102 protein-coding genes, 2 tRNA genes, 1 pseudogene and 3 riboswitches (2 of these 108 cut by a window edge) are annotated in these 115,343 nt (G+C 46.5%); of the genes and pseudogenes, 39 read left to right on the top strand and 66 right to left on the bottom strand.

Annotation, left to right across the window (positions count from 1 at the left end; genetic code table 11):
- The 16 genes from hemB to NLX73_RS17440 form a co-directional block, all read right to left on the bottom strand.
- Positions 1 to 434 carry the 5' end (the start) of a porphobilinogen synthase gene (hemB, locus tag NLX73_RS17515; RefSeq protein WP_028541574.1) on the bottom strand. The gene continues 565 nt to the left of window position 1, outside the view, so 434 of the gene's 999 nt are visible here — the first part of the coding sequence; the start codon lies at positions 432 to 434; its stop codon lies off the left edge, out of view.
- A gap of 47 nt (positions 435 to 481) precedes the next feature.
- Entirely contained in the window at positions 482 to 2,038 is a 1,557-nt protein-coding gene (cobA, locus tag NLX73_RS17510) for a uroporphyrinogen-III C-methyltransferase (RefSeq protein ID WP_061828814.1), read from the bottom strand.
- A gap of 4 nt (positions 2,039 to 2,042) precedes the next feature.
- The gene (hemC, locus tag NLX73_RS17505; protein WP_254326825.1) at positions 2,043 to 2,969 is read right to left on the bottom strand and encodes a hydroxymethylbilane synthase; all 927 of its coding nucleotides are present in this window, start codon (positions 2,967 to 2,969) and stop codon (positions 2,043 to 2,045) included.
- 1 nt (position 2,970) lies between these two features.
- Positions 2,971 to 3,618, bottom strand: coding sequence for a precorrin-2 dehydrogenase/sirohydrochlorin ferrochelatase family protein (locus NLX73_RS17500; protein WP_061828816.1), 648 nt, complete (start codon positions 3,616 to 3,618; stop codon positions 2,971 to 2,973).
- Positions 3,619 to 3,626: 8 nt separating this feature from the next.
- A complete protein-coding gene (gene ccsA, locus NLX73_RS17495) occupies positions 3,627 to 4,454 on the bottom strand; it encodes a cytochrome c biogenesis protein CcsA (RefSeq protein WP_061828817.1) in 828 nt (275 codons plus the stop codon).
- 16 nt (positions 4,455 to 4,470) lie between these two features.
- Positions 4,471 to 5,865 (bottom strand): glutamyl-tRNA reductase, encoded by a 1,395-nt coding sequence (gene hemA, locus NLX73_RS17490; RefSeq protein ID WP_069290219.1) that lies wholly within the window; start codon positions 5,863 to 5,865, stop codon positions 4,471 to 4,473.
- Positions 5,866 to 6,114: 249 nt separating this feature from the next.
- Positions 6,115 to 6,513 (bottom strand): adenosylmethionine decarboxylase, encoded by a 399-nt coding sequence (gene speD, locus NLX73_RS17485; protein WP_025365654.1) that lies wholly within the window; start codon positions 6,511 to 6,513, stop codon positions 6,115 to 6,117.
- A 267-nt stretch (positions 6,514 to 6,780) separates the two neighbouring features.
- Positions 6,781 to 7,368 (bottom strand): non-ribosomal peptide synthetase module, encoded by a 588-nt coding sequence (locus NLX73_RS17480; RefSeq protein WP_254326824.1) that lies wholly within the window; start codon positions 7,366 to 7,368, stop codon positions 6,781 to 6,783.
- A gap of 289 nt (positions 7,369 to 7,657) precedes the next feature.
- Positions 7,658 to 8,269 (bottom strand): ribosome biogenesis GTP-binding protein YihA/YsxC, encoded by a 612-nt coding sequence (gene yihA, locus NLX73_RS17475; RefSeq protein WP_061828820.1) that lies wholly within the window; start codon positions 8,267 to 8,269, stop codon positions 7,658 to 7,660.
- An 18-nt stretch (positions 8,270 to 8,287) separates the two neighbouring features.
- Positions 8,288 to 10,624 carry an endopeptidase La gene (lon, locus tag NLX73_RS17470; RefSeq protein WP_061828821.1) on the bottom strand — a complete coding sequence of 779 codons (2,337 nt, stop codon included), beginning with the start codon at positions 10,622 to 10,624 and terminating at the stop codon, positions 8,288 to 8,290.
- Positions 10,625 to 10,734: 110 nt separating this feature from the next.
- Positions 10,735 to 12,462, bottom strand: a complete 1,728-nt coding sequence (gene lonB, locus NLX73_RS17465) for an ATP-dependent protease LonB (protein WP_061828822.1) — start codon at positions 12,460 to 12,462, stop codon at positions 10,735 to 10,737.
- A 215-nt stretch (positions 12,463 to 12,677) separates the two neighbouring features.
- Positions 12,678 to 13,796, bottom strand: coding sequence for a flavodoxin-dependent (E)-4-hydroxy-3-methylbut-2-enyl-diphosphate synthase (gene ispG, locus NLX73_RS17460; RefSeq protein ID WP_025718670.1), 1,119 nt, complete (start codon positions 13,794 to 13,796; stop codon positions 12,678 to 12,680).
- A 110-nt stretch (positions 13,797 to 13,906) separates the two neighbouring features.
- Complete coding sequence (gene clpX / locus NLX73_RS17455) at positions 13,907 to 15,163, bottom strand: ATP-dependent protease ATP-binding subunit ClpX (protein ID WP_013311623.1); 1,257 nt, start codon at positions 15,161 to 15,163, stop codon at positions 13,907 to 13,909.
- Positions 15,164 to 15,175: 12 nt separating this feature from the next.
- Positions 15,176 to 15,766, bottom strand: coding sequence for an ATP-dependent Clp endopeptidase proteolytic subunit ClpP (clpP, locus tag NLX73_RS17450; RefSeq protein WP_016324659.1), 591 nt, complete (start codon positions 15,764 to 15,766; stop codon positions 15,176 to 15,178).
- A gap of 411 nt (positions 15,767 to 16,177) precedes the next feature.
- A complete protein-coding gene (gene tig, locus NLX73_RS17445; protein WP_028541569.1) occupies positions 16,178 to 17,491 on the bottom strand; it encodes a trigger factor in 1,314 nt (437 codons plus the stop codon).
- Between the two features lie 143 nt (positions 17,492 to 17,634).
- Complete coding sequence (locus NLX73_RS17440) at positions 17,635 to 18,543, bottom strand: hypothetical protein (protein ID WP_254326823.1); 909 nt, start codon at positions 18,541 to 18,543, stop codon at positions 17,635 to 17,637.
- Positions 18,544 to 18,800: 257 nt separating this feature from the next.
- Between NLX73_RS17440 and NLX73_RS17435 the strand changes: the two genes are divergently transcribed.
- Together NLX73_RS17435 and NLX73_RS17430 are read left to right on the top strand one after the other, a co-directional pair.
- Positions 18,801 to 18,874: transfer RNA gene (locus NLX73_RS17435), tRNA-Arg, on the top strand.
- A gap of 405 nt (positions 18,875 to 19,279) precedes the next feature.
- Positions 19,280 to 20,044, top strand: coding sequence for an exodeoxyribonuclease III (locus tag NLX73_RS17430; RefSeq protein ID WP_220025865.1), 765 nt, complete (start codon positions 19,280 to 19,282; stop codon positions 20,042 to 20,044).
- An 82-nt stretch (positions 20,045 to 20,126) separates the two neighbouring features.
- Here the strand turns inward: NLX73_RS17430 and NLX73_RS17425 are convergent, their stop codons facing one another.
- The 5 genes from NLX73_RS17425 to NLX73_RS17405 form a co-directional block, all read right to left on the bottom strand.
- Entirely contained in the window at positions 20,127 to 23,360 is a 3,234-nt protein-coding gene (locus NLX73_RS17425) for a cellobiose phosphorylase (protein WP_254326822.1), read from the bottom strand.
- An 18-nt stretch (positions 23,361 to 23,378) separates the two neighbouring features.
- On the bottom strand, positions 23,379 to 24,725 hold the full coding sequence (locus NLX73_RS17420) for a GH1 family beta-glucosidase (protein ID WP_254326821.1): 1,347 nt from the start codon (positions 24,723 to 24,725) through the stop codon (positions 23,379 to 23,381).
- 23 nt (positions 24,726 to 24,748) lie between these two features.
- Positions 24,749 to 25,567, bottom strand: coding sequence for a carbohydrate ABC transporter permease (locus NLX73_RS17415; RefSeq protein ID WP_025721486.1), 819 nt, complete (start codon positions 25,565 to 25,567; stop codon positions 24,749 to 24,751).
- Positions 25,567 to 26,460, bottom strand: coding sequence for a carbohydrate ABC transporter permease (locus NLX73_RS17410; protein ID WP_254326820.1), 894 nt, complete (start codon positions 26,458 to 26,460; stop codon positions 25,567 to 25,569). Before NLX73_RS17410 ends, NLX73_RS17415 begins: the two co-directional genes overlap by 1 nt.
- A 73-nt stretch (positions 26,461 to 26,533) precedes the next feature.
- Positions 26,534 to 27,862: an ABC transporter substrate-binding protein gene (locus NLX73_RS17405; RefSeq protein ID WP_254326819.1), complete on the bottom strand. Its 1,329-nt coding sequence runs from the start codon at positions 27,860 to 27,862 to the stop codon at positions 26,534 to 26,536.
- A gap of 284 nt (positions 27,863 to 28,146) precedes the next feature.
- Between NLX73_RS17405 and NLX73_RS17400 the strand changes: the two genes are divergently transcribed.
- Entirely contained in the window at positions 28,147 to 29,187 is a 1,041-nt protein-coding gene (locus NLX73_RS17400; RefSeq protein ID WP_254326818.1) for a LacI family DNA-binding transcriptional regulator, read from the top strand.
- 85 nt (positions 29,188 to 29,272) lie between these two features.
- Here the strand turns inward: NLX73_RS17400 and glpK are convergent, their stop codons facing one another.
- Together glpK and NLX73_RS17390 are read right to left on the bottom strand one after the other, a co-directional pair.
- Positions 29,273 to 30,766, bottom strand: coding sequence for a glycerol kinase GlpK (gene glpK / locus NLX73_RS17395; RefSeq protein ID WP_061828827.1), 1,494 nt, complete (start codon positions 30,764 to 30,766; stop codon positions 29,273 to 29,275).
- Between the two features lie 32 nt (positions 30,767 to 30,798).
- A complete protein-coding gene (locus NLX73_RS17390; protein WP_061828828.1) occupies positions 30,799 to 31,623 on the bottom strand; it encodes an MIP/aquaporin family protein in 825 nt (274 codons plus the stop codon).
- 317 nt (positions 31,624 to 31,940) lie between these two features.
- Here NLX73_RS17390 and NLX73_RS17385 point away from each other — a divergent pair, with 317 nt between their 5' ends.
- On the top strand, positions 31,941 to 33,419 hold the full coding sequence (locus NLX73_RS17385) for a PTS transporter subunit EIIC (protein WP_254326817.1): 1,479 nt from the start codon (positions 31,941 to 31,943) through the stop codon (positions 33,417 to 33,419).
- A gap of 119 nt (positions 33,420 to 33,538) precedes the next feature.
- Here the strand turns inward: NLX73_RS17385 and NLX73_RS17380 are convergent, their stop codons facing one another.
- The 7 genes from NLX73_RS17380 to NLX73_RS17350 all read right to left on the bottom strand — a co-directional run bounded on the left by NLX73_RS17380 (position 33,539) and on the right by NLX73_RS17350 (position 40,681).
- Entirely contained in the window at positions 33,539 to 34,678 is a 1,140-nt protein-coding gene (locus NLX73_RS17380; RefSeq protein WP_254326816.1) for an acyltransferase, read from the bottom strand.
- Between the two features lie 87 nt (positions 34,679 to 34,765).
- Positions 34,766 to 35,386, bottom strand: coding sequence for a malonate decarboxylase holo-ACP synthase (locus NLX73_RS17375; protein WP_190297845.1), 621 nt, complete (start codon positions 35,384 to 35,386; stop codon positions 34,766 to 34,768).
- Complete coding sequence (mdcD, locus tag NLX73_RS17370; RefSeq protein WP_254326815.1) at positions 35,380 to 37,053, bottom strand: biotin-independent malonate decarboxylase subunit beta; 1,674 nt, start codon at positions 37,051 to 37,053, stop codon at positions 35,380 to 35,382. Before mdcD ends, NLX73_RS17375 begins: the two co-directional genes overlap by 7 nt.
- Positions 37,043 to 37,342 (bottom strand): malonate decarboxylase subunit delta, encoded by a 300-nt coding sequence (locus NLX73_RS17365; protein ID WP_254326814.1) that lies wholly within the window; start codon positions 37,340 to 37,342, stop codon positions 37,043 to 37,045. Before NLX73_RS17365 ends, mdcD begins: the two co-directional genes overlap by 11 nt.
- 27 nt (positions 37,343 to 37,369) lie before the next feature.
- Positions 37,370 to 38,194 carry a triphosphoribosyl-dephospho-CoA synthase gene (locus NLX73_RS17360; RefSeq protein WP_103050140.1) on the bottom strand — a complete coding sequence of 275 codons (825 nt, stop codon included), beginning with the start codon at positions 38,192 to 38,194 and terminating at the stop codon, positions 37,370 to 37,372.
- Positions 38,195 to 38,198: 4 nt separating this feature from the next.
- The gene (mdcA, locus tag NLX73_RS17355) at positions 38,199 to 39,845 is read right to left on the bottom strand and encodes a malonate decarboxylase subunit alpha (protein WP_254326813.1); all 1,647 of its coding nucleotides are present in this window, start codon (positions 39,843 to 39,845) and stop codon (positions 38,199 to 38,201) included.
- The gene (locus NLX73_RS17350; RefSeq protein WP_254326812.1) at positions 39,842 to 40,681 is read right to left on the bottom strand and encodes an ACP S-malonyltransferase; all 840 of its coding nucleotides are present in this window, start codon (positions 40,679 to 40,681) and stop codon (positions 39,842 to 39,844) included. Before NLX73_RS17350 ends, mdcA begins: the two co-directional genes overlap by 4 nt.
- Positions 40,682 to 40,879: 198 nt before the next feature.
- Between NLX73_RS17350 and NLX73_RS17345 the strand changes: the two genes are divergently transcribed.
- The 5 genes from NLX73_RS17345 to NLX73_RS17325 all read left to right on the top strand — a co-directional run bounded on the left by NLX73_RS17345 (position 40,880) and on the right by NLX73_RS17325 (position 46,344).
- Positions 40,880 to 41,752 carry a LysR family transcriptional regulator gene (locus NLX73_RS17345; RefSeq protein ID WP_103050137.1) on the top strand — a complete coding sequence of 291 codons (873 nt, stop codon included), beginning with the start codon at positions 40,880 to 40,882 and terminating at the stop codon, positions 41,750 to 41,752.
- Positions 41,753 to 41,981: 229 nt separating this feature from the next.
- Entirely contained in the window at positions 41,982 to 43,265 is a 1,284-nt protein-coding gene (locus tag NLX73_RS17340) for an ABC transporter substrate-binding protein (RefSeq protein WP_254326811.1), read from the top strand.
- A 32-nt stretch (positions 43,266 to 43,297) separates the two neighbouring features.
- The gene (locus tag NLX73_RS17335; protein ID WP_165179212.1) at positions 43,298 to 44,173 is read left to right on the top strand and encodes a carbohydrate ABC transporter permease; all 876 of its coding nucleotides are present in this window, start codon (positions 43,298 to 43,300) and stop codon (positions 44,171 to 44,173) included.
- Positions 44,174 to 44,195: 22 nt separating this feature from the next.
- Positions 44,196 to 45,023 (top strand): carbohydrate ABC transporter permease, encoded by an 828-nt coding sequence (locus NLX73_RS17330; protein WP_061828831.1) that lies wholly within the window; start codon positions 44,196 to 44,198, stop codon positions 45,021 to 45,023.
- A gap of 148 nt (positions 45,024 to 45,171) precedes the next feature.
- On the top strand, positions 45,172 to 46,344 hold the full coding sequence (locus NLX73_RS17325) for an iron-containing alcohol dehydrogenase (protein WP_254326810.1): 1,173 nt from the start codon (positions 45,172 to 45,174) through the stop codon (positions 46,342 to 46,344).
- A gap of 57 nt (positions 46,345 to 46,401) precedes the next feature.
- On the opposite strand, the gene NLX73_RS17320 is transcribed toward NLX73_RS17325, so the two are convergent.
- Both NLX73_RS17320 and NLX73_RS17315 read right to left on the bottom strand, forming a co-directional pair.
- The gene (locus tag NLX73_RS17320) at positions 46,402 to 47,820 is read right to left on the bottom strand and encodes an alanine/glycine:cation symporter family protein (RefSeq protein ID WP_302055455.1); all 1,419 of its coding nucleotides are present in this window, start codon (positions 47,818 to 47,820) and stop codon (positions 46,402 to 46,404) included.
- A gap of 159 nt (positions 47,821 to 47,979) precedes the next feature.
- A riboswitch (glycine riboswitch) is annotated at positions 47,980 to 48,074 on the bottom strand.
- Between the two features lie 18 nt (positions 48,075 to 48,092).
- Positions 48,093 to 48,169: riboswitch (glycine riboswitch) on the bottom strand.
- A gap of 168 nt (positions 48,170 to 48,337) precedes the next feature.
- Complete coding sequence (locus tag NLX73_RS17315; protein WP_254326808.1) at positions 48,338 to 49,795, bottom strand: glycoside hydrolase family 1 protein; 1,458 nt, start codon at positions 49,793 to 49,795, stop codon at positions 48,338 to 48,340.
- 217 nt (positions 49,796 to 50,012) lie between these two features.
- On the opposite strand from NLX73_RS17315, the gene NLX73_RS17310 reads away from it, so the two are divergent.
- From NLX73_RS17310 to NLX73_RS17295, 4 genes are all read left to right on the top strand, one after another.
- Positions 50,013 to 50,984 (top strand): LacI family DNA-binding transcriptional regulator, encoded by a 972-nt coding sequence (locus NLX73_RS17310; RefSeq protein ID WP_254326807.1) that lies wholly within the window; start codon positions 50,013 to 50,015, stop codon positions 50,982 to 50,984.
- Positions 50,985 to 51,217: 233 nt separating this feature from the next.
- The gene (gene licT / locus NLX73_RS17305; RefSeq protein ID WP_254326806.1) at positions 51,218 to 52,066 is read left to right on the top strand and encodes a BglG family transcription antiterminator LicT; all 849 of its coding nucleotides are present in this window, start codon (positions 51,218 to 51,220) and stop codon (positions 52,064 to 52,066) included.
- Positions 52,067 to 52,292: 226 nt separating this feature from the next.
- Positions 52,293 to 54,149 (top strand): beta-glucoside-specific PTS transporter subunit IIABC, encoded by a 1,857-nt coding sequence (locus NLX73_RS17300; protein ID WP_254326805.1) that lies wholly within the window; start codon positions 52,293 to 52,295, stop codon positions 54,147 to 54,149.
- 138 nt (positions 54,150 to 54,287) lie between these two features.
- Positions 54,288 to 54,803: a thioredoxin family protein gene (locus NLX73_RS17295; RefSeq protein WP_069290225.1), complete on the top strand. Its 516-nt coding sequence runs from the start codon at positions 54,288 to 54,290 to the stop codon at positions 54,801 to 54,803.
- Between the two features lie 198 nt (positions 54,804 to 55,001).
- On the opposite strand, the gene NLX73_RS17290 is transcribed toward NLX73_RS17295, so the two are convergent.
- Positions 55,002 to 56,360, bottom strand: coding sequence for a sugar phosphate nucleotidyltransferase (locus tag NLX73_RS17290; protein WP_254326844.1), 1,359 nt, complete (start codon positions 56,358 to 56,360; stop codon positions 55,002 to 55,004).
- A gap of 160 nt (positions 56,361 to 56,520) precedes the next feature.
- On the opposite strand from NLX73_RS17290, the gene NLX73_RS17285 reads away from it, so the two are divergent.
- A complete protein-coding gene (locus NLX73_RS17285; protein ID WP_254326804.1) occupies positions 56,521 to 57,216 on the top strand; it encodes a response regulator transcription factor in 696 nt (231 codons plus the stop codon).
- Positions 57,217 to 57,258: 42 nt separating this feature from the next.
- Here NLX73_RS17285 and NLX73_RS17280 read toward each other — a convergent pair whose 3' ends face one another.
- From NLX73_RS17280 to NLX73_RS17270, 3 genes are read right to left on the bottom strand one after another with little or no spacing between them, the layout of a single operon-like run.
- The gene (locus tag NLX73_RS17280; RefSeq protein WP_254326803.1) at positions 57,259 to 61,689 is read right to left on the bottom strand and encodes a nucleoporin NDC1; all 4,431 of its coding nucleotides are present in this window, start codon (positions 61,687 to 61,689) and stop codon (positions 57,259 to 57,261) included.
- Between the two features lie 50 nt (positions 61,690 to 61,739).
- Positions 61,740 to 63,473 carry an ATP-binding protein gene (locus tag NLX73_RS17275; protein WP_254326802.1) on the bottom strand — a complete coding sequence of 578 codons (1,734 nt, stop codon included), beginning with the start codon at positions 63,471 to 63,473 and terminating at the stop codon, positions 61,740 to 61,742.
- Complete coding sequence (locus NLX73_RS17270) at positions 63,470 to 63,919, bottom strand: hypothetical protein (RefSeq protein ID WP_254326801.1); 450 nt, start codon at positions 63,917 to 63,919, stop codon at positions 63,470 to 63,472. Before NLX73_RS17270 ends, NLX73_RS17275 begins: the two co-directional genes overlap by 4 nt.
- Positions 63,920 to 63,964: 45 nt before the next feature.
- Here NLX73_RS17270 and NLX73_RS17265 point away from each other — a divergent pair, with 45 nt between their 5' ends.
- Positions 63,965 to 64,669, top strand: a complete 705-nt coding sequence (locus tag NLX73_RS17265; protein ID WP_061828841.1) for a response regulator — start codon at positions 63,965 to 63,967, stop codon at positions 64,667 to 64,669.
- Here the strand turns inward: NLX73_RS17265 and NLX73_RS17260 are convergent.
- Genes NLX73_RS17260 through NLX73_RS17245 form a run of 4 tightly spaced genes read right to left on the bottom strand, consistent with a single transcriptional unit; the run spans position 64,637 to position 69,109 of the window.
- Positions 64,637 to 65,548 carry a glycosyltransferase family 2 protein gene (locus NLX73_RS17260; RefSeq protein ID WP_254326800.1) on the bottom strand — a complete coding sequence of 304 codons (912 nt, stop codon included), beginning with the start codon at positions 65,546 to 65,548 and terminating at the stop codon, positions 64,637 to 64,639. The two genes, NLX73_RS17265 and NLX73_RS17260, sit on opposite strands and share 33 nt — an antisense overlap.
- On the bottom strand, positions 65,508 to 66,734 hold the full coding sequence (locus NLX73_RS17255) for a glycosyltransferase family 4 protein (RefSeq protein ID WP_254326799.1): 1,227 nt from the start codon (positions 66,732 to 66,734) through the stop codon (positions 65,508 to 65,510). The genes NLX73_RS17260 and NLX73_RS17255 overlap by 41 nt, the downstream gene beginning before the upstream one ends.
- A complete protein-coding gene (locus tag NLX73_RS17250; protein WP_254326798.1) occupies positions 66,718 to 67,983 on the bottom strand; it encodes a polysaccharide biosynthesis protein in 1,266 nt (421 codons plus the stop codon). The genes NLX73_RS17255 and NLX73_RS17250 overlap by 17 nt, the downstream gene beginning before the upstream one ends.
- A 4-nt stretch (positions 67,984 to 67,987) precedes the next feature.
- Positions 67,988 to 69,109, bottom strand: a complete 1,122-nt coding sequence (locus NLX73_RS17245) for a glycosyltransferase (protein ID WP_254326797.1) — start codon at positions 69,107 to 69,109, stop codon at positions 67,988 to 67,990.
- Between the two features lie 397 nt (positions 69,110 to 69,506).
- On the opposite strand from NLX73_RS17245, the gene NLX73_RS17240 reads away from it, so the two are divergent.
- The 5 genes from NLX73_RS17240 (at position 69,507) to thiE (ending at position 74,703) form a co-directional block, all read left to right on the top strand.
- A complete protein-coding gene (locus tag NLX73_RS17240) occupies positions 69,507 to 71,228 on the top strand; it encodes an NAD-dependent malic enzyme (protein ID WP_254326796.1) in 1,722 nt (573 codons plus the stop codon).
- 92 nt (positions 71,229 to 71,320) lie between these two features.
- A riboswitch (TPP riboswitch) is annotated at positions 71,321 to 71,423 on the top strand.
- Between the two features lie 136 nt (positions 71,424 to 71,559).
- Positions 71,560 to 72,249, top strand: a complete 690-nt coding sequence (gene tenA / locus NLX73_RS17235; RefSeq protein ID WP_069290235.1) for a thiaminase II — start codon at positions 71,560 to 71,562, stop codon at positions 72,247 to 72,249.
- A 74-nt stretch (positions 72,250 to 72,323) separates the two neighbouring features.
- Positions 72,324 to 73,166, top strand: a complete 843-nt coding sequence (gene thiM / locus NLX73_RS17230; protein ID WP_172828269.1) for a hydroxyethylthiazole kinase — start codon at positions 72,324 to 72,326, stop codon at positions 73,164 to 73,166.
- Positions 73,163 to 73,993 carry a bifunctional hydroxymethylpyrimidine kinase/phosphomethylpyrimidine kinase gene (gene thiD / locus NLX73_RS17225; RefSeq protein WP_069290237.1) on the top strand — a complete coding sequence of 277 codons (831 nt, stop codon included), beginning with the start codon at positions 73,163 to 73,165 and terminating at the stop codon, positions 73,991 to 73,993. Before thiM ends, thiD begins: the two co-directional genes overlap by 4 nt.
- Complete coding sequence (gene thiE, locus NLX73_RS17220; protein ID WP_069290238.1) at positions 73,990 to 74,703, top strand: thiamine phosphate synthase; 714 nt, start codon at positions 73,990 to 73,992, stop codon at positions 74,701 to 74,703. Before thiD ends, thiE begins: the two co-directional genes overlap by 4 nt.
- On the opposite strand, the gene NLX73_RS17215 is transcribed toward thiE, so the two are convergent.
- The 3 genes from NLX73_RS17215 to NLX73_RS17205 form a co-directional block, all read right to left on the bottom strand.
- Positions 74,648 to 74,815: an aspartyl-phosphate phosphatase Spo0E family protein gene (locus NLX73_RS17215; RefSeq protein WP_080682975.1), complete on the bottom strand. Its 168-nt coding sequence runs from the start codon at positions 74,813 to 74,815 to the stop codon at positions 74,648 to 74,650. The genes thiE and NLX73_RS17215 overlap by 56 nt on opposite strands.
- A gap of 298 nt (positions 74,816 to 75,113) precedes the next feature.
- Positions 75,114 to 76,532 (bottom strand): helix-turn-helix domain-containing protein, encoded by a 1,419-nt coding sequence (locus tag NLX73_RS17210; RefSeq protein WP_254326795.1) that lies wholly within the window; start codon positions 76,530 to 76,532, stop codon positions 75,114 to 75,116.
- 158 nt (positions 76,533 to 76,690) lie between these two features.
- Positions 76,691 to 77,665, bottom strand: coding sequence for a LacI family DNA-binding transcriptional regulator (locus NLX73_RS17205; protein ID WP_061828852.1), 975 nt, complete (start codon positions 77,663 to 77,665; stop codon positions 76,691 to 76,693).
- Positions 77,666 to 77,851: 186 nt separating this feature from the next.
- Here NLX73_RS17205 and NLX73_RS17200 point away from each other — a divergent pair, with 186 nt between their 5' ends.
- Positions 77,852 to 79,195 (top strand): 6-phospho-beta-glucosidase, encoded by a 1,344-nt coding sequence (locus NLX73_RS17200; RefSeq protein ID WP_013311670.1) that lies wholly within the window; start codon positions 77,852 to 77,854, stop codon positions 79,193 to 79,195.
- A 162-nt stretch (positions 79,196 to 79,357) separates the two neighbouring features.
- On the opposite strand, the gene NLX73_RS17195 is transcribed toward NLX73_RS17200, so the two are convergent.
- The 4 genes from NLX73_RS17195 to NLX73_RS17180 form a co-directional block, all read right to left on the bottom strand.
- Entirely contained in the window at positions 79,358 to 80,260 is a 903-nt protein-coding gene (locus tag NLX73_RS17195; protein ID WP_254326794.1) for a PhzF family isomerase, read from the bottom strand.
- 332 nt (positions 80,261 to 80,592) lie between these two features.
- Positions 80,593 to 81,162 carry an IS4 family transposase gene (locus NLX73_RS17190; RefSeq protein WP_254326793.1) on the bottom strand — a complete coding sequence of 190 codons (570 nt, stop codon included), beginning with the start codon at positions 81,160 to 81,162 and terminating at the stop codon, positions 80,593 to 80,595.
- Entirely contained in the window at positions 81,159 to 81,662 is a 504-nt protein-coding gene (locus NLX73_RS17185; protein ID WP_254326792.1) for a hypothetical protein, read from the bottom strand. The genes NLX73_RS17190 and NLX73_RS17185 overlap by 4 nt, the downstream gene beginning before the upstream one ends.
- 413 nt (positions 81,663 to 82,075) lie before the next feature.
- A tRNA-Arg gene (locus NLX73_RS17180) sits at positions 82,076 to 82,149 on the bottom strand.
- Between the two features lie 175 nt (positions 82,150 to 82,324).
- On the opposite strand from NLX73_RS17180, the gene NLX73_RS17175 reads away from it, so the two are divergent.
- On the top strand, positions 82,325 to 82,618 hold the full coding sequence (locus NLX73_RS17175; protein WP_016324668.1) for a magnetosome magnetite crystal formation protein family: 294 nt from the start codon (positions 82,325 to 82,327) through the stop codon (positions 82,616 to 82,618).
- A gap of 319 nt (positions 82,619 to 82,937) precedes the next feature.
- Here NLX73_RS17175 and NLX73_RS17170 read toward each other — a convergent pair whose 3' ends face one another.
- Positions 82,938 to 83,297 carry a hypothetical protein gene (locus NLX73_RS17170; RefSeq protein ID WP_254326791.1) on the bottom strand — a complete coding sequence of 120 codons (360 nt, stop codon included), beginning with the start codon at positions 83,295 to 83,297 and terminating at the stop codon, positions 82,938 to 82,940.
- Between the two features lie 163 nt (positions 83,298 to 83,460).
- Between NLX73_RS17170 and asnB the strand changes: the two genes are divergently transcribed.
- Positions 83,461 to 85,305, top strand: a complete 1,845-nt coding sequence (gene asnB / locus NLX73_RS17165) for an asparagine synthase (glutamine-hydrolyzing) (protein WP_254326790.1) — start codon at positions 83,461 to 83,463, stop codon at positions 85,303 to 85,305.
- Positions 85,306 to 85,474: 169 nt separating this feature from the next.
- On the opposite strand, the gene NLX73_RS17160 is transcribed toward asnB, so the two are convergent.
- The 3 genes from NLX73_RS17160 to NLX73_RS17150 all read right to left on the bottom strand — a co-directional run bounded on the left by NLX73_RS17160 (position 85,475) and on the right by NLX73_RS17150 (position 88,019).
- Entirely contained in the window at positions 85,475 to 86,107 is a 633-nt protein-coding gene (locus tag NLX73_RS17160) for an XTP/dITP diphosphatase (protein WP_250260549.1), read from the bottom strand.
- Positions 86,107 to 86,868, bottom strand: coding sequence for a ribonuclease PH (gene rph, locus NLX73_RS17155; protein WP_013311675.1), 762 nt, complete (start codon positions 86,866 to 86,868; stop codon positions 86,107 to 86,109). The genes NLX73_RS17160 and rph overlap by 1 nt, the downstream gene beginning before the upstream one ends.
- A 92-nt stretch (positions 86,869 to 86,960) precedes the next feature.
- Positions 86,961 to 88,019 carry a GerMN domain-containing protein gene (locus tag NLX73_RS17150; protein ID WP_023990027.1) on the bottom strand — a complete coding sequence of 353 codons (1,059 nt, stop codon included), beginning with the start codon at positions 88,017 to 88,019 and terminating at the stop codon, positions 86,961 to 86,963.
- A 151-nt stretch (positions 88,020 to 88,170) separates the two neighbouring features.
- Between NLX73_RS17150 and NLX73_RS17145 the strand changes: the two genes are divergently transcribed.
- Both NLX73_RS17145 and NLX73_RS17140 read left to right on the top strand, forming a co-directional pair.
- A complete protein-coding gene (locus tag NLX73_RS17145; protein ID WP_039272599.1) occupies positions 88,171 to 88,728 on the top strand; it encodes a phosphatidylglycerophosphatase A family protein in 558 nt (185 codons plus the stop codon).
- Between the two features lie 57 nt (positions 88,729 to 88,785).
- Positions 88,786 to 89,223 carry a GNAT family N-acetyltransferase gene (locus NLX73_RS17140; protein WP_250260547.1) on the top strand — a complete coding sequence of 146 codons (438 nt, stop codon included), beginning with the start codon at positions 88,786 to 88,788 and terminating at the stop codon, positions 89,221 to 89,223.
- A gap of 144 nt (positions 89,224 to 89,367) precedes the next feature.
- Here NLX73_RS17140 and NLX73_RS17135 read toward each other — a convergent pair whose 3' ends face one another.
- The 5 genes from NLX73_RS17135 to NLX73_RS17115 all read right to left on the bottom strand — a co-directional run bounded on the left by NLX73_RS17135 (position 89,368) and on the right by NLX73_RS17115 (position 93,653).
- Complete coding sequence (locus tag NLX73_RS17135; protein ID WP_254326789.1) at positions 89,368 to 90,159, bottom strand: SDR family NAD(P)-dependent oxidoreductase; 792 nt, start codon at positions 90,157 to 90,159, stop codon at positions 89,368 to 89,370.
- Between the two features lie 105 nt (positions 90,160 to 90,264).
- Positions 90,265 to 90,903, bottom strand: coding sequence for a TetR/AcrR family transcriptional regulator (locus NLX73_RS17130; protein WP_061828860.1), 639 nt, complete (start codon positions 90,901 to 90,903; stop codon positions 90,265 to 90,267).
- Between the two features lie 220 nt (positions 90,904 to 91,123).
- Positions 91,124 to 91,759: an NAD(P)-dependent oxidoreductase gene (locus NLX73_RS17125; RefSeq protein WP_254326788.1), complete on the bottom strand. Its 636-nt coding sequence runs from the start codon at positions 91,757 to 91,759 to the stop codon at positions 91,124 to 91,126.
- 75 nt (positions 91,760 to 91,834) lie between these two features.
- Positions 91,835 to 92,845, bottom strand: a complete 1,011-nt coding sequence (locus NLX73_RS17120; RefSeq protein WP_254326787.1) for an MBL fold metallo-hydrolase — start codon at positions 92,843 to 92,845, stop codon at positions 91,835 to 91,837.
- A gap of 22 nt (positions 92,846 to 92,867) precedes the next feature.
- Entirely contained in the window at positions 92,868 to 93,653 is a 786-nt protein-coding gene (locus NLX73_RS17115) for a class I SAM-dependent methyltransferase (RefSeq protein ID WP_254326786.1), read from the bottom strand.
- 343 nt (positions 93,654 to 93,996) lie between these two features.
- On the opposite strand from NLX73_RS17115, the gene NLX73_RS17110 reads away from it, so the two are divergent.
- Complete coding sequence (locus NLX73_RS17110) at positions 93,997 to 94,875, top strand: DUF72 domain-containing protein (RefSeq protein ID WP_254326785.1); 879 nt, start codon at positions 93,997 to 93,999, stop codon at positions 94,873 to 94,875.
- On the opposite strand, the gene NLX73_RS17105 is transcribed toward NLX73_RS17110, so the two are convergent.
- The 5 genes from NLX73_RS17105 to NLX73_RS17085 are packed head-to-tail and all read right to left on the bottom strand — an operon-like array spanning position 94,867 to position 99,906.
- Positions 94,867 to 95,982 (bottom strand): tetratricopeptide repeat-containing glycosyltransferase family 2 protein, encoded by a 1,116-nt coding sequence (locus tag NLX73_RS17105; RefSeq protein WP_254326784.1) that lies wholly within the window; start codon positions 95,980 to 95,982, stop codon positions 94,867 to 94,869. The two genes, NLX73_RS17110 and NLX73_RS17105, sit on opposite strands and share 9 nt — an antisense overlap.
- Positions 95,979 to 96,854, bottom strand: a complete 876-nt coding sequence (locus tag NLX73_RS17100) for a class I SAM-dependent methyltransferase (RefSeq protein WP_254326843.1) — start codon at positions 96,852 to 96,854, stop codon at positions 95,979 to 95,981. The genes NLX73_RS17105 and NLX73_RS17100 overlap by 4 nt, the downstream gene beginning before the upstream one ends.
- Positions 96,847 to 98,196, bottom strand: coding sequence for a nucleotide sugar dehydrogenase (locus tag NLX73_RS17095; RefSeq protein WP_235308530.1), 1,350 nt, complete (start codon positions 98,194 to 98,196; stop codon positions 96,847 to 96,849). The genes NLX73_RS17100 and NLX73_RS17095 overlap by 8 nt, the downstream gene beginning before the upstream one ends.
- Positions 98,197 to 98,198: 2 nt before the next feature.
- Positions 98,199 to 99,179 carry a polysaccharide biosynthesis protein gene (locus tag NLX73_RS17090; RefSeq protein WP_039272612.1) on the bottom strand — a complete coding sequence of 327 codons (981 nt, stop codon included), beginning with the start codon at positions 99,177 to 99,179 and terminating at the stop codon, positions 98,199 to 98,201.
- Positions 99,180 to 99,198: 19 nt separating this feature from the next.
- Positions 99,199 to 99,906, bottom strand: a complete 708-nt coding sequence (locus NLX73_RS17085; RefSeq protein WP_254326783.1) for a glycosyltransferase family A protein — start codon at positions 99,904 to 99,906, stop codon at positions 99,199 to 99,201.
- 216 nt (positions 99,907 to 100,122) lie between these two features.
- Between NLX73_RS17085 and NLX73_RS17080 the strand changes: the two genes are divergently transcribed.
- Complete coding sequence (locus NLX73_RS17080) at positions 100,123 to 100,836, top strand: GT-D fold domain-containing glycosyltransferase (RefSeq protein ID WP_254326782.1); 714 nt, start codon at positions 100,123 to 100,125, stop codon at positions 100,834 to 100,836.
- Between the two features lie 261 nt (positions 100,837 to 101,097).
- Positions 101,098 to 102,225, top strand: coding sequence for an SGNH/GDSL hydrolase family protein (locus NLX73_RS17075; RefSeq protein ID WP_254326781.1), 1,128 nt, complete (start codon positions 101,098 to 101,100; stop codon positions 102,223 to 102,225).
- Between the two features lie 219 nt (positions 102,226 to 102,444).
- On the opposite strand, the gene NLX73_RS17070 is transcribed toward NLX73_RS17075, so the two are convergent.
- Positions 102,445 to 102,861: a hypothetical protein gene (locus NLX73_RS17070; protein WP_023990042.1), complete on the bottom strand. Its 417-nt coding sequence runs from the start codon at positions 102,859 to 102,861 to the stop codon at positions 102,445 to 102,447.
- 164 nt (positions 102,862 to 103,025) lie between these two features.
- Here NLX73_RS17070 and NLX73_RS17065 point away from each other — a divergent pair, with 164 nt between their 5' ends.
- From NLX73_RS17065 to NLX73_RS17050, 5 genes and pseudogenes are all read left to right on the top strand, one after another.
- Entirely contained in the window at positions 103,026 to 105,005 is a 1,980-nt protein-coding gene (locus NLX73_RS17065; RefSeq protein ID WP_254326780.1) for a methyl-accepting chemotaxis protein, read from the top strand.
- A 56-nt stretch (positions 105,006 to 105,061) separates the two neighbouring features.
- The gene (locus NLX73_RS17060; protein ID WP_023990044.1) at positions 105,062 to 105,238 is read left to right on the top strand and encodes a YjfB family protein; all 177 of its coding nucleotides are present in this window, start codon (positions 105,062 to 105,064) and stop codon (positions 105,236 to 105,238) included.
- Between the two features lie 190 nt (positions 105,239 to 105,428).
- Positions 105,429 to 106,784, top strand: a complete 1,356-nt coding sequence (locus NLX73_RS17055; RefSeq protein WP_254326779.1) for a dipeptidase — start codon at positions 105,429 to 105,431, stop codon at positions 106,782 to 106,784.
- A gap of 244 nt (positions 106,785 to 107,028) precedes the next feature.
- Positions 107,029 to 107,160, top strand: a pseudogene (locus NLX73_RS25165) (putative RNA methyltransferase); the annotation flags it as partial.
- A 123-nt stretch (positions 107,161 to 107,283) separates the two neighbouring features.
- Entirely contained in the window at positions 107,284 to 107,898 is a 615-nt protein-coding gene (locus NLX73_RS17050; RefSeq protein ID WP_230585104.1) for a methyltransferase domain-containing protein, read from the top strand.
- Positions 107,899 to 107,968: 70 nt separating this feature from the next.
- Here the strand turns inward: NLX73_RS17050 and NLX73_RS17045 are convergent, their stop codons facing one another.
- The 3 genes from NLX73_RS17045 to NLX73_RS17035 all read right to left on the bottom strand — a co-directional run bounded on the left by NLX73_RS17045 (position 107,969) and on the right by NLX73_RS17035 (position 109,627).
- The gene (locus NLX73_RS17045) at positions 107,969 to 108,355 is read right to left on the bottom strand and encodes a hypothetical protein (RefSeq protein ID WP_367997111.1); all 387 of its coding nucleotides are present in this window, start codon (positions 108,353 to 108,355) and stop codon (positions 107,969 to 107,971) included.
- A 155-nt stretch (positions 108,356 to 108,510) separates the two neighbouring features.
- Positions 108,511 to 109,002, bottom strand: coding sequence for a hypothetical protein (locus NLX73_RS17040; protein WP_013311697.1), 492 nt, complete (start codon positions 109,000 to 109,002; stop codon positions 108,511 to 108,513).
- Between the two features lie 142 nt (positions 109,003 to 109,144).
- The gene (locus NLX73_RS17035; protein WP_254326777.1) at positions 109,145 to 109,627 is read right to left on the bottom strand and encodes a hypothetical protein; all 483 of its coding nucleotides are present in this window, start codon (positions 109,625 to 109,627) and stop codon (positions 109,145 to 109,147) included.
- Between the two features lie 492 nt (positions 109,628 to 110,119).
- On the opposite strand from NLX73_RS17035, the gene NLX73_RS17030 reads away from it, so the two are divergent.
- From NLX73_RS17030 to NLX73_RS17020, 3 genes are all read left to right on the top strand, one after another.
- Positions 110,120 to 110,380, top strand: coding sequence for a hypothetical protein (locus NLX73_RS17030; protein ID WP_023990050.1), 261 nt, complete (start codon positions 110,120 to 110,122; stop codon positions 110,378 to 110,380).
- The gene (locus NLX73_RS17025) at positions 110,377 to 110,595 is read left to right on the top strand and encodes a hypothetical protein (protein WP_254326776.1); all 219 of its coding nucleotides are present in this window, start codon (positions 110,377 to 110,379) and stop codon (positions 110,593 to 110,595) included. The genes NLX73_RS17030 and NLX73_RS17025 overlap by 4 nt, the downstream gene beginning before the upstream one ends.
- Positions 110,596 to 110,728: 133 nt before the next feature.
- Entirely contained in the window at positions 110,729 to 110,977 is a 249-nt protein-coding gene (locus NLX73_RS17020; protein ID WP_254326775.1) for a hypothetical protein, read from the top strand.
- Between the two features lie 216 nt (positions 110,978 to 111,193).
- On the opposite strand, the gene NLX73_RS17015 is transcribed toward NLX73_RS17020, so the two are convergent.
- Complete coding sequence (locus NLX73_RS17015) at positions 111,194 to 111,421, bottom strand: helix-turn-helix domain-containing protein (protein ID WP_007431813.1); 228 nt, start codon at positions 111,419 to 111,421, stop codon at positions 111,194 to 111,196.
- 306 nt (positions 111,422 to 111,727) lie between these two features.
- Here NLX73_RS17015 and efeO point away from each other — a divergent pair, with 306 nt between their 5' ends.
- The 3 genes in view from efeO to NLX73_RS17000 are tightly spaced (at most 24 nt apart) and all read left to right on the top strand, a layout consistent with a single transcriptional unit that may run on beyond the window.
- Positions 111,728 to 112,606: an iron uptake system protein EfeO gene (gene efeO / locus NLX73_RS17010; protein ID WP_235308507.1), complete on the top strand. Its 879-nt coding sequence runs from the start codon at positions 111,728 to 111,730 to the stop codon at positions 112,604 to 112,606.
- Positions 112,607 to 112,610: 4 nt separating this feature from the next.
- The gene (efeB, locus tag NLX73_RS17005; protein WP_250260530.1) at positions 112,611 to 113,975 is read left to right on the top strand and encodes an iron uptake transporter deferrochelatase/peroxidase subunit; all 1,365 of its coding nucleotides are present in this window, start codon (positions 112,611 to 112,613) and stop codon (positions 113,973 to 113,975) included.
- A 24-nt stretch (positions 113,976 to 113,999) separates the two neighbouring features.
- Positions 114,000 to 115,343, top strand: the 5' portion of a protein-coding gene (locus NLX73_RS17000; protein ID WP_254326774.1) for an FTR1 family iron permease. 480 nt of this gene lie beyond the right edge of the window; the window shows 1,344 of its 1,824 coding nt (coding positions 1–1,344); its start codon is at positions 114,000 to 114,002; its stop codon lies beyond the right edge, outside the window.

Genomic DNA, 115,343 nt, shown 5'->3' with positions numbered 1-115,343 from the left:
TCACCGCATACCTCACCATCATGCTCATGCATGTGTACCATACCGCAGTGTCCATGGTCCGTAAACTCACACAAACAAGTATCAGCCACAACCAGCAGTTCGGGATAACGAGACTTGATCAAACGAGTAGCTTCCTGAACAATACCATCGTCCACAAAAGCCGAAGTCCCTACACTGTCTTTTGTTTCCGGTATGCCAAACAGGAGCACGGCGGGAATGCCAAGCTCACTAATCTCTTTTAGTTCTTCCTCCAGCCGATCCAGAGAAAAACGGTATACACCTGGCATAGAGCTAATTTCCTGTTTCACCCCAGTGCCAAATGTTACGTAGATCGGTTGGATAAAATCAGCGGGATTTAATACCGTCTCACGCACCATACTGCGAATTGCAGCCGACTGACGCAAACGACGATGTCTAGTAAAAGGAACACTCATGAATACAAACCTCCATTTTTTATACATTCATTAGCAAAAATAAAAAATTATAATGTCATAAGAGTACTTGATCGTTTCCAGTCACATAACGATTGGATCAGACTTTCAATGGTTGCCTTCTCTGACATAAAACTCACAGTCAAACCGGCTTGGGTAGCTGTCTCACCGGTCAAAGGACCTATTACAGCAATCGTAACTCCCTCCAGCAGCGACAACGGATCATGGATCCCCATTTGCCTGAGCGCTTCCAGAAAAAAGGTGACGGTTGAGGAACTCGTAAACGTAATCGCATGAATGGCACGTTCCTCAAGCAGCTTGAGGAGCTCGTCATCCTGTGTGTTGGCTGCCAGCACAGTTTGATACAAATCAGCCTCGGTCACATGAAGCCCCATCTCCCTTAGCTTTTCTGGCAGCCACGGCCGTGCTAGATCACCTCTAGGTAGAAATACGTTCTGCCCTGCCTGCAAATCCTGCTCAAACCCTTCGAGCAAGCCTTCTGCCTGAAAAGGGCCTTCGATCTGTTCTGCCACAATTCCGTGTGTCCGAAGCGCAGCTGCTGTAGCTGGTCCGACTGCGGCAATACGAGCTTTGAACAGCATGCGTACGTCCTTGCCCTGTTCCTTTAAGTGCGTGAAAAAGTATTCAACTCCATTAACGCTGGTGAAAAACACCCAATCATATTCAGGTAGTCGCGCAAATGCCTCTTTAATTTCCTGTTTGGTTGGCTCGTCCGAAGGGGCGACCGTCTGAATAACTGGAAATTCATATGGCTCGCCACCAAGCTCCTCAATCCGGCGAACCAGACTGCTGGCCTGCGCACGCGCGCGAGTAACCAAAATCCGTTTGCCAAACAAAGGCATGTCCTCAGCCCATTTTAACTGTTCACGTTGATTGACCACCTCTCCGACAACGATGACGGCGGGAGGTTGAAAATTCGCGGCCTTCACCTTAGCTTCAATATCCGCCAGCGTACCCACCAGCGTATCCTGCTCGGCGCGGGTCCCCCAACGGATCAAGGCAACAGGAGTATTTGACGGCTTGCCGTGTTTTATCAGTTGTTCACTGATATAGCCGATCTTGGCTACACCCATCATAAAGATCAGTGTGCCCGTTGCGTTCGTCACTTTATCCCAATGAATACTTTTGTCGAGTTTATCGGGACTTTCATGACCTGTAATGATAGACAGCGATGAGGCCATATCCCGGTGTGTGACTGGAATGCCCGCATAGGCGGGCACACTGATTGCTGATGTGATGCCGGGTATAATTTCATAGGAAATACCATGTTTACGCAGTAGCCCGGCTTCCTCGCCGACTCGTCCAAATATAGTGGGGTCTCCCCCTTTAAGACGAACAACTGTTTTTCCTTCCAAGGCCAAATCCACCAGCAGCTGATTAATTTCCTCTTGCTTCATGGTGTGACGATCTGGCAACTTGCCGACATAGATTTTTTGGGCACCTGGCTTCATCAATCCCAAGAGGCGCGGGCTTGCCAGTCTGTCGTACACAATGACATCGCCCAATTGAATGCATTCCCAACCCTTGACCGTAATTAATCTTGCGTCTCCAGGTCCTGCACCTACCAAATATACTTTTCCTGCCATGCTATCATCCCCTCACCTGCGCCAGAATCTGTTCCGCTCCTTTGGCTATCAAACTGGCCGCCACCGCTTCTCCCAGCTTTTGCGGATCATTTCCCTGGAGCGTTTCCTTCAAAATAACCTCGCCATCTGGCGAGCCTACCATGCCCGTGAGGCTGATTTCTTGACTAGCCCAGACCGCATGAGCCCCGATCGGCACTTGGCACCCCCCATTTAACACGCCCAGAAAGGTTCGTTCTGCCGCAACAGTAGCCGAGGTATCTCGGTCATTGTAAAGACGCAGCAAGGCCAATAGCTCTTCATCGCTCGCACGACATTCAATACCTAGCGCTCCCTGCCCAACCGCCGGCAAACAGTCTTCTTCCGGTATATAGGACGTAATTCGCTCTTTCCAGCCCATCCGGTGCAAGCCTGCTGCCGCCAAAATGATAGCGTCAAAACCTTCCGTCTCCAGCTTTTTCAGACGGGAATCAATATTACCACGCACAGGCTCCAATTGTAGATCAGGTCGCATGGACTTGATTTGACTGGCTCTGCGCAGGCTGCTCGTGCCCACCTTTGCCCCTTGAGGCAAATCCTCGAGGCTCTTGGCGCCCAATGTGATCAGGCAATCACGTGGGTCCTCACGGCGCGGCACAGCGCCGTTGACAAGCCCTTCCGGCAATTCGGAAGGCATATCCTTCATACTATGTACTGCCATATCAATCTCACCAGCCAGCATGGCCTGTTCAATTTCTTTGACAAAAAGCCCTTTGCCACCCACTTTGGACAAGGTTACATCCAATATTCGATCACCCTTGGTCAGGATTTTCTTCACGACAAATTGCAAATCCATTCCATGCTTCGCGCACAGCGCGTTCAAATCTTCAATGACATGCCCGGTCTGAGTTAACGCCAGCGCACTCTGTCTGCTGCCTACCACAATTGTTCGCATGTTATTCCTCCTGATTTTGCGCAATCCATAGGTCTATTTCTTTTTCGGTCCAAGCCATAAATTCATGACGCCGTATTTGATCCAAAATTCCGCTACTCGCCAAGCGCCTCAGTAGTTTGGTTCTTTGCTGTGGGGAACTTATCTTACGTTTGATGATCTGTCGCATATCGTGCATGAAATCCAGATATGGCTCGTATTCGCTACCAAACAACGTATTCAAAGCTGATGTAATATCAGTGGTCACAGCAGGGCCAGCCCCTTCTGTGGAAATACTAATCGTCAGTCTTCCTCGTCGAATGGTACCCGGCGTTATAAAGTCTCCCTCTTCCGATCGATCCGCCACATTTACCAGTATACCCCTTTGTCTGGCCTCATGCGCAACCTCATAATTCACTTCTCTCTGGTTCGTCGCCGCATATACAAGAAAGGCTCCCTGGAGGTCACCCTCGCGATATACGCGATTTACCCAGTGGAGCTGCTTGTGATCCGCCAGAACCTGTAAATCCGGCGTTATATTCGGGCTAATGACGGTAATGAATGCCCCACTTTCCATCATCCCCTTTACCTTTCGTTCCGCAATCCTACCGCCACCTACAACACAACAGATCTTATTCTTACAATTCAACGAAATCGGGACAAAATGCTGCAAAAGGCTTTTCACTCTCCCGTCCACTGATGAAATACAGACCAGGAATTCAGCAAAAAATTAAGAATCAATAGCGTGTAGCCCACCAATGCCCACTTTGCCATCACCAGCCCTGAACGCTGATTCAATCTTTTGCTCACTAAAAATATAATATACACGCACAAGGCAATCGCTGTCATCAGCACCTTGGTATCGAGCAAGAGACGCCAGCGTTCCTCGGCAATAATAGAAATAACGGCAACTACAATAGAGACTCCCAACAAAGGAGTACCAATCAACAGCGCCATATGCGTATACCGGTCCATCATTTCCAGACTCGGCAGGCGTCTGATCGTGTCATTCCATTTCTTTACTTTCAATTTACGATGCAAAAACAGATATAACCCCGAAAATACAGCTGCTACCGTCATTGCTACAAAACCAAGATTAGCCAGCGCAATATGAATCAGGAGCAGACCATGCACTGTATGCCAATTTCCAAGCGGGTTGTCGAGAGGCTCCATCCATATATTGTTGAGCACTAGCACTGCAAAACTAATAATATTAAGCAACAATACCGCAAATTCGGATCGCTGATAACGTGTCAGAATCAAAGAAATCAGTACCAAAATAACTGAGAACAGAAATAGAAAATCGTAGGTCACGAAAATAGGAAGATGCCCTTCATTCCAGGTTCTTATCCCCATATAAGCAAGCTGGAGCACCAGAACGACAACAAGAAGCCCTGTACCTGTCCGTTTAGCATTCGCATTGCGACGAATCCCATCCGAGAATACAAACAGAAGGCTCAGGGCAAAAACATAAATCATTGAATCATATATAAGCATGCCTGAAGCCACTTCTGTTCACCCACCTTTACAGGCTGGCCGGCGCAAACGACGCTGGCAAAGCCTGAGCCTGAACGGTTTTTTCATGAACACCGGCTTCCGGTTTCATTAACGCAGATGCATCGCTTTTATCTACTTTCTGAGCGGCGTCATCCAAACGATCCTCCAGAGCAAAAATATGGCTAAACATGTCTAGGGCCTCATTTCCCTGCTTTTGAACAGCCAGTTCTTTTACCCGATTGATCGGATCATGCATCATCTGATTCAGCATACTTTTCGTCAAGCGACTAATCACTTTGCGTTGCCGTTCATCCAGCTCAGGAAGCTTATTGAACAAGCTTTCCAACGTATCCTGATGTACAGACTCCGCTTTTTCCTGTAATGCACGAATCACCGGACGCACTCCCATCGTTTTCAACCATTGATAAAACTCGCTAAGCTCATCTTCGATCATATGCTCGATTTTTGTAGCTTCGGTACGGCGCATTTCCAAATTGCTCTCCACGATCCCTTCCAGATCATCAATATCGTACAGGAAAACATTCTGTAATTCACCAATAGCCGGGTCGAGATCACGCGGAACCGCAATATCAATCATAAACAAAGGACGGGACTGTCGACGTTTCATACTTGCTTCAACCCGAGTCCGATCCAGAATATAACCCTGGGCACCTGTCGAGCTAATGACAATATCCACATCCGCCAACCGATTCATGCCTTCCTCCATCGTAACCGGCGTTCCATGGAACTTGGAGGCAAGGTCTTCCGCACGGGACAGGGTTCGGTTTGCTACAATAACCTCAGCTGCTCCACCGCTGTACAAATGCTTAACAGTAAGCTCGCTCATTTTACCAGCACCGAGAATCAGTACCTTTTTATCGGTAAACATCCCGAAAATCCGTTTGCCCAGCTCAACTGCTGCATAGCTGACAGATACGGCACTTTCTCCAATAGACGTCTCCGAATGGGCACGCTTGCCCAATGTGACGGCCTGCTTAAACAACATATTAAACCACGTTGCCGTAATTTTCTGGGATTGAGCCTGAAGAAAAGCGTTCTTTACCTGTCCCAAAATTTGTGTTTCTCCGATTACCATAGAATCAAGGCCACAAGTCACACGGAACAAATGCCGAATCGCCTGCTCGTCCTCATATATATATAAATGTTGTGTAAATTGATCACGCGGAATGCCAAACCATTGCTCCATAAAACTGCGTATAAAATAACCGCACATGTGAAGGCGGTCCACCACAACATATATTTCAGTCCGATTGCAGGTTGCGACAACTACGCCCTCCAACACACTTTTGGTAAGTTTGAGTTGTTCCAGCGCTTTTGGCAAATCTTCTTCTGCAAATGTAAAACGCTCTCTGACTTCCACAGGCGCCGTACGATAATTCAACCCAACAACGACGATGTGCATTGCAAATTCACCTGCCTAAACTGTAATAAGAATAACCACTGTTATCATAAACTATGTTAATTATATCACAGAAGTCCGAATGTCCTCCGGCTGTTTTATGAATTGTTTATGAAAATTGGATGGCGTTCATGAATATCTAGCACGTTCTGTAGGATTTGATTTAGTGTAAACCACTTTTAAAACAAATAACCATGGAAATGTTCCATGGTTATAATATAGGACGCACAAATGGCTCCATAAAAGAACGATTTACACCAACTCGGCCAGCTTGCACTCCGGTGATTCCACCTGAAGTTCTCCCAAGCCGCGAATCAGCTTCTTCGCATATGTTTTTTTCGGTTTTAGAACGGATACCAGGTAATCAATAGCTAGCTGCGGATCGACAGTCTCACCGCAAGTATAACAATCAATAGCGGCAAATCCTCTCTCAGGATACGTATGAATAGAGAGATGACTCTCCGACAACAGTACAAGCACGGTAGCTCCCTGTGGTTCGAATTGCTTGGATTGAACGGACATCACCGTTGCTCCGCAAGCTTCAGCTGCTTCAACTAATTGAGCCTCCAAAAACTGCGCATCATTCAGTAATTCAAACTCAACACCCCAAGTATCTACGGCAACGTGTCTTCCGAAAGTTGAGTACTCCAATTCCATCTTTCGGTTCCCCCTTCCTAGGAATAAAATGTTTGAAAAAATTTCATCCGCTAGGACCTACGTCATTCACTTCCCGAGGGAATAACCTCTCGCAACATTCAATGTCCTGAGTGAATCCTGGTTCCTATATTCATTTTCAACGAGATTAAAAATAACATCTATGTGAAGCAAATGCAATCATTTTTTTGGAATAAAAAAGCCCCTTTCGGTAAAGAAAGGGACTACACTGCATAACGATTCATTCCTTGTATTCATGCCTTATTAGGCTTCCAGTACAAATAATTTCGAGCAACTCATTCGAAGCTTGTGGTCAATCTGTTCCAACTCCGAGAAAGTACGCGCCAAATTCCGCTGGTCAAGCAACGAATTAATGAGATGATATACGTCTGATATTTCATTTTCGACGTTCTGATGCTGAAAAAGCTGTTGCAGTTCCTGAACCGTATTTTTATATTCAAATACCAGCCTGGAGCCTACGGCATTCTTCTCCATAATTTTACGAACCGTACCTTCATTATAAAAATACACCATAGTGAATCCTTGATACATTCGGTAAACGATGCCTTCGCCCTTAAAACGAACAAAAAGTTTGCGTATAAACAGGGTTAGTTGCGGATGAATTAAGCGGCAAGTCAATTCACACACAAACGCTCCCTCTTGGGCTTCAAAAAACAAATGAACTTCCTCACCCGCACTATGCTCCAGAACGATTTCCTGTCTTCCGTTATCTAGAACTTTAATATAGTAATGCACCTGGGGATCATCCACTGCCCGCAAAAATTCGTCCATTTGAGTTTCCGACAAGGTCAAAGTGGTTTTAACATACTCTGTGGCTAACCGCTGAGCCATACCAATCTCCTCAATTCTTTCCTGACCTATAAGTTTAAGCTTTATGCTTTATTATACATCAGACCTACAACGCTTTTCTTGCACATCAAATCATAAATTTCCGCCATACATCGGAAATAAACGGAAAATGATAGGGTTGAGACTGCATTATACCCCATATCCTCACTCTTCTACTTAAATTCCACGAGTTCCTTTAGTTATTATATATTATTCCCACCATTTTAGTGAGTTTAATATTTTATGAAGCCCGAATCATGAAAAAAGGACGCCCTCAAGGACGTCCCTAACCTTACAATTCCGTCTGCTCTTCGTCGTCATTCTCTATATAGCTGGAGATGACAGACCACAGCTCTTCCTTGCCCATACCTTCTTCGGATGAAAAGGGGATAAACAATCCCCCGGGAAGTATTCCGAGTTCCTGCTTGATTACCTTATAATGCTTTTCTCGCCGCGTTTTAGGGATTTTATCTGCCTTAGTGCCTACAACGCAGACTGGAAGCCCGTGATGGCGCAGCCAATCGTGCATCATGATATCGTCCTTGGACGGCGGATGACGCAAATCTACCATTTGAAGCACCAGTTTGAGTGGCTCACGCTCCAGCAAATAAGACTCAATCATCTGCCCCCAAGCCTTGCGGGACGTTTTGGATACCTTGGCATAACCATAACCGGGAAAATCGACAAAATAGAGGTCATCATTAATCCGGTAATAATTGAGTTGCTGGGTTTTACCTGGCGTAGAACTGGTACGCGCCAAATTTTTACGGTTAATCAACCGATTAATCAGTGAAGACTTTCCTACATTGGAGCGCCCCGCCAGAGCAATCTCTGGCAAAGCGTCCACAGGAAACTGATCAGGGCCAACCGCACTTATTATAAATTCTGCTTTTGTTACTTTCATTGTGTTCTTAATTCCTCTCTAATGTACCCTTGCCTGCTCAACCAAAGCATGCTTTAGCACCTGATCCATATGGGCAACGGGGACAAATTCAACATCCTGCCGGATACTGTCGGGAATATCCTTCAAATCCCGTTCATTATCTTTGGGAAGCAGAATTTTTTTGTAGCCTGCCCGATGGGCAGCCAGCGACTTCTCTTTCAAACCACCAATCGGCAATACTCGGCCGCGCAAAGTAATTTCGCCCGTCATAGCTACATCCTTGGATACATGACGGTTGGTCAAAGCTGAAATTAATGCGGTAGCAATAGTAATTCCCGCAGATGGGCCATCCTTCGGAATCGCACCCTCAGGAATATGAATGTGGATATCATTTTTCTCATAAAAGTCCAGTTCAATGCCCAGATCAACTGCTTTCGAACGAGTGTAGCTGAATGCCGCCTGGGCAGATTCCTTCATAACGTCTCCCAGTTTACCCGTAAGAATCAGTTTACCACTACCAGGTACGACCGTCACTTCAATCATCAGTGTTTCACCACCGACCTCTGTCCATGCCAAGCCTGTAACCGTACCGATCTGATCCTCCAGTTCTGCAACACCGTAACGGAATTTAGCGATACCCAGATAATCCTTCAGATTATCCGGTGTGATTTGAATCGGCCCTTCGCCACCAGATACAACGGACTTCGCTGCCTTGCGGCACAGAGAAGCCATTTGCTGTTCTAGATTCCGCACACCGGATTCACGGGTATATTCACGAATGACACGCAGGAGCGTATCCTCCCCGATGACCAACTGTTCCTCGTTCAAGCCATGCTCTCTCTTCTGCTTGGGCAATAGGTACCGGTTGGCGATTTCCAGCTTCTCCAGTTCGGTGTAGCCTGGAATATAGAGTGTCTCCATACGGTCCATTAGCGGACGCGGGATGTTGTGTGCAGCATTGGCTGTCGTTACAAACATCACATTGGACAGATCAAACGGCAGCTCGACAAAATGGTCACTGAACGTATTGTTTTGTTCAGGATCAAGCACTTCGAGCAATGCTGCCGATGGATCCCCCCGAAAATCGGAAGCCATTTTATCAATCTCATCCAGCAAAAATACCGGATTAGACGTTCCTGCGGTCTTCATCCCTTGAATGATCCGCCCCGGCATCGCGCCAACATAAGTCCGGCGGTGACCACGGATTTCCGCTTCATCCCGCACACCTCCGAGAGAAATGCGGACAAATTCCCGACCCATGGATTTGGCAATCGAACGGGCCAACGAGGTCTTGCCGACCCCTGGCGGGCCTACGAGACACAGAATCGGTCCCTTAATGGTCTTCACCAGCTTACGCACAGCCAAATACTCCAATACACGTTCCTTGGGTTTATCGAGTCCGTAGTGGTCGTTATTGAGTACCTCTTCAGCTTTGACGATATCCAGATCATCATCCGTAAACTTGTTCCACGGCAAGCTTAACAACCAATCAACATAATTACGGATGACGCCACCCTCGGCAGAGCTTGCCGGCATTTTTTCCAGACGATCGATTTCCTTTTCGACCTTCTCCTTCACCGGAACAGGTAGCTCCAGTTCACTTAGCTGGTTGCGCAGTTCTTCAACTTCTCCTGCGCGGCCTTCCTTCTCGCCAAGTTCCTTTTGAATCGCCTTCATTTGTTCACGCAGATAATACTCCTTCTGCGTCTTCTCCATTTGCTTCTTCACACGCTGGTTGATTTTACGTTCCAGCTCCAGTACTTCACGCTCATTGTTCAAAATATCCAGAAGCTTCTCCAGACGCTGAGTAACGTCGACGGTCTCCAGTATATCCTGCTTTTCCTTAATTTTGAGCGTTAGATGACTTGTGATCACGTCTGCAAGCCGTCCCGGCTCCTCAATATCGGATACCGCAGCGAGAGTCTCCGGTGTTACCTTTTTGGACAAGTTGATATAATGCTCGAACTGAGTTAATACAGTACGCATAAGCGCATCCGTCTCAGGCTGTACGTTTTCTGCCTCGTGCAGCTCCTTCGCCATTACCTCGTAATATTCTTCATTGTCCGTATATTGAATAATCTCGGCGCGTTCCAGCCCTTCCACCAATACTCGAATGGTTCCATTAGGAAGCTTGAGCATCTGGCGTACCTTGGCTACCGTGCCGACTCGAAAGATGTCCTCTTGTGTAGGTTCTTCAATATTTACTTCTGATTGAGAACACAGGAGAATCAAATTGTCTTCAACCATCGCTTTTTCCAAAGCCTTGACCGATTTTTCCCGGCCCACATCGAGATGCAGAACCATGCTCGGGTAGACCAGAAGTCCTCTTAAAGGCAGCAAAGGAAAACGACGACCTTTTGTCTTGGTGGGTCCCATCGCTTTCGCACCTCCAGTGATTCTCAGGTTCCGGATTTTACAATCCTCACGTTGTTATCTTTCATATTTTATCAAATGTTTTATGAAAAAACCAATGAAAGGGTGGTTCATTAGCAAGATCCTGTATCTGATATCGTCCCGTTATGCGTTCCATCAGCCTGTAACAAGGAAGATTGGGATGGGCGAAAAGTCTCAATTGGCGCATGCACAGGCAAATCTGACGTCATTTCTTCCCCAAACACATGTCGGAACACTTCGGTAACTGACTGTACAGGAATGACTTTTAAACCCTCAATACCGTCAAAAAGAGCTTGCCAGTTGTCCTGCGGAATGATCACCTTTTTGGCTCCAGCCTGAAAAGCCGCTTCAACCTTGGCTAATACACCACCAATCGGTTTGACACGACCATGGATGCTAACTTCGCCAGTCATAGCAATTTCATGATCCACCGGAATTCCCCGCATCGCGGAAGCAATGGCTGTTGCCATCGCAATTCCTGCGGACGGGCCATCTACTGGCGTACCCCCAGGGAAATTGATATGCAAATCGTAATTCGATGGAGACAAGCCGAGCGTACGCAAAACGGTTAAAACATTTTCCACAGAACCTTTAGCCATGCTCTTACGGCGCAGCGTGCGGGACCCACCTCCAATTTCTTCCTCATCCACGACCCCCGTAATATTATAAATTCCCTTTCCCTCAGGAACCGGAACTGCTGTAACTTCAATTTCCAGCAGCATCCCCATGTTCGGGCCATATACAGCTAATCCGTTAACGAATCCGATTTGCGGCAAGCCCGGTATTTTTCGGTCAGGACGTGGTTGAATTTGACTGCTGCCCGCCACCCATTCCACGTCGGAAGCATTGAGACGCTCCCTTTTCTCGGTAAGTGCCAAACCAGCAGCCAGCTGGATCATATTGACCGCTTCCCGACCGTTCGTTGCGTAACGCTGTACAACTTCTACCGCCTCAGGGCAAGGGCCAAAGCCTAGCTTGTGGACAGCATCCTCTGCAATACGAGCAATCTCCTGTGGCTGCAAGGCACGGAAATAAATCTCCATGCACCGGGAGCGAATCGCAGGTGGCAGTTCATGCGGCGAACGGGTCGTCGCACCTACCAAACGAAAATCGGCTGGCAAACCGTTTTGGAAAATATCGTGGATATAAGCAGGAGTGTTCGAATCTTCCGAGTTGTAATACGCACTCTCCAAAAATACCTTGCGATCCTCCAGTACTTTCAACAGTTTATTCATCTGCGTTGGATGCAGCTCACCAATCTCATCAATGAACAGCATACCCCCATGCGCCTTCGTCACAGCTCCGGGCTTAGGCTGCGGGATTCCCGCCACCCCCATCGCTCCTGCCCCTTGATAGATTGGATCATGCACTGAACCTATCAGCGGGTCCGCAATACCACGCTCGTCAAAGCGGGCCGTCGTAGCATCAATCTCCGTGAATTTGGCATCTCCCTTGAACGGGGAGGACAGATTCTTCTTAGCCTCTTCCAGCACCACGCGTGCAGCAGCCGTCTTCCCTACACCTGGCGGGCCATAAATAATGACATGCTGCGGATTCGCACTACATAACGCTGCCTTGAGTGCGCGCAGTCCGTCCTTCTGACCCACGATATCCTGTAATGTGGCAGGACGTGTGCGTTCAGCCAACGGCTTAGTAAGTGAAATAGAGCGCAATTTGCGCAGCTTATCCAATTCCTTGCGGGATTCCCGATCCACCGCACTACGGTTCGTTTTCTGGCTCCGCAGGAGGTTCCAGAAATACAGACCAATTACAATCCCGAAAAACATTTGCACCAATAACAAAATCATAGTCAAGTCCATCGTATTTCCTCCGTTTCTCATCTCAGCAATTTGAAAAATGCCGCTCTATGAAAAACAGTATTTCCTTTTCCGCGATAGCTAAACGGCGGTCTTTCAAAAGATCAGAGAGAAATACAAAAACGCCGTGAAGAACAGTTCTGTAGCAGAGCTGCTCTCCACGGCGTTTAAATGATGACAATAGATTATGACTATGCCTCTTTATATAACTGCTTTGCCTACACCTTCTCGGCGGTATGACGTTCTTCACGTCCAGGGATTTTCCCTGTTTCCTCATAAGCCTTGACGATGATATCAATTTCTTTTTTCAATTCGTCGACCATATCAGCCTCTGGTACTTTGCGAATCATTTTTCCATAACGGAACAAAAGGCCTTCACCGCGTGCCCCAGCAATTCCGATATCAGCTTCCTTCGCTTCACCCGGGCCATTTACTGCACAACCCAGTACTGATACTTTAATCGGTACCTTGAGTTTTGCAATGTAGTCCTCCACCTCGTTGGCAATAGAGAACAGATCTATATCCAGACGTCCACAAGTCGGACAAGAAATTAGTGTAGCTGCGTTTGTGATCAATCCAAATGTCTTGAGCAACTCACGTGCTACCTTCACTTCTTCCACCGGATCGGCACTGAGCGAAATACGCATTGTAGAGCCGATGCCTGAGGCCAGCAAAGCACCCATACCTGCCGCGCTTTTAACCGTACCAGTAAAGAGTGTACCCGCTTCTGTAATACCCAGATGGAGCGGGTACTTAATAATTTCAGCGGCCTTCGTATAAGCTGCAATCGCCATAGGAACATCAGACGCCTTCAGTGACACGATAATGTCATGGAAATCAAGTTCTTCCAGTATTCCGATATGATACAGTGCGCTTTCTACCATCGCTTCTGGCGTAGGGTAGCCATACTTATCCAGTAAATGCTGTTCCAATGATCCGGCGTTCACACCAATCCGAATCGGAATCCCTTTTTCCTTACATGCCTTCACGACAGCTTCCACTTTTTCACGTCGTCCAATGTTACCTGGATTAATGCGAACCTTATCAATTCCATTTTCAATTGCCAGTAGAGCCAGCTTGTGATTAAAGTGAATATCTGCAACCAACGGAATATGAATCCGTTTTTTTATTTCCTTAATGGCTGCGGCAGCTTCCTCATTGTTGACGGTAACCCGCACCAGTTGACATCCAGCTTCTTCCAAGCGAAGAATCTCGGCTACAGTCGCTTCCACATCTGCTGTTTTGGTTGTACACATACTTTGGATGATGACTTCATTGCTGCCGCCAATCGTCAGATTCCCGACTTTAACGGGACGTGTGTCTTGTCTTAAGAACATGTACTTTTCTCTCCCATTAACACCAAACCTCCACCCCTTAAAACCTCATACAGGTTTAGTGAAGTGGAGATCCGGCTTCTCATGTTTTAGAGATCGCGAAGTATCAATCCTTAGGCGCTCTCTTCTTGTTTTTTATCCTTATCTGTACCACCGAGTTCCGGTGCAATTTTGTCTTTTACAACCTGCTCATTGATGACGCAAGTAGTCACATCCTCACGGGAAGGAACCTCATACATTACGTCCAGCATAATACCTTCGATGATCGCACGAAGGCCACGGGCACCCGTGTTACGCTTGATCGCTTCACGAGCAATGGCTTCCAGAGCATCTTGCTTAAACTCCAGTTGCACATTATCAAGCTCAAGCAGCTTCTGGTATTGCTTGGTTAACGCATTTTTCGGTTCGGACAGAATACGAACCAATGTGTTCTCATCAAGCGGCTCCAGCGTAGAAATTACTGGCAAGCGTCCTACAAATTCCGGAATCAGGCCGAATTTCAAAAGATCCTCAGGCAATACCATTGAAGTATATTCGCCTGGTTTCAGATCTTTTTGTTCGCTAGTAGCGTTGAAGCCGATAACCTTTTTACCGATACGGCGTTTGATCATTTGCTCCAGACCATCAAAGGCACCACCGCAAATGAACAGGATATTCGTGGTGTCAATTTGAATGAACTCTTGATGTGGATGCTTGCGACCGCCTTGCGGAGGTACAGAAGCAACTGTGCCTTCCAAAATCTTAAGCAACGCCTGCTGTACACCTTCACCCGATACGTCACGCGTAATGGACGGGTTTTCGGATTTGCGGGCTACTTTATCAATTTCGTCAATGTAGATAATGCCGCGTTCGGCTTTTTCCACATCATAATCGGCAGCTTGAATCAGTTTCAGCAAAATATTTTCAACGTCTTCACCCACATAACCTGCTTCCGTAAGGGAAGTGGCATCTGCGATAGCAAAAGGAACGTTCAAAATTTTAGCCATGGTTTGCGCAAGCAACGTTTTACCCGAACCTGTAGGTCCAAGCATCAAAATGTTACTTTTTTGCAGTTCCACATCATCAATTTTGTTTTGAGTATTAATACGTTTGTAGTGATTATATACCGCTACAGACAACGATTTTTTCGCTTGATCCTGACCAATGACATATTGGTCCAGAATGTCACGGATTTGCATTGGTTTCGGAATGTCTTTCAGATCTACTTCTTCTTCATGACCCAATTCCTCTTCTACAATCTCTGTGCACAACTCAATGCATTCGTCACATATATATACGCCCGGTCCAGCAACAAGCTTGCGAACCTGATCCTGAGATTTACCGCAGAAAGAACATTTCAATTGTCCTTTTTCATCATTAAATTTAAACATAGAGCCACCCCTTTACAGATTAATCGGTTTAGACAGCACCTGGTCAATGATACCGTATGCTTTTGCCTCTTCCGCTTCCATGAAGAAATCCCGGTCAGTATCACGTTCGATTTTTTCGAGGGGCTGACCCGTACGCTCTACATAGATTTGATTCAGCTTAGCACGTGTTTTGATAATCCAGTCCGCATGAATCAGCATATCGGAGGCTTGCCCTTGAATGCCACCGAGCGGCTGATGGATCATGACTTCACTGTTGGTAAGCGCGTATCTCTTGCCTGGCGCACCCGCTGTGAGCAGCAACGAACCCATACTTGCAGCCATGCCTACACAGATCGTCGATACGTCCGGCTTAATGAATTGCATTGTATCATATATACCCATGCCCGCAGTTACAGAACCGCCTGGCGAGTTAATGTACAAATTAATATCCTTCTCTGGATCTTCCGCAGAAAGGAACAATAACTGTGCAATGACGAGATTGGCGACATCGTCATCAATCGGGCCACTTAGGAAAATAATACGATCCTTAAGTAACCGCGAGTAAATATCGTAAGATCGTTCTCCTCGATTCGTTTGTTCCACAACCATAGGGACGAGACTCATCACGACCAACCTCTTTTCTTTATTAAAATGAACACCTGTATTCATCCGCTTCCTTATGTCCCATTAAAACGGAAGCAGCAAGCATGAAACGTGAACACCTTACAAAATATTTTAACATGTTCAGAGTCTCGTGTCATATTTGCATGCGCTCATATATGCAGTGCGGGCTGTTTACAGTACACTCTGCCGAGACCTTCTCATATTTAACCATGTTTCGTATGTATGTGCAAATATACGGTAGTGACTTATGTAAAACAAAAAAACACGACTCACAGCACTTTCCATAAACGACTAAAATTTGGGTTACCAAAGGTAAAAATAAGGCACGTAACTTTCACTACGTGCCTTATCCCTATCTAATTGCTACGTTGTAGCTTGTTACAGCATACTCCGTATATTTTATCGTCTGAATTATTCAGCAGCTTCAACTGGCGCTTCTACTTCTTTGCTGTTTTCCACCAACAAAGCAATCGTTTTGCGCAGTGAAATTTCTTCTTTCAGGTTAGCGAACGAGCCGTTACCTTCCAGAATGCTGCGGATTTCCTCAACTGAACGTTTGTAAGCTTCAGCCATGTTTTTCAGTTCTTCATCAATTTCCGCTTCGGAAACTTCGATGTTTTCTGCTTTAGCCACTTGCTCCAGCACGAGGTTGTTACGTACGCGCTTCTCAGCATCAGCTTTCATTTGCTCTTCCAGGTCTTCCTTGCTTTGACCAGAGAATCCGAGGAACATTTCAAGGTTCATACCTTGGCTACGCAAACGGTTGTCGAAATCGCGAACCATGTTTTGCACTTCGCTCTTCACCATTGCTTCAGGAATGTCGATTGTTGCATTCTCAGCAACTTTCTCCACTACAGCACCCTCGCGGGCTGCTTTAGCTTCGTTTTCCTTACGATCCAACAATTGCTTTTTCAAGTCTTCCTTGAATTCAGCCAGTGTGTCAAATTCGCTTACATCTTTAGCAAATTCATCGTCCAGTTCAGGAAGAACTTTGCGTTTCAGTTCGTGAACTTTCACTTTGAATACCGCTTGTTTGCCAGCGAGGTCAGCAGAATGGTAGTTCTCAGGGAACGTTACTTCAACGTCCTTGGAATCGCCAGTGTGCAAACCAACCACTTGCTCTTCAAAACCAGGGATGAATGTGTTAGAGCCCAGTTCCAAAGAATACTTCTCAGCTTGTCCGCCTTCGAATGGTACACCATCCACGGAACCGTCGAAGTCAATAATAGCTGTATCACCGGATTGAGCAGCATCTTCATCAACGACAACCAATTCAGCATGACGTTGTTGCAGGCGCTCCAGTTCTTGAGCCAGTTCTTCGTCGCTTACTTCGAGTTTGCTTACAGGCACTTCTACGCCTTTGTAATCGCCCAAAGTCACTTCAGGTTTAACAGTAACCTTTGCTTTGAATTTGAAAGATTCGCCTTTAGCAAATTGGTCAATTTCAACGTCAGGGCTGTCAACCGGGAAGATGTCTGTTTGCTCTACAGCTTGGCTGTAAGCTTCTGGCAACAGGATGTCAATTGCATCCTGGTACAGACTTTCAATACCATAGCGTTTTTCAAAGATAGGACGTGGTACTTTACCTTTACGGAATCCTGGTACACTTACTTGTTTTGCCACTTTATTAAAAGCTTTGTCGAGTGCAGCGGCTACACGATCCGCGTCAACCTCAACTTCAAGAACCCCAAGGTTCTTCTCTATTTTCTCCCAAGTTGCTTTCATTTTATGCTTTCCCCTCCAACAAAATCTTCACTTAGTTTTCATTACAATCAACGCACACAAAATAACCACTATAGTATATCTAACATTACTGTCTTTTTCAAGAGCAGCCCTTTGAATGCTTCACAGGTAAACGTTTCCGGTCATTAAGGAGTGTTCATTCCCGCCGCTACGAATAGTCGCATCGACCGATACGCTTGCTCAAAACGGAAGCGAAGCGCATCTGTAATGCCATATATAGCACGAGTTTCTTCCTCATTATTATTTCCGTTCAAACTTTCCGAAACCGTCTGATGGAGTGCTGCAGCCCAAATATCCGGCATTCCGTCCTCTTCCACCAACATTGATCTATAATCTTTCGTACCGTATACTGCCATCACAAACTGTGACCACAGCTCCTGTGCAAAATAGAATAGTGTAGGCTCGTGCACCTCAGTTTGATCGGCCACCCGTTCCAAAATACGCATAATAGACTCTGGAAAATCACCTGGCTGTAACGGAACCGTTTCAATGTCGATTTCCGCTTGTTCATCACCCCGTCTGATTTCTATCGTCCCTTCCATTCCGCGTCGTCGCATTGTCTGTAGAACACGGAATTGAAGTAAAGGATGGATTTCCCGTTCCGTAATCCAGCGAAGCAAGGCATCGTCGATTTCTGGCAGTTCCAGATAGGACAACTGCTCCAACGCTAAAATCGTCTGTTCGGATAAGGGTTCATCCATAGCCATCCGCAACAGCTTGTTGCTGTAGCCTGCATCCTGCTCCTGCTTAAAGCGTGCATGACGGCGAGCTAACTCTACTTCACTGACCTCTTCTTCCACAGCGTCCGTTACCGCCCCGCTGTCAGCGTACTGTGGAAATGCAGCCTCCAGCCATTGTAATAGAGCGTTCCATTCATCGTATTGCTTCTGCTCCTGTCCCTGACACTGCATTAAAAAACGCAGCATCGCCATCGCCTCTCCGTAACGTTCGTTTTCAAGCATCACAGTAAGTTGAATTTGATAATAGTCCAGTGTCTTCGGAAACAATACAATATTATTTTCTTTTGTCGTCACCTTGGAGTCCTTTATTCAAGGCACCCCCTCTCCTTCGCAAGCTCAAGTATTTGTAGATTATATGAGAAACAGTAGCCGAAGTCCAACCACTCGTCTTACACATATTCACCTGTATTCTAACATACCCTTTTATAAGGCAAAAAAAACTACGTCTACTCAGAATTTATGCTGTATAAAGCCTAAATAAGCGATATATGCAAAATAAGACTTGAATTTCTTTTATCCATATGATATATTAATATTCGCTTGAATTTTATGTCCCAGTAGCTCAGCTGGATAGAGCAACGGCCTTCTAAGCCGTCGGTCGGGGGTTCGAATCCCTCCTGGGACGTCATAACAAGAAGCCTCCATAATGGAGGCTTTTTTTGTTCTCATGAGATAAACCACGGGGGAACGTCGGGTCATCGGTATCGTTAGCCTATACTTCGCAGCCGACCATAGGGAGAGTATCTCTCTTGATAAATTACACCAAAAATAGCTTCCGCAAGGGAGCTTTTTTTCATTATAAATAATGTAGAAAGATTAGTCTGCCCATCACTACTTTAGGCGCTGGTTTCAAGTCTCTACTCTTTCAAAAAAACGCAGAAATTGCTATCATCTATCATGTTGCACCATTTCAGGACCATTTTGATGAAAAACCTATGAAGTCCAGTTAGAAGACATTTATAAGCTTATGTCAACAAAGGATATACAAATCACATCGCTTGACCGCGTGAATTAGCAAGGAGATTAACAAATGAAATTAATATCTTGGAATGTAAACGGCTTAAGAGCCTGTGTGACCAAAGGATTTTATACTTATCTAAAAGAAACAAATGCCGATATTTTTTGCGTACAGGAAACGAAGCTTCAAGAAGGTCAAATCCTCATGGAGAACATGGAGGAATATACACAATACTGGAATTACGCTGAGAAAAAAGGATATTCCGGCACGGCTATTTTCACCAAAATCAAGCCGCTCTCTGTGCATTATGGACTTGAGGAAAACGAAGAACCAGAGGGCCGAACCATTACTCTGGAATTCGAAAAATTTTATCTCGTCAATGTGTACACACCGAATACCAAACGGGACTTATCCCGACTGCCCTACAGACTGGAATGGGAAGACCGTTTTCGCAGCTACCTGCAACAACTGGATGCTTTGAAGCCTGTCATCGTTTGTGGAGACTTGAACGTAGCTCATCAGGAGATCGACCTCAAAAATGCCAAGGCTAACTACGGAAATGCCGGATTCACGCCTGAGGAACGGGAACGCATGTCACAGCTGCTAGACGCCGGATTTATAGATACCTTCAGATACTTTTATCCTGACCGGACGGATGTTTATTCCTGGTGGTCCTACATGCCAAAGGTGAGGGAACGGAATATCGGCTGGCGGATTGATTACTTCCTCGTCTCGGAGAGACTTCGTCCGCTATTGATGGATGCGAGCATTGATTGCCATATTACAGGCAGTGACCACTGCCCTGTTATACTGGATTTGCAAGATATTTCAGCATAGTTCCCCCTCACACAAGGATTTATGCAGTCTTAAAAAGCCGTTATGCTCTGTTATGGCAGCATGACGGCTTTAATTCATAGAGCTATGTCCCCAAATATACCTCGATACGGGAAATCAACCGCTCTCTCACATCTTGCGCTTCTTTTTGATCTAATACAGCCTGGTATATCGTCTTCTTTTCGCCACTGACGTAATACAGTACATATTGGGTCACTCTGCATTCCGGTGCATAAGTATCCTTACGATCCGTATTAAAATAAGTCACCTGGCAGCTTCCGAGAAAACAGAAAGATAGCTCACCTGTAGCTGTGAACAGCCAGCCTGGCAGCTTGGGCTCCAGTCCCAAGGATAGTCCCCTATGATCATACCCAAACGGCTGCCCGCCCGTCATCATCCATAACCACATATGAATAAATTCTGCCGTAGATCCGCTCAGCCTCGCAATATATCCCGTTCCATGCAAACTTGCATCAGGATTAGCAATACTAGCAATAAAGGAGCTGTTCTCCAGCGTGCTTCTCCCGTAGACCTCTGGGTCCATAAAAGGCGGAAACGCTTTTTTAATGTCTGAAAAAAACTCAGTGTATAGACCCGCCTTTAAACACTCAAGTAAATATTTATATTCCATATGCATAAATATAGATTCATTTTCCAGCCAACCCGGTGTAAAAGCTCTGGAACGACCGAGTTCAAACGGCTGCCCCGCCAGACTTTCATTCACCTTATACATACCCAGCTTCCTGTCGTAAAGCCCGCTCTGCCTGATTTGCCGATATAGCTCCTGCCCATTTACAATGTCGCCAACCACTTTCATAGCCCGGGTCGGTCCCTCTAGAAAATATGGGGTATCCTTACGTTCGAAGGAATGTATGTTTACGAGCTTGCCCCCGCAGTCATCCTCCTGTACCTCGAATTCTCTGGCTTCATAATAAAAGAAGGTTGGGTATATCCCCTCACCGATAAGCAGAGCCTTATCCATCCCCTGTTGGAGTTTACGTTCAGCTTGGAGCAAAAACACCAGTACATCTTCAAACGCTAGTGGTATTTCTGTTCCTTCAAATCCAAAACGAATCGATTCGCGGTACGCTTCTCTAGCATCCGAAATCCGTGACCAGAAGCTGTAATCCTTGCTCTCATCCCTGTAATCAGCCTCATCAGAAACGTGGTAGTATTCCTCCATTGCGAGCCTCAGCTGTTGGATCAACTTAGCAACTTCTCGCGGCAACCGTAGCACAGAATCGCCCGAAAGCTTCACCTGTGCATGTATTAAAAATCTTACAAGTCGCTGTAATTCACACAGTTCACTGAATCCAGAAGCAAACAGCCCCGGAAGTCCGTTCATGGAATCATTCCATCCCGGCTTACCCGCCTCCATTTCAATTCCCAAGCCCTCTGGGTCCAGCGTGGACAGCTTGATGGCTGCCAATGACAGCAGTTTTTCATATAAATTTGACTTATAAATCTCTCCGCTTCCATGTTCGGTTCGAACCCAATGAACATCACGATCCCGGGCGTGCAGCTGAGCTTCTTTCTCCTTGCTCTCTACGACCGCCCCGTACTGACGGATACGTCCGTCCTTCATCTGCACGTATTTGTTTCGACGTGGCTGTACCCATGCCGGACTGTCGTAATACATGTACTCTCGGGTCGCGAGCAAGAGTTCCTCTTGTTTGTCTGGATAGATACTTAGATAACTTTCGATTAGATCCATGTTATATGTCCAATGGTCGATCCAGAAACCTTCACCAAAATCAGCCTCATAGCATTGTTCGGAATGCTTGAGAGCTTCGGTTACAAACGTCTCAACCGTTTGCTTTAGCGCGATGTTGTCATGAATGATATGTTGAATCAGCTCACCCGGGGTGAACGACGATTGAAAAAAAGCACGCAAAGACAAATGATCTGCCACCTCCACCTGTCCCAGCAACGGTTCCAGCTCTCGTATTTGAAAGCTACACCCCTTTACAACAAGCGGATTATAGCCGTCCGGCTGAATCAGGCTCATAAACAAACGGATATTGAAATCTCCTATGCCGGGGTTAAACCACACATCATTTCTCCGGTTCTGGTTTGCATCGCGAAAATTACCATTTCCTTGAGAATAATATCCCGCCTGGAGCTTAAAGAAATTATAGTCCCGTTCCAGATCCCCATGCTTGCGTGAAAATACATGATATACAAACGGTTGCTCAGTGCCGTTGTCCAGCAGCAATGGATAACCACCACGTAACAGGTTATCCAGATAGTTCTGACGGCAGTATTCGTCAAATAATGGAATGGATGTCCGCGTTGCCATTTCATCCGTCAACTCTTCGATCAACGCTTTGGCTTCCTCCGCCTTCCGCTCGATATAAGGCATGGTTGCGATTTCCGTAATCCGTTCATTGATAGAGTGAATATCATTCACATGCCCGATGATCGTACAGTGATTGACGGTAGTACCTGCTGCTAGTCGTGCTGTGTAGCCGCTAAACCCACAAGGCACTTTATTCGTCGTCACAGGCTGCTGTGAAACCAAGTCTTCGACGCGTTTTTGGATAAAGCGATCCGGGAAGGTCAGTGCCGTATTTTCACCAAATATTACGGACGGATCGACAATTGGACTCAATAGCCTGGTCTTGCCCTCCTCCTCCACAAAGCTGTACATAAAATGTCCCGCTTCAATTTGATGAATCTCACTTGTATCTGCTGTACTTCCACGTACCTTATAGTAAGGAATGCTATTGTTGAGATTATACACATCCATCCAGCTTTTCAGTGTATGTCCAAGCTCCTTGTATGCCGCATTATCAATACCGAAGGGCAGCACGGCAGGCATGCCGTCCAGCACCTCCAGTTCAAGCTCTTGAGCGGAATGATTGACAATCTCCACCTTGCGCACCAAAGCAGCGTAACTTTCATGAGGAAGTGTGAAATATTGCACACGCACCTCAAGCCCTGTGTCTGGATTAGAGCTGTGTATTTCTAGCATATGGCGGGATATCAGCATTTTTTGCTGTTCACGCTCCACAGGATGCACAGCCGAAAATGGCTCCACATAGCTCCACTCCCCCTGCATCTTCACCTTTAAAAACGTTCGAAAGCCATGTATCGGCACGAGACTATAGCTGCGGTTGGCCGGAAAAAACTCCATGATTGCTCCATTCTTATCCTCCACACCAAAGCTCGCAATTCCTTGTCCACGATTAACGTAATACGCCCACAGAGGAATTCCCTGAACACCAGCAATACCGGGTAGAAAACTGGAAAAGGGCTTAGCCTGCGCATAATTCTCAATCACAAAACGTCCTTGATCGTCAAAATAATACTGCTGCATCGTGCACCCCTTTTCTATTTAAAACCCGTTATTCGCCATCACTTGCTTGAACCACAGCGCACTTTGTTTGGGTGTCCGTTCCTGCGTGTCGTAATTGATGTGTATAATACCAAAACGTTTGCTGTATCCCCAGGCCCATTCAAAGTTATCGAGGAATGACCAGACAAAATAGCCCTTAAGCTGACCTCCCTCCCCAATAAAGCGATGGCATGCCTTTAAATGTTCCTCAATGTAATACTGACGTCCAATGTCCTCAATCTTTCCATTCACCAGTTCGTCCTTCATCGCTGCTCCGTTTTCCGTAATCAGGATGGGTAATCCCTTGGAAAAATCCTTCTCAATCCGCGTTAGCAGCTTATAAAAGGATTCAGGGTGAATCTCCCATCCCATATCCGTTACCGGTTCCTCTATGGAAACCTGCTCGACCTGAAGCAACGAAGCGTCTGTAGTCGCTCGAATGATACTGCGGGCGTAGTAGTTGATGCCCAAAAAATCCCCTGGCTGCTGAATCAGCTCCATATCACCAGGCTGTACAAAATCCAATCCATTCAAGTGCGCCCCGTACCAATCCACCATATCCTCAGGGTATTTCCCGTTAAACAATGGTTCGGCAAACCATCGATTAATAAAACCATCCCGCCGGACAGCAGCGGCTACATCTTCGGGGTGTTCAGAGGCTGCATCGACATGCTCCATGTTCAGCGTAATACCGATGTTGCCCGTCAGTCCCTTTTCCTTGTGTAAGTTCATGGCTATCCCGTGACACATCAGAATATGATGAGCGGCAGTAAAGGCTTCCCTCCAGTTCTCATGGCCGGGGGCATGCTCTCCTGTGCCATAGCCCAAAATAGAGGCGCAGTAGGGCTCATTTATCGTATTCCACCAGCTTATACGCTGTCCAAATCGATCCATGATTACAGAAGCATACGTTTTAAAATGTTGGATAATCTCTCGCTGCGTCCAACCGCCTTCGTCCTCAATCCACTGCGGTAGATCCCAATGATACAGCGTCAGCATTGGAATTAGCCCGGCCGACTCAATCTCATCCAGCAGACGCTCATAGAAGAGCAACCCCTGTTCGTTAACTACGCCGGGTGCGGGAATAATGCGCGGCCAGGCCACGGAAAAACGGTAATGTAAAAAGCCCAGTTGCTTCATTAATTGCACGTCTTCCTTAAAGCGGTGAAAATGGTCACAAGCCACATCTCCGCAGTCCCCTCCTATCACCTTCCCGGGTGCTCGACAGAAAGTATCCCAAATAGAAGGCGTTCTTCCTTCCTCATCCACGCCACCTTCAATTTGATAAGAAGAGGTCGAAGTTCCCCACATAAACGTGGTGGGGAATGTATAGGTATTCTCACTCATACTCGGTATCATCCTTTCAGGAATCAAGACTTCACAGCTCCGGCCATTGCACCGCCGACAATAAAGCGCTGGAGGAAAATATACAAAATAACGAGCGGTAGTGTAACAATCAGAATGCCGCAAGCGAGCAGCGGCCAGTTGTTCATGTATTGTCCGTAGAAGGAGAACAATCCCTTGGTCACTGGCTGATAAGCAGGATCAGACAAATAAATAGTAGGACCTATAATGTCATTCCACGCCCCTATAGCTGTCAAAATAATGCCTGTTGCCAACACCGGCTTCATCAGCGGGACAAGAATTGTAAACAAATATCGTGAATATCCGCACCCGTCCATGGCAGCCGCTTCATCCAGCTCTCGGGAGACAGACTTGATATACCCCACAAACATCAGAAAAGCGATGCCGGTACCTGTTGTTTTCAGCAAAATAAAACCAAGCTGGGTATTGTAAAGTCCCAGGCTATTAATGAGAGCAAATTGCGGAATCAGCGGATTCGGGAGATACATGGATATCAGGAAAAACACATAAAAGAAGGTGCTGAACTTAACGTATCCCCGCGCCAGCGGAAAAGCCGCAAACACGGATATAATCAGCGTTAATAACGTAGATACGCCTGTATACAAAATGCTGTTCCACATGTATTGAGAGAAGTTTCCTTTTTCCCAAGCATCCATGAAATTCTCCAAGCGTATACTCTTGGCTAGAGCTACAGGGTCCATCAGATACTCACTTTGAGTCTTCATCGATACATTAAAAAGGTAGAAAAGCGGGAACACATACAACGAAAGCATGAGCAGTACGATAATGTAGCTCAGTATTTTGGCTCCTTTGGTACTGCTCATTACATTTCCACCTCTCTTCTACGTAAGTAATACAGGGCAATCATAGATACCGTAAACACGAACACGAACTGGATCATAGCAACTGCGGAAGCAAGGCCGTAATCTGACGTCCCAGTACCAAAGGCAGTTGCATATACATCAAACGCAAGTGTCGTCGTGTTGAATTTACCACCTGTCAGCACATAAATAATGTCAAAGGTCTGCAATGCGCCGATAATGGACAGCAGCATATTGACGGTAAAGGAAGGCGCAATCATCGGAAAAGTAATATTTTTGAACGCTTTCCATCCAGAGGCACCGTCCATATACCCTGCTTCGTATAAGTCACTGGGGATAGATTGGAGTCCGGCTAAGAAAATAGTCATCGAGTAACCCATGTACATCCAAATTTGCACAAAAATAATTAACTCAAATGCAATATCATAATCCCCGAAGAAGTTGGAGCTGGTTCCAAAAAAGTTCATCAAGGCTTGCGCAGGACCCCCAAGCGGATTGGCAAGCAGTTGCCAGATCAGGCCGGATACCGTTACCCCGAGCACAACCGGCAGGAAAAATACAGAGCGATATAACATATCCCCTTTGAGCTTTTTATTAATAAGGATGGCCATGAACAGCCCTACTGCATTTTGAATCACAACCACCGCTACGGCAAAATATAAGGAACGGCCAATGGAAGCGATGCGATCTCCAGAGTCGGAGGAGGTGAAAAAGGTCGTGTAATTCTCGAATCCGATAAAATGCCACGTCTGCCCCGGAACCCCGGTAGCATCTGTAAAGGAAAAAAGCACGGTTACCATAGAGGGTCCAAAACCAAGAAGCAAATAGAGCAGCACCGGAATACTCAGCAAAAGATAGGGCAATATCCGGGCCGCACCCTTTCCGAAGGGATACATGGGTCTCACACCTTTTTACATTATTATGGGAGCTTTGCAGTTGCCCATTTGTTCTCCTGTAAAATCTATAGATTTATTTAGGGGCTGCCGCATCCCAGTCTGCCTGAGATTTCTGGGCAAGCTCCAAAGGCGTCTTTAACGGACCGGCAGGCGCCAAAAATTCCGCATGTACGCTGGCTTCCTTAATGTACTGTCCAACATTCTTACGATTGATAAACAGCTGATCCCAAGAGAGCTTGAAGTTTTCCAGTGAAGGCTGGATTTCATTTACAAAGTCGCTGCTTATCTTCACATCAGACTGTGTTGGCAAAAATCCAGCAGCGTTCACGAAATCGGTATAGTTCTGCTTCTCGGAGAGCATTTCAAGCCATTTGATCGCATAATCCTTGTTTGGCGATTTATCCAATACCAGCCAGGTCATATCGTACTTGCCTGCAAGGTTTTTATTTTTGGCTGGATCGTTACTGCCCGGAATCGGGAAATAACCAAATTTCAGCTCTGGATTGGCTGTCTGGATCGTAGTTGCATCCCACGTACCATCCGCAATCATAGCTACACGCCCTGAAGCAAACAAACTTGGCAAGGTTCCATAGTCAATCCCCATAAATCCACCAATGGCATTGTTCATTAAAACTTGTGTTTTTTCCAGCACTTCAAGCTGGGCGGGGTCTGTCAGCTTCGTCTTACCTGTCCACAGCCCTTTGATATATTCCAGCTGATCATCATGGATAGAGGCTTGAAGTCCTTGGACAGCAAGGTTAATAGGCCATACATCCTTACCGCCAAAACCAAGCGGCTCTACGCCATTATCCTTGAGTACCTTCATCACATTTACCAGTTCGTCCCATGTCGTCGGCACAGTAAGATTATATTTTTCAAAAATCTCTTTGTTGTAAAACAGACCTGTCAGGGCCACCTTTCCCATGTTTACACCGTATACTTTGTCGTTATAGGTCATGGCATTTTTGACATCTGTAGGATTATAGTTTTTGATAAAAGCTTGATCCGACAGATCTGCAATGAGTCCTCCCTCAATCCACTGCTTCCACATCGGATCAGCTGCTCCCTTAGACCATTCCTGCGGTGCGCCTACGAAGCTGAATTTCAGAGGAATAATGTCTGCATCACCGGTCGAACCAGCATTCATACGCGTTTGCATCAGTTGATCATAAGTTGAATCAGCAGGAACCGTCGTATACTCCACCTGAACATCGGGATACTTCTCTTCAAACTTTTTATTAAATTCCTTAATATAGTTATTAATATTTTCCTGCTGCCAATGAATAATCTTTAACGTGACCTTTTTATTCCCGTTCTGTCCAGCTTCACCACCTTTGCCGCAAGCGGCCAACAACATTATTAAAGCGGTTACAATAAGTAAAGAAAAACACTTTTTCAGCATTGCAAAATTCCCCCTATACTCTTAGAATAAATGCATTTACTTTTACGAAAGCGGTTTAGTTAATTACAGCTACTATTATGTATCGGATAGCCTGTATTTGTAAATAGAGAATTGTAAATTATCAAATAAAACATAAATCACCGTTATTACTCCTTAAAATATTAGGCAACATCCTTTATTCACACTGTTGACTCACTTCTATGAGGTAGCATAGAATACGAGTAATCATTAAGTTTGAAAAGAAAAGTCAATTTAACTAAATCAGTTTAGTTACGGAGGATTCCATGAATATAAAAACAATAGCTAGCATGGCAGGCGTTTCAGTGGCAACGGTTTCGAAAATCATTAACAATTACACAGACATCAGTGAGGAAACCCGACAGCGGGTACTTAAAATCATGGAGGAAACAGGCTATAGACCCTCCTCCTCGGCCAAAACGCTTGCTACCAAAAAATCTAATCTGGTAGGCGTTATATTTGCCGGCAAGCTGAATGTTGATTTTAGTCATCCTTTTTTTGTAGATATCATTAATGTCTTCAAAAAACAGATTGGCTTGCTCGGTTACGATCTGCTATTTTTCTCAAATGAGAAATTTCTGGATAATGGAGAGGACTATTTGGCTCGCTCGAAATATTTTTCAGTGGACGGGTGCATTATTATTGCTGGAGATGAGGTGGAGAAGAGTGTTTTTGATCTCGATGCCAGCCCTATCCCCTGCATCGGTGTCGATATTGAGCTAACCGGAGCTAGTTCCTGCTATATCATGTCCGACAATCAGAAGATTTCAATGAAGGTTGTTGAGCACTTTTACATGAATGGATACCGCGAAATGGGTTTTATAGGCATTGAACGCCCCTCTTTGGTTATTAAAGAGAGAGAGGAAGCCTTTATCGCCTCACTAAAACGGTTTAGTCTTGACGTTAGACCTGAATGGGTCGTGTATGGTAAGGACTACGCGGCAGAAGATGGATACCAGGTCGCGAAGGCGTGGATACAGCAAGGGAATTTACCAAAAGCTATTTTTGCGGCGACCGACCTGCTTGCTTTTGGTGCCATACGTGCTTTCAAGGAAAGCGGCTTGAGGGTACCCGAGGATATTGCTGTAGTGGGATGTGATGATATAGAAGCCTGTCGTTATACCGAACCTCCACTGACGACTGTAAAACAAGACAAGCAAAAAATAGGCCGTCTAGCCGCTATGGTGCTGTTTGACCTGATGAATAAACAAATGGATACGAAATGTATTAAAGTAGAGCCGGAACTAGTCATTCGTAGCTCCTGCGGAGCCCGGCAACATTGGAACCATACGAAGGTCAAGAGTTAGCATATGCCTTAAAAAAGATGACTCCTGATAAATTCAGAAGTCATCTTTTTGCAGTTTAATATTCAGAGACCCATCGCTTAATCTATTACTTGTAGGCCATCGTCGCATTCACGGCCTTTTTCCAGCCTTCATACAAGCTTTCACGTGTTGCTTCATCCATATTCGGGGCAAAAGAGGTTTCCACTCTCACCCGCTTGCGAAGTTCATCCGTACTCTTCCAATATCCAATAGCCAAACCTGCCAGACATGCAGCCCCCAGTGCCGTCGTCTCATGGATAACTGGCCGCTCCACTGTTGCATCCAAAATATCGCTCTGGAATTGCATCAGAAAATTGTTCAATACAGCTCCTCCATCCACCCGCAGCAATTTCACTGCAATACCTGAATCAATCTCCATGGCTGTAAGCACATCCTTGGTCTGATAAGCGAGTGACTCCAATGTGGCGCGGATAAAATGCTCCTTCGTGGTCCCGCGTGTCAAACCGAACATCGCTCCGCGCACCTCGCTATCCCAGTAGGGGCTGCCCAGTCCGACAAAAGCGGGTACAAGATACACTCCTTCCGTAGACGAAACACGGGCGGCATAAGGTTCACTGTCCTTCGCTTCACGGAACATACGTAGCCCGTCTCGCAGCCACTGGATCGCCGACCCCGCTACAAACACACTCCCCTCGAGTGCGTATTGCACTTTGCCTTCCTCCAGTCCCCAAGCGATGGTCGTAATCAGGCCGTGCTTGGATTCCACTGGTTGATCCCCCGTATTCATCAGCATGAAGCAGCCTGTGCCGTAAGTGTTTTTGATCATCCCTTTTTCGTAACATGCCTGACCAAACAAGGCTGCCTGCTGGTCACCTGCTGCACCGGCGATCGGTACATTCTGACCAAAGAAATGATAATCCACAGTGTGCGCATATACCTCGGAAGAAGGTCTTACCTCAGGTAGCATGATTTTCGGAACACCCAGAATGTCCAGCAGCTCTTCGTCCCACTTTAGTTCATAAATGTTGTACATCAGCGTCCTGGCTGCATTGGAGTAGTCCGTTACATGTGCCGTTCCGCCGGATAGTTTCCAGATCAGCCACGAGTCAATCGTACCGAATAACAGGTCACCTCGTTCCGCCTTTTCCCGCGCGCCCTCCACATGGTCCAGTATCCACTTTACTTTAGTGCCTGAAAAATACGGGTCGATCAACAGGCCTGTTTTGCTGTGAAAAAGCTCCTCGTGCCCTTGCCGCTTCAATTCTTCACAGATGTCCGAGGTTTGGCGTGATTGCCATACGAGTACGTTATACACGGGCACTCCTGTATTTTTGTCCCATACAGCCACCGATTCTCGCTGATTGGTAATGCCGATGGCAGCCACTTGATTTGCTTTTACACCGGATTCGGAAAGACAGGAGGCAATGACCCCGAGAATAGAGCTCCAGATTTCATTCGCATTCTGCTCTACCCAGCCCGGATGAGGAAAATACTGCGGAAATTCTCGCTGAGCCGAGTACACTACATCTCCTTCGCTATTGAACAAAATTGCTCTTGAGCTTGTCGTTCCCTGATCTAGTGACAAAATATATTTTCCCATTGTTCATCTCTCCCCGTGTAAATCCATCGTTTTTACGCTGTAAGTTTGTGATCCATTTTATGATTTTTATAAGTTCGACTCATACGGAAGGTAATCAAGAGTACAATCACGATGATCCCTAGTAAAATCCAAAAAGCCGGAGTCACACTCCCCTTAAAAACGGCCTGATAAAATGGCCCTGCGAAAGATCCCCCCAATAGCGGTCCTATAACGGGCACCCATGCATATTTCCAGTTGGACGCCCCCTTACCGGGAATCGGTAGTAAATAATGCATCAGACGCGGCCCAAAATCCCTCGCTGGATTGATGGCATAGCCCGTTGTGCCTCCAAGGGATAAACCGATACTGACAACTAAAAAACCAACAATCAACGGTTTCAGGCCGTCTGTAAATGAATTGGCGCCAAACGACAGTAAAGCAAGAACAAAGATGAAAGTACCTATCATTTCACTAAGCACGTTTCCAAACGGATGATCAATAGCTGGTCCTGTCGCGAATACACTGAGTTTGGCTGCTGTGTCCTCCGTCTCTTTCCAGTGGGGCCAATAATGCAAAATAACGATCACTGCACCCGCCATGGCCCCGAGAAGCTGAGCCACAATATAGCCGGGAACATCTTGCCATGGAAAACTACCCTGAAATGCCAACGCCAGTGTAACTGCCGGATTCAAATGCGCTCCGCTGATTTGACCCACTGCATACACCGCAATAGCTACCGCGAGCCCCCAACCCATTCCGACCACAATCCAGCCGGAAGCGTGGGCAAATGACTTTTTCAGGGACACCCCTGCGCACACTCCGCCACCTAGGGCAATAAGAATCATTGTCCCTATGAATTCGGCTGCGTATGGCGACATACAACCTACCTCCTCAATAGATCATCCGATTTTGATCGCTTTCATCGCACAAAAAAAGAAAAGCCATCACAAACCAACCCTGTGCTGTACCATGGGATGTCTGCGTGGCTCTCTTGTCTCCGTCACGATTATTAACTTAAATTTGATACTATATAAGCATGTAAGCGATGTCAACTGCGGATTTACGTTTTTTCATAGCTTAAAATAATCGTTGACCATGTTAGATTCTCCGATTTATGATGTGAAAAAATGGTTTAATGTGAGGATTTCAGGATGAATACGACACTCCCAAACTCGATGAAGAAGGGAAGAATGTTATGCTGAAATTTCTGCAAAAAATCGGCAAGTCGTTAATGCTTCCAGTAGCCACTCTACCCGCTGCAGGGATCTTGCAAGGATTAGCTCTGATTAATTATGAAACGGATATACCACTTGGTCCCGGAGTTGGCGGATTTCTGAATCATTATGTCACACCTTTTCTGAACGAGGGGGCGGGGGCTATCTTCGGTAACCTTGCGCTCATTTTCTCCATTGGTGTTGCCATTGGTCTGGCAGGCGACGCAGTAGCCGCATTATCGGCAGTCATTGCCTATATGGTGCTGACCCGTATTTTGGCGGCAGTGCCGGGTATATTTGCATATATTCCAGACGACGTCAAGCTGGACATGGGCGTATTGGGTGGTATTTTTATCGGTGGATGGTCTGCTTTTCTGTTTAAAAAATATCACAATATTCAACTTCCAGATTGGCTTGGCTTCTTCTCAGGCAAACGCTTTGTCCCCATGATCACCGCCTTTACGACCATGATTCTGGCCATTCTGCTCGGTATGATCTGGAGTCCGATACAAGATGGGATTGCAGTCTTCGGCAACTGGATTGTCGGCTTTGGCGGAATCGGATCAATGGTATTCATGATTGCCAATCGGCTGCTGATCCCGCTCGGTTTGCATCATGTGTTGAACTCGATCGCATGGTTTCAAATTGGTGACTACACCAATGCTGCCGGTGAGGTCGTTCATGGTGACCTGACGCGTTTTTTTGCAGGCGATACATCGGCGGGTATATTCATGTCCGGCTTTTTCCCCATTATGATGTTCGCGCTGCCAGCAGCAGCCCTCGCATTCATCCATACCGCCAAACCGGAAAAACGTAAAGCCGTCGCTTCCATCTTCATCGGTTCTGCGCTGGCATCGTTCCTGACCGGAATTACCGAGCCCCTCGAATTTTCGTTTATGTTCATTGCACCATTGCTTTACGGCGTTCATGCTCTGCTGACAGGCCTGAGTGGCCTGGTCGTATACCTACTGGATGTCAAACTTGGCTTTTCTTTTTCAGCAGGACTCATTGACTATTTGGTCAATATGAAACTCTCCACCCACCCATTGCGAATGATTCCGGTCGGGCTTGTGTTCGCCCTCATCTATTACTTTCTGTTCCGATTTATCATTCTCAAATTCAACCTAAAAACTCCTGGGCGTGAAGACGATGTAGAAGACAGTCTCCTGTCTGAGGCTAACGAATCTGTACCCAATGGAAAGGCAAGCACCACATCCAACACTCAGTCCAGTCAGGCAGGCAGAATACTAACCTATCTCGGCGGTTCAGACAATATCCAAAGCATTGATGCCTGCATCACGCGGCTGCGTCTTGTCGTCAAAGACGACAAAGCGGTTAACGATCAAGCTCTCAAGCAGCTCGGAGCGTCGGGAATCATCAGGCTTGGTAATGGTACCCTGCAGGTTATTTTCGGGACTCGGTCCGAAATTCTGAAAGATGAAATACAGCGGCTGATGTAAGTAAAAGGGTATCTCTTCAATCATCGAGATACCCTTTTGGGTTGCCGTCAATCTGCCAATAACTTAGGTACACCTAAATTATAGTATAATATATACGTTGTTACATGTACTATTTTCTTTTAGGTACTTATCTTAGATTGGTGCTGTGCGCTCTTTTTTTGTTTCAACAATAACCATTCACGACATACCTTTACCTTTATCTGCGCAAAGGCATAGACGACGCCGAAGGAGCAGGCCACAGTCGTCAGATAAACCAAAAGCAACGCTACAGATAAAGGAAGCTGACTTACCAAGTCACCGACCAAGCGCAGCACGATGACCAGAATGAATACGTTCGCTGTAAAGGCCCTGTACGCATAAGTGGAGAACCATTTGTAATAGGGAAGTGAACGGGAATTTACGCTGATCAAATGTCTTGCCAGCATGTAAATCAGGAAAATCACTACCAAACTGTACAAGGTCATGGACGGCTTCAGATAAATCAGATTGCCAAATGACATATGCTTGAATCCAAAGCTGAAAAATTCGCGATTTATCCAAATGAGAATAAGTAGCATCACCGGAATGAGTATGAACTGAATCCGTCGAAGCACCCCGTCAAATTTTCCCTTGAACACCCAAGCAATTCCGCCTAGTAGAGCATATATAAAATAGCTGACGAAAAAGCGGTCAAGGTATAGCAAACTGGACGCATAAGCTCCATGGAATACATAGGTATAATACATCCATACCCAGGCGCCGAAGATTATAAAGCTCACAATAAGCAACGGAATGACCCGTAAAGGCTTAGCCAGGTACTTATAGCAGACAAAAATAATGACTGGCATCAGTAATTGAAATTGCAGCATCATCACTGTGTACCAATATTGCGGTGATGAATTACCGAGCACATAAGACTCAATGAGCGTCCAAAACGAAGTAACGTGTTGATTAACCTGTATGTGTGGGAAGAAGAGCAAGCTGGCTGACGCCCACAGAAAATAAGGAATCACGAGCTCGCTGAATTTTTCCTTGTAAAAATGTGATACCCTGGTATGCTGATTATTCATTACCATTCCATACACGATGGCAAAAATAAAGACTGGCGCGGTATATTTCACTAAATTATAAATAACGCCTAGTAAGGCCAGATCCGTGTTAGTGTGGGCATACTTCAGTAACATGCCCAGAACGCTTTGCAGGATCGCTCCGCTGACGGCAAACACCTTTAAGATGTCGCTTTCATTAATATTAACTTTTGGGCCGGTAGTGTTTTCCATAATACGCACTTCCCCTTTGAGAGCTTATGTTGGCTTACGTCAAATGGTCGTGCATTCCTCCCTTTTGCCGTTGGTATAGTACATCCATCATTGCCAAGGATTGCGGACGAGCTTCGGACCTGAAGAAGTTCGCAGCACCACGGTGCTGGTCCGTCTCTCAAGGATCTCGCGCAATACGTAGGTGCCGTCCTTCACCTCCAATTGAATATCGATTCGAACGTCCAACTGCTCCAGCTTGCGCAAGAGGCCTTCAGCTGTAGAATAATCAATAGCCTCAGAACCATCTATTACGAGATCAAGATCACTGGTTGCCTTCACAGCGGGATATCCCGTCACTATTTCGAATCCTGCACTTCCTGCTGGTCCCCAGCGCCAATCCGCCATCATTTCTGCTACAACGTCCATCAACTGAAGAACAGGCTGTTGTCGTCTCTCTGTGGACAAGGAGTTCCACATCTGATGTTTCGCTATCGCGTAGGGAGACACGATCTGGCACACCCCCTTCGGGTCCAGAAATGCAGCTTCCCGTTGATTCCGTTCCTGTCCACGTACTCCGACGGGAATATAACCATCCGCCGACGGATCAGATCGGCGAACGACCACAAAGGGGGTCCGCCTCAGCGAGGCGGTTACCCACTCCTTGTCTTCATTTAAGGAGAGATATTTCAAATTGGACACTTCAATCAGATCATGTGGATGGATTACCATTGCTCCAAAAGCGCATCTCGAACGCTACGGGTTGCATTCCGCCCGCCCGCCATAGCTTCCTTGGTCTGCAATCGGAAGCTAAGGTCACGGGGCGCTCCTTTCGTACTCTCGATAGCCTCGGAAACGGTCTTTTCCACGATGGCTACATCGCTGCTCTGTGGGTCGTCTGCATGGATACCGCTCAGCATCTGATATAATGCCCCCAGAGTACTGTAGCTACGAACGTCGTAGGCCATAGCTGGAACCTTCTTGGTAGCTTCATCAAGCTCGGCAATCGTCCGCTTGGTAATTCGAGCAGCAGAAGCCTTGGACATGGCCTGAATATTGACCTTGCTGTCATCCAGTGCGATCAAACGATTCGATTGCAACCCATGCGCGAGGAAGCCTCCGGAAATCGCGTTACCGACAATCACACCGATGACCGGATGACCTTCTAATCTAGCGGTTGCGTAAGCATCTGCACTTGCAGCCAGTGCAAGACTGATACCGACCATTTCTTCCTTATAGCCATAAGCTTGACTCGGTACATCAATGATGGCAATGATCGGACGCTTCGTTTCTTTTTTCTCATCTTGACGGATTGCGTCCCTAATAATTTGAGCCACCGTCCAGCCTTCAAGCATACCAACCTCGCCGTTTCTGACACGCGGGAATCGGTTGGAGGCATCCGGAACAATGGCGACATATCTACACAATTGCCCGTTCTTTTCCACGTCGGCCGCAAGTACTGAAGGAACATCGCTGACTGGGTGAGCAATGCCCGTCAAGCGAGAGAACCAGCGATAACCTCTACTGTCCGAAATGTCGGCCGCGCCCTCTTTTGCCAGCGGGACAGGCTGCTGCACAGGCTGTATCTGCTTGTAAAATTCGCGATAACGCTCAGGTGTCCAAGATTCTGTAGGATCAAGATTGCTCAACAGGGTCAGATAGAAATCGATTTGCTCTGTTTTAGCAGGCTTCGCCGGTGCCTTGAGCGCAGTATCAATCGCTTCGACAACTGCATCCGTCGTGTCTTCCACCATTTCGTCAATCAATCCGGTTTGGAAGCGCTGGTTGGCTCCGATTGTGTTCCAAATTAAAGCTTTGTCGCTTGCATCGAACTCCATAACCCCTGCTTCCTGCTCTATGACCTCCGGCCCGTTCAGACCGAGGCGCGCTTTCTTCGTAGCAATCAGGGTGGTAAACAATTCTGCAGTAATGGACATTCCCCCAAATGCCCCTACGCGGCCCGGGATCAATCCGATAACAGGAACGTATTTACGCAGGGCAACGATCTGGGTGGCAACCTCCGAAATCGACAACAACCCATAGTTCGCTTCCTGTAGCCGAACCCCTCCTGTATCGAAGATCATGACGGGATATAGTTTGTTCCCTCTCTTATTCTCTTCCAGTGCCAGTTCGAGTGCTCCGGAAATTTTGGCCCCGCTGACTTCTCCAATCCCCCCTCCTTGAAAAGCGCCTTCCATCGAAATGATCAAGACCTTCTGTTTGTGTATTTCGCCAAGAGCCAGAATGATCCCGTCGTCGCTCTGAGGAACAATGCCTTGCGGCTCTAGGTGGGGGGATTGGATTTTGTCTAACGGCCCAAGTATCTCACGGAAAGTCCCTTCGTCCAGCAGCGCTTTAGCTCTCTCGCGTCCATTCAGCTCCACAAAACTATTCTGCATAATCCAGCACCTCCAGCACTTGCGTAAATCTAAGCATTACTACACCCGGAGTAGCTCCGAAGTCATGAACTGTAATATTAGCAGTAATTGAATAACGGTTAAAAAAACGGGTCAGAACATTCTCCCATACTTGTCCAAATCCTTCACTGCCTGTTAAAATGCTGACGTTGGTGGTCTGGCCTTTTACAGGCTCTACAATAATCTCCAAATCTCCCGAACCGACAACACCTATATGTGCCGGCTTACAGATGGGCTTCGTAGTCTGGTATCGAAACTGTAATTTTTCCATCCTTCAGAAACACCTCCAATTAAAGTATCAATCGATTAGAAATAATGTGGCAGCTAGCAGATCGGCACTGCCTCCGGGTGAGAGTTGTCTAACATTACAATACTCGGACAAGCGGTAGAGCAGCTTTCTGCCCGACTGGGTTCTTAATCCATCTGCTGCAAGGAAGGCTGCGGCCATACTCTGAATCGCCATCAGATCCGTCAACTGACCGCGGTGTAGGATGCAGGTATCATCCACACATGCCACCAAGGCCAATAAAGCTTCTAAGCGTGCTTCGACCTCTGTCTTCCCACAAGCCCTAGCGCGCAGCAAAGCAGGTAAAGCTTCGTCCCGGATGTGCGGAAAGCCTAGCTTCGCTTCTTCCTCTGCCCCCACTACCGCGTATTTCTTCTTAACCGTTCGTCCATTCGTCTGCTGCATCGGACGGTATCGGTCATGGAACGATGCGATTCTTCCTGCAATGCTCATAATCTGATGTGGGTCCCGCTCCCTTGGAAAGGCTGCCCGTGCACTTGTTAAAAGCCCAAGGGCCCAAATGGCACCCTTATGTGTATTGACACCGTTCGTTGCACTGAGCATCACCTTCTCGCCCTCCCGTCCGATTAGAGCGATCTGCTCACGCAAAGTCTGGTCCACCGGGTGAAGGTATGACACAATGGCTATTTCCCGAAACGTATCCTCCAATACTCTTGCGGATGCAAGCATTAGATCGATGGACATATCTGTATGCGAGCCATTGTCTCTGGCATCGACAAGTCCAGGCTTGGGCGTAAGAAGAGCCTCTTCCATCAGTGCCTTTACAGCTTTGGCAGCCAGAGAAGCCGCGAAAGCTGAATGATTCATCGTGAGCATGGCTTTAAGACCAGCTCCGGAATTTAGCCGGTGGATCATACAAACCGTCTGACCAATCTACGAGATCGTTAATCGTCTGTGCTGCCAGCATCGAGCGCTTGGCTTGTCTGCGCATGATCCCAAGATCCTCCGGATAGGCCACGATCCCTCTGTCACGCAACAGGCTTGCATCGCTTTCATTACTTTCCATTCCTAAAGGTGTTACGCCTCCGATTGCCGCGAGAGCCTTCTTTCTCTCCTCTATGCTGTCCGTCTTGTAGAGGTATGCAATGCCTTCCTCGGTAAGGACGTGGGTGACATCATCCCCGTAAATCATGACTGGCGTAATGGCGAGACCAGATTCATCCTTCACCTTGATGGCATCTAGCGAATCTACAAATACTGGCTTTTTGTTGGCACCGTATGTTTCAACCATCTGCACGACCAATTTCCGGCCTTTGGAGAGTTCCGTCGGGCGCTCGATCATGTCAAGCCAGGCAGGAGTCGCATGTCGCCGCCCCCGAGGATCATGCCCCATATTCGGCGCTCCTCCAAAACCGGACAATCTGCCGGAAGTAACGGTAGACGAATTACCTGCACAGTCCATTTGTAGCGTTGATCCGATAAACATATCTACAGCGAACTGGCCTGCAACCTGACACATCGCGCGGTTGGAGCGCATAGATCCGTCCTTGCCGACGAAGAACACATCTGAACGAGCCGCAATGTATTTCTCCATACCGACCTCGCCTCCAAAGCTGTGAATGCTTTCGACCCAACCCGATTCAATCGCCGGAATCAAAGTTGGATGCGGATTCAGGGCCCAGTGCTTGGCAATCTTCCCTTTCAGGCCAAGCTGTTCACCATAGGTCGGCAGCAAAAGCTCAATCGCTGCAGTATTAAAGCCAATGCCGTGATTAAGCGACTGCACCTGATGTTTTCCATAAATACCCTTGATCGCCATCATGCCCATCAGGATTTGCAGTTCAGTGATATTCTGCGGATCACGGGTAAACAGTGCTTCCAGTGCGTACGGTTTTTCGGCCTGTACAATGACGTCGACCCAGGACGCTGGAATATCGGTTCGCGGTAGCTCATCCACGATTTCGTTAACCTGCACGATTACGATCCCATCCTTGAAAGCCGCCGCTTCCACGATCGTCGGAGTTTCTTCCGTATTGTTTCCGGTATACAGATTGCCCTCGCGATCTGATTTGTCTGCCGCTACCAGCACCACATCTGGAATAAGGTCAATGAAGAGACGTCCGAACAATTCCAAATACGTATGGATGTCACCGAGCTTAAGTATCCCGTCATCAATCATTTGCGCAACACGCAGGCTTTGGGAGCCACTGTAGGAGAAGTCCAGCTTCCCGGCGATGCCCTTCTCGAAAATATCCAAATGTTCGGGTCTTGAAATGCTGGACATAATCATATGCAAATCATGCACTTTGCCAGGATCGACTTCCAGCAGCTTCTGGGAAAGGAAAGACGCTTGCTTCTGGTTATCTCCTTCCAGGACGACCTTCGCGCCTGGATCAATTAGCGCCTCCATCAGGTCGACAATTCGGGAGGAGTCGATGTATTTTCCGTCGAGCCACTTTTCCACCTTTCCTAACTTTTCCTGCTTTTTATCACGTTTTTGTGACCAGGATCGCAGTACTTTATTCATTCTTCTTGCTCCTTCCATTTTCTAATCAGATACTGAGTCGCTTCCAGACCGATTTCGTCCACGGCCATTTGCCGGGTACTCTTATGGGCTTGCTTAACAAGTCTGGAAAGAGTATGGCCCGGCGGCATTTCGATGAAACAGTCAGCTCCCGATTCGACGCAGACAGCCGCCATATCCATCCACTGGACGGGATTTGCTACGTTTAGGGCAAGGTCCTCCGCAATTTTTTCCTTGGCTTTCGTCTTTCTGCCCGTATGATTCACCAAATATGGTATTTGAGCGTCCCGCAAAGAAAAAGTGTGTATTTTCAGCAATAGCTTATTGGCTACCTCTGACATCAGCGGGGAGTGTGAAGGAATCGGAACCTTCAGAAGCGCCGTTTGAGCGCTCCCGAGCTCTTTCACATGCATAAATGCTTTATTTAACCCTACCAATGATCCGGATACGACGATTTGTTGCTCTGCGTTTATATTCGAGAGATAGACTGGCGTCGTCTCACTATGGGAGAGAAGCACGGCTTGTTGAACCTCTGCCTTCGTAAGCCCCATAATCACACCCATTCCATAGCCTTCAGGGAAGGCTTCTTCCATCAACCTGGCACGGAGCCATACGATCCGAAGCGCATCCTCGAACGAAAGAACTCCCGCGATGACCGCCGCAGGAAATGCACCAATGGAGTGCCCTGCCACGAATTGGGGCTGGATACCCTGCTCGATCAACCGATAGGCTATTGCCGTCTCCTTAACGAAGAGTGCCGTCTGAATCCAGACCGTTGAGCCCATAGCCTTCTCATCATCACGTAGTTCATTTCCGATGATACTTGTTGCCTTTTTCACATACTCGGGCACATCTTGGAGCATTCCAGGAACCTGTGACCCCTGGCCGGGAAATGTAAAAACGATGTTCAGAATCTCACCACCTTTAGCGGATTCAATTTCTTACATTGTCAATTGTAATAAGTGAGTAAATACCTGTAAAATATATATATTCACATATAATCGATAACCTAATGGTTATAAAGGAGCTACTCCATAATGGATTATTTGCAGCTTAAGTATTTTCAAGTGACCTCGAAGTATGAACATGTCACACGTGCCGCGAACGAATTGTTTATCTCACAGCCTGCCTTAAGTAAAATGATTAGAAACCTGGAGACGGAATTGGGTGTGCAGCTATTTGACCGCGAAGGAAAACATATCGTACTGAATGAATATGGAAAGAAATTTCTGAAAAGAGTGAATCAGTCGCTCTCAGCGCTAGAGCAAGGCATATCCGAAGTCAAAGAAATGAAGAATGAAAAGGTAGAGGTAATCACGTTATACGTCGCCGTTGGCTCTATGCTATTACCCAACCTTGTCGGTAAGTTTCGCGATCTCTACCCTCAAATTAGATTCAACCTGACCCAGCACCCTGCGATGGTGAAGAAAGGACTGGCGTACGATTTTGCGATTACGTCCGAAGAGTTGGCAGACAACGAGCATGCGATCCTGCTGGAGGAGGAAATTTTGCTTGGCGTACCAAATTCTCACCCTCTGAGCGCTCAGAACACCGTATTACTGAAAGATCTAGAGCATGAGAAGTTTATCAGCCTTACACCTGGTAATTCGCTTAGGAAAACAACGGACCGCTTTTTTACTCATATCCCTTTTGAACCGAACATCGTCTTTGAAAGTGATGATCCGGCTACGGTAAGAGGGTTGATTCAAACAGGACTTGGCATCTCCTTTATTCCTTCTATCCTGTGGAGGAACGTCGTAACCGAAGACATCAAGCTGCTTCAAATCAGGGAGCCTCGATGTATGCGAACAATCTATCTGTCCTATCCTGCTGGGGAACTGCACACTGATATAGAGAAATCGTTCTTCGAATTCATCATTGGATTTTTCCAGGATATTGCTCAGCATTGACGATTTAGATTCCTTTTGACATAATATCTGCCTTATTGTTTTATCATCCTTCGAATCAGTAGGATCAATATCTTTAGAGTATTTAATTTCTATACATGCTTTGTTTCAATTTTTTTGTTTTTGGTTAAGTCAATGCACATAAATGGGTAACAGCTTCATATGATGGAGCTAAACCATTTACAACTTGTTTAGCAGGCAGATTATCTCAGACAGCAAGGAGGGAAATGATGTGAAGACAGTACAATGGCTGGTATTATGTCTTGCTTTTCTCACGATGTTCAGTGCTTGTAGTGAACCCTCGTCCTCTGAAAGTCAATCATCTGAAACTAATTTGTCAAACGGAAAAAAGATAACGCTTACATTATGGTACTGGAACCGTTCCATTGACGATGAACTACTCGCTCAGGCGGAAAAACAATTTCCCAACATTGAATTAAAAACTCAAAAAATAGGCGGTGACTTCAAAGCCAAACTGAAGACAACGCTCGCAGCTCGTTCCGGTGAACCAGACATCGTAGCTCTGAACGATTGGATGGTGGAGCTGTTCCCCAGTGCGGATCGTTTTTATGACTTAAGGGAACTCGGAGCAGACCGCTTGAAGAATCAATATTTGGAATGGAAATGGAATCAAGGGATCACTCCTGATGATAAAATGATTGCATTTCCCATGGATACTGGGCCTACCGCCCTCTTCTACCGAAGTGATCTGTTTGAACAAGCAGGCTTGCCTAGTGATCCTGAAAAGGTTAGTGCCTCCATCCGCACATGGGATGATTACATGGCAGCCGGAGAACAACTTCAGCAGAAATTCGGAAGCCGTTCATTTTTGGCTGATAATATTGTAAACGTTTACAATCAGGTACTCGCTCAGCACACAAACCTTTACTTCAAGCCGGATGGCAGCTATATCGGCAATCAATCTCCTGACATCCGTCTGGGCTGGAAAACTGCTGTCGATTTCCACAAGAAGCATCTGCTCGCCAATGCGGATGGCTGGACTCCCGAATGGAACGCTTCGGTCAATAACGGCAAAATTGCCTCTTTTGTAGGGGCTATCTGGATGAAGCAAGTTCTCACAGAGGCCGCGCCGGATACAGCGGGCAAATGGAGAGTCGCCCGTGCTCCTGGAGGAGACGGCAATCTGGGAGGGTCATTCATTTCTATCCTCAAATCCAGCAAACATCCCAAAGAAGCCTTTGAAGTCCTGACCTGGCTGCAAAACCCGGAACACCAGCTGGAAGCCTACCACAAAATCGGACTGTTCCCGTCCACTCCCGGCGTCTATGACGATCCTATCATGGAGACACCCGAGCCTTTCTTTGGTGGTCAGGCCACCGGACTCATCTTTGCCACTTCCGCACGTCATGTGAAAAGCAGCTATTTCGGCGAGCGCTATCCTGTCATCCACGGCATTGTGACCCGTCGCCTTGCTAATGTCGCCAAGCAGGATGCCAATCCCGATGCATTATGGACGGAAACCATGGATCGAATCGAACGAGAATTACAGCGGTAAAAAACAAAATTCAAAAAAGGCGTGTGGACATTATGCTGAGAGAAATCTGGAAGCACCGTGCCGTTTATGCTGCGATCTCGCCGTTTTATCTGCTGTTTGGCATCTTTGGACTGTTTCCGATTGGCTTTTCATTATATCTAGCGTTTCACAAATGGGACGGGATCGGAGACATGACCTACAACGGCTGGGGCAACTTTCGCTACCTTGTGACAGACAATGAATTTTGGCAGGCTGTAGGCAACACCTTTGTGATCTGGGTGTATGCAACGATTCCGATGCTATTCTTCGCACTGATTATTGCCTTTCTGCTTTATGCCCCTTTTGTGAAAATGCGCACCTTATGGCGAGTTGGATTCTTCCTGCCCAATGTGACGTCTATTGTGGCTGTTGCCATCATATTTGGTGCCTTATTTGCCAACAATTTTGGATTTCTCAACTACCTTCTGCAACTCTTGGGACTACCCATGGTTCAATGGTTGAATGTGCCATGGGGTATCCAAATTGCCATTTCTTCTATGGTCGTATGGAGATGGATGGGCTATAACGCAATCATCTATTTGGCCGGACTCCAGAGTATTCCGCATGTGCTGTATGAGGCCGCCAAAATAGACGGGGCAACCGGAGCGCAAGCTTTTTTCCGCATCACTATCCCCATGCTGCGCCCAGTCATTCTGTTTACGGTCATTACGTCCACCATCGGCGGTATGCAGCTCTTCACCGAGCCACAGGTCCTGGTCGGTAATGACGGCGGTTCCGGGGCAAGTGGCATGACCATCGTTTTATACCTGTACCGCGAGTCGTTCATTAACAACTATTTTGGATATGGTGCAGCCGTCGGATGGGGCATGTTCCTCATCATTGCTCTATTCTCCATCATAAACTGGAAACTCGTTCAAGGTAAAAAATAACGATGGGAAGGAGCTTCACAACATGATGCAGACACGCGCAAAATCCTTTGTTTTATATGCCGGATTGTTGGTGGGAATCATCCTGTCGATGTTTCCATTTTACTGGCTGATCGTCATGGCAACTCGTACCACTTCAGACATCTACCGTTTTCCACCGCAATTGTGGTTTGGCAGCCACTTCTTGGATAACATAACGAGAGTATTACAGCAGATTAATTTTGCCGGAGCCTTTTTTAATACCCTTTTTGTAGCCAGTTCTGTTACCCTATTGGTTCTGTTTTTCGATTCACTGGCAGGTTTTGCATTCGCCAAGTTTGATTTTCCGGGCAAAAAAGTGCTATTTATCGTTCTGCTAGCTACGATGATGGTCCCTTCACAACTTTCGCTTGTCCCCTCCTTTGTCATGATGGCCTCCTTTGGATGGGTAGGTACGTTCAAAGCGCTTATCATCCCGGGGATGGTAAATGCCTTCGGCATTTTCTGGATTCGTCAATATGCGGAAGAATCCATCCCAAAGGAGCTGCTAGATGCGGGCCGGATGGACGGATGCAGCTTTTTTCGACTGTACTTGAATGTAGCACTGCCTATTCTACGTCCTGCGTTCGCTTTTCTCGGCGCCTTTACCTTTATAGGAGCCTGGAATGATTATTTATGGCCGCTAATCGTCTTAACGGATGAGCGTAAATTCACGCTCCAGATTGCACTGTCACAATTGAACGGAATTTACAATACGGATTATGCGATGGTCATTGCGGGCACCCTGCTGGCTGTACTGCCACTTATTATTTTGTTTCTTTTCATTAGCCGCCAGTTTATTTCCGATCTTGCCGCTGGAGCGGTCAAAGATTAGATTTACTTGAATTCCCTTATTCATTTCATGTATAATGGTTAATCGTCATTTCAAATAGCTTACATGATGAAGTTAGGTATCCAACAGGCAATCAGGTTAAGCGATTTACGATTTGAACATGAACTATGAACTGAGGGGAACTTTCCAGATGAACAAATTCACATATTATAACCCCACCAAATTAATATTTGGAGACAATCAAATTGAAGAACTGCAGCAGGAGCTGCTGAATTACGGCAAAAATATTTTACTGATATACGGAGGCGGAAGTGTCAAGCGAAATGGTCTGTATGACCAGGTATTAAACGCGTTAGAGCCGCTACATCTTAACATTCATGAATTGTCCGGCGTAGAACCGAATCCACGCTTGTCCACCGTTAAAAAGGGCATCGACATTTGCCGAAACGACAACATCGACTTCTTACTTGCAGTAGGCGGCGGAAGCGTTATTGATTGCACCAAAGCCATCGCAGCAGGGGCTAAATATGACGGCGATGTGTGGGATATTATCAACAAAAAGCACATGCCGACCGAGGCTCTACCATTCGGCACCATCCTCACACTCGCCGCCACCGGTTCAGAAATGAATCCGGATTCTGTTATCACCAACTGGGAAACGAACGAAAAATACGTATGGGGCAGCGCGGTGACGCATCCGAAATTCTCCATTCTGGACCCTAAAAATACCTTCTCTGTGCCACGTGATCAGACGGTATATGGCATGGTGGATATGATGAGCCATGTGTTTGAACAGTATTTTCACAATGTTAAAAATACACCGTTGCAAGATCGTATGTGCTTTTCCGTGCTGCAAACCGTGATCGAAACTGCACCTAAACTGCTGGAGGATTTGCACAGCTACGAGCATCGTGAAACGATTTTATATGCCGGAACGATTGCTCTTAACGGAACACTGCAAATGGGCTACTTCGGGGACTGGGCTTCGCATACGATTGAACATGCATTATCCGCTGTATATGATATTCCTCATGCTGGCGGTCTGGCAATTCTGTTTCCCAACTGGATGAGACACACAGTGGATCAGGATGCTGCACGTATGAAGCGGCTGATGCTCAGCATGTTTGACTTAGACACCGTAGGTAAAACAGATAGAGAAATCGCCTTGGAAGGTATTGACCGTCTTAGTGCATTCTGGACAAGTCTCGGTGCCCCTTCTACGCTGGCCGATTACAATATTAATGATGAGCAATTGGAAAAAATCGCGGACATTGCAGCCCGTGAAATGGAATACGGAGGCTTTGGTAATTATAAAAAGCTGAATCAAGAAGATATTTTAGCTATTTTGCGTGCATCGTTATAACATTCAAAAGGGAGTGTCCTCAAGCCTGTGATGGCTGAGGGCACTCCCTTTTGGAATTTATGAATTAACCGTTTGTCCCTTTTCTTCTACTTGAATAGCTGCCCCTACACTGGCACCTGCAAGAATGCCCTTTTTCTTACTAGAATTCAGAGAATCCATATAGGTTCGGGTTTCCGCAACTACAATTCCTGATAAGCCGAGCAGTGCAATCAGGTTCGGGAAAGCCATCATTGCGTTAAAGATATCTGCTAGCAACCAAATCGCATCCAGTTTAATGAACGCGCCCCCGGCAACGAGTAGAATGAACAGATAACGGTATGGCTTAATCCACTTGACCCCAAGCAAGTATTCAACACAGCGTTCCCCGTAATAGTTCCAGCCGAGCATGGTGGTGAACGCGAACATAATCAGAATAATTGTGAGCAGTTCTGCCCCCAGCGGGAATGCGCTGGAAAATGCTTGCTGAGTCATCAGGCCCGCATCGGTAGGCCCGCTCCACACACCGCTAACCAGCAGCGTCAACCCGGTCATCACACAAATAACCATCGTATCAATAAACACGCCTGTCATGGAAATTAGCCCTTGCTCCGCAGGCCATTTGGTTTTGGCAGCTGCGGCTGCAATCGGTGCGCTCCCCAATCCGGCCTCATTGGCAAAAATACCTCTGGCTACCCCACTTCGCATCGCCAGCATAATCGTAGCTCCGGCAAATCCGCCCGTTGCAGATGTAGTTGAAAATGCCGAATGGAGCACCAGCGCAATGGCGGCAGGAAGTTGGTCAGCAAACCGAATCAGTACGATGAGACAGATCAGTACGTACAAGCCTGTTTTAAAAGGAACGACCTTCGTCGATACCTTGGCAATGCTTTTGAGTCCTCCAATAGTAACAAGTCCGGTAAGGACCGCGATAATCAGTGCCGTTACAATAGGCGGAACGCCAAAACTGTTTTCAGTCGAAGATACAATCGCTTTGACCTGCGGAAACGTTCCAATCCCGAACAACGCTACCAGCATGCCCGAAAAAGCAAACAGCATCGCCAGCGGTTTAAAACGGCGTCCAAGACCTTTCTCAATATAATACATCGGGCCGCCGGAAAATTGTCCATTCCGATCTTTCACCCGGTATTTTACCGCAAGTACACCTTCCGCATATTTTGTCGCCATCCCAAAAAAGGCTGCAACGACCATCCAGAACAAGGCACCCGGCCCGCCCAGCTTAATGGCTGTCGCTACGCCGACAATACTTCCTGTGCCAACTGTAGCCGCCAACGCTGTACTCAAAGCCGCAAAACTACTTACATCCCCGCTGCCTTCATTCGGGGCTTTACCGATCAGCTTGATCGCCAGGGGCAGGCGGAATACCTGCAGCATCTTCAAACGTATGGTCAGCCATAACCCCGTTCCCATGACAAGAATGATGAGAGGCGCCCCCCATATCCAGCTACTAATCGCTTCTAACACATGTACCAAATTCATTTCAACCCGCTCCTCCAGCATATTAGAAAACAAAAAAGAGTCAAATCCGCTGATTCGACTCCTGGAGAGGTTAAAGGCACGAAAAAATACAACCATCTTGTGCAGGTTCCTACCTCTAATAGCTCACAAAAAAGCCTAGGGCATTCCCTGTCACAGGTTATTCGCGTCTCTGTCCTTTTGCCTGAGAGTTTAAGCAGATGTTATCTGCGGTGCACCTTCGGCGCCCAATTAAGGGTCTCTCCAGAGTTCTGTCCGTTTACGGTCCCCGCTTGTTGCTGTAATCAGCCTAAGCACCTGAGAGTTTTGCCCCTTCGGTCGGAACCTTCGTTCCATCTCCCGCAAACATCAACCAGACATATGAAATTTTTATTCATTATACAGAAAACTTTCAGCTTATTACAAGTGAAAAGTTTGTGAAGCCCTCTGAAATATTATTATTGTGTCTATCAAAAAAGCGGGTACAGCAGATTGCATCCTTAGGATGTCCTCTGCTATACCCGCCCGAGACAATATGGAATTACAATTCTTCACCATTGGTTGCTATCACATTTTTATACCAGTTAAAAGAGTCCTTTTTGGAGCGTTTGAGCGTTCCGTTACCGTCATCATCCAGATCGACGTAAATAAATCCGTAGCGCTTGGACATTTCGGAAGTAGACATGCTCACAAGGTCGATAGGGCCCCAGCTGGTGTAACCAATCAGATCAACACCGTCGGCAATTGCTTCCTTCATTTGGGCAATATGCTGACGCAAGTAATCAATACGATATGTGTCATGCACAGAACCGTCTTCTTCTACCTTATCATACGCACCCAAGCCATTTTCCACGATGAACAACGGCTTTTGGTAGCGGTCATATAACGTGTTCAGCGTAACACGCAGACCGATCGGATCAATTTGCCATCCCCAGTCAGAGGACTGTAAATATGGATTTTTCACGCCACCAATCAGGTTTCCTGCTGCTTTCTCACCTTCTGGACCTGCAGATACGGTCAAGGTCATATAGTAGCTAAATGAGATAAAATCAACCGTATTATTTTTCAATATTTCAGCATCGCCTGGTTCTGTGTGTATTACAACATTATTTTCTTCAAAATAACGATTCATGTAGTTAGAATATTCCCCACGGGCATGCACATCCGTAAAGAACAGGTTCATCTGATTTTCATGCTGGGCTTTCAGTATATCCTCTGGGTTACACGTATGTGGATAGCTTTCAATACGTGCCAGCATACAGCCGATCTGAGCGCCCGGGATGATCTCATGTCCCCGTTTGGTCGCCAGTGCACTAGCTACAAATTGATGATGCAATGCTTGATATATCGCTTGTTGTTTGTTTTCTACACGGTCAATAACCACACCGCCACCGGTGAACGGGCTCATGGTCATTACATTGATTTCATTAAAGGTCAGCCAGTATTTTACTTTATCCTTATAGCGTGTGAACACCGTTTCGGCATAATTTACGTAGTGCTGTATGACTTCACGACCCAGCCAGCCATTATACTTCTGCGTCAGACCTAGCGGTGTCTCATAATGTGACAATGTTACCAGCGGTTCAATACCATACTTGCGCAGCTCATCAAATACATTGTCGTAGAATTGCAATCCTGCTTCATTCGGCTCGGCATCATAGCCATTCGGGAAAATCCGCGACCAATGGATGGACATACGGAATACTTTAAAGCCCATTTCAGCGAATAATGCAATATCTTCTTTGTAATGGTGGAAAAAGTCTACACCTTCACGCTTTGGAAAACGTGCATTGACTTTGCCTGCCAAAATGTCTTCGAGTCGTTCGGAAGAAATCTCTATAGCGTGATCGTTCTTGCGCTCTGCTTTGGGTACATAGGCAATCAGGTCTGCGCTGGACAATCCTTTTCCATCTACGTCAAAAGCACCTTCCAATTGGTTGGCTGCGGTTGCCCCGCCCCACAAGAAGTTTTTCGGAAATCCTTTTAGCGTCTTCGTCATGGTATAAAAACCTCTTTCCGTATTTAAGATTTTTACTTTGGTCAAGTCATCCCATCAAGTGCTGCAAATATGAATCAATACCTAACGATAACCGTTCTCCTTTGAAATGCATTGACAGATACTTTAAAATAGACGTAATGCCTTCATAAGCATCCTAATCGTTGTAACGCGTTTCATGTCAAGAATTTATTTTTTTTCTTATGTGAGGAGAAGCACCATGTCGAATCTTGATCAAATTGCAAAACTGGCGGGCTTTTCCAAAGCTACGGTATCCAGAGTATTAAATCAGTCCCCCCATGTTAGTCACGAAACAAGAGCTAAAATTTTGAAAATCATGCAGGAATTAGATTATGTTCCTAATCGAAATGCCATTTCTCTATCCAAGGGTCAGACGCTTCAGATCGGTATCATTACTTCAACTATTAATGAAATTGTTCTCGCTTTTCTGGACAGCTTTGTGGAAGTAGCGGGCCAATATGAATTTCAAACCATTATTTATACTTCGGGAGAAGACAAAAAGAAAGAGCTTCAAGCCTTTGAGGATTTAAAAAGAAAAAGAGTCGATGCGCTGGTCATCATTTCCTGCGTGAATGACACTGATTTTTTGAGCACCTATTGCAAATATGGCCCGATCGTGTCGTGGCAACGAATGGAGCATACCGATATTCGCTCCGTCGCTATGGATCAGTATGAAGGATATATGTTAGCGCTCAAACATTTGATACAAAAAGGCTATACTCGTATAGCCAATGCTTTTGGCCGTCCGAGCAGTATTAATACCCATAGTAGACAACGAGCCTACGAACAGATCATGAGTGAGCACAATCTGCCAGTGTTGCAACACTGGAATCACTCTTCTATTTATAATATCCGTGATGGCGAACAGGTCGTACGGGATCTGTTACAGCGTCGGGAAGAATTCCCAGAGGCTATTTTATGTGCTAACGATTATGTAGCAGTGGGTATTCTCTGCGAAGCACGCAGACAAAAACTGAACGTACCGGAAGATCTGGCAATTGTTGGATTCGATAACACGGAGCTGGCGCATACGCTGGGGATTACAACGATTCAAAATCCTATCATGGCTCAAGCACAAAATGCCTTTTTCATGCTTTCCCCTCAGCTGATTGGACGCCAAATGAAGCTTCATTCGCTAGAGTACAGCCTCATTGAACGTACGACTACATGAGGTAACGATGTACTTGCAAATTAGGCAAAAGGGCCTTGATAAGAAATATTTTTTGTCGAAACAGAATAAAATATGTTGAAATCGCTTTTTTTTGTGCTACAATAGCACTATATCGAAGGATTGTGACCGGTGATGCGGGCAATGCCTGAGTTCAATTGAGTGCTATTGCTAACAATAGTATTGAATTGTGCTTAGGCATTTTTTATTGGTAAAGGATGGGAGGGGGAACTTCAATGATTATTGAGAAGGTGCTCAATAACAACGTCCTATTGACTAAAAACGATAAAGGCAAAGAGGTCATCGTGATGGGAAGAGGTATTTCCTTCAAAAAGGTGGCTGGCGATCAAGTCGATAATGATAAAATAGATAAGATTTTCATGTTAAATGAAAACGAGTTCACGGCCAAACTAACCGAGTTGCTGAACGATATTCCTGTATCTCATCTGGAGGTCGTGAATGAAATCGTAACCCATGCAACGGAAGTGTTGGATACGGAGTTAAGCGATAATATTTATTTAACGTTGACCGACCATATTCATTTTGCCATACAACGGCAAGAAAAAGGACTGGCACTCCAAAACGCGATGCTGTATGAAATTAAACGCTTTTACAAAAAAGAATTTGCAGTTGGGCTGGATGCTCTCCAAAAAATTGAAAATACGCTCGGAGTAAAATTGGGCGAAGATGAAGCGGGATTTATTGCATTGCATATGGTGAATGCACGGATCGACGGTAACGAAATGAAATCTACACTGAAAATGACCGAGATTGTCCAACATATCTTGAACATTATTACGTATCATTACGGAATTGTGCTGGATGAGTCTTCTTTTAGCTATTCGAGATTTTTGACACATTTGCAATATTTTGCGATGCGAGTGATTCGCAAAGAAGTCATTCACAGTGGTGAAGAATTTTTGTACAACCAGGTGAAGCAAACGTATAGCGAAGCTTTTGCTTGTGCCCAAAAGATCAATGAATATCTGGAAAAAACATACGATCAATATTTAAGCAAGGATGAATACGTATATCTAACTATCCATATTCATCGGGTAACTGAGCGTAATAACATAAAACACTAACAACTTCATATCCTCATCGTTCATGGATTGTGACTGGTAAGGCAGGCAAAACCTAAACTGATGGTGAAATCGACGTTCCCTTATAGGAGAGAGTACGTAGTTTTCACCACGAGTTTAGGTTTTTCTTGTTTACAAGTTTAAAAAGGTGCACGCCGGCGCATCTTAGCAACAGCTGTAAACAGTAAACCCTATCAGTAGCAAGAATAACCCATAAGGAGTTCTGAATATGAGTGATAAAGAACTATCTAAAAAAATAGTGACCCTCGTTGGTGGCGAAGAGAATGTCAATTCGGTATTCCATTGCGCTACACGCTTGAGATTTAAATTAAATGATCGTACAAAAGCAGACAAAGCCGCACTGGAAGCAACCCCTGGTGTCATTACAGTAGTGGAAAGCAGCGGCCAGTTTCAAGTGGTTATCGGCAACAATGTAGGTCAAGTGTTTGAGCATATGATGGCAGAAACAAATTTACAGGATGCTGACAATCCAAATGCGAAAAAGGAAGAGTCTTCCGAAAAAACGAATTTCCTTGGAAAAGCGGTCGATATCATTTCCAGCATTTTTTCTCCTCTTTTGGGAGCTCTTGCAGGGGCAGGATTGCTCAAAGGGATTCTGGCATTAATTTTGTCGCTCCATTGGATTGATAATACAAGCGGTACGTATCTGATTCTGAACGCCGCTTCAGACAGTGTATTTTATTTCTTACCTCTATTTCTGGCTATTACATCGTCCCGTAAATTTAAGACAAATGCCTTTGTATCTGTCGCAGTTGCTGGAGCCCTTGTCTACCCGGATGTTATTGCGGCGGTGGACAATCCGGCAAAACTGGCTTTTCTCGGGATTCCAATCATTTTAATTAAATACAGTTCCAGCGTAATCCCAATTATTCTCGCGGTATGGGTACAGTCCTATGTGGAACGCTGGTTCAATTCCTTTATCCATCAATCAGTTAAAAACATTATCGTACCTATGCTATCACTACTGGTCGTTGTTCCGTTGACGTTTTTGGCCTTTGGTCCAGTCGGTAACCTGATCAGTCAGGGCTTGGCGAACGGTTTTACATGGGTTTACAATTTAAGCCCATTGATCGCCGGAGCTGTTGCCGGAGCATTCTGGCAAGTATTTGTTATTTTCGGCGTACACTGGGGCTTTGTTCCTATCATGCTGTCCAATATTGCAACATTGGGTTATGACACAATGCTTCCGATGCTTACAGCAGCTGTACTTTCTCAAGCCGGTGCAACACTGGGGGTATTCCTGAAATCCCGGAACACCCAGATGAAGGCTTTGGCTGGTTCCTCTACACTGGCAGCTGTATTCGGGATTACTGAACCAACGATTTATGGTGTAACTTTGAAATTGAAAAAGCCTTTCATTTATGCTTGTATTTCCGGTGGTATTGGGGGCGCTATTATCGCTTCTGGCGGAGCGACTGCAAAATCCTTCTCCCTGCCTAGTTTACTGGCGTTGCCAACTTATTTTGGAACTGGATTCTTGTGGGTAGTCATCGGTTTGCTCGTTGCCTTTGTACTCGCAGTTGTGTTGGTTATGATTTTGGGCTTTGAAGATCCAAAAGAAGAAACTGCAAAAACAGAAGCTGCACCCGTAAAGAAAGAAGTGGCAATCGAAAAGGAAATTCTCGTAAGCCCACTGCAAGGTAAAGTATTGCCTTTGGAACAATCTTCTGATGTTGCTTTTGCTTCAGGTGCTATGGGGAAAGGAATCCTCATTGATCCTACAGAGGGTGTGCTGACATCTCCTGTCAATGGAACGATTACGACAGTATTCCCGACCGGACATGCAATCGGTATTACTTCCAATGACGGAGCAGAAATTCTGATTCACGTGGGTGTGAATACAGTGAAGCTGAAAGGGCAATTCTTTGACAAGCGCGTCAAGGAAGGCGATGTGGTTAAGCAAGGACAATTGTTGCTTGAATTTGATATCGAGCAAATTAAGGCGGCAGGCTATACTACAGCTACACCAATTATCGTAACAAATTCCGCTCAATACCTGGATGTGTTGAACACAATGGAAACTGAAGTGAAGCGTGAGGATTACTTGTTGACTGTTGTGGTCTAACGTTTTAACTATCAGACTAAAGAAGCTTTCCCAACAATGGAAAGCTTCTTTTTTTATACATAATGAGACAAGTGTTACAGCTAGAAATGGAAATATCATTTACTGTAAGTGTAAGTTTGTAAAAAAAGGAGGATTTCTGTGAAAAAAGGATATATCGCCGGGTTAAGTGTCATTGTATTACTTATCATTGGTATCGCTATTTCAGCTGTAGCTAAATTTCAAGACCTAGAGCAGGTTGTTCAACAAAAAGACAAAGAAATCCAAGCGAGCAAAAGCAATTACCCGGAAATATATGACCACTTGAATGCGGTTACATTTGAAAATTTTAAGAGTTTAATTCAACAGGATCGAAGTGTACTTGTCTATGTCGGCAGACCCAGTTGTGGCGACTGCAACCGGTTTGAGCCTAACTTTAACAAGATGATTGAGCAGTATAATCTAGGCTCTAAAATTACTTTTTTGAACGTTCACAAAATCCATAAGGACAAGTCCCAATGGAATAAATTCAAAGAGGATTACAATATAAAATACACCCCCACCATTGCAGAATTCAGAAACGGCAAACTGGTTGATAAAATAGAATGGACACCTAAAAGAGACCTCAGTACGGACGCCGTAAAAGAGTGGCTGACTTCCAAGAAAATTATTTTATAAGTCTCTTTTCTATTCATTTCATTACAAACAAAAAGAACTATTTATGCAAAAAAAGGTATTCATGTATATAACTCATGAATACCTTTTCTTAGGAATGCACAGGTCATCTAAGCTCTAATAAAAAATAGTTCCTCCTACTCTTCACTGCCTTCTGATAAACCTCGTTCGTATCTATCAGTCCCTATAATGGTAGACACTTCATAGAGTATGGTCGTCAATCGAATCAGGAAATTCATATCGGATAATATCTGTTTCGGATACGATATGTCCGATTTGTGACTCAATGAATTCTAAATCTCCCTCTACTGCCCCTATAAAATGCTTTGTACCGGGTTCTACGACAATAATCTCACCTGGGCTGACTATCTGTGTCACGCCATTGATAGAGACACTTCCGGTTCCAGAAACTATGGTCCATACTTCTTTACGGTACTGGTGCTCATGATAGCTGATAAATCTTCCGTTCGATATGACCACGCGTTTGGTCACTGTCTGCAATCCACTTGCCGCCTGCTGATGGGATAATACAGTTTGCTTTCCCCAGAAGCGCTCCTCAAAACGCGGGCCGATTTCAATTTCCGCCACCATATCCTTAATTCCTGTTGACGACTGTCGATCCGTAACCAACACGCCATCTGGACCAGCAACGACAATTATGCCTGGGACATTCCAGATGCTAACCGGAATCTCCAGTTCATTGATGATATGCGAGTCATGTGAAGCTTCTGAAATATATCCCGGGCCACTTAGCTTCGAACTTACTTCCCGCACCAACGAATCCCATGTGCCCAAGTCTCTCCACTCTCCATGGTATGGAAGCACGGAGAGCTTATGAGTATGCTCTACTACCGCAATATCGAAGCTAGTTTTAGGCAAGTCTGCATAATTTGTCGAAAGAGAATTGTAGTCGGCTGGTAAACCCATTTGCTCCAGAATATCCAACAAAAAGCCCAGTCTAAAAGCAAACACCCCGCAATTCCATAAGGCCCCTTCACGGATCAATGCTTCTGAACGGATCAGATCCGGCTTTTCTACAAATGAACTAACTCTATAATATGGCTGGTCAAGTGAAGAAGAGGCTGAAGGCACAATATATCCGTATTTATCAGAAGGCTCCGTTGGAGCAGCCCCCATTAATGCGATATGGCTTCCTGATTGCTCTAATATTGAAGGAAGCCTGCGCAGATGCTCAAAAAATTCATCCCCCGCATACCCGTCCACAGGCATGACCCCTACGATCTCGTCGCGTGATGCCCCTGCAACGTCATGCAAGTAGGCCGTAGCCAGGGAAATGGCCGGGAAGGTATCCCGCTGAGTCGGCTCCTCAATGACTACAGCATCTCCGCCAATTTGCCCCCGGATCAGCTCGGCCTGAGTTCCACTCGTCGAAAAATAGGCCTCATCTGCCAAATTCGCCTCATCTAATTGCCTCCATATTCGTTGCAGCATACTTTCGGGCCGTTCGTCGTGACGTAGTATGGAAAGAAACTGCTTGGGACGGTTCACATTGGATAAGGGCCATAGACGTTTTCCCGAACCTCCAGATAATAAAATCATTCGCAAAGATGCAACCTTCTTCCTGTAAATTAATATTTTTCTTTCATTATAGGACTGTTCAATTTTCGCATTTCTGCCGAATACATAAGTATGTATTATCGTGGAAAATACATGATTATGCACTGCTATTGTATCTTTGTCTGTACAGGAGATGTCAGTCATGCCCATAAAAATACTCGTCATTGAAGATCAAAAAAGTTTGGCAGATATGATTGCTCTTCATCTTCAGGAGGAAGGCTATCATACCGAGCTTATTTATGACTCTAAACTTGCAATTCCTACACTTATGCGTTTTAAGCCGGATATTATTGTGACCGCTCTGATGTTTTCCGGTAAAGTCGAATGTGCGCTGATCAGCCAAATCCGCCAATTTACCATAGTCCCTATGCTGGTCATCTCTAATAACACCGTGCTGAATATAAGAATAAAGGCTCTGGATGACGGAGCAGATGACTTCTTATGCAAGCCGTTCAGTCTGATAGAGTTAAATGCCCGCATCAAAGCCCTGCTGCGCCGCTGCGGCCGCAACATGCTCACTGAATCGCAAACGGTAACTCAAAAGATTAAAAAGGTAAGGATTTGGGTGAATGATTACCGTCATTGTCTGTTAGTCGATGACCAAGAAATAGAAGTTACTCAAATCGAATTTTCTATTATAAAAGAGATGTCCTGCTATCCAGGTAAAGTCTTTACCCGCAGTGAGCTGATGGATCGGATCAAAGGCGGAGATGGCGCTTATCTGGATCGCACTATCGACGTACATATTTCCAGCCTCCGCAAAAAAATAGAACGTGACCCTAAAAATCCTCAGCACATCCGTACTGTATGGGGCAGAGGCTACAAATATGAGATGTAGCCGTATCATGGCTACCCATTTCCCCACTGAGCAGCTTGCTTTTTATGGAAGATTTCGCTTCTTCCATCGCCGATAAGGAAGAAAACAAGCTGCTCCACCCAGTATCCCTATGAGGAACAGCACCCAGCCGAAACGGTAGGCGGAAGCCAAAATAACGACGACCTTCCCGTTTCCGTTACCATCGGTAATGAATCCGGTAGTCACTCCATTGACGGACAGACGGGCTCGCTGATTTTCGCTACCCAGCCTGAACTCCCACAGTGGATTGGGTGATTCGGTCTCCCGGATCAGCACCTGTTGATGCGTTGGATTATATAGCGTAAAACTGCGTTCCATGGAATTTTCACGAGTAGCCTGAATGCTTTCCGAAGTGTGGGGAGCCATAAAAAAGGTATCCATATCCGTTCCCTCAAACAACGTAAATTGATCCACAGTAATCATCGCTTGATAAGGGATGATGGAATATTGCTTCATTTGAAATAAGCCTGACTGCTTCTTGTGCGCGTGCGCCAAAATTTGAAACTGCATCAAGGCAGTTCCTGCCGGAGCTTTCACAATTTGATCGTAATGATTCCATTGTTCCTTATCTCTCTCCTCCACCTCATCAATATAGGAGGTTTGGAGAACCTGGGACGCTTTATTCAAAAAAATGACCTTCATATGCCGACTTCCAATTTGTTCTGATCGCGCATCCAACTGCACGGCATACTCTTGCAGCGGCTCTGCCTTCATTTTCTTGGACGCATAAATATTCCAGTCACAGGAATAGCTAGGTGCGTAACGGATAGACAGTCCTGTGTCCTTGATTGACAGATTCGTCTGCCCAGGTCGAATATCCGCCACACATCCGACATCCGTCGTGCTCAATGATTCCTTCGTATCCTCCCCAGGCATCACCGTCACTTCCTGCCCGCCCATTCGATGAATATCTCCAAAACGGCTCAATGACGGCACCTGACTATCCAGGACAAGGGTTAAGCGATACTTCCCCTTGGTTAGGAACAGATTTTTAAATTCGACTCGGCCATAGTCATTCAGCAGACCGGGAATCTGTATGATTTTCTTGGCAAAACCATCCTGATTGGGCACCGTTTCAATAACCTGCTTTTCGGATAAAGAGGTAGCAGGTAATCGCTTATACGACTCCCCCGTATGAATCGTTCTGGTCAACACCTCTCCAGTCTCTTCATTCGTCCACTTCATCGTTAATGACCCCTGGTACCCAGCGGGGAGATTAGCCAAAATAGCTGTGGCATAGGTTCCCGTTTTGGCGACTTCCACATCCCTGCTTAACGTCCCCTTCTGATAGCTGATTCCCCGCCCCATACTAAGTCTTGGTAAAGCACGCTCCGTCTGCACATTCCCTTCGGCGTTAAAATCGTTCTCTGCCTCCAAGGTGAAAAAGAGCTTGCCCCGCTTCAATGCCTGCTCCACGGGAAAAGATAGCTGATCTAGCTGGTCTGTAGGCACAATCGCAAATTGATTGACCGCATTAAAGCCTTGCAGGTTATTAACCGTGACCGGGGTATCTCCTTTGGGAAAGGCATGCACTCCCAGATCGACCCATTGGAATTGGTTTAAACCATCATCCTGAGTTTTGATATTAACCACTTTGTCCGGCAGCGTGACTTGCAATTTCCCGCCTGCCTTATTCATAAACACTCTAGCATATACATGCGAGGTTTGAGGTTGATCCAGTTTTTTGTGCATCGTAAACGTGTTAGGCTTGCTGTATTGCCCCAAATCACGCAGCTGGATATCATGAATCCACCAGTAATTTTTTTGCTGTGGACGCTGTAAGGTTAACAAATCCATTCGCATCCAATAGCTGCCTGGTGGCGAAACGTATTCCCCGTAAAATTTCACACTGTCAAAATTATATCCCTCCGAGGGCGCCACGACATAGCTAACCCCCAGCTCACGCATTTGCTTATCGTAAAATCTCATTTTTACATGCATTTTGTTCGTCCCGCGGCCAGAAACAGTGATTTGGAACTGATACGGATTATTCTCCTTGGCTTCCAGCAAACCCGATCTAGCGACCTGCCATATATTACTCGGGTCTCCCTTCATAATTTCGCCATGCAGAGTGGGCACATCATTCAATTCCTCACGGGGATTAGCCTGCACACTAAACAACTGCGGATTATCCGGCTTGAAGAAGGTTTCGGTCCGCAACATGGAATCAAAGTCCACGACCGTCTTCCCTTCGATGCTGCTCATCTGATACGGGGCCACATCTAGCTTCTTACTAGCAAAGGTAACCGCAATCCCTGCATCCATTTCCATATCGAACAGAAAGTTCCGTATATTTTGGGAGGATAAATACCATAACCAATCGTTGGTCGAGGCAAAGGTTTTGGACCATTTTAAAAAGGCATTACCATCCTCAATGGCATCAAAAGGCCGTAAGTAATCCTCTGCTGGAAGCTGTGACAACAGCAAGTCATTAAAGGACGCCGCTTCCACATAATCCCCTTTGTTAATCGTCTGGATGGTTTTTAGCTCAGGCCTTAGCGCACTGAACAGCACTCCAAAGCGGTTAAAATCAAAACCAGGCAGATGACTGTAGCTCTCCAGTCGGCTAAAACCGTAAGGTGTTACAATTTTACTCGCAAGGATGTTCATATAGGGCGGTGTCTGATCGAGATTGAATATGGAAAATAGCCCGTTTTGGTACGTACGTTTCAACCCGGTCTGACCTTCCAGCTGAGACAGGTGGAAATCCTGCCGCTTCTCCTGCCCCACATATTCATCATGGTAGACCAACTGGTTGACCCCAAAGGTGGAGAACAACCAGCCTAATCGGGAGCTTAATCCGTTGTCCATAACATACTGCAGAAAATTCATATAGTATGTAATGCCGGGATCATTCCCCTCATGATGAAAGATCGTATTTTTAGGAGAAGAGTATACCTGAAAATCTCCGGTTGCCTTCTCGTTTGCGGTCTTCCCTTTATTCCATTTGGGCGTGGCTACTCCGTTATAGCTCTGAATCATATTGTCAGCAATCGGAAAGTATAATGCCTTGCTATCGTAACGATCCGGGTCAGTCAGCTTTTCAGCCATTTGACTATAAGCCTCCGGCACTTGTACCGGCTTGTAGTACCCCTCAATGAACTGAGTACGCAAGGGAGCAAAATATACCCCGAGGCACAAGACAACGATAACTACTGCTAGCTTTTTATATACACGCTGCAACGGGGATGATCCGAACCATTCCATAAATTGAATGACACCAAAGGTCAGCAACACCCCGAAATTAAGGGCAATCAGTCCAATAAATTTGTTAGGGTCACGGAAAACCGAACCAATCACAGGGGTTTTCGTAACCAAAATGACAAACCACTTGGCAATGGATGGGAACGTCGTCCCGGTAGCTGCAACTAGAAACAGTAGCGTAAGTAGCGAGAAGATCAGAATAATCGGATTTTTATGTGAACGTGTCACCATCGCATATCCGATCAATAGCAACAAAAATCCCCCTCCTACATAAAACATGCTAGGCAGTGAGGAAAAGGAAAACATAGGCCACCAATAGCTCAGTAAATAACCTACGTTATATAAACTGCTGTTGCGGCTGAACAGAGACAACGTATCCACGACGTTGATATTATGCTGAGACGCTTGAGCGTCCATCAACATGCTACCGACATATAGAGACAACCAATAAAAACTGAGCAGACCAAAAAAGACGCCAAAAATGATCCCTTTACGCAAAAAATTGCCGTATAACGGCTGCAAATAGCTGCGACCAGCCTTTCGGTGGGTCCAGGTTAGTTTGATCAGTAGCAACAAGGTGAACAATCCCAAATAAATCATGCCAAAGAAAAAATAATGAATGGCCGCAGCACTAACGGTGAATACCGCAGCCAACAGGAACAGGTCGATCCAGTTCCGTTGATAAAGCTTGTGGGGATGATAGTTTTTTATTTGTTGAATTTGAAACTTGGGGTCCACCGCACTAAAGAAGAATCGCAGCATTAACGGAAACAAACTATATCCACAGAGCAAATAAATATGCTGAATGCGGAAAATAACCCACGGATTCAGCGCATAAAACAACGAGCCGACCATGATGGCAAAAATACGGGTCTTCGTAAAGCTTGGTGAATAATACACGCTAACCAGACGCTTGGCAAAGGCATACATCGAAAATGCCGAAACAAATAACAAGCCTGTAATAAACGACTTGAGCAAGACCGGGCCGCTTTCGTCAAATAAGAGTGACAGTCCATAGAAGGGCAAGATGTACAGGATACGTGGAGCATTGAACAAGGTCGAGGTAGACCATCGCTCGTTCCATACTCCGGTTATTTCCTCCAGATACCGATGAGAGGTGGCTCCAAAAGCAATGTCGCTAAACACAATTTGCCCTGGTCCATAGATGGGTGCAAGATATGCAACAATCGCAATCAGCATCAACATCATTGCCGCCATATCGTAGCGGTAGCGAAATATCCATTTTTTCATGCTTGTCCCCCTCTCTTGAACTTCTCGTATATCTGTCGGTTATCTTGGGCCTATCTTCTCAAACGAACGATTGCCTGCAAGCCCTGATCGGTATTACGCAGCTTTAAACGACCGCCTATGGTCTTCAGGTACGCATCCATATGATACAGGCTGAACGCATGCTCCTGCGAGTTTTGGGAATAGTCTGGCTGGAAATAGCTCCAACGCATTTTATCATCAATCCCGCCGCCCGTGTCTTCAATGTTAATAATAATTTCTCCTTCTTCCAGCCGTGAACTAACCTTAAGCACTTGAGATTGCCGCTTGGACCGCAGACCTGTTCGGCCCTTTTCCTGATTCTCAGGCTGCTCCCCACCTTGGCCCATGGCCTGCACTGCATTTTCCAGCAGCCCCTGAATCGTTTTGTACAGCATGGGTGCTTGTGCTGCAATTGATGGAACAGGCTCTTGCCGCAAGATCACTTGAATGTTCTTCATGTTCAATGAACGGTTCGCCCATTTCAGCGACTCAGACAATACTTCATTCATATCTGTAAAGCTAATTCCACTATTATCATGCATCTTCTCTTCCAACTCATCGCGCAAGCTACGAACTCCCGTCAGTAACTCTCCCAGTGAGGATTCCTGTCTGAGACGACCCTGGATGAAATTTTCATTCAACTCGCGAAAATACTCCAGTTCCTCATGAGAGGCTCCTTTTCCCTGACTCGAAGCCGCTTCAAAGCGGTTTGCTAGATCATGATAAAATCCCAGTAGCTTCAAATCATCACCGCCTGTGAGACGGCTAGTCTGCTCTTGCAGCTCTTGTAGTTGCTGCTCAATCGTCTGCATTAACGGCAAATAATAGGTGTCCTGCTGCTGTCGCATATCTTCATCTCGCCGTTGGTCACGCACCTGATTGTTCACGATGGCATCCTTTACAATCCGTTTGCGAAACTGTACGAGCATGGCCCACAGAATGAACAATATCAAAACCATGACCATCCATAACTGTTTGCGAAAGGAGTTGATTCGCTGAGCTGTATCCTCACTGACATCCTTAACCGATATGTAAAGGGCCTCTTCCCCAATGCGGCTGAATCCTATTCCGTGTTTCTCTCCGCCATCTTCGATGATACCTGTATTGCCTTCCAGCAACCTACGGGTTACGCCCGTGATGTCCGTTCGGTTAATATCCGAAGTACTTCGGGAAGCTACGACCTTAAATTGACCGTTATAAAATAAAGTCTCATGCTGGTTAATCGGTTTACTTTTAATAATCCCGCTGAGCATATCAGCGTCAACCGTACGCACCATAAAACCGCCCATCTGCGCCCCTTGAATCCTGCATACTATATACTGGGCAGGCTGATGATCCTCTGTCACAAAAGAGCTTACTGCACAACCATTTTGCAGCCATTTAATCTGCTGGACTACACTTTTCATCTCACGATTGTCTCGTCCGACCATCACATGATACTGCTCATCCAGCACATAAAAGGCCCCGCTTTCACGCTTAAAACCCTCAGGATACTGGCGTGTTCCCTGATTCAGCATATCTCTGCCCAGACTGGACGACAGCTCCTTCAGTTCAGCCTGCCATGCGGCATAACGCTCGGTTATGCTGCTAGAAAGTTCCTGTACCTCATACTGGAGCTGTTCGTTCTGAATCTCCGCCAAGTGAACACTGAATTGTCGCACGACAAACCATTGAAGCACAGCGGCCAAAAACACTGTCACACCCAGAACGATCAGGTACAGGATCAGCTTTTGCCAACCTGGTTTCAACAAAGCCCATTGTTTCATGCTTCCCTGTCCCCTCCATTTTGTTCAAGACGGTTCAAAATAGCCTGCATCAGGCATTCCAGCTCGTAGCTGACCAGCGGTAGCCGTGCGCACAGCAACCGGGGAGTGCGACGCTGGAGGGCAGCAAACCTCGCAGCGGTTTCCGTTGCCCCGTCCGTCAGTAGGATCAACTCGCATGTTTTTGCGATATATAAGCGATCCAGCTCTTCCTCGCCGTATTCTCGCAGATCAACAACGTAAATATCATGACGATCGTCCATATGCTGAAGTGCGCTGGAGACAGCCAGGGTCACCCCTGTATGCCGTGCAGCATGATACTGATGAAGGAGACGCATACCTTTTTCCCAGAGGGCATGTTCAGCCGAATCAAATCGTTCACAAAAAAGACGCAACGCCCGTTCTGTATTGACATCTTTCAAAAATGCCAAAACGCTGATATTATACATGTAGTTCCTCATTTCTTACTTCCTGATTGGAGTTGCGCAGTTCTTATGACACCCCAAAACATTCTATTTGTTGACGACAGCCCTATGGTTCTGTCCCTGCTCGAACGGACCTTGACGCAAGAAGCATTTAACTTACATACCGCTCACACGCCCAAAGAAGCCTTACAAGTGCTGGAACAGCACCCGATTGATGTAGTCGTTTCCGATCTGCTCATGCCTGGTCTGGATGGGATTACCTTCCTTCGCATGATTAAGAAGGATTATCCACATATCGTACGAATCATTTTGTCTGGTCACCTGCATACGCAGTCCATTTTATCGGCGATTAATCAAGTCGGTGTGTTCCGTTTTTTGACGAAACCGCTGGAGTTGGATGATGATACGCTAAAAAAAATACTGTATGAGGCGCTTGATCAGGCCAAACTCAACCGAAATAGCCTGCATGCAGAACAGAACGTAGCTTCCGACCTGTCAGCATTTATAGACAGCATTTTGAACGCTCCGTACCGACCCTATGTGCTACTGAATGAACAAGATATCGTAACCGCTGTACACATTGCACTCGCTGAGCTGTATCCTGTCGGCTGCTCACTACGTCATCCTGACGGGGAAGGTATTCAGTTAACCACGCATTCATTATATATACCGTATGAGGAGTCGGAATCTTCCGATCCCGACCTGTACACGCTGGATACGCTGACCCTTGGCCATTCATCGTTACGCCTTATCCGCCTTAGCGAGATCGCCTGAGTGACGGGTGCCGCCCTTTAACACGGCGGCTACCCCAATCACAGTCAGGCATACATACATCCACAACATCCCCATCGTCAGCAAGGGGTGACGGATATAGTTTTTCAAATTCCCCCATGTGTACAGCACCGGACGGAAGAAGTACCAACGTTCCAGCGCCTTTCGCAATCCGCCCTTTTCAGATGACATCGTACGATCCATCACCGAAAAGTAGTAGGCTTTTTTACGTAATACATCGTGCAGATACACCTGTTTTTCATCATGATATACCCGTGTAAATACCGCCCGGCGAATAACTCCGCCAGACTCTATATAACGCAAGGTTGGCTGTATTTCTTCAAAAGCAATCTGCTCCGCATTAAACCCGCCCGTCGATTCATAAGCGCTCATTCGCCAGAAGCGTGCCGCTTCAATGGAGCGTTTTCCCAAGGTCTCACCCGCGTTATTAATCACATTTCGCTCAAAAACTTTCACTTTGGAAAAAAAATTGTCCGCTTCCGAATACGCCTCCTCCGGAATGACCAAGGCGCCAATATCCTGATGATCGTCAAAAAAGTCGATGCTCTGCTGAATCAGATGCTCGGCTAAAATCATATCGGAATCCAATACAAATATGTATTCGGCCCCCAAGTGTTTTGCTTCCTCAACCGCCCTGACCCTAGCGACTCCCCGCTCCCCATGGGGAAGCTCCAGTATCGTTACGGGTACTGAACTCCCTGCCGACAGCATACGAATCGTCTCGACGGTCCGATCATTGGAGCCATCATCAGCAATTACAATATGCAGATCCTTGTAATTTTGCCCCATACAGCTTCGCAAACAAGGCTCTATCGTCCGCTCATTGTTGTACGTGGAGAAGAGAATGACCACTTTGTCCACTCTGTTCCGCCTCCTCTACCCAATCTTCCATCAACTGCTCAAACGCAGCAGCCGTATGATCAAAATGGAATCTTAACGCATATTGATACGCCCGCTCACGGATGGCCATGTAATCTTCGCCGCCCTTCGCTGCTCTTTCCATTTGTTCAGATAATCCCCGGATGTCGCCGTGAAAGCATAGATACCCGCTTTTTCCGAAATCCGTTGCATCCACCAGCCCCGGTGAATTGCTGACAATGCTGGGCGTTCCAACGGCTGCCGCTTCGGTAATCGTCAACCCCCAGCCTTCACGCAAGGAAGGAAACACCAGCGCGTGGGCACGACTCATCAACTCCAGCTTATGCTCTGCTGAAACAAATCCGTAAAAGGTAATATCGGCTTGCGATTGCCCCTGTTCATCCGGTTCTTCGTATGTTAATCCATATCGTTTCATAATCGGCAACAATTGTTCTGCCACATAGGTTTTATCGGTTTTTCCGGCAATCCATAACATAGCCTGAGGGAACTTTTCCTTGAGCTGCCCAAAGGCCTCAACAACCAGATCAATGCCTTTATATTTGACGAAGCGCCCAGCATACATGAAGGTCGGATTAGGCTCCTTCGTTAAAAATTGTTCGCGCGGCCAATGATCAAACTCAATGCCTTCCGGTAAAAGATGGACACGATCCGGGTGAAAGCCCAGCTTAAGTAGATCGTATCGAGTAGACGGAGATACCGTAAGCGTTCGATCCTTACGGGCCAGCTTAAGCATCAAGGGCTCCATATGAAACCCAATAACATTTAGCGGGAATTTGGCGTTCTCAAACCATATTTCCCTTGTTAGCTGATGTATGAAAAAAATCCGCTTGGATGCCTCCACCCAAAATCGGGTAAAGAATTGATGCGTATTCGCCTGGTTAATCACATAGTCGATCTTCCTTCGATGACGACGGTAATAGCGCATCGCATAATAAATAACACTGTATATGTTCCCTTTTCGAATATACGTAATACCGTCAATAACTTCATGCTCAGGCATCCCCTCAAATTGAGGTGAAAAATGAATGAATTGGAAGCGGCCTTGCTGTGAGCGTTTAAGCATTTCGTGGGTGAAAATTTCTGCTCCCCCGCTTTTAGGTGAACGAATGTCACGCCAGGAAAGCAATAGAACTACGGTTTTACCGTCCTGTTCATGTATGGTATTCATGGGGTAAATCCCCCTTTATCTTTATTTTGAACAAATGTACATAGGCGTCTATCACAAAGTAGAGAGCCATAGCCCCGTAAACAATGAACTCAGATAGCAAAAAATCTACCGGATCTGTGTGGGCAATATGAAAGGCTACTAATAAAGCCGCGGCTCCTGCCATCAAACTGAACATAAATTTGCGTCTGCCCACCAATACGTGCACATGTACAAAAAACAGCACGATGGAAAATAGCCAGTACACCCATCCTCCCCATGGAATATAGGCCTCAGCCGATTGGTAAGAGGCTCCGAATAATATAGAAATAGAGGATGGAAACACAAAGGTCGTGCCCACATATACACAGATCGCAGCTACAGCCATTAATGCGGCATAGACGGCAATCAACTTGCCCAAAGCTTGGCGGTCATGCCCCTGTGCACCGATCTTTGGAATAAAGGCAGCAATGAGGCTATACGAAACGTAATAGACCAACTGGCTGTACTTCAGTGCAATGGCATAGCTGCTGGCCTGCTCGGGAAAGTAATGCTGTACATACAACATGTCGATGGAGATACAAAACAAAATGAATAAATTTGTCATAAGGCTATCGGTGAAATCCTGACTCAATGATTTCCATAGCCCAGAAGGGATATGTTCTCTACCGTATGTGAATAAGGACAAGCCACGAGCCGAAACGATCCAGCCGTGGAGCAGCGACAGTAACATTCCCCCACAGCTCGCTAACAGTAGGGCTTCCAGCTTTAACCCCAGTGCAGCCAGGACAAAAAACAGGCTCAGCTTCCCTAATACCTCAATGTAATAGTTCACATTGAGCGCCAACATGCGTTCCCTGCCCTGTAAATCTCCGCGGCACGAACTCACAAGAATATGCAGTCCGATCAAGCCATACAGCATGAACAGCGGGCCGGATTCGACGCCTAATAGCGAACGCAGTAACGGATGAAAGATGAGTAAAATGATCATGGCAAGCACGGTTAGCACCAGAGGTGCTTTGAGTAATAGAGAACCGAGCGGTAAGCTTCGTAGCGCAAGCTTTTGGTCTCCCTTAGAGACCAGTTTGGCAGTTAATAGCTGGATGGATAAACCCAAAACGGATAAAAGCGCAAAAAGCGCCAGCAGCGCATTCGCCTGGCCATAAGCTTGTCCGGTAAGATACCAGCTCGCTGCAATGTGGAAGAAAAAATTAAATCCGTTAAGCAGCACATTAAAGAGAGGAAACATCAACGATCGCAATCGGTTGTTCACGTTGTTATCTCACCCGCCGATCCAGTCGCCAAATATCAATGATGGAGCGCAAAAAACGAATAGAATCCTTCCAGACATGGATGTGCGAGCCATCCCGGTCAATACATTTGACGGGTAATTGCAGTACACGAAGCTGGAGTCGCTTGGCAATAAACATCATTTCCAAATCCAACGCCAGTCCGAGCTGTTCCTTTAAATGCGGAAACATTCGCTTCACTGCAACCGAACTCATCACTTTAAGCCCAGTCTGGGAATCCACCACACCTGTGGGTAAAAAAGGACGGGAAATGACTCGCTTACCAAAGCTGACGACAGATCGCAATAAAGATCGATTCTCAGCGGTCATATCCTTGGTTCCGATCACGACATCATAATAGCCCTGCTGAACAACATTAATCATTCTGGCAATATCCTCAATAAAAAAGGAGTCATCTGCGTCCACAAATACGTAGTAATCCGCACCAATGGTCCGCATCCCTTCCAGATACGTCCCTGCCTTACGTGTATTGCGTCCCAATTCCCTTGTTTGAAGCAGCGGGCTAAGATTCTGATTAATCCGGTTTACGGACAAGTCCGTGGCTGCCTCCAGCGCTTTAATCAAGGCATTCGTACCATCGTAGCTGCCATCATCAATGAGATAAATCGAACCTTCAATAATATGGCTGCGGATAAAGGCTTGCAATCGTTCAGCAAAGGTTTTGACATGAACAAAACGTTGCTCTTCGTTATATACAGACAAGATAAATGCAATATGTTGGCTTTTGGTCGAATACTCGGGATAGAGCAAGCTTTGTATTTCCGAAAGCATTTCTTCGGTGTTATTGGCTTGCCAAAATAGCAGGCGCAAACGGCCTACTCCGGTGATTTGTACCATATGCTGATCACTGAACGGAAATGTTACATCCGTCACCAGTAACAATGGCATTTGCGGAAATTGGCTACGGATCTGATTGGCTCTCCGTACTGCTTGCCCCGGCTCCCTATAATCAATCAGGCAACAACATGCGCCCTCGTAGACTGAAGCTGCCTCCGTGTCCTCGCACTGTATATATTGGTAAAAGTAAATCACATTGGGATAATCAATAGCCCTGTCGTTATCGCTAAAAATGGCTATAGGTCCCTGCACGCAAACCTCTCCTTTTCCTCCGAATAGTTCTATTTTGTTGAAAAGGAATTAAGAATGTTTTCTTAAATGGATTAAATTAATGTCCAAATACTTCATATTTTCTTAACAAAATAGCTGACACCCCATGATATATATGGAGATAAGAGAAGAAAAACTAATTTTCATATTTGATAAAAACAGAGCATTTAGACCTGATTCATTAGAACCAAAGTCATGAGGAATGGTTAGCGAATCTATATTGAAAGTTAGTTCTTTTATATCATTAGAAAGAAACAAATATGGTTATTTTGTCATAGATAAATGCAAGAATAAAACATATTTGCACGTCCATACTATGGACAACATGTCATCTTTCGTTATGAATAGTTATGAAAATGAACAGAAGGAAGGTCTTTCTATGGAAGCATTTTATGTCAATCGCGATGGGTCATTATCTACTCCATTACGGGGAAAGGATGTGTTGGCAAATCCCCTTTTGAACAAAGGTGTCGCTTTTACAGAAGAAGAACGCAAGGAGCTGGGTTTGGAAGGAATCCTTCCTCCAACCGTCCTTTCATTGGAGAAACAGAGCGTACGGGCATATCAGCAGTTTCTGGCACAACCCACCATGCTGCGAAAAAATGCTTCTCTCAACGACCTTCACAACCGAAATGTCGTACTCTACTATCGGCTGCTAACCGATCATTTGAGTGAAATGCTGCCCGTAGTCTACACGCCGACCGTAGGAACCGCGATTCAAGAATATAGTCACGAGTACAACCGCCCTGGAGGCATATATTTGTCGATAGATAACCCGAACGGTATTGGACAAGCATTCCATAATTCTGGTTTGAGCGGCCATGATGTGGATCTGATCGTCGTGACAGATTCCGAAAGTATTTTGGGAATTGGTGACTGGGGCGTCGGGGGGATTAACATTGCTATCGGCAAGCTTGCAGTGTATACGGCTGCGGCAGGCATTCATCCCGGGCGGGTGCTGCCAATTGTACTAGATGTAGGTACAAATAATGAAAAGCTGCTGAATGATCCACTGTACATCGGAAACCGCCATAAACGGGTTCGCGGAGAAGCCTATAACCAGTTTATTGATACTTTTATCAGCAAAACGTTAGCGCAATTCCCAAAGGCGCTTTTACATTGGGAAGACGTGGGTAGCGTAAATGCACGCCATATTATAGGAAAATACGGTCAAAGCATACTCACCTTCAACGATGATATACAAGGTACAGGAGCGGTGACCTTGGCTGCGATTCTTTCGGCGGTGGGTGTCACCAAGACTCCGCTGCGTGAACAAAAAATACTTGTTTTCGGCCCAGGGGCAGCAGGAATCGGTAATGCTGATCAAATTCGGGGTGCTATGATCGAGGACGGCCTTTCCGCAGAAGATTCCTTCAAGTCCTTTTGGGCCTTTGATTATCGCGGGCTGTTAATGGAAGATATGGAAGACGTATTGGAGTATCAGAAACCGTATGTGCGCAAAAAGGATGAAGTCAGCTCATGGACCCGGTCGGGTGACGGCAAAATACCACTGCTAGAGGTCATCCGTCAGGTGAAGCCTACGATATTGATTGGAACTTCCGGTGTAGCAGGTGCCTTTTCTGAAGAGATCATCAAGGAGATGGCGAAACATGTAGAACGCCCGGTCATTATGCCCATGTCCAATCCTACAAACCTTGCAGAAGCAGTACCCGAGGATTTGATCCGGTGGACCAATGGCAAAGCACTGATTGCAACCGGAAGTCCTTTTGAGCCCGTCACCTATAACGGTACGAAATTTGAGATTGGACAGGCGAACAATGCCTTTGTTTTTCCGGGACTGGGTCTGGGTGCGATTGTGGTTAAAGCCAAAAGGATTACCCCTGCGATGTTTACAGCGGCAGCAGTTGCTGTTGCCAATGGTGTAGATTCGAATACGCCTGGCGGTGCACTACTCCCTCATATCCGAAAATTACGCGAAGTTTCGTACGCTGTTGCGATTGCGGTTGCAAAAGCCGCGATACAGGATCAGGTAGCTCAGGCGCACATTTCAGATGTGGAACAGGCTATACGAGATGCAATGTGGAAACCGGAATATGCCAAGGTCAAAGCTGTGGAAAGTGTAATTCATCACCCTCACTAAGCTCAAAACACCTAACTAGAGGAAATTTCATATTTTGCACACTATGTTTGACATAGCGTATGAACGTATGTACAGTAATAGTCAAAAGAATAGAAGTCCACTAGGGGAGCCGCTATGGCTGAGACAAGAACGTATCTTGGACCCTTTGAACCTGATCTAGTTCGTACTAGCGTAGGAAAGTGGAGCCTTCGTATATAAGCTTTCAAGCGTTTTTTGCGTATTGGGCCTATTGTTGAAGCCGCTCCATTTCTCCGGGGCGGCTTTTTAGCGTTGTTCCGGAATTATATTCTTACAGGACTTCTTGCTCTTCAATTTGATGGAGGTGGGGAAATTGAGTTTTACAGAAGAACTCCGTCGGCAGGCGGACGGCATTTTTCAAGCGATTTTTGAGCACCCCTTTGTGAGAGGTATTGCTGAAGGAAGTTTGACAAGGGGACAGCTGATTCATTATGTAAAACAGGACTTTGAATATTTGAACGCCTACATGCGGATATACGGCATCGCAATCTCCAAATGCACGAATCGGGAGGACATGGCTGTATTTAATGAACAAATCTCTTTTATTCTCCACAGCGAGGTTCATCCGCATCAAAATTTCTGTGCTGTCGCAGGGGTGACCTATGAAGAGTTGCAGGGATATCCGCTCGCTCCGTCGGCTCATCACTATATCCGTCACATGCTGACGGTTGCGCATGAGGGTAGCCTGGGCGAGATCTTGGCTGTGCTGCTGCCATGTATGTGGACGTATGCCGAGATTGGTCGCAGGCTGCTGGATGAAGTAAAGCCGGATGAGTCTCATCCGTTCAATGAATGGATTGGCTTCTATGGAGACCAGCTTGATGATACAACACTCAAGTTCCGAGAACGTGTAGATGCTTGGGCGGAAGACGCAACGACTGCTGAGCAGGAGCGGATGATTGAGCATTTTATACTGAGCTGCCAGCTGGAATATAAGTTCTGGGATATGGCTTATAAGCAGGAAGAATGGCCGGTCCAGATGCAGGCAGCGGTCTTGGAATAGTCAGCCTGGCGATTCGATGCGTGAAGTACGGTTAATGCCCTGTTGAACCACCAACTATAGAGAGGATAATCATTATGAGTACATGGGAAAAAAGTTATTCGGATCTCCTGACGAAGGTACAAAACAGCAAACCCCTCGTTCACAATATGACCAATGTGGTAGTCACCAACTTTACGGCCAACGGTCTGTATGCATTGGGCGCCTCCCCGGTGATGGCCTATGCACCTGAGGAAGTAGCAGATATGGCAAAAATAGCAGGCGCCGTCGTGTTAAACATCGGTACACTGAACCGCGAACTGGTGGATGCCATGATCATTGCTGGACAATCGGCGAATGCACACGGTGTTCCGGTGCTGCTAGATCCGGTCGGTGCGGGAGCAACAAGCTTTAGAACTGAATCGGCACTGCGAATCCTGAGTGAAGTCAAAATCTCATTGGTGCGGGGCAATGCAGCCGAAGTCGCACATCTTGTTGGAGAAGCGCGTGAGATTAAAGGCGTAGATGCCGGTGACAGTGCTGACAGCGGCCATGTCGATCTGGCAATTCGGGTTGCTCGAACGCTCAATACGATGGTTGTCATTACTGGAAAAGAGGACGTCATCACTGATGGGGCCGAAGCACGAATGATTAGCGGCGGAGACGCGCTGCTCACGAAGGTAACCGGAGCAGGCTGCCTGCTGACCTCTGTGTTGGGTGCCTTTGCAGCTGTTGAACCCAACCTGCTGCTCGCAGGTACAGCAGGTTTGGCATTTTACGGTGCAGCAGCTTCTCGAGCCGCAGCACGTACCGCAGAGCTGGGGCCCGGCAGCTTCCAGATTGCCTTTCACGACGAGCTGGCCAAACTGCATACAGGTTCACTAGAGGGGCATGTCTCGATCCATGAAGCCGGAACAACAGCAGCAGGTGGTGCGCGATGACAGACGTTCGTGTACCCAGAGCGCTGACGATTGCTGGTTCGGACAGTGGCGGCGGGGCCGGAATTCAAGCCGATCTCAAAACCTTTCAAGAACTTGGCGTATACGGCATGTCGGCTATTACGGCTATTACCGTACAGAATACCTTAGGAGTCCACGGCGTATATCCGCTACCAGAGGAAGCAACAGCGGAACAGATCGAAGCCGTAGGATTAGACCTTGGAGTGGATGCCCTGAAGACTGGCATGCTGTTTAATGCCGGCATCATCCGTCTTGTGAGCGAGCAGATCCGAAAGTTCGGCTGGAAAAAGGTCGTCGTCGATCCCGTGATGATTGCCAAGGGAGGCGCTGAACTGCTGCAGCTGGAAGCGGTGCAGGCTTTGAAGGACGACCTGCTCCCCTTGGCCCTGGTCGTTACACCGAATATCCCGGAGGCGGAAGCCCTGACAGGGATCAGTATCGATACGATGGAGGATCGCCGCGAGGCTGCGAGACATATTAGCAGTATGGGACCAAAATTCGTTGTGATCAAGGGTGGCCACGCTGACGAGAGCGAGAGCAGCGGACAGATTGTTGACCTGCTTTTTGACGGAACCGCCTTTATAGAGCTGAGCGGCAAGCGAGTACGGACTGTCCATACACACGGAACAGGGTGCACTTTCTCGGCAGCGATTACCGCGGAATTAGGGAAAGGGATGTCTGTACCGGAGGCTATCTCGAATGGTAAAGCCTTCATCCAGGCGGCGATTGAGGATACGTTGTCTCTGGGACAGGGACACGGCCCAACCAATCATTGGGCCTACCGACGTCGTCAGGAGATGCTTCTATGAGCGGCAGAATATTGTCAGAGGTGGTGCGCCGCCATCTACAGATATACCTGGTGCTTGGAAGCGTGAATTGCCTCGCGGAACCAGTCTGGGTCGTGCAAGAGGCTCTGGCTGGCGGGGCAACCATGGTCCAGTTCCGAGAAAAGGGTCTCGGCGCGTTAACGGGCGTTCCTATGTTCGAACTCGCGCGCCAGCTACAGGAACTGTGCCGTCACGCTGGTGTCCCCTTCATCATCAATGACGATGTGGAGTTGGCTCTTGAACTCGACGCCGACGGTGTTCACATCGGTCAGGACGATGAATCCGCCGATTCCGTCCGCGAGCGAATCGGAAATCGAATTTTAGGCGTCTCCGCCCATACCATTGAGGAAGCACGTCGAGCCATCCTGCAAGGTGCTGATTATCTCGGCGTCGGGCCAATCTATCCCACCATCTCGAAAGATGATGCCCATGCCGTACAGGGACCGGCAATTTTATATGAGATGCGTAAAGCGGGAATTGATGTGCCGATTGTTGGGATCGGAGGTATTACAGTGGACCGTGTTGAGGAAGTCGCACGTGCAGGTGCAGATGGTGTAGCGGTGATTTCAGCCGTGACACAGACAGAGCAGGTTAGAGGTGCGGTCAAGGATTTAAAGAAAAATATGGTCTCATTTCTCAATGATCCGATCTACATGTTTGATATTGATTCAACAGATCATCCAGCTTTTTAGATTGTTCTATTACTTTGGGATGCGTTAAAAATCCATACTTTTTCTGGACCTGGTACAGTTTCTTCCTAGCCCTTTCGACACAAAGTAAAGTCACACTTTGATTCATCAGCATGATCCCTCCTATATGTCATATTTTATAACAAAAAGACGTTTTTTGGATTTTCGAATGATGCGCCTAACAAAAAAAGAACATCACAAAAGTTTGCATAAACAGCAAAGCCCCAAAATCCACGTAAAAAAGCCTCCGTCCCCCCTAATAAAGCGGGACCGAGGCTCTTTTTCATAAAAAGATTCAATGAATATTAGAACATACAACCTAACCGTTTTAAGCACCTCCAATTTGTACTTGAGGCGTTATTCTTTGATTTTGGTTATGCGACTGAACAGGCATTGATAAAATAAACAAGAAGCTAGCTGCGATGACCAGCAGAATCATTTTTTTCAACATTGTCTAACCACACCTTTTCTAATAGTTTGAAATACTCTTCCCTTGTTTCGGGAAGCGCATGTGCTTGGAAATGTGCAAAAAGTCCCGTACAGTTTATAAAATAAGTCTCATTATTTAGTATGTGAGCTTTTACCAATGCATATATTAAGTGTTTAAAGCCATCATTGAACATTCCCCGTCTTAAATAGTAATAAGCCAGTTCGTAACCAAACCATGCAAAATAATCCGGCATCACTTGTTGGGTGTACATATCAGTAGATTGTGATAGCAGAGCAAAAGAATTAATCTCCACTTCAAAACGTGAAAGGACATCATTGATATCTATTGCATATCGGTTAGCAGCTATCATAACGTTCAGCAACTTGGATAGCTTTTCATTCTCGGAAGTGATTGATGTGGATGCAATATATTCAACATAATGAGGAAGCACATTCGTATCTCCAGATAGGAGTTTATTTACATAAGTATTACCTTCTGCCCAATGCTTGAACAAGTTGACCCAGTGTTGAGTTTTCTGGTCTGTCTCGATCACCCAATCTAAATCTGCGTAGGCATTTGTAAATTGTAATGCTTGCTGATAATCGCCTTGGGCTTCACAGACACTCGCACACAGTAAATCAGCATAGGTAATGTACACAAACATCGGGCGACTCAGCCTCTTTTCAGACTCCTCCCACTCTCGCTTTTTCTGTTGATGTTTCAAAGAATATTGGATCTCCGCTTTGGCTCTCATTTTCCGAGCAGTTGCATCGAGCTTGTCCCATTCACGCAGAGAACGATACACATTCGCCAAATCTTTTAACGCATCGAGTTGATCTATTTCATTCAGACGTTCGACAAAGGGTTCAAATCGTGTAGCCGCCTTGAGATTTCGAATCTGATTGTTACCCACCTGAATGGTAAACATACGATACTGACAGATAGCCAAACGTTCAGAATGCTGGTACTTCTCGCCTTCCGCAATCCCTTCGTAGAGCAACAATGCAGCATTGTGCTGACCTTCTGCGAATAATTTTTCTGCTGCATCAAATAACTTTGGGGAATATAGAAGGTTGTCCATAATATGTCCCACTACAAGCTGGATAGCATCCAACTTGTCCAGTTCCGCACAGCGAAACAACAACGGCTCAATTCGCCTCCAATCCGGGGAACGCTCAATGATGTAGTTATCTATGTATAGTTCGTAAAAAAAACCTTCTGGTAGTCCCATAGCCCAAGTGATTCGATCAAGCTGATGTATAGCAACAGGACGATGCTTGGCAATCCAATTATTAAGTGTTCTTTGATGAACACCTGAATGTTCGGCAAATTGTGCCAGCGTCAAATTGTTTTCCCCTAAATAATCCTCTAACTTCGTCAAAATCGTAGGTGTATGTCCCAAGTCATAACCACCCTTCATACAAAAAATCCAAATTTTATACTTTCACCTCAAATTATTCACCATGTTTTAACATGTGTCAACATTTTTCTTCCATTATTCCTACTATATAAACTTTAATATGGAAATTAATAACCACTAACATGAGGTCCCTTTTGGAATCAGGTGGTCGCTCGCTCTACTAATTTGAATTCCAGATGATGTATCGTTTCATCCAGCCCTTCGAGGGCATTTCGAATCATAATGAACGCATTCTCAGCTTGCTTGTCTATCGGGTAATGAATCGTAGTTAAATCAAGCAAATGCGAGATTTCGGTGTTATCAAAGCCTACTACTGCAAAATCACTCGGTACAGAAACACCTAGCCTACGCGCTTCAGTCAAAAGACCTGCTGCCAAATAATCGGTAGAACAGGCAAAGGCGTCCGGCCTGTCTGTTTGTGCTCGTTCTGCCCACCAATGAGCTATTTGTTCACCAGCTGCTATTGAATTTAAATCATAAAAATGCGGGAAGGCCTCAGCGTCCAAATCATATTTTTCGCAAAAGTCATGATAAGCTCGAATGCGTTCTTTTGTATTCAACCCCCGCATGCTGCCGTACACATTCACAATTTTCCGATATCCTCGGGCGTACAAATGTTCCAATGCCAGCGTATAGCCCTGATACTGATCCATAAATACAGACGGGATTGCCTCAATGTTTACACGCTGCCAGGTCACAATCGGACCATATTTTGTATAATGCTCAATCACACTCCACTCATTGACGCGAATCATGCAGACCAAAGCGTCCAGTTGCTTTCTCCGCAACATTTCCAGCGCTTCAAGTTCTCGGCCTTTCTCCCCATTCGTAATAAACAGCGCTATATTAAAGCCATGCTCCTGGGCATACATTGTAAATCCACGCACAAATAAACCCAATGAATCATTAAAAGAAAGTGAAATAATCCCTATGAGCTTGGTCATGCCCTTTTTTAAAGATACCGCATTTAAATTGGGAACATAATCCAGACGATCTATGACCTCCTGCACACGCTGCCTTGTGGGTTCACTCACGTACGGATGGTTGTTAATGACACGGGACACCGTAGCCGAGGATACCCCCGCCAGCTTTGCAATTTCATGAATATTCGCCATTTTTCTCACCTCGTTCTTTCTATTTTAGCATGTTCGTGTTTAGCATGTTCGTCGTGTCCGCCCTATAATTGTCACCTTCCCAAAATAAGTTTTTTAAAAGCGCTTGACCTGTAATGCATTACAGGGATTACAGTGAATTTGTGCTTAAGAAAGCGGTTTACAAAACATACTTAGGAGGCACTAACTATGAAAAAAGGCATAAAGATTGCAACCATTGGCGGAGGCTCCAGCTATACACCAGAACTAGTAGAAGGCTTCATCAAACGTTATGCAGAGCTTCCCATTCGGGAATTGTGGCTGGTAGATATTGAGGCAGGACGTGAAAAATTGGAGATCGTAGGTGCTATGGCCAAACGGATGGTGAAGGCCGCAGGCATTGATTGTGAGGTACATTTGACGCTGGATCGTCGGGAAGCGTTGAAGGACGCCGATTTTGTAACGACCCAATTTCGGGTAGGCTTGCTGGAAGCCCGGATTAAGGATGAAAGTATTCCGTTAAAACATGGCATGATCGGTCAGGAGACCAATGGGGCCGGAGGAATGTTCAAAGCGTTTCGCACCATACCCGTTATCCTCAGTATCGTCGAAGATATGAAAGAGCTATGTCCGAATGCATGGTTGATTAATTTTACCAACCCTGCGGGTATGGTCACCGAAGCCGTGCTTCGTTATGGTCAGTGGGATAAAGTCATCGGATTATGTAATGTTCCAATCGGCGCGATCAAGAGTGCATCGGCTGTGCTGGACAAACCGGAAGAAGAGCTGTTCTTTAAATTTGCAGGGATTAACCACCTTCATTGGCACAAAGTTTATGACAAAACAGGGGCCGAATTAACAGAGCAAGTCATTGAAGGACTGTACGCTCCGGGTGCAAAGCCAGAGAAGGTCGTTGAAAATATTAAGAACATGCGCTTCCTGTATGATCAAGTTCGTCAATTGAAAATGCTGCCTTGTCCTTACCATCGGTATTACTATATGACGGATAACATGCTCAAGGAAGAATTAGAGGAAGCCAAAAACGAAGGAACTCGGGGCCAAGTGGTCAAACGTCTGGAAGAAAGTCTGTTCGAACTGTATAAAGATCCGAATCTGGATTACAAACCAGAGGAATTATCCAAACGCGGTGGTGCGCATTACAGCGATGCAGCCTGTGAGATCATTAATTCCATTTATAACAACAAAGGCACATTGATGGTGGTTAGTACACGTAACAATGGTGCGATTGATGATGTTCCTTATGACAGCGCCATCGAAGTGACCAGTGTCATTCGCGCCCATGGTGCCGAACCTGTCAACTTTGGCAAATTCCCACCTGCACAGCGGGGCTTGCTGCAAGTAATGAAGGCAATGGAAGAGCTGACGATTGAAGCGGCGGTCACCGGTGACTATGCAACCGCACTGCAAGCCTTCACCCTGAATCCGCTCGTACCAAGCGGGGACATTGCTCAAACCGTACTGGATGAATTGCTAGAAGCACACAAAGAGCATCTGCCTCAATTCTTTGCTCATAAGGAGAAAGCGACGGTATAAAGCTAGCAGCAATCATCCTGCTGGAACACAAAAAAGCTTCCTACATGTAGGAAGCTTTTTGCTATACGTCCCAGGAGTACTTGCTGGGACGTTGGTGTTATTGGGTTTGTACTTGGCTTGACAATCCGTCATTAAGCTTATTGATAAATTTGTTAGACTTTTTTAAAGTATGATCTCCGTTGAAAAAGCAATAACCGCTTTCCCCGTAATTTGAACTAATACGGGTTTTCCCTGTTCCTTTTTCACATGAACATGCATTGTTCCCTCTCTTTTGATTGCCTCACCTTGTAAAATATCAAAATCAAAAGACTGCTCATTCTCATTTTGCAAAATGTTATAGTGTACCAAATAGGCTCCAAGCGGTCCGTTTGCATTTCCTGTCACCGGGTCTTCAGCTATTCCAATTGCAGGAGCAAACATTCTTCCGTGAACCAATATATCCTCTTGTGGATTTAATGTAAAAACATAATATCCATTACATCCAATATGCTTGCTGATTTCTGTAAGCTTCTGCAAATCAGGTTTTAAACTATGTAGTATTTCATTGGAGTAAATCGGAACCATTACCTTAGAATGACCTGTTGAAGATATTGCAACTGGATATTCCATGCAAATATCTTTACAAGAAATACCTAACGCATTTGCAATCTGACTTCTTATTTCATCATTTAAAGGCTCTGATACAGAAGGTTCTCCCTGTGTCATTACAATAGAATAGTCATCTTCATGCTTTATAACATCAACAGGCAATATACCTGCTTTTGTTTTTTGAATAATTCTTCCAGTTTCAGCTTTTCTCTCAATTGCATAAATATAATGCGCTGCTACTGTTGCATGACCACAAATTGGAACCTCTGTTGTTGGAGTAAAAAATCTTACTTCAACATCATAATTTGAAGAATCTGTTTCAAAAATAAATGCAGTTTCCGAATTATTTAATTCTCTTGCAATTCTCTGCATCTGCTCATCTGTAAGTCCATTTGCATTTGGAACAACCCCAGCAGGGTTACCATGAAATCTATTTTTTGTAAATGAGTCTACTTGATATATTCTATATTTTTTCATAATTTCGCCTCTATAAATACTAATTTGTCTGTCTGTTAAATCTGATATTAACATACTTTTTAGGCAGTTTCACTTAAATTAAAAGATATAATATGGCCCTTTAATGAAAACGAACTGATCCTTATTATAGAATCGCGCTCTTTTATGGAAGATTGTTATTAAACTAAAGCCGCAGTTAGCTGAAATGGTCTTCTCATCCTTATCTAAAAGCGGAATAAATCTTTTATGATTATAGATACTTTTAGATTCTGCCACGCCTGTTGAATAACCAAAATAAGTAACTCAATTCATGAAACAAGAGGTGCACTGAAGAAGAACGCGCCGAATCTGAATCAGCCATTCAACAGGTAGTTTTGAAGAAGAAATAGACGAGAAAATCGCGCAAAGGAAAGAACGGCATGTTGGGGCCATGAAGTCTGAGCAGCAACAAATAGCCAATTGAGCAGGACATAGACGATTAGAGCACAGAATAATTGCCCATAGACCACATTTTCAGTCGTACCAAACAGCGTTGGAATATTCAAATGTTGCTTGATCCAACGAAAGAAGACTTCAATCTGCCATCGAGCCTTATAGATCTGTGCGATTTGTTCTGCGGTCACCTGCATTAAATCGGTAACCACCCGAATTTCCCGACCTTCAAAATCCCGAAACATCACCACACGATGACGTTGTCTGGAACGACACTGAGGGGTTCCCAACTGGCAAGTGATATCCCGAATGACGGATGAATCTGGCTTCGTAAGGCGACGTAGCGCATGAGGCTTTTCCAAATGGACGTTGTCGCGAAGCCGAATGACAAACGATTGTCCATGGGTTTTGAAGTGATCCAGACGCTCCAGTTTCCCATAAGCACGGTCCATCACCAAAATGTAGTCCGGTTGAGCCAACGCTTCACTCATGGGGCCATCATGCTTGGAGCCCAGCGTTTCGACCACCTGAAGGGTTGCCCATTTTCTGCTCGTAAAGCGACTTGAAGTTTAATACCTGCACGCTCCCCGTGATAAAGAGCCCAAGGCAAACGCGTTTTTCCCACCGTCATCGTGGTTGAATCGATGAGTAATAATTCTTTTGGGAAAGTCAGTTTCCGACGTGCTTCCCGGTTACATTTGCAAACAAGTAGATGGAAAAGTTCCTTAAATACGGAAAACGGGACTTCGGCGGCTTTGGTTGAAAAGCGTGAGTAGTGGACGACGGGCAAGCCACAGAGAGCCGCATAATCTACGCTGGATCGATAGCTACCCCATTGTTCCAACGCAGCCATGCACCAGTATTGGAGTAAATGGTACACCGTAAACTTGCGGGCTTTGTCTTCATAACCTATTAACTTCACAACCCTTTGAACTTCTTCAGGAGTCAGCATGGATTGAAGGATAGATGTAATCGTGATAGAATTTTTCATGAGATCGTCTTCTTTCGGATTCGTTTGGATGGTACCAACGATTCTACAGAAAAGACGATCTTTTTTCTACCATTTTGTGGTTATTCAACAGGAGTGCTACTATATAAAGGTATTAGTTTACTGTATGTTTCGGAGCGGCTTGGTCACGCCTCATTAGATATCACTACCTCTACATATGCCCACCTTATGAAAGAGCTACGTGAACAGGATTCAAAACAACAGACATTTTTGAACGTTTATATAGCGTGTAAAAATCGTATGTATAATTTGAGTAAACAGGTGTATTGATCACACCTTTTTCTAACGTTTTCTATCGTAACCCCAATAAAATAAAAAACGCCCCAAACCCTTATATATCAAGGATTTGAAGCATTTTTAATTTCGTTCAAACTTTACATATCTGAACGCTTCGACGTCCCAGGAGGGATTCGAACCCCCGACCGACGGCTTAGAAGGCCGTTGCTCTATCCAGCTGAGCTACTGGGACAAGATGGTGATCAATAAAACCTTATGTATTCAGCGCATTGATTATTATATCACATTTCGGGCAACTGTCAAAAGCATTTTTTTTATGATATAGGGAAGCTGGCTGCAAAAGGAATCATTTGGACGCTAACGGGGTATTATGTACAAAGAACCATGCATAAAGGAGGGGTTAATCTGTGAGAGGTCTTTTGTCGTCACTTTGTTATTTCAGCATTTTCTTCGCACCTTTTCTAGTGCCTGTCATTGTGTGGATTGCAGTACGGGACGAATATGTTCAGGGACATGCAAAAAAAGCTATTTTATCGCATATTTTCCCCATTATTGCGGCAATTCCGCTCGTGTATTTTATTATTACGGCGAATCATGCAGGTTCAGTGATCGGTTTTGTACTGCTATTCGTAGTGGTCTATCTCGGGGTTTTTGTTTATAACATCTACAAAGGGATTATGACGCTGCGTGAAGCGGCTTAGTTCAAAAAGAAGCCTCCTACATACCGCTAATTTGGCGGGATACGGAGGCTTCTTTAGGGTCATTTTTGATGAGTTGCTGTTGCTATTGGGTTCAATGGCTGCTTATTTATTCCCAAAGCGTTTAGGACTTCTCCGTACTTCATGTCTTACGTTTTTCTCCAGCACTTCTTCCGCGAACTCATTGTTATGAATATAACTGCTGCCTTTGTTTTTCTTATAATTCGCTTTGCCGTCTATGATTTCCCCCTCCTTTCACGCTGATCCGGCGATGGCGCCGGGGCCCAAATCAACAAAAGCCGAGGCATAGCACACCATATCCTCATGTCCCGAACTCCTTGGCGAACTCAGTGCTGAGCTGCCCATAGGAGAGCAATTCTTTTTTAAACTTCTCTCGCTCCTCACCAGCAGTAATGTGTGTAGAGTCGGTAAAAGCCTTGTCTGTCACTTCCTCAAATGCCGAATGCAGATTATTGTCGTACCAATCCAGCTCCAGATCGGCGTCATTGCGGATGATTCGTATCATGTCATAGTCATGCTGACCATCCGTCTGATCCTTGGCCGTGATATAGACCAGCAGTTCCGGGTCATCTGCGGCACCGGGCCGCACCTCTACCTCAGCGCAGCGCACTCCGTCAAGTTCAGTGAAGCGGCGTATTTTGGCATCCTTGATGTAGTACATGGTCTCCCTCCTTCCTTGCGAGTAGACGGGTTGCCCCATCTGTAGTTTTCGGAACGGACAGACATTTTATGCTTCTTTTCGGCATATATACTGATGAACTGGGGATTTAGTTTTTGATTCATTCCAACACTGGATGAACACGACAAAGAGAGGATGAACAGACATGTGCGGAATTACAGGTTTCATACAGTGGAACGGAGACTTAATGCATCAATCTGAGCTGCTGCTGAATATGACACAAACGCTCTCCGATCGCGGACCGGATGCTGCGGGTACCTGGATATCCAACCCGTGTGCCTTCGGACACCGAAGATTGAGCGTTATAGACCCGGAAAATGGCGCTCAGCCCATGATCCGGCAGCTGGAGGATATCACTTATACGATTGTATATAACGGGGAAATATATAACGCGCCTGAGCTGAAAAAAGAGCTGCAACAGCGCGGGCATTTTTTCCGTACACAATGCGACACGGAGGTGCTGCTCGAATCCTATATCGAATGGGGCCCTGAATGTGTGGATCGGTTAAACGGCATTTTTGCGTTTGCGGTCTGGGATAGCGAGCGGGAGCAGGTATTTCTGGCACGGGATCGGCTGGGAGTAAAGCCGCTATTTTATAGCCAAACCGAAGAAGTATTCGTATTTGGCTCAGAACCCAAAGCACTGCTCCAGCATCCAGCGGTAGAGGCAGCAGTGGACGCCGAGGGATTGGCCGAAATTTTTATCATAGGGCCTGCACGTACCCCCGGACACGGCGTCTATTCGTCTATGAAGGAGCTACGCCCCGGGCATACGTTAACCTACAGCCGCGACGGCGTGCGCATCCATGCCTACTGGACACTGGAAAGCATTGCGCATGAGGATAACACCGAAGAAACGGCACTTAAGGTACGAGAACTGTTGCTGGATACGGTGGAGCGGCAGCTCATTTCGGATGTTCCAGTGTGCACCTTATTGTCTGGCGGGCTGGATTCAAGCGCTCTATCCGCATTAGCTGTCGATTATTACAAACGTACCGGGCAGGGACAAGTTCATACGTATTCGGTCGATTATGTGGATAACGACAAGCATTTTAAAGCCCATGCGTTTCAACCCGGAGCCGATGCCCCCTGGATTCAGCGGATGGTGGATGAATTAGGGACAAATCATCACTGGATTGAATTCGATACGCCAGAAGTCGTAGCAGCTCTGAACAACTCCACACTAACGCGGGATTTACCCGGAATGGCGGACGTGGATTCGTCGCTGTATCTCTTTTGCCGGGAGATTAAAAAAGGAGCTACGGTCGCTATTTCCGGCGAGGCTGCGGATGAAGTTTTTGGCGGATATCCTTGGTTCCACCGGGAGGATATGCTGAATTCGGGTACATTCCCGTGGGCAGTTGCACCCGATATGAGAGCCAGTCTGTTGTCTCCTGAGGTACGGGACTGGATCAAGCCGCTGGAGTATTTGAACGATCGCTACTCAGAAGCGGTAGGAGAAGTGCCGAAGCTACCGGGGGAAACAGGAAAAGCTGCGCAAATGCGCGTCATGTCCTATTTGAACATCACCCGCTTTATGCCTACTCTACTGGATCGCAAGGATCGGATGAGTATGGGAGCCGGACTGGAAGTGCGGGTGCCGTATTGCGATCATCGATTGGTACAATATGTATGGAACATTCCGTGGAGTGTCAAGATGACAGGCGGACGTGAAAAAGGTATTTTGCGCAAGGCGCTGGAGGGTGTATTGCCGGATGATGTGCTGTATCGCAAAAAAAGCCCATATCCCAAAACGCATAATCCTTCCTATCTTGCCGCTGTGAAAAAGCAGGCGCTGCAACTGCTGGATGATTCCTCTTCCCCACTGCTCAAGCTGATCGATGCGCAAAAGGTACGTGATATTGCCGCCTCACCGGAGGCATCCACCAATCTGCCTTGGTTTGGTCAGCTGATGTCGGGTCCCCAGTTGTTCGCCTACTTGGCTCAAGTGGATAACTGGTTGCGCACTTACAAGGTTGCTATTCGATAAGCTACGCTGAATGCTGAAGCAATAGAGCTTCTAAGCGGCAGCGGCAATTTTTCGCTGTGTACTATATGGGGAACAGAAAGTACCAAAAAGGCTATCCGCAGCTTATGACTGACGGATAGCCTTTTTTTCGTTATGTGAATGGGGGATGATTTCGCCCCTGTTACCAATGCTATGCCTGTGGATTACCCAGCTTTGTTGCCAAATCACGCAGAGCTATCCCCCGGTGACTGATAGCCTGCTTTTGTTCCAACGTCAGCTCGGCCATTGTCTTTTCAAACTCTGGCAAATAAAACAGCGGATCATACCCAAACCCGCCGCTGCCGGCGGTTTCAGTAGTAATCCAGCCCTCCACAGAGCCTGTCGATTCCAACGTCTCGCCAGTCTGCGGATTATATAGAATCAAGGTACAGACGAATTGAGCCGGGCTTAGCAAAGGCTGTCCCGTATCATCACCCAGCTGCTTCGATTCCAGAACGTCGAGCAGCTTAATATTGTTTTCGTGATCGCTGGCACCTTCTCCAGCATAACGGGCCGAGTATACCCCCGGCGCACCGTCCAGCAAGTCCACGCAGAGGCCGGAATCATCGGCCAGTACGGGCAAACCGAGCACATCTCCAACCGCTTTAGCTTTTTTTAGTGCATTTTCGGCAAAGGTTTTGCCATCTTCAACGACATCAGGAATGTCGGGATAATCGTACATGCTTCTGACTTCCTTGCCAAACGGCTCAAAAGCATGCGCAAATTCCCGCACCTTTCCTTTATTTTTCGTAGCGACAATGACGACTGGGCCATCCAGCCGCATTAGGCGCCAGCTCCTGTACGTCCAGCACCGATCTTATCAGCAATCGGTCCAAGCACTTCTTTTTGGCGCTCAATCATTTGCAGAATCCCTTGTTCGCCCAAGCTAAGCAGTTGATCCAATTCGTTACGGTCAAATGGGCTTTCTTCACCTGTACCTTGCAGCTCAACATATTTTCCACTGCCAGTCATGACAAGATTCATGTCTACTTTGGCCTTGGAATCCTCTTCATAGTTCAGATCCAGCAACGCTTTTTCACCAACAACCCCTACGCTGACGGAAGCCAGAAAATCGGTAATTGGAAAAACAGGCAGCTTGTGCTGGGTGGCAATTTTATTAACCGCAATCGCCAACGCTACGAAAGAACCGGTAATTGAGGTTGTGCGTGTTCCGCCGTCCGCCTGAATGACGTCACAATCCAACGTAATCGTCCGTTCACCAAGCGCCTGCAAATTGACCACTGAACGCAACGCTCTTCCAATCAGACGCTGAATTTCCATGGTACGGCCTGTCAGCTTCCCACGCGCAGCTTCACGCTGATTACGGCTATGAGTCGCACGCGGAAGCATGGAATACTCTGCGGTCACCCAGCCCTTTCCTTGTCCCTTCATAAAGGGGGGTACGCGTTCTTCTACAGTAGCCGTGCAAATGACTTTCGTCTCGCCAACCTCTATAAAAACAGAGCCCTCCGCGTATTTATTTACTCCTGCTGTCAATTTCATCGGGCGCAGCTCATCACCGTTTCGTCCGTTAGATCTACTCATGCTTTTTCCTCCTACGTCGTATGCAACCTGTTCTTATATGTTTATTTTACCAAAGTGTGCAGGCAAAAGCACCCCAAGGACGATTCCCGCCCTTAAAGAGGGATTTCGTTAATATGTTGCGGCTTGGCTACAGGCTCTCCATAATTTTGATTATTTTGTCCAATTACGCTTTTTTCACCATTCAGTTCAATCCGAATTTTTGTTTTGACCGCATCATCTGAATTGTCTGCCGCTGTCAGCACAACCGATTCCAAAAATTCAGCAGGCACAGCTTCTCCTTTAGCAAACATATCATCTGAGAGAGATACCGTAATTACGTTGTCTTTGGAGCGTTCTACCGATTTCAGCGCCGTCTCCCCTGTCATCACTTCTTGTAACCCATCTTTGGTCTGCGGCCCTTGAATCAATTGATGCAGTGCTGACTGGACACGATCTTTCTCAGGGCTAACCAACCGGGTTACAGGTACATAGTATTGAACTCCAGCAGGAGAAGAAGAAGAGAAATACACAGTGACTGGACTGGAATCCAGGGGTGTCACGCCATGACCAATTTCCAAATTAATACCTACTGCACGCGTCAATGGATGATCCAGCGGTGTGCCGCCAACAGGCATTTCGTTCAGCTTTTTGCCATCCACCCAGATCTGTACGCTCTCAATATCGGGACGGTCGGTTAGGGTCCAGGTCAAGCTCTCCATTAATTTTCGTTCTTCTTGTGGCTTATAGTTGGCGAAAGATTTGTTGAATTCGACAACAGCCAGCTTGTTGTTCTTGTCCACTGTCACACTTTTTACTTCTGTACCCTGGGGTATTACCCCTTTAAATCCCTCTGGTAATAATCCAGCATACGGCCCGCCCTCAACCAATGTTTCCAGCGCTGACTTGGCATCTGCCTGCACATCACCTGTAGCAATCGGTAAAGATACCGGGGCCAGCAAACCGTTATGATCTTGCAAAAAAACAGCCCTCAGTTGACCTGTACTGGCAGGTGCTTTTCCGGTTACAGCCTTAATCATGGACTGCTCTGTCGTGGACGGCGGGGGGTCAATGGATGCCGATTCGTTGCCGAAAAGGCTGCAGCCCGACAACAACAGGGGTAGGGATAGCAGTCCAGCTACAGAGGTCATACGCCATGGGTGTTTTATATTCATAAGTGAAGTTCCTCCCTAACAATTTTGTACAGATTGTACTAATATGTATACGAGCCTCGCGTAAAAAATAACTACTTTTTCAGCAGACTGGACACACTGGTCATAATTGCAGTAGAAATCAGGATCTATACGAGGAGGGAATTTCAACTTTATGGACAAGAAAAAAGCACCATACAGCCTGAATAGTAAAAAGGTAGCCGATGCCACCCGCGAGTTGCTGCACAAGCGTGGTGTACACCTGACTGAAATTGCAGAACTGGTCATGCTTTTACAAAAGAAATATTACCCGACCCTAACAATGGAAGAATGTATTGAGAATGTGGACAAGGTGCTGATGAAGCGCGAGGTTCAAAATGCAGTGCTCACGGGCATCCAACTGGATATCCTTGCCGAACAAGGCGCTCTTCTTCCCCCATTGCAAGACATGATTGAGAATGATGAGGGATTATACGGAGTGGATGAGATTCTGGCCTTCTCCATCGTAAATGTGTACGGCAGCATTGGATTTACCAATTACGGTTATGTCGATAAGCTCAAACCGGGTGTGCTGGAACGCCTGAACGATAAAAGCCTCGGGCCGATCCATACGTTCCTGGACGACATCGTGGGCGCTATCGCAGCTTCGGCCAGCAGCCGTATCGCCCATCGCAAACAGGCAGAGCGCGAGCAGGAGCTTGGGGAAGAAAGCGCACCAAATACAACACGTTAAATAACAAATAACGCTTGGAATACAACAGATATATACAGGGTTAGAGGAGAACTAGACATGGCAAACGTAACTGAAGGATATACATTCCGTACGATGCAGGCTGACGATTATGATCAGGCTATTGAGCTTTGGAATGGCTTAGACGGATTGGGATTAAGCGAGGCCGACTCACCGGAGCGGATTGCACGCTTTTTACAACGGAACGAAGGACTTAGCTTTGTCTGTGAGTACAACGGAAACATTATAGGCACGATTTTAGCGGGTCACGATTCTCGCAGGGGGTTTTTGTATCATCTGGGTGTAGCCACAGCACATCGTGGTCAAGGGATCGCGCCCAGACTGGTGGATAAGGCGTTATCTGCTTTGCTGAGAGAAGGCATTGATAAATGTCATCTGTTTGTAATGGAGCATAACGCAGGGGGTCAACGCTTCTGGTCAGCTAACGGCTGGGAGAAACGGGATGGAATTTTACTATATTCCCGAGGGCTTGAATAGGGTCTAAGTGCTTGATCTATACAAATAGGAACGCCGGGTCTGATTCAAGTCGAGTTAGAAACGATCAGACCCGGTGCATAAAACTCACAACATATTGATTTAGCAATCCTGACATTTCAAGCCCAGATTACCTTCATTCATAAATTACAATCCATTTTTTGGACGCAGTGCACGTTCTACAATTCCCAGCGTGGATTGACGAGAGAATAACCGGGACACCTGAGCTACCCAATAGTTCTGGCGACCGGAAATGATGTGACTACGCCCCTTTTCAAATGCTCTCAACGCGTTCTTCACAACGGTTTGGGGAGTTTCCCTAATTCCAACTGACGCTTCACTTGCGCCAACAATATCAAAAAAAGGCGTTTCTGTTGAGCCTGGACAAAGGGCCAGAACTTTAAGCCCCCGTTTCCGATTTTCGGCCCATAGCGCTTCAGTAAAAGAAAGCACAAATGCTTTGGTTGCTCCATACACCGCCATATAAGGATCGGGCTGAAATGCAGCTGTGGAAGAAACATTGATTAATCCACCATCCCGCTTACGCAATAAATCAGGCATAAATGCATGTGTGATGTCGACTAAAGCAGCCACATTGAGCATCACTTCCTCATGCTGTCGTTCTCCTGAAACCTGCTCAAAGTATCCATAGGTGGCAAAACCGGCGTTGTTAATCAAGAGATCTACCTTTAGTTGTTGCTTTTGAACCTCCTGATGCAATGTTTGGGGTGCTCCTGGTGTGGAAAGATCCATCGCAATCACCGTTGCTTTTACGTTATATTTAGCTGAAAGTTCTTTAGCCAGCGTCTCTAATTTGGTTTCATTGCGTGCTACCAAAATGAGATTACATTTCTTAGCTGCGAGCGAATAGGCAAAGGCCTCGCCAATCCCTGATGAAGCCCCTGTGATCAGAGCTGTTTTGTTTGCGTACATAAACATGATGATAACCTCCATAGTATCATAGTTTTATTTTAGAAACACTGTTACCGCTACTCTATAATGAACTGAAGTCATCTACTATGACGACCTCAGTACACTTCATATTTACGATGGGGATGAGGATGTTTTAAATGCTACGAGCGTATTCTTCAGTGTAAATGTATACACTCCTTGAGCCATATCTACATCTGAAAAATGACCTGCAAACTGAAGATGTATGACTCCATGTAAAGCAGACCACAGCATTCGGACAACCAACAGCGGATCTTCCTCTTTCAGTGCCCCTATCTCCATAGCATGTGTGACGGTGTGCAGAATTCGTGACAATGCCGTTGTGGTACCCTCCAAGCTCTGTTCATCCGGCTTGAAATCAGATAATGCACCGCCAAACATCATTTTGTAATAGGCTGAATGAAGCTGCGCAAATTCCCAGTACGCCCAGCATAGAGCTTCAAGATCAGCGAGTACGCTTTCGGTAACAGGTACTTGCTGGAAGGATTCAGCCAATAACCGACATCCATCCAGGTACATCTCATTGGCAAGACCATCCTTACTGCCAAAAATACTGTAAATGATCTTGGTAGAACAGCTTAATTTCTGCGCAACTCGCCGCACCGTCACGGCCTCTGGCCCTTCTTCCGCAAGAAGGATGCATGCCGCATCGATGACATTTTTACGTAACAATTGCTGCTGCTGTAGTTTCACTTCCGAATAGGTTTTATAGGGATGCGATGGCTCGGACATGATTCAATACACTTCCTTTTGCTTATTAAAAACTGTTGCTTGATGCTACTATAATAAATTAAAGATCTACACAAGATTTCAGGAAACAGTGTTTCCGTTAAGAACCATAGTATTCTAAGCCTGAGTGTTTGTCAAATGAAAAAAAGAACGCAATGAGTAGGTACACTTACCGCGCTCTGGTTGAATGCTTAAAAATGAAGCTTTGTTTGGCGTTCCATGATTAGTAGGCAATGCCTACCCGTGTACGGATAAATTCGTAACTCTTGCATTGACGATAGGTAAAATCAGCCGTATCCGCGGTGGTAATTTGTGAGCCACCTTCAGGCAAAAAATCTTTTTCCACGCGATAAATCCCTGTCCGCTCTCCATCTGGCAAATAGGTTGGACATACGATTGTCCAGTCTAGTGCTGATTCACGCAGCAATTCGTACACTCGCCGATGTTCCTCAGCCGCACGAGTGCTGCGTCGCCGGGTCTCGGAGGACTCGTACCGATACAGGTCCGGTTCGGTCCGGCTTTGTAAAATCCCTGCCGTTCCTACCGTAATGAGCCGGGAAATGGACTGCTCCTGCATGAGCCGGATCAGCAGGGCTATATTAGCGGATAAGGTAGTCGTTCCATCCGTATTCAGCGCACTGATCACGGTCGTCGCCCCACCCTTCAGCGCTTGTGCTACGTCCTCTGCATTAGTGGCATCGCCTTGTACGATTTGCAGCTGATTCCCGTATCCGGGTGCGTAATCCTCCAGCTTGTCCGGTGAACGAACAAGGACCGTAACGGCATGTCCGTCCGCTAATGCATAATCTAATATGTACCGTCCTACGCGTCCGGTAGCTCCCAGCAGCAGCAAATTCATAAAATCCTCTTTTCTGGCATGCATGCCGCTTGTCATGTTGCTTCGTCATGTCACTTGTTGGTTAACTTTCCGCGACTATTGACGGCAAAGGGGATAGAAGCGCGTGATTGAGTCCGTCTCGCTCATAGAGGCCCGTTCACGGCGCACCAGTTCCACCAGATGAGCCAGCGTCTCGGACATGGCAAACCTTAGCTGGTGAATACCCAGCTTGCCACCGAACATGGCAATGCACAGCTCATAGGCTGTGCTGCCCTCCGGTTGGATCAGCTGCTGGAATTTCTCCAGCCGTTCTTCATGATGCGCCAGCAACGCTTGCGTCCGCTCCCGAAAATAACCAAACGGATTGCGGTGCCCCGGATATGCCCACGCTACCTCCAGCTCGCCTAGACGCTGCAAGCCGTCTACATAAGACTTCAACGGCTGGGCATCACTGTCTGGCAGCAGACTGATATTAGGAGAAATCTGCGGCAAAACTGCGTCACCGCAGAGGATAACGCCGCTATTCGGGTCATATAAGGACACATGTCCGGGCGCATGTCCTCCTGTCTCGACGGGAAGCCAACTGCGTTCACCCCATTCCAGACGAGCGTCCATTCCGGTAGGAATAACGGTAATTTCAGGCTGTGGATTCACTTGCAAATATGCCTGCCGCATATGTAATTCCAAGGCCGACACTTGCTCCAAAGGAAAGCCATGCTGGACAAAGAAGCTGGGAAGCCTGTTCTCCATAGCGACCGTCGATTCTGGAGCGTCCCACATCATCATCGCTTCCTTATGGCTTCGAGCTGACATATGTACACGAGCCTGACTTTGCTGCTGCATCCAGCCCGCCAATCCGTAATGATCGGGGTGATGATGAGTCACCACAATGTCAGAGATATCCCCAAAGGACATCCCCAGCTGTTGGAAGACATGCGCCCATTCTGCCTCAGTGTCCATATTGCGCGGCCCCGGGTCTACAATCGTAAAACCGTGCTGTCCCTTGAGCACATAGCTATTCACCCAGCGCAGCGGAAAGGACATGGATATTTTGACCTGAAAGCCTCCGTCTATTCGCTCACACGGTGTAAGCTCTGGCAATTTCATGGCTTCCATCCGCCTTTCTGTTTCAAGCCCGCACGCCGACAAAAATCATTCGAGGCGAAGCATCTTCAATATATTGATCTTCATTATAGCTTCCGTGTACCTGCTCTACAGATAGTCCGGCTTGCTCTAGCAATCCACGAAACTTTTCATATGGATATAGCTTCACTCGTTCATGATACACGCGCGCAGGTTCTCCCTCAGTAGGAGTCGTGCCCAGAGCAGAGGCTACCTCAGTGCCCGCAACGGATGCAGCTGACCGAATCGCAATTTGTTTTTTCACAAAGCCATCTTCAATGACCCGACGCTCCTCAATCCAATTCCCTTCATCCTCCCGTGACGAATGCGGTACCAAATGAGCGGTTACATAAGCAGGGTTCAAATAATCTATGATAAAGCGTCCTCCCGGCTTCAACAGCCGATATATTTCCTTTAGTACTTTAAGCTGCTCCTCATCCTTTTCAAAATAACCGAAGGAGGTGAACAAATTCATCACCGCGTCATAGCTTTCATCCAGCGGCACCTCTCTCATATCCCCTTGATGCCAATTTACCCGCCCTTCGGAATCAGCTGCACGAGCCTCTCTCAGCAGCACATTGGAAAGGTCTACACCTGTCACCTTATAACCTGCATCTGCGAGCGCAAGCGAATGACGGCCCATCCCACAGCATAAATCCAATACGCTGGAGCCTTGCGGTAATTTGAGCCAGGAGATCATTTTTTGCACTTCCTGATAGGCTCCCTGAAAGTCGCGATGCTTGTATACCAATAAATAATCTTCCCCAAAGCTTTGCTCGTACCATTCTGCCATATCGTTTCTCCTCCATGAACTCATTTCGCTCTATTACATACTATATTAGCTTTTTCAAACTGGAAACTCAAAAGCATTACGAATAAGGGTTTTACAAAAAATCCTGAACAACAAACATGTTACAATAATCGTTATTTGAATCCATTTCATAATACCTTCAGTAGCTTTAATAAAGAGTACATATAGATCAAAATGGTTTAATCATTTATGAAATGGATTCATTTGAGCTTAAATATTCATAGGAACTTCATACCAACTTCATGTGATTCACCCCATTTTATCATTAAAATGATTCATGGGAATGCCTTTAGAAGGATTCATAAGAGAAAGGAGCGGGGAAGTTATGATTCAAATTGGACTTACGGGTTGGGGCGATCATGATGACTTGTATCCAACCGGCACCAAAGCTAACCAAAAACTAAGCGTCTATGGAAGCCATTTTCCGGTAGTAGAGATGGATAGTTCTTTCTATGCGGTGCAGCCCACAGATCGTATGGCACGCTGGGCGGCGGAAACCCCTGACTCTTTTTCATTTCTCGTCAAAGCCTATCAAGGCATGACTGGACATACCCGCGGCAAGCAGCCTTACTTCAAAACAATAGATGCCATGTACGAAGCACTGCATGCATCTATACAACCTCTTCGCGAAGCGGGCAAGCTCAAAGCCGTGCTGTTTCAGTACCCACCCTGGTTCGACTGTACACGTGAGAATGTCGCTGTACTGCGAGACACGAAAAAAAGGATGGGAGAGGTCCCATCCGTACTTGAATTCAGACATCAAAGCTGGTTCACACCCGATTTTCGGAAACAAACGCTGGCATTCATGCGTGAAGAAGGCTGGATACACAGCGTATGCGACGAGCCGCAGGCGGGACCGGGGTCGGTTCCCATTGTGCCGTTGGCTACAGACGGCAATCTGACAATCGTACGTCTCCACGGACGGAACATATCGGGCTGGAATCAAAGCTCCGCACCTAATTGGCGGGAGGTTCGTTATCTGTATCGGTACAATGCACAAGAGTTGACCGAATGGAGAGACAGATTGCTGGAGCTGGAGCAGCAAAGCCGTGAGGTGTGTGTTATTTTCAATAACAATTCAGGTGGAGACGCCGCTGCTAACGCCAAGCAGCTCATGACCATGCTTGGCATGGACCCTAAACCTTTTCCCCTTCGCAAGCCACCCGAAGAGGATAACGGACCGGAACAGCTTGAACTATTTTGAGGAACGGGCTGAGGGTGGGGAGTTGGAAATAGCCTCCTTGAGCTTGCGTGCATTATCCAGTAAATGCGGGTCGTCGGGCAAATAGCGTAAAGCGGTTTGGTTATGCTCATACGAAGCGTCCAGCTGACCTATATGGGCATAGCAATGGCTAAGCCGCACATGAGGTAACCAGGAGTAGCATGGTAGTGGAACAGGTCGCATACCCGGAAGGTGATGCTGTTGCTCCAATGCCTTTTCATACCAGTATGCGGCGGTGGTCCATTCGTTTCGTGTGAAAAACCAATCACCGATCATGCAGCACAAGTCTGCTTGCGGCACACTGTATCGAAAGGAGCGTAACAGACTATCCAGCTGTTGCTCCGGCTTCCCGAGGTGAAGATAGCATTCCGCCGACCGCGCACAAGCGGTAATCCGATCCTCACGGTAGCCGCTCGGCTCCTCCAACAGATGGTTGAACGCCTCTGCCGCCTCGGCATATTCTTTACGGTCAAAACATTCATTGGCGTGCAAATACAGCAGACGCCCCTCCAGCTTGCCGCTTTCGCTGATCCACCGGGCGAGAATACGTTGGTTACGGAGCGTGTGATCTTGCATTCGGCGGTGAGTTACTGCCACATCCGAATGCACGATTTGTCCCTGAGGTATCACCAGATCCTCATGCAGACGCCCTTCCCAGCGGTATTGTCGTTCACGCTTCACGAGACGGATACGGCGTGAGGTGAACAACAGTTCACCCTGCTCCCCCTCTGCCAAATGAAGTGGCATTACCACTGCGTCGATATCCTTAGACAAACGCTGCTTCAAGGCACGCAGGCGCTCACGGTCCGGCTCCAGCAGCACATCGTCCGCATCCAGCCACATGATGTAGGAACACGTCGCCTTGTCAAACGATTCATTACGTGCGGCTGCAAAATCATCCCTCCATTCAAACGTATATAGCCGATCCGTATAGCGGGATGCTATCGTCTTCGTCTGATCCGTCGATCCCGTGTCCACAATGATAATTTCATCCATCAGGTCTGCGACCGAATCCAGACAGCGGGCCAGTGTCTGCTCCTCATTTTTTACGATCATACACAAGCTGATAGTCATTGGATACTTAGTCATGACTTCACGTCATCCCCTTTACCTTTGGCTGACTCTGCCGTCGTTTTTCCGGTAGACTCGCCATCAGTATATGCACCTCTCCTTTCAGCCTGCGTCTTGTCTAGCTGTTCGACACGTGCATACCTGTGCAACGGCAAAAGTTGTTCCTCCATATGCCGGATTCGCTGTACCGCCTTATCGAGTGCGGCCTTTCGCTGATTCATTTTGCGAACATGCTGCTGCTCCACCAGTCGAAATTGCTCCTCGTCCAGTTTCATCCACTCATTCAGATGCTCTACCCCTGGTTTGGCCTCACGCAGTTCTTTCGACTTCTTGCGTCCGGCAAAGCACAAATATTTGTGATGCACCTCCAGCGCTTGTTCATCAAAATAAGGATACAACACACGGGAGAGGCTCCCGGCATAGTAAGTCCGCTTGTGATCATGAAACGGATGGTATCCATAAGGTACAGACAAGACAAGCGTTCCCTTTTTATTCAACAAGCGATAAGCATGAGCCAGTAGGGTGTCAGGATGCGCAAAATGTTCCAAAATCTCCCCTAAAATAATGGTGTCAAATCCACCGGGAGGACGCTCGAATTGTGAAATGTCCTTTAACTGAAAGTGGACTCTTCCCCGGACGGGTGCGGATTCCTGGCGAAGTTCTTTTTTTGCATAAGAAATGCTGCCCTCTTCCAAATCAATGGCCGTTACCTTAAATCCTTCCCGCCCAAGCAAAATGGACGTTATGCCCTGACTGCACCCAACATCCAGCACAGTATGGCCCTGTGCATGGCGGCAAATCCAGTGAATTCTATTGCGGGTGGCTTCATGGGACTCTTCCGAATTGATTTGCCCGTAATAACGTTCATTTACCTGATCACGGTTAGCCAACAGCGGCGCCCCCTCCATCACCGGGATGCCCCAAGATGACGACATGTCCACCTGTACAATGTGCAGTCGCATTACGTGTATCGAAGACCAGCGGGGCATGGTCGACCAGCTGTTGGTAATCCACCACAGAATGGTCTGTCGTGATGACTACGATATCTGCACTTTCCCATAACTGGGCATTTGCCGTTCGAGAGGAGATTGCTTCACCGTTCAGTTTAAAGCTCGATACATATGGGTCAGTGAAGCTCACCGAAGCTCCCATTTTTATTAGATGTTCAAACAGGACAAGAGCTGGGGATTCCCGAACATCATCAATGTCCTTTTTGTAGGCCACACCTGCCAGAATAATTTTGGCTTTGTTTATGGCTTTACCTTTCTGAGCGAGCATGGCTTCAATTCGCTCCGCGATATACAGCGGCATACGCCGGTTCATGCGATCTGCCAAGTCCACGAATTCCAGTGGAAAACCATGCTGCTCGGATTTCCATGACAAGTATAGCGGATCAACCGGGATACAGTGCCCCCCGATCCCAGGTCCCGGATAAAAAGGCATATAACCGAATGGCTTGGTTGCCGCCGCATCCAGTACCTCCCATATATTGATGCCAATTTTCTCACAGGCGGCTGTCAGCTCATTAACCATTCCAATGTTGACGCTGCGGAATGTATTCTCGAACAACTTGGCGGCTTCCGCCACGGTTGTCGAGCTGACTGGTACAATCTGGTCCAAAAAGGACCCATAAAAACCTACTCCCGCTGCCAGACAATCCGGTGTGCAACCGCCGATCACCTTGGGTGTGTTGCGAATGTTAAAATGAACGCTGCCCGGATCAACACGCTCCGGTGAAAAGCACACATAAAAATCCTTACCTACTGTCCAGCCCCTGCGCTGCTCTATCACCGGCCGAATCAGTTCCTCGGTCGTTCCGGGATAGGTGGTGCTTTCCAGAATCAACAGTGTTTGTCTACGCAAATGAGGTATGGCCTGATCAATAGCCGTTTCAATATAGGACGTATCCGGCTGGTGTCCGTCCGTCAGCGGCGTAGGCACGCAGATCACAACGACATCCGCATGCTCCAGCACCTTGATATCCGTAACCGGATGCAATTGCTGCCCGATCAGACCTTCCAATGCATCATCGCCAATGTCTATGATGTACGACTTTCCTTGAAGGAGCTTGGCTACTTTGACGGGATCGGAATCCACACCATATACATCATAACCAGCCTTTGCCATTTCCACTGCCATGGGCAGCCCTACATAACCGAGGCCGATTACCGCAACCTTTACAGTTCCTTTAGTTATTTTTTCCATAAGCTGCAAAATACCCACCTCTTTCATCGTTACTCCATGCCTCTCAATAGCTCAGCAATTCCAGCGCGGTTCATCAACTCATCGTCCGAGCGATATTGATCGAAGCTCACTCGTTCCAATCCACCATATTGGCTCAGTAAGCGTTCGTCTGCTTGCTGGGGAAGAATAACAAAATAACGATCATCATAGCGATACGTGTGCGGCACCTCATAGGGCGAAATCAGCACCTCATGCAGCTTTTCTCCACCACGTATACCAATCTCCTTCACTTTCAACGCAGGCTGCCCCGCCTGTTCTTTCATCACTTCTGCCAGATCTGCAATATTGCAGCCCTTCATTTTCATCACAAGTGTCTCTCCCCCAATCGCCGTGACAGAAGCCTTCAGCAGCAAGCCAATCGCCTCTCCGAGCGTGAGGAAAAAGCGTGTCATATCTGGACTCGTCAGCGTTAAATCCTGCCCTTCCGCGATCTGGCGCTTGAACAGGGGCACGACACTTCCACTCGTCCCCAACACGTTGCCGCCACGAATACACACAAAGCGAGTACGCTCACTTAAAGTGTTGGCGCGGATCATCAGTCTTTCACCTATCGCCTTCGTCATGCCATATACATTCACCGGGTCTACCGCCTTGTCTGTAGAGACATCAATTACCTTGGCGACTCCCTGTTCAATACTGGCCCGGATCACATTTTCCGTACCGTGTACGTTCGTCTTAAAAGCCTCTTCCGGCTGTCTCTCACACACGGGGACATGCTTTAATGCCGCCAAATGGAATACATAGTCCACTCCGCGACATGCCTCCTGCAATGCCTGAAGATCTCGAATATCTCCAATCATGAAATTCAGGCGAGGATCAGATTGAAATTGCCGCTGCATGGCAATCTGTGCAAATTCACCGCGTGAGAAAATACGAATTTCCGCCGGTCCCTCCTTTAGCAATTCAGCCGTTAGGCGTTGCCCCCAAGATCCTGTTCCTCCGGTCACCAGCAGTTTTTTTCCTTTGAACAATATAATCTCCTCCTGACCGTTATGAATTGGCAATGCCTGTTCCCAGAAATTCAGCCAGCACAGCATTCATTTCATTCTCTGACAGCCGATCCTTCGCCGGCACTTTTTTCACCGAAGTATTTGCGGCGTGAATGACGTTCACATAGTTGCGAAGTGGAATGACCTCATGTGGCAGCTCTGTTACATATCCGTGCGTGCCCTTCCCAGGAATAACGACACGGTAATCATTTAGAAAATCCTCTACTTGATAGCGAAACACATAAAAGGAAGGTGAACGGTGAAACACCGGTGCCATCTGCCCCTCAACCGCATCCCACAGGTAACCCATCTGGTTCACCAGCGCAACTGTCTCCGGTTGAAACTTGTAATCATGCAACTGTTGTACAAATGACTGGTGATACAAATCGTCGGAATCTATTCGAGCAATGAGCAGTTCGTCCGCGCCTTCGATATACGTATTAATACGGCGTTTACTTTCGATGCTCGTACCAAACCGGATGTGGTCGGGAATGGGCTCATGTTTGGCCAGCTCCTCTTCCACGATGTCACTGCATCCGCCCGCCAGCTTGACGACAGATAGGAAATCCGCATTTGTCTGACTGAGTAAACTACGCAGCGTAAAGGTTCTGAATATATCCAGTCGCTCGCTGATCCACTCACGTGTCAAACGGTTGGGATTCATCCCATAGTTATTAAAATTAATTTCAATCACAATCTTGCGCTTCATTGATCTTCCTCCCTTTCAACCGTCTTCTCTCAAGTTATGAAGACGCTCCTGAAACGGCACGTACAGATGCAACGAATCTTGTAAAAATAGGTAGAATCCAAAAAGAATAGCCGTTCATACAAAAACCTTTTCACTTTCGACATATGATAGAATACAAAGTTTTTTACTCCATCTGAAAAGTTGAATTAAGCAGGAACGACAGGGAGGAAACATGATATGACTAATCCGAAGTATCTGGAGATTGACGAGGTACTGAAACATTTGAAGCTAGCACTCGATCAGCACCAGCCCTTTTCTCTCATTCGTATTGGGGATGGTGAAAATTTGGTGTTGTCGCAGGACACCGTCTGGCCGATGGAAAAGGTATTACAGGAACGTTGGGCGGTCAAAGCCAATCTCGGTCAAAAGGGACTGTTTCTACCGAATACGGAACTACGGGACGCGGTGGCTGAGGCAGTGAGCAAAGCCAGCATTGCTGGCATTTTGCCATATGATGACGAATCTATTAAAGCACCATCCTATATGAAGCGGGAGCTGACCGATCAGGTTTTTGCTCACTATGCTCTTTCCCCCGCGCTGACCTGCCATGCCTGCCTGAATCGGTATTTGGCTGAGACACCCGCTTTCTGGGACATGCTGAAAAATCGACGCATTCTGCTGGTCACCCGGACGGCCGTTGAAGTGAAGCCTGTTCTTGAGGCCGAACCATACGGGCTGCATATCGCATACACGCTGGCATTTCATCAATATGAACAAATGCCTGAAACACTCCAATGGATCGCAGCACACAAAGATGACTTTGACATTGCGCTGTTCTCTTGTGGTGTCAATGCAGTCGTGTTAGCACAAAAAACCGCAGAATTAACTGGCAAAGTAGGCATAGACTTCGGCAAGGCGATTAATATCGTCATGTTCGGCAAAGCTAACTAATGGATAAAAATAATACTTGAGAAAAAATCAACTTAGCAAGTAATCTTTGCTCCGTATATCAAAGAAGCACCAGCAAATTTCAATTTGGCTGGTGCTTCTTTGATATCATATGTTGTTCTAAAGTCCGTGATCGAGAAGAATAATCCATATAAAACCTTGGACCCTTGCTTGTTTAGAAATAGAATTTGAGATTCCCTGTCACTTCTTTTACAATATTACAGAAACTAGCATTCATTTAGATATCATGAGGAGGATGTCGAAATGTCACATAACAAGAGATTGAAGACATACCCACTTACAAAAGCAAAGCATGTAAAGGTTCATGGCCGAACTACGCAAACACGCACACCTCTTACTCTGTTTTGGACAGGCAGTGGCATTGAATTGAATATCAAAGGCTCAGAGCTGTGGATTGAAATTGAGGCCGATTACCAGGTGTATGAACCCTGGATCAGTATTGTCATCAATGGTGTTCCGATGAGTCGCCTGATGGGGACCGCAGGACGGCATTGGATCTGTCTTTTGAGAGGATTGAACCCTGACACGGTCAAAAATGTCCGTATAGTCAAGGATGTCCAGCCTATGAGTTCGGACTCGCGCTGCTTGTTGCAAATCCATGCCCTGAAGGTGGACGGGGAATTGCTGCCAGTCACTGATAAGCCCTTCAAGGTGGAATTTATCGGTGACAGCATTACCTCGGGAGAAGGAACGATTGGAGCGAAGGAGGAGACAGACTGGGTTCCCATGCTGTTCACAGCACTACGCAATTATACAGCCATAACAGCCGAAGCACTGAATGCGGACTACCGAGTGTTATCACAAAGCGGATGGGGTGTCCTAACAAGCTGGGATAATAATCCGCACGCGAACATACCAGCGTATTATGAGCAGGTGTGTGGTGTGCTGACCGGTGAGAGAAATGAAGCATTAGGGGCATTTTCAGATCATGATTTTACCTCATGGCAGCCGGACGTGGTCGTAGTGAATTTGGGGACTAATGACGGGGGAGCCTTTTATTCACCTGCATGGACGGACCCAGCAAGCGGGAAAGTGTACAAGCAACGCTTGAACGAGGACGGCACATTCAATGAAGAAGATTTACAAGCTTTTGAAAGCGCTGTCGAATATTTTCTTGTTAAGCTTCGGACCTGCAATCCTGCTGCCCATATTGTGTGGGCCTATGGGATGCTGGGTACTCCGATGATGCCCTCAATCTACCGAGCGGTAGACGCGTACAAGAAAAGAACGAGAGATCGGAATGTGTCCGTATTCCAACTGCCTAACACGACGGAAGAAACGATAGGATCTCGCAGCCATCCCGGGCTCTCCGCCCATGCCAAAGCAGCAGATGAGTTGACAGTGTATTTGCGAGAGATCTTAAAAAATTAGAATTCGAGAAGCACAATCAACTCTGTAGAACACGCTCATAAAGGAAATTACAACAACTAGGTCATTTGTGCTCTAGGTGTTGTTGAGAATTATAGCCACGAGTCTGCAGCAGATGTCTGTCTATGCTCGTGGCTAGTTAAGCTTGGGCGCAGCGGCCTATCCTAGGAGAACCACGAACAGGCAGCGAGCATTTACTAAAAAAATATTCACCTGATATATTTACAAAAACGGAGTCGAAGCGATGCCTGTGAACACCTCTGGACCATTACGAACAGTGGTCGATACACCAGAAATATAAGAAGAATATACGGTTTGTATTGCCCATGGAGCGGACAGATCCTGTGCATTAAAAGCTTGCGTTTCATTAGCCCCAGTCACGCCCAGTACTCCCTCGGCGCGGTAGACTACCTCGCTCGGATCATAGTCGGCTCCACGCACGATTTCAACCGCATACGTATCGCCAAGCTCACCGATCAGACCAATGGAACCACTAAAAGTTACAATCGGACCCGGCACAAGAAAGGTTCGCAGGGTGATCAAACCGAACCGCTCCGGTATAGGACCCAGCTGTATATCGGGACCCTCACCTGTTTTTGATGAATTGGTGGAGCTTCTCATATCCAGAAAAAAACCCATACCTTATCCCTCCAAATTGCAAGATACTCCATGCTATGCAAGAAATTCTTTAGCGTATTGGACAAATTAGTAATAAATCTATCAATTCAGCTCAAAATAACCGATAGTAAATACATATGGTATAAATATCAGAAATGAATATGTAGATAGAAAGCAGGGGTTTGATGAAACAACTGAGACGACTGAAAACATTAACACTACGCAAGAAATTGACAGCAGCATTTCTACTGGTCATGCTTGTTCCTAGTATTATTGTGGGCTCTTTCTCCTATCAGGCAGCGTACAACCAGACAGATCGCCAATTACTGGACAGTGCAACGTCTAGCGTTACCGCATCTGATCGTGCTGTTACTCAAACGATTCAGGCCAAAATCGCTGATCTCGAATATTACTCTACAACGATGACGGTTAGTGATAACAGTGCTGAAGCAGATGATACCATTCTGAAAAAATTACAAGTATATTTAAAAATGCATGCAGAAGCTGTTGATATGTTTGTCGGAACTCCCGAAGGTAAACTCATTATTGGCAAAGCCGTAGGCTCCACAAACGATCCTCGTGAGCGTCCGTGGTACAAACAGGCCATGGAAAAACCCGGACAAACCGTAATCAGCCCTGTCGGACTCAATACGGCTAAGGTCCCCGTTGTGTATATTTCACGCACACTTCCCGACAACAGCGGCGTTCTCGGTCTTTCCCTGAACCTGAATAATTTAAAAGAAATCACAAAGTTAAAAATAGGACAAAATGGTTTTATTATGATATTGGATGGTACCAAACGTATCGTAACCCACCCGACAGAAGTCAGTGGAAGTACCAAAATGGGGGAAACGATACCCCAACTGTTTGCCTCCGAGGAAGGTAGCTTTAGTTACGATTTTAATGGCGTAGACAAACACCTGATTTTCAAAACTAATGCGCTGACGGGCTGGAAAATTGCCGGAACGATGGACAAAGCAGAAACCAGTGCCTCCGCCCAGCCGATTCTTATCACGACGATCATCGTGTTGGTGATTGCAGCCATCATCATTGGTGTACTCGCAATGTGGCTAATCAGCAGTATACTTAAGCCCATCCAAAGATTACGTAATTCTATGGATGCCATCAGCAAAGGTAATCTTTCGATTAACGTAGCTACGACCAGCACAGATGAAATTGGTGAATTATCAAGATATTTTCAACAAATGGTAGATAACCTGCGTAACATGATTAAAGAAATTCAAGCGATGACAGGCAATTTGTCGGCATCCTCGCAAGAGCTTGCAGCAGGTGCAGAACAAACGACCCGGGCTATCGAGCATGTGACCATAGCCATTCAAGATGTGGCTGCAGGCAGCGAACGCCAAGTGGGCAGCGCTAAAGCTAATCAGACACGGGTTAGCGACATGGCAACAGACATCACCGCGATGACTGAAACTATGGCTGAAATGACCACTTACTCCACACAGGCCATTCAGGCGTCGGATGCAGGCAGTGAGCATATCGGCAACAGCGTCGTCTCCATTGACGGCATTCGTACTACCGTGGAAGAACTGGATACGATTATCGGTGCTTTGAGTGACCGATCTGGACGAATCGGAACGATCGTCACTGTCATTACGGAAATTGCCAGCCAGACTAATCTGCTCGCATTGAATGCTTCCATTGAGGCAGCACGCGCAGGAGAGCATGGCAAAGGTTTTGCTGTCGTGGCGACAGAGGTCCGCAAGCTGGCTGAAAACTCAGCTCATTCCGCACAACAAATTCGTGAACAAATTCAAGGGATACAGAACGGTGTGTCTGAAGCTCTGGTTGCTATGGAATCAGCGAAGGAACGCGTAAATGATGGTATCAATTCCATTGACCTATCCGGTCGCTCCTTCTCTCGCATCCGTAGAGCAGTAGCCAAATCAGCGAAGCAGCTTGATAACGTCGCAGCTTCTACCGCTGGCGTCGCAGATGGAACGAGTGCAGTCGTCAGCAGCATGGAGGAAATTACACGCATCGCTGAAGAAGCGGCATCCCATACAGAGACCGTGTCCGCAGCCGCAGAGGAGCAACTCGCCTCCATGGAAGAGATCGGTTCATCTGCCGCAGATTTGACCCGTCTGGCAGAGCAGCTTCAAGATTTACTGACACAATTCCAATTGGAAGAAACAAAATAACCGTTCCAACCGATAAATACAGAGAAAGAGTCTTCACAATGAAGGAGGGTTGGAACATGGATATCGCAGCATTATCAACAGGTATGAGTCAGGCCAGCTTAGCTCAAGCCGTAAGTGTGAAAGTATTAAGTATGGCTAAGGATCAGGCCAGTGAACAAGGACAGGCTTTAGTGCAGATGATGGAAAAAAGCGTACAGCCTCATCTCGGGGGTCAACTGGACATTCGCGCATAAGTGCATCCATATGCTTGGTTAAGGGCGATTCTGCTCAGGTCTGAACAGACCCGGGTAGAATCGTTTTTGTATCTCCCTATTTTTCGTTCAGCACAAAACGTAGTAAACTAGACATATCGTCCACAACCTCGGTTCGGAGGATAGCGCAACATTCACACGATTTACATTGAAAAAGGAGGATACATAGTTTATGAGTTATTCTGAATATTTTGAAAAAGCCAGAGAGCAACAACTGGGCGAGTTACAGGAGTGGTTGTCCATTCCGAGTATCTCAGCATTATCGGAGCACAAAAAGGACATTAACCAAGCAGCTGATTGGCTGGCTGCCAAACTGACTGCTGCCGGTCTGGAAAACGTTGAAATCATTCCAACCAAAGGGCACCCGCTGGTATATGCCGATCATTTGCACGCACCTGGTAAACCAACGATCCTCGTGTATGGACACTATGATGTACAACCCGTAGACCCGCTTCACCTGTGGGAAACGCCGCCGTTTGAGCCATCCATCCGTGATGGAAAATTGTATGCGCGCGGAGCGACAGATGATAAAGGACAGGTTTTCTTGCACATTAAGGCAGTTGAGGCCATTTTGAAGCAGGAAGGCAAATTGCCGCTGAACATCAAATTCTGCATTGAAGGTGAGGAAGAAGTGTCCAGTCCGAACTTGCTTGAGTTTTTGCAAACTGGAGCTGAACGTCTGGCTGCCGATGCTGTACTGGTGTCCGACACTTCCTTGATCGAAAAAGGGAAGCCTGCCATTTGCACAGGTTTGCGTGGACTATGTTCACTGGAAGTCGCCATTCACACGGCGAACACAGATCTACATTCCGGCTCTTTCGGTGGCGGCGTGCCGAATGCCCTGCATGCTCTGGTGTCCTTGCTGGCAACCCTGCATGACGACAAAGGCCGCGTTAGCGTCAAAGGATTCTACGACGATGTCGCTCCATTATCGGCAGAGATGAGAGAAGAATTCGTGAAGCAAGGCTTCAATGAGAGCAAGCTGCAACAAGATCTTGCACTTGATTCCCTCTATGGCGAAGAAGGATTCAGCTTCGTTGAGCGTGTTGGGGCGCGTCCGACACTGGAGCTGAACGGCGTATACGGCGGCTTCCAAGGGGAAGGCACGAAAACGGTCATTCCGAAAGAAGCTCATGCTAAAATCACGTGCCGCTTGGTGGCTAACCAGAATCCGCAAGACATTCTGGACAAAATCGAGCGCCATTTACGCGCTCATGTCCAGGCAGGAGCTACTCTGGATATTCAACAGGGTGAAAAAGCAAACGCCTTTAACATCGACCCGTCACACGCGTTTCTGCAAGCGGCTGCCGATGCTTTTGAGAAGGTATACGGTGTGCGTGCCCTCTTTACCAAGGATGGAGGCTCCATCCCAATCGTGGAAACCTTCTCCCGTGTGCTGACTGCCCCAGTCGTGCTGATGGGCTTCGGCTTGCCAGATGAGAACCTGCATGCGCCTAACGAGCATTTTAACTTGGATAATTTTGACAATGGTCTGCTGACGATTGTAGAGTTTTTGAAATCGGTGTAAGCACATGACAATTTCTTATGGCTAAGTTACAATAGAGAGGGCGAAAGCCCTTTCTATTTTTTTTGAGGAGCGCTACATAATATGATTATTCAGTTTATTCGTTTACGGTAATGTGAGGTACAGTTCATGAAAACTCAACCATTTTTTCCGAAAATGGGTTGGGTCTATTTGGCTGTGCCTTTTTTCATTCACCAAATACGAATGAACGGGGTGCTTTTCTGTGTCCAAATGGAATAAACACGAGATGAAGGCTGGCCTGATTGGTAAGCATGAACATCTCTTTAGGTGTCCTCTATGCTCTCAACCGATGCGTATGGTGGAAGGTAAAAGCCTCCTATGTACGAGTCAGCATTGCTATGATCTTTCAAAATACGGGTATTTACATTTAGCCGCCCGGTCCTATAAGACCAAATATGATAAACAACTATTTTCCTCCAGAAGAATGATGTGCAATAGTGGATTTTTCGATCCCTTAAATGAAGCGATAAGCAGCACTATAATGAAATTTATGAAGCCGCTGTTTGATCAAAAATCACACCTTTACTTGCTCGATGCAGGTTGCGGGGAAGGCACCCATTTGAGCCACATTCAGGATAAGCTGACTTGGAAGGGAATCACCGAGCTAACAAGCGTAGGTATGGATTTGTCTAAAGAAGGTATTGTGGCCGCAGCCAAAGAATATCCTCATCCCCTCTGGTGTGTTGCCGATCTGGCTCATTGTCCATTTTCAAATCAACAATTTGACGGTGTACTCAATATTTTATCCCCTTCTAATTATGCTGAATTTACAAGAATTCTTTCGGAGGACGGCTGCGTCCTGAAAGTTATTCCCGAACGATATTATCTTCGGGAATTGAGATGCTTGTATGAACAGAAAAAGAATACGCCTGCTTATTCGAATGACAATATATTAAGCCGATTTAAAGATCATTTTAAACTTCTATCCGCCGAACGGGTAACCTATCGTTTTATGTTAAATGCCGACCTCTTGAAACCTTTGCTCCATATGACTCCCTTATCGTGGGGAGCTACGGAAGCAGACTGGCAGCGAGTGCAGGAAATAAATTTACCGTATGTCACAGTAGATTTGCTCATCTTATGCGGTAAAAAATAGATACTAAAAAGCATTCACAGCATGGGATCATCCATACTTCGTGAATGCTTTTTTACGTTAGTTCCGTCGCTTAAGAAAAACGGGTGTAGCGTAACAGGTGAGCCAGCCGATTGAGCCGTTCTATCTCCCGATCCAACTCATGCAGCGGCTGTCCAGCCAAAGCAGCGTTTGCTCTCAGATCCCGTAGCGGGTTCATTTTTCGACCCATAAGTTTGAGCACCGTGGCCTTCCCCATGTTATTAACCACCACATATTGCGTTAGCGGGTCAAGCTCAATCCACAATACGTGATGCTGTTGAAAAAACGACAATAGTTGCTCTTTTAACGCCTCCAGCTCTTCAAGCTCACCTGTGATTTGCGGATGATGATGAAAAGCCACATAGCCCATCACCCGCAGGTCACTTATGATTTTTTCCATATGGAGCGTTTCGTTTATGTACACATTGTTCGTGCTCATGCGGTTTCTTGCACCATTCGTATGATCTTCCCGTATGACGTTCACCACCTGACTATCGTTATATCAAGATTGATCTTTCCCCTTTTTCACTATAGCGCAATCGGCTTTGAAAAGTCAGAACGTATACAAACCTTGCGAACAAAAAAACAACCGGCTTATACGCCAGTTGTTTCTCTTTCTACAAAATACTTATTGGTCATATAATGGGCCTTGCCTCTGGAAGTATCCACCATTCCCTTTTTGTTGTCGAGAAAAACAATCTCCCGGCATTTGGTGCAGTACCACTTGGTCCGCTTAAAGGGAGATTCTGTTACATACGATGTACCACATTTGCAATCTACTTTAATTAAGGTTTCAGTTGATTTGTAAGCCTGGGACAACTCTTTTAGGCCAGTATCCGGCTGTTGAATCGGGATAATAACCTCCTGATAGCTTGAATACTGATTATGCACTTTAAAATCAGCCACCAGTTCCGCATGCAGTCCAAAGTACTCTTTGCCAATCTCGGTTACAAATTTCTTGCCGATTCTGTAACACTCAAGCCATTCCTGTATCTGTTGATTAGACAAAGGCACTGTGCCCTTGATACCACTATTTAATGTGTAAGTCATGATGTATAAAGTATCATCTTGTCTATGTCCGTACATGAGAAGCCTCCTTATAATACACTTGATAATGTACTACAAAGCGTAAAAAACATCAATTTTATTATTTGGCAAAAGACCTAATATCATTTTAGTAGGCACACCATAGGTGTGAGTGTATAGTTAGAAAGCAACTGACAATCTGTCAGTTGCTTTGTCTTTCCACATAGTATTTGTTGGTCATGTACCATACCTTGCCTTTATCTGTATCCACCATGCCCTTTTTACGATCCAGGAACACAATGTTATTACACTCCTTGCATGACCACTTGGTTCTTTTGTGCGGTGACTCTTCTATATAGGAAGCACCACATTTACATTCTACCTGAATTAATGTTTTATACTGGCTGTACGCTTCTACCAATGGGTCCAGATCTACAGCTTTGCGTTCCATTACAGGCTGTATTATGGATATGTGTTCTCTCTGCTCCGAGTATTCATTATGTACCTTGAAATCTGCTACCAACTCAGGGTTTAAACCAAAATATTGTTTGCCCACAACTGTTACAAATTTGCTGCCAATTCGATATGCTTTAATCCATTCCTGCACCTGTTTGCTGGATAGGTCGACCGTTCCCTTTATACCACTGTTCAGCGTATAAGTCATTAAGTGTTGGTTGGGTGTCATATGTCTTATCGTTCACCTCCGATCAAGAATATACCACAGGTAGTCCTAGGCAAAAGCTACTTCCTGCTACCTGAAGCAACGAGCTTTTTCTGCCTTGTGATTCTTCTTCAACACCTATATATAAAAGTATAGCTCAAAACCTGATCCATCTTCCATCCTATCGTCATGCTGAATACTGCTTTTGTAGGGATTTATATTCTTAGACTATCACCAGATGCATTTCTATCTTAGTATAACTTTGTGGTACAGTCTTATGTTTTGATCACTCCTGTTAGTTGCACTATGATCCCTAATGGTAGTTTCTTCCTTCTATATATAGTACATCATTTACACGCAAATTCCCACATATTTCAGTGGTTATTCTGTAAAACAAAAGCCTTCATCCTTTTTAAAAGGGTTACGGGACTGATCACATGGTAGAGGTTACTGCTTCCTTGCCGTCCCCCCGATTATGTTATAATAAAATAAAGCAAAAAGAGCGAGGTGAAGTCGATGAAATGGGAAGAAATTGCCGAATCACATCCAAGGCGATTTGTGTTGGTTGAGGCTATAAAAGCCAGTTCCAATAACCGCGTGCGCAATCTTGAAGACATGGCGGTTATTCAGGATTACGATAACCCAAAAGATGCATGGAGCGGGTATAAACATTTTCACAAACTGTATCCGTCACGCGAACTGTATGTGTTCCATACCAGTCGATCCGATGTCGAGGTTGTAGAAGAGTTTTTCTCAGGAGTACGGCAGCGTACATGAAGATTAACCTTCATAATGGTTTGCCCATTGTTTCCTTAACATTGAGACATCACGACCAAACTGCTCTATTACCAAACGTATTGTTCGATACAGGGTGCGCTGCAACAGTGTTTGATACGGATTTACTTGCCCAAATCGGCATTCACATTGATTTCATTAACGGGAGAGCAAAGCGGATGTACGGCGTGGGCTCCACTCCCCACTTTCACCTTTAAAATAATTCCAAGCAGGTGGTCACATGTCTCTTCCTTTAAATCTGATTACCATCATGCTCAGCCCGTAGAAGTATTACTTATACCCTTGGTTTCTCCTGCGGGCTGAGCCTTTGCCCAAGGGAGCGTGATGGTAATGAAACCTAATCAAAAAAATCGTAATCGAGCTTATTTTAGGCACCACAGAAAATGTGTTATTCAGCGTAAAAAACGGCTTTCAGCACACCGGGGATGGGTCGTCAAATTCGATGGTGTATTCTCCAAAGGAAAAATCCATTGTTCCTGCTGGATGTGCAGTAATAAAACAAAACGACTGGGCTATCCCAAATCAGAGCTAGCAAGAATAGATAACTGCCGGGAACAGCTTCAGGATTATCGTTTCTAAACTAAAAAACGCTCAAAACAAGCGAATGTCCATTGCTATGACACTCGCTTGTTTTACGTTTACAATAGATTTTCCAGCTTCTTTCCTCAATTTGAAATATAGAATAAACTTGCTAGATTTGATCAGCTAACATACCACAAAACAAAAGCCTTCCCGACCACCCTTCACTGTCGAAGGATCATCGAGAAGACTTTGTACCCCGCAAGGAACAAGAGGTCAGATTTTTAATTCTCCAAGCCTGATTAATTCCACGACCGCCTGTGAACGACCTTTTACGTTCAGTTTCTGCATTACATTGGAAATATGGTTTCGGACCGTTTTTTCGCTAATGAATAGCTGTCCGGCGATGTCACGTGTTGTTTTGTCCTGCACGAGCAGTTCAAATACTTCACGTTCACGGTGAGTTAACAAAAACTTGTTTTTGTGGTCGTTACCCTTCGTCAATTTCACCCCTCCTTGCTCGGGTTTTGTGTGGTGTAACAAGGTTAAGGGATACAGTCAACACATTTTATGTCATGTGCTCAGGTATGGTTCAATATGCGGATAAAAATGGGCATAGGCACCTTACTAACTCCCTTCGATGGAGGGTTGGACTCTGCGTCTAATTTATGTATTGACAGGCATATGGGCCAGCCTTATGATAAGAAAAACCGCGACTGATAATCATTATCAAAATAAAAATTCGATATAGATATCGCGCAACAGACTATGGTTCAAGGCCAGTTTGGCCAGAAAGGGTGTTCATTGATTATGAAACTACGTTATGCCGTACCGGCCGGAGTGCTGATCTCTTCTATTCTGTTCGCAGGTTGCGGACAAACCGGAACTGCTACTCAGCAGCCTGCCGCAACGACCAAAGATGCAGGAGCAACAACACAGACAACGACTCCTGCCGCTTCTGCTCCCAATTTTGATCAAGCGGTAACAGCTTACCGCACCTATGCCATCGAGCAATGCGATACGTTTGTGAAGAAGACAGAAGAATTCACGAACGCGGTCAAAGCTGGCGAGCTGGATAAAGCCAAGGCACTGTACGCCCCTGCACGTATGTACTATGAACGGATTGAACCGATTGCAGAAGCGCTGGGTGATCTTGACCCGAATATTGATGCACGTGACGGTGATGTGGATGCAGCGGATTGGCGCGGCTTTCACCGGATTGAAAAAACATTATGGGAAGAAAACACAACCAAAGGAATGGACGAGTTTTCCGACCGACTGCTGAGTGATGCCAAGCTGCTGCGTGCCAAAGTAGAAACAGTTAATATTGACGCCAGCCTGATGGTAACGGGTGCAGTAGAGTTGTTGAATGAAGTATCCACCTCGAAGGTGACGGGTGAGGAGGAGCGATATTCCCATACGGATTTGTACGATTTTGCTGCCAATGTAGAAGGCGCACAAAAGATATATGACATTTTAAAAACAGATCTGAACCAAAAAGATGCGGCGTTGGAAAAACAAATTGGTGAGCGCTTTACGGCCTTGCAGCAGGAGTTGGCTCCTTTTAAGGACGGAGAAGGCTATGTATCGTATACAAAACTGAAACCGGAAGAAGTTAAAAAGCTGAGCCAAAACCTCGATGCCTTGGCAGAACCGTTGTCCCAAATGGGGAAATTGTTAGGAGTGTAATGATATGAAAGGCTTTAAGCGGCAAAAAGGGCAAGAAAAGCCGCAGTATGCGGAATCCCATAATGAACAGGCCGATCTGGTAAAAAAGGATGCGAAGCTAGTGGAAGATGAGCTGTCAGGAAAAAGCAAATCCGTATCACGCCGAGACCTATTGAAGCTGGCCGGGGTAGGTGGACTAGGCCTCCTGCTTGGCGGCGGGGGCGTGGGAGCCGTGCTGTCAGCCGGTCAACGTCTCGAAAGCATGATGACGGATGCGGATACCAAAGATGTAATCCCTTTTTACGGTAAGCATCAGGCAGGTATTGTGACTCCGGCGCAGGATTTCATCTGCTTCGCCGCTTTCGATCTAACAACCAGCGACAAGGAACAGGTGCGCAGCCTCTTCAAAGCCTGGACGGAAGCAAGCGCTACAATGACTTCTGGCGTGCTGCTTGGCAACGATAATGAAAATCTCAACCTCCCTCCTTCCGATACGGGCGAGGCGGCAGGATTGTCGCCATCCCGCACGACGATCACCTTTGGTGTGGGCCCATCCTTTTTTGATGGACGATACGGCCTGTCAGGGCTTAAACCTGCCGGGTTCCGTGAGCTGCCCCGTTTTCAAGGGGATGCCCTGGAGGAGCAATGGTGCGGCGGCGACATCGGAGTGCAGGTATGTGCCAATGACTTGCAGGTAGCTTTCCATGCCCTGCGTAATTTGGCACGTATCGCCAGAGGAACGGCGGTGCTTCGCTGGACGCAGGAAGGCTTCCAGCGGACAGCACAGGCCGATCCTGCGGGAAGCACACCGCGCAATTTGCTGGGCTTCAAGGACGGTACAGGGAACCCCGACACCTCCAAGGCAGACGAGATGAATCGGCTGGTGTGGACACAGACCAGTGACGGACCAGCATGGATGGGGAACGGCAGCTATATGGCTGTTCGCCGTGTACGCATGCGGGTAGAGGTGTGGGATCGTTCAACATTGGGCGACCAGGAGGATACTTTTGGACGCCATCGCAGCAGCGGTGCCCCACTCGGTAAGGTCAAGGAGTTCGACAAGCTTGATCTGGCGGCCAAAAACCCAGAAGGCAAGCCGGTTACACCTCCCACCTCTCATGTGGCTTTGGCTCATGGGGACGGAAGCATTAATATTTTGCGGAGGTCTTATTCGTATTCAAGCGGATTGGACAAGCAAACAGGACAGCTGGATGCTGGGCTGCTGTTCATCAGCTACCAGCGTGATCTGTTCAAGCAGTTCGTTCATATTCAGGAGAAGCTTGCACGCAATGACAAGCTGAACGAATACATTGTACACAAAGGCAGTGCGGTGTTCGCCTGCTTCCCAGGTGTATCGCAAGGCGGCTACATCGGGGATACGTTATTTTAGCAGCAGGCAAGGAAGGGGATTTATATGAATCGGCGCAATAAAAGCTTGGGATGGGTGTTTGTGCTGGTGGCAGCTCTGCTGCTGACCGTAGCTCCGTTCATTTCCGGGTCGGTCGCTTTTGCACAAACAGATGCCAAAGCTGTCACCAATGATCAGCTAATGCCTGTAGTGGGCGGAGCACTAGTGGAGGCGGGACAAGCCCAATGGACGGAAGCCTCCAAGGATCTGAAAGAATTCCGCACGCTGTGGGAGGCCGCCAAAACAAATGGTGGAGATTCAGCTCACATCGAAGCTGTAGATCAAGCACTCGCCGATGCGGAGCAGACACTCGCCAGTGGCGGCGGGGAACCGGCGAAAGCTGCCTTATCCGTGCTGGCGCGCTCGGTCAATGAGTACGTCACTGCTGCCGAAGGGGACAAACCAGCCCCGGCTGGAGCCAAAGCAGCGGAAAAACTGCTTCCCATGGCGAAGGGCAGTCTGGCCGCCATGCAAAAAGGCGATTGGGCTGCTGCCCGGGTGGATTACGATCGAATCGTCAAAGACTGGTATCAGGTAGAAACACCGATTCGTTTGGACAATTTCCCGGTATACAGTTCGCTCGAAACTAAAATCAGTCTCATCCGCATCTCCATGCAAGCTGAGCCTATTCGCCAAGAACAGGCTCTCAAGGAAATGCAGGAATTAACGACTCTGCTGTCTGATTATAGTCAGGGTAAATCTATGAACACAGGTCAAGGAACGAATGCAGGCAATACGGCTGCCGGAACGGCGAATGGTTCGGTAGCTTCCCTAGGCGATGCAGTCACCTTGCTCGAATCCGCACGTCAAGATGCTGTAGCTAATCAATCAGAGCAAGCGGCTGACAAGGTAGTGCAGTTTATCGCTCTGTGGCCTTCTGTCGAAGGACATGTACAAATTGCCGATCCGACGTCTTACACTGCAATTGAAAATGAAATGACCGAGACTTCAGGATATCTGCTGTCTTCTCCACCGAATACGGACAAAGCCATTCAGACTCTTGATCAGATGCTGGACAGACTCCGTCCGTTGACGGAAGAACGTTCTTACACTGCGTGGGATGCTGCGCTGATTTTGCTGCGTGAGGGCCTGGAGGCCATCCTCGTGCTCGCAGCTCTGCTGGCGTATGCCAAAAAAAGCGGCGAAGCCGTGGCTGGACGGTGGATATGGGCAGGAGCCGGAACGGGGCTGGTGCTGAGCGGAATTCTGGCAGTACTGTTCACCACACTGGTGGCAGCTGCCGCATCAGGCAGCATGCGTGAGTTGCTGGAGGGTGTCACTGGGCTGGTGGCGGTCGTGCTGATGCTGACCGTTGGTAGCTGGCTGCATAGCAAATCCAATGCTGCCGCG

This window comes from Paenibacillus sp. CH40 (assembly GCF_024213605.1).
Taxonomy (GTDB): Bacteria; Bacillota; Bacilli; order Paenibacillales; family Paenibacillaceae; genus Paenibacillus; species Paenibacillus polymyxa_B.
This window is presented reverse-complemented; position numbering and strand designations above follow the sequence as displayed.

Bases quoted from the DNA above. Each gene is read 5' to 3' on its own strand.
- NLX73_RS17380 (WP_254326816.1), bottom strand. From the start codon at position 34,678: ATGGAAAACACTACCGGCCCAAAAGTTAATATTAATGAAAGCGACATC.
- NLX73_RS17285 (WP_254326804.1), top strand. From the start codon at position 56,521: ATGCCCATAAAAATACTCGTCATTGAAGATCAAAAAAGTTTGGCAGAT.
- yihA (WP_061828820.1), bottom strand. From the start codon at position 8,269: ATGAAAGTAACAAAAGCAGAATTTATAATAAGTGCGGTTGGCCCTGAT.
- glpK (WP_061828827.1), bottom strand. From the start codon at position 30,766: ATGGGAAAATATATTTTGTCACTAGATCAGGGAACGACAAGCTCAAGA.
- lon (WP_061828821.1), bottom strand. From the start codon at position 10,624: ATGGGACCCACCAAGACAAAAGGTCGTCGTTTTCCTTTGCTGCCTTTA.
- cobA (WP_061828814.1), bottom strand. From the start codon at position 2,038: ATGGCAGGAAAAGTATATTTGGTAGGTGCAGGACCTGGAGACGCAAGA.
- NLX73_RS17140 (WP_250260547.1), top strand. From the start codon at position 88,786: ATGGCAAACGTAACTGAAGGATATACATTCCGTACGATGCAGGCTGAC.
- mdcD (WP_254326815.1), bottom strand. From the start codon at position 37,053: ATGCAGAATAGTTTTGTGGAGCTGAATGGACGCGAGAGAGCTAAAGCG.
- thiE (WP_069290238.1), top strand. From the start codon at position 73,990: ATGAGCGGCAGAATATTGTCAGAGGTGGTGCGCCGCCATCTACAGATA.
- NLX73_RS17145 (WP_039272599.1), top strand. From the start codon at position 88,171: ATGGACAAGAAAAAAGCACCATACAGCCTGAATAGTAAAAAGGTAGCC.
- NLX73_RS17325 (WP_254326810.1), top strand. From the start codon at position 45,172: ATGAACAAATTCACATATTATAACCCCACCAAATTAATATTTGGAGAC.
- NLX73_RS17170 (WP_254326791.1), bottom strand. From the start codon at position 83,297: ATGTACTACATCAAGGATGCCAAAATACGCCGCTTCACTGAACTTGAC.
- clpX (WP_013311623.1), bottom strand. From the start codon at position 15,163: ATGTTTAAATTTAATGATGAAAAAGGACAATTGAAATGTTCTTTCTGC.
- NLX73_RS17330 (WP_061828831.1), top strand. From the start codon at position 44,196: ATGATGCAGACACGCGCAAAATCCTTTGTTTTATATGCCGGATTGTTG.
- hemA (WP_069290219.1), bottom strand. From the start codon at position 5,865: ATGCACATCGTCGTTGTTGGGTTGAATTATCGTACGGCGCCTGTGGAA.
- NLX73_RS17300 (WP_254326805.1), top strand. From the start codon at position 52,293: ATGAGTGATAAAGAACTATCTAAAAAAATAGTGACCCTCGTTGGTGGC.
- clpP (WP_016324659.1), bottom strand. From the start codon at position 15,766: ATGAGTCTCGTCCCTATGGTTGTGGAACAAACGAATCGAGGAGAACGA.
- NLX73_RS17110 (WP_254326785.1), top strand. From the start codon at position 93,997: ATGATTCAAATTGGACTTACGGGTTGGGGCGATCATGATGACTTGTAT.
- NLX73_RS17120 (WP_254326787.1), bottom strand. From the start codon at position 92,845: ATGAAATTGCCAGAGCTTACACCGTGTGAGCGAATAGACGGAGGCTTT.
- NLX73_RS17375 (WP_190297845.1), bottom strand. From the start codon at position 35,386: ATGGTAATCCATCCACATGATCTGATTGAAGTGTCCAATTTGAAATAT.
- NLX73_RS17205 (WP_061828852.1), bottom strand. From the start codon at position 77,665: ATGGCGAATATTCATGAAATTGCAAAGCTGGCGGGGGTATCCTCGGCT.
- NLX73_RS17150 (WP_023990027.1), bottom strand. From the start codon at position 88,019: ATGAATATAAAACACCCATGGCGTATGACCTCTGTAGCTGGACTGCTA.
- ispG (WP_025718670.1), bottom strand. From the start codon at position 13,796: ATGTTCTTAAGACAAGACACACGTCCCGTTAAAGTCGGGAATCTGACG.
- NLX73_RS17195 (WP_254326794.1), bottom strand. From the start codon at position 80,260: ATGAAAAAATATAGAATATATCAAGTAGACTCATTTACAAAAAATAGA.
- NLX73_RS17135 (WP_254326789.1), bottom strand. From the start codon at position 90,159: ATGTTTATGTACGCAAACAAAACAGCTCTGATCACAGGGGCTTCATCA.
- NLX73_RS17270 (WP_254326801.1), bottom strand. From the start codon at position 63,919: ATGTATAATATCAGCGTTTTGGCATTTTTGAAAGATGTCAATACAGAA.
- NLX73_RS17035 (WP_254326777.1), bottom strand. From the start codon at position 109,627: ATGACACCCAACCAACACTTAATGACTTATACGCTGAACAGTGGTATA.
- NLX73_RS17080 (WP_254326782.1), top strand. From the start codon at position 100,123: ATGACTAATCCGAAGTATCTGGAGATTGACGAGGTACTGAAACATTTG.
- NLX73_RS17315 (WP_254326808.1), bottom strand. From the start codon at position 49,795: ATGACGAAGACGCTAAAAGGATTTCCGAAAAACTTCTTGTGGGGCGGG.
- lonB (WP_061828822.1), bottom strand. From the start codon at position 12,462: ATGGACTTGACTATGATTTTGTTATTGGTGCAAATGTTTTTCGGGATT.
- thiM (WP_172828269.1), top strand. From the start codon at position 72,324: ATGAGTACATGGGAAAAAAGTTATTCGGATCTCCTGACGAAGGTACAA.
- NLX73_RS17430 (WP_220025865.1), top strand. From the start codon at position 19,280: ATGAAATTAATATCTTGGAATGTAAACGGCTTAAGAGCCTGTGTGACC.
- NLX73_RS17125 (WP_254326788.1), bottom strand. From the start codon at position 91,759: ATGAATTTGCTGCTGCTGGGAGCTACCGGACGCGTAGGACGGTACATA.
- NLX73_RS17020 (WP_254326775.1), top strand. From the start codon at position 110,729: ATGAAACCTAATCAAAAAAATCGTAATCGAGCTTATTTTAGGCACCAC.
- NLX73_RS17400 (WP_254326818.1), top strand. From the start codon at position 28,147: ATGAATATAAAAACAATAGCTAGCATGGCAGGCGTTTCAGTGGCAACG.
- NLX73_RS17190 (WP_254326793.1), bottom strand. From the start codon at position 81,162: ATGAGTGAAGCGTTGGCTCAACCGGACTACATTTTGGTGATGGACCGT.
- NLX73_RS17480 (WP_254326824.1), bottom strand. From the start codon at position 7,368: ATGGCTCAGCGGTTAGCCACAGAGTATGTTAAAACCACTTTGACCTTG.
- NLX73_RS17115 (WP_254326786.1), bottom strand. From the start codon at position 93,653: ATGGCAGAATGGTACGAGCAAAGCTTTGGGGAAGATTATTTATTGGTA.
- NLX73_RS17240 (WP_254326796.1), top strand. From the start codon at position 69,507: ATGGAAGCATTTTATGTCAATCGCGATGGGTCATTATCTACTCCATTA.
- tig (WP_028541569.1), bottom strand. From the start codon at position 17,491: ATGAAAGCAACTTGGGAGAAAATAGAGAAGAACCTTGGGGTTCTTGAA.
- NLX73_RS17255 (WP_254326799.1), bottom strand. From the start codon at position 66,734: ATGAATACCATACATGAACAGGACGGTAAAACCGTAGTTCTATTGCTT.
- hemC (WP_254326825.1), bottom strand. From the start codon at position 2,969: ATGCGAACAATTGTGGTAGGCAGCAGACAGAGTGCGCTGGCGTTAACT.
- NLX73_RS17060 (WP_023990044.1), top strand. From the start codon at position 105,062: ATGGATATCGCAGCATTATCAACAGGTATGAGTCAGGCCAGCTTAGCT.
- NLX73_RS17095 (WP_235308530.1), bottom strand. From the start codon at position 98,196: ATGAAAGAGGTGGGTATTTTGCAGCTTATGGAAAAAATAACTAAAGGA.
- asnB (WP_254326790.1), top strand. From the start codon at position 83,461: ATGTGCGGAATTACAGGTTTCATACAGTGGAACGGAGACTTAATGCAT.
- NLX73_RS17070 (WP_023990042.1), bottom strand. From the start codon at position 102,861: ATGGGTTTTTTTCTGGATATGAGAAGCTCCACCAATTCATCAAAAACA.
- NLX73_RS17425 (WP_254326822.1), bottom strand. From the start codon at position 23,360: ATGCAGCAGTATTATTTTGACGATCAAGGACGTTTTGTGATTGAGAAT.
- NLX73_RS17405 (WP_254326819.1), bottom strand. From the start codon at position 27,862: ATGCTGAAAAAGTGTTTTTCTTTACTTATTGTAACCGCTTTAATAATG.
- NLX73_RS17215 (WP_080682975.1), bottom strand. From the start codon at position 74,815: ATGCTGATGAATCAAAGTGTGACTTTACTTTGTGTCGAAAGGGCTAGG.
- NLX73_RS17265 (WP_061828841.1), top strand. From the start codon at position 63,965: ATGACACCCCAAAACATTCTATTTGTTGACGACAGCCCTATGGTTCTG.
- NLX73_RS17065 (WP_254326780.1), top strand. From the start codon at position 103,026: ATGAAACAACTGAGACGACTGAAAACATTAACACTACGCAAGAAATTG.
- NLX73_RS17200 (WP_013311670.1), top strand. From the start codon at position 77,852: ATGAAAAAAGGCATAAAGATTGCAACCATTGGCGGAGGCTCCAGCTAT.
- NLX73_RS17030 (WP_023990050.1), top strand. From the start codon at position 110,120: ATGAAATGGGAAGAAATTGCCGAATCACATCCAAGGCGATTTGTGTTG.
- NLX73_RS17105 (WP_254326784.1), bottom strand. From the start codon at position 95,982: ATGACTAAGTATCCAATGACTATCAGCTTGTGTATGATCGTAAAAAAT.
- NLX73_RS17415 (WP_025721486.1), bottom strand. From the start codon at position 25,567: ATGAGCAGTACCAAAGGAGCCAAAATACTGAGCTACATTATCGTACTG.
- NLX73_RS17345 (WP_103050137.1), top strand. From the start codon at position 40,880: ATGGATTATTTGCAGCTTAAGTATTTTCAAGTGACCTCGAAGTATGAA.
- NLX73_RS17360 (WP_103050140.1), bottom strand. From the start codon at position 38,194: ATGCTCACGATGAATCATTCAGCTTTCGCGGCTTCTCTGGCTGCCAAA.
- NLX73_RS17320 (WP_302055455.1), bottom strand. From the start codon at position 47,820: ATGAATTTGGTACATGTGTTAGAAGCGATTAGTAGCTGGATATGGGGG.
- NLX73_RS17025 (WP_254326776.1), top strand. From the start codon at position 110,377: ATGAAGATTAACCTTCATAATGGTTTGCCCATTGTTTCCTTAACATTG.
- NLX73_RS17085 (WP_254326783.1), bottom strand. From the start codon at position 99,906: ATGAAGCGCAAGATTGTGATTGAAATTAATTTTAATAACTATGGGATG.
- mdcA (WP_254326813.1), bottom strand. From the start codon at position 39,845: ATGAATAAAGTACTGCGATCCTGGTCACAAAAACGTGATAAAAAGCAG.
- NLX73_RS17410 (WP_254326820.1), bottom strand. From the start codon at position 26,460: ATGTATCCCTTCGGAAAGGGTGCGGCCCGGATATTGCCCTATCTTTTG.
- NLX73_RS17075 (WP_254326781.1), top strand. From the start codon at position 101,098: ATGTCACATAACAAGAGATTGAAGACATACCCACTTACAAAAGCAAAG.
- NLX73_RS17290 (WP_254326844.1), bottom strand. From the start codon at position 56,360: ATGATTTTATTATCTGGAGGTTCGGGAAAACGTCTATGGCCCTTATCC.
- NLX73_RS17130 (WP_061828860.1), bottom strand. From the start codon at position 90,903: ATGTCCGAGCCATCGCATCCCTATAAAACCTATTCGGAAGTGAAACTA.
- NLX73_RS17385 (WP_254326817.1), top strand. From the start codon at position 31,941: ATGCTGAAATTTCTGCAAAAAATCGGCAAGTCGTTAATGCTTCCAGTA.
- thiD (WP_069290237.1), top strand. From the start codon at position 73,163: ATGACAGACGTTCGTGTACCCAGAGCGCTGACGATTGCTGGTTCGGAC.
- NLX73_RS17040 (WP_013311697.1), bottom strand. From the start codon at position 109,002: ATGTACGGACATAGACAAGATGATACTTTATACATCATGACTTACACA.
- NLX73_RS17160 (WP_250260549.1), bottom strand. From the start codon at position 86,107: ATGCGGCTGGATGGCCCAGTCGTCATTGTCGCTACGAAAAATAAAGGA.
- efeO (WP_235308507.1), top strand. From the start codon at position 111,728: ATGAAACTACGTTATGCCGTACCGGCCGGAGTGCTGATCTCTTCTATT.
- NLX73_RS17335 (WP_165179212.1), top strand. From the start codon at position 43,298: ATGCTGAGAGAAATCTGGAAGCACCGTGCCGTTTATGCTGCGATCTCG.
- rph (WP_013311675.1), bottom strand. From the start codon at position 86,868: ATGAGTAGATCTAACGGACGAAACGGTGATGAGCTGCGCCCGATGAAA.
- NLX73_RS17365 (WP_254326814.1), bottom strand. From the start codon at position 37,342: ATGGAAAAATTACAGTTTCGATACCAGACTACGAAGCCCATCTGTAAG.
- licT (WP_254326806.1), top strand. From the start codon at position 51,218: ATGATTATTGAGAAGGTGCTCAATAACAACGTCCTATTGACTAAAAAC.
- NLX73_RS17045 (WP_367997111.1), bottom strand. From the start codon at position 108,355: ATGAGCACGAACAATGTGTACATAAACGAAACGCTCCATATGGAAAAA.
- NLX73_RS17310 (WP_254326807.1), top strand. From the start codon at position 50,013: ATGTCGAATCTTGATCAAATTGCAAAACTGGCGGGCTTTTCCAAAGCT.
- NLX73_RS17055 (WP_254326779.1), top strand. From the start codon at position 105,429: ATGAGTTATTCTGAATATTTTGAAAAAGCCAGAGAGCAACAACTGGGC.
- NLX73_RS17275 (WP_254326802.1), bottom strand. From the start codon at position 63,473: ATGAAACAATGGGCTTTGTTGAAACCAGGTTGGCAAAAGCTGATCCTG.
- NLX73_RS17280 (WP_254326803.1), bottom strand. From the start codon at position 61,689: ATGAAAAAATGGATATTTCGCTACCGCTACGATATGGCGGCAATGATG.
- NLX73_RS17420 (WP_254326821.1), bottom strand. From the start codon at position 24,725: ATGAGTGAGAATACCTATACATTCCCCACCACGTTTATGTGGGGAACT.
- NLX73_RS17185 (WP_254326792.1), bottom strand. From the start codon at position 81,662: ATGAAAAATTCTATCACGATTACATCTATCCTTCAATCCATGCTGACT.
- NLX73_RS17390 (WP_061828828.1), bottom strand. From the start codon at position 31,623: ATGTCGCCATACGCAGCCGAATTCATAGGGACAATGATTCTTATTGCC.
- NLX73_RS17050 (WP_230585104.1), top strand. From the start codon at position 107,284: ATGAAATTTATGAAGCCGCTGTTTGATCAAAAATCACACCTTTACTTG.
- efeB (WP_250260530.1), top strand. From the start codon at position 112,611: ATGAAAGGCTTTAAGCGGCAAAAAGGGCAAGAAAAGCCGCAGTATGCG.